Genomic DNA, 115,343 nt, shown 5'->3' with positions numbered 1-115,343 from the left:
AAAAGCGTAAAGGTCTGAAAATGGGTAACCGTAACTCAGAAGTTAACGAGCAGAAAAAGCAAGCTGCTGCACAAAATCGCGACCCGCGCTTAGGCAGCAAAAAGAAAATACCTCTGATTGTTGAACCTGCGAAGAAAATGACGAAGCAAGAGCGTCGTTTGTCGGCAGAGCAAGAACTAGAGATGCTAGAAAATGACGCGCAATTGAACGTGTTGCTAGACCGTATTGAAGCGGGTGAAAACCTGGGCACAGGTCTACAGAAATTCGTCGATGAGAAACTCGATCGCATTGAGAAGCTAATGGACCAACTAGGTTTGTTGGAACCTGAAGAAGAGGAAGACTTCACTGCACCTGCTGAGAAAAGCACGCGCAACGATGATGACTTGCTGGCAGATTTCGACGACATTAATTTCGACGACTATAAAGGATAATTAAGCTATGAATGTAACCTTATTAGCTATTGCTGGTGTTGTGATTATCATCGCACTCGCTTCTTATGCAGGTTACCTTCTGCTTCAATTGAAAAAGCAAAAGGAATTGCAGCTGAAGCATCAAAAATTGGCGATAGACAAACGTAACGCCAACATTTTTGAGAATGTGCATACCTTGTGTCAGGCGGGCATTCAAGGGCAGTGCGATTTATCTGAAATCAGTATCCGTGTGTATAACATCATGGATTATGTACAAGGTGAAGACCGCGTTGATTTCGATAAAACGTACCCTGCGATTTCTGAGCTTTACCACATAGTGAAAGATATGGCGCGTGGCGAAGAACGCCAACAACTTGCCAAGAAAGAGCGTATGCAACAGAACTTGACGCGTCATAAAGCGGAAAGCCGCCTCACTGATGCGATTATTGAGGAGCTCAAAGTGTTGCAGAAAAACGTCCAGCCACTGAATAATCAAATCAATATTCAGATGATTTAAGCGCGACCCCCAATAGTCTCCTTATGGCTAATGGGGGTATCGTGATCACGCTAGCACTTCTTTAGTTTTATACTTAAAAAGCCAGTCGGCGTTGCCACGCTTGTCATCGTCGTATGGCAAAATAGCGGCTCTGAATATCGGGTGACGGCTTTCGTTGCCCTAGCATTTAACGGAAAGTACCACCATGTCGAATCAACACACTGAATCGAAACAGCAAATAGTCTGGGATCAAGCGGTATTGGATAAGTACAACTATTCCGGGCCTCGTTATACGTCGTACCCAACGGCGCTGGAGTTTCATGAAGCGTTCACCATTTCTGATTATGATATGGCATGCACTCAATACCCAGAACGCCCATTATCGCTGTACGTACACATTCCGTTCTGTCACAAGCTTTGTTACTACTGTGGATGTAATAAAGTCATTACGCGCCACTCGCACAAAGCGGATGAATACCTCGACGTGCTTGAACACGAAATTCGTCAACGTGCTGCATTACTTGTTGGTCGCACCGTGACGCAATTGCATTTTGGTGGTGGTACACCGACGTTTCTCTCTGAAAAGCAAATCACGCGTGTAATGAGCCTGCTACGCCAAGAGTTTACTTTTAGTAGCGATGCTGAAATCAGTATCGAGGTTGACCCGCGTGAAATCGAGCTGACCATGCTGGATCATCTGCGTAGTGAAGGCTTCAATCGCTTGAGCATCGGTGTTCAGGACTTCAACAAAGAAGTGCAAAAACTGGTGAATCGTGAGCAAGATGAAGAGTTCATCGTTGCGATGGTTGCGCGCGCAAAAGAGTTAGGCTTTCGTTCGACGAACCTAGATTTGATTTACGGTTTACCGAAGCAGACCAAAGAATCTTTTGCCAAGACTCTAGAACAAGTGCTAGAGATGCAGCCGGGCCGTCTATCCGTGTTTAACTACGCGCACATGCCACAGCTATTTGCAGCGCAGCGTAAGATTAAAGACGAAGATCTGCCAAAGGCAGAAGAGAAGATGGCGATTCTGCAAGACACCATCGCGACACTGACTGATGCTGGCTACCAATTTATCGGTATGGACCACTTTGCTTTGCCGGACGATGAACTTGCTGTTGCCCAGCGCGAAGGTATTTTGCATCGCAATTTCCAAGGCTACACCACACAAGGTGAATGTGACTTGGTTGGCTTTGGTGTTTCTGCAATCTCGATGATCGGCGATGCGTACGCGCAAAACCAGAAAGAGCTGAAGAAATACTACGCTCAAGTCAACGAACTTCGTCACGCTCTATGGAAAGGGGTCTCTCTGGACTCCGATGATTTGCTCCGTCGTGAAGTGATTAAGCAGCTGATTTGTAACTTCAAGTTAGACAAGAAAGCCATTGAGTCTGAGTTTAAAGTGAGGTTTGAACAGTACTTTAAAGAAGATTTGCAGCTACTTCAGACCTTTATTAACGATGAGCTGGTGGAAGTGGATGATAATGAAATTCGTGTGACGCTGCGAGGTCGTTTGTTGATCCGTAATATTTGTATGAGCTTCGATAAATACCTACGAGCAAAGGCGCGTCAGCAACAATTCTCTCGTGTTATTTAATCAGAGATACAGATTCAAGATATAAAAAATGCCAGCAGATGCTGGCATTTTTTATGTTTTCGCTGGATTTAAGCGCGATCTTTTACTTTTTCTCTCAGTTCCGCTTTTTCTGCTTCTGAAAGGAACGCAATCTCAAGGCCATTGATTTGCGCTTGGCGAATCTGGTCTTGGCTCAGACCAGCGTCTGGTGCTGCTACTTCGTATTCGTATGGCAGTTCGATGCCTTCAACCGCTGGATCGTCAGTGTTCAGACACGCAAGAACGCCATGCTCTAGGAACTGCTTGAGAGGGTGGTTTTCTAGCGTTTCTACTGTACTTGTTTGGTAGTTTGACGTCAGGCAAGATTCAATACCAATGCGGTTTTCTGCTAGGTAATCCATCAGTTTTGGATCGTGAATCGCTTTTACGCCGTGACCGATACGAGTTGCGCCCAGCTCATTGATTGCTTGCCACATGCTCTCTGCACCTGCTGCTTCACCAGCATGGACCGTTACCCCAAGGCCAGCATCGCGTACTTGCTTGAAGTGAGACACAAAGCGATCACCCGGTTGGCCTAGCTCGTCACCCGCAAGGTCGACGGCAACGATGTGATCTTTCTGGCTCAGAATGCCGTCCAGTTCTTGTTGACATGCGTCAGTACCAAATGTACGACTCATGATACCGATCAGGTTGGCTTTCACGCCAAAATCGCGCATACCCGCTTGCACACCGTCCACGACGGCTTCAACAACCCCCGCTACTGGTAGTTTGTGTTTCATCGCCATGTAGTAAGGAGAGAAACGCAGCTCTGCGTAATCGATTTGTGCGTTTAGCGCGTCTTCTACGTTTTCGTACGCGACACGACGACACGCATCTAGATCGCCCAGTACAGCAACACCCCAGTCGAGCTTAGAAAGGAAAGCAACAAGAGAGGGTTCCGCTTCGACAATTTGAACGTGAGGAGTGAGAGACTCAATATCGTACGCTGGTAGGGCAATGCCAAACTTTTGGCCTAGCTCAAGAATCGTTTTAGTACGAATGTTACCGTCGAGGTGACGGTGCAAATCAGTAAGAGGAAGGTTCTTCGTTATCATTTTGTCGATCCGGATAGTTATGAACTGGAACAGGGCCCAAACATCATCTGTGACAATACATGGGTAAGATTTGCAGTTAAGTATAAATAACAGTTGGGTAGATTGTCAGTAGAGGATGACTAGGGAATCAACGATTCTCGCTCTTTTCTACTTCATGTTCACCAAATGTGTTGGCCATTCTTCTAGTGGCATAGGGCGGCTGTAGTAGAAGCCTTGCACCTGATTACAGCCTAAAGAGCGCAGTAATTGTGCTTGATTGCTATCCTCGACACCTTCCGCGACGACATTAGTTTTGAGACCTGCTGTGATATTGATGACGGCAGCGACGACTGAACTGTTTAAGTTTTCTTGTGTGAGTTGATTGATGAAGGTGCGATCAATCTTCAAGCAGGTAAACGGCAGAGAGTGGAGGTAACCCAGTGATGAGTAGCCGGTGCCAAAGTCATCTATCGCGATACCAATACCCATTTCACGCAGTTTAGTCATATTTTCTAGTGTGGTCGGTGCGCTATCAATGATACGTGATTCTGTGATCTCTAGTGTGAGGTTACTTGCTGGTAATTTCGTGATATCCAATACGCTTGTCACCGTATCAACAAAACTTGGGCAAGATAGTTGATTAACGGAGATATTCACATGTAGTTGGAAGTCCGACGGCCACTGTTTGCTTTCGATCGCTTGGTAAGTGTCGCGACAAGCTTGTAACAGAATCTGTTGGCCGATGGCTTTGATCATGCCGCTTTCTTCCGCGATTGGGATAAAATCTAATGGTGACACCATACCTGAGTCGCTATGCCAACGCGCAAGTGCTTCGGCGCCACACACTGTGCCACTGACGAGATCCACAATCGGTTGGTAATGAGGAATAAACTCTCGGTTTTCAATGCCAGTTTGGATCTTGGTCAGCATTTGTGTACGAAACTTTGAAGCGCTCGCTAGTTCTGGGCTGTAGTGACAAACACCAGTCAGTGAGTCTTGTTTGGCGTAACTTAATGCGATGCTGGCGTTGCGTAACCATAAAGGCATGGTTTCGTTTGGCTGGGTTTGTACAATACCAAGTGAAATCTTCATCACTACATTCTCGCCTTCCACCATAAATGGGGTGGAAAAGAGTTGCTGTAATCGACGCTCGGTTTGTTTAATTTTGGTTTCCGTGTCGACATTTGAGAGAAACACCGCGAATTCGTCACCACCAATCCGAGCCAATAATGCGTTGTCACGAAACTGCTGTTTTAACCTTTTAGCGATGCTGACCAACAACTGGTCGCCGTTGTGATGACCCACACTGTCGTTGATATCTCTAAATTTGTTGATACCAAGTAAAAATAAACTGCCGTGACAAAGATCAGACTGATTTTCACAGATTTCGACCAAACCCTGACGGCTATATAAGCGTGTCAGAGAGTCATAAACCAACTGTTCACGCAATGCTTTGAATGAAGCTCTTAGATTGTTCGCCATTTCATTAAAAGCATGGACCAGTACGGTTGTCTCATACACATAACCAGGCTTTGGCATGCCGCTATCCCAATCCCCATTTGCCAGGTGCTGAGCGGCGGCGGCCGTCGCGTTAATTGGTCTGGTAACTCGGTTGAAAATGATCCAACTGATGGCGATACCAAATAGGCTTACAATAATGCCAACGAGCCAGCTCTCTTGCTGGCTTTTTGGTAACAGGCCGAGAAGCTCAGACTCCGAAATGGAGGTGCCGATAAACCATGTTAAGCCGTCTTGGTCTCGATACGGGGTTAGCCGACTGAAAATACGTTGGCCATCATGTTCAAATGAAAAAGTATAAGGTTGCTTGGTGTTGTTGAGATCGAAAGACCGGACTCGGCTCGCACTGATTTTGATGATCGGGTCTGCGTTTTCAGCGGCAAGCAAACGCTGCCCTTTATCCGAAAATTTTGTGCCCCATGAGATGACGCTTCCCGGGCCTGAGTGAGCGATTAAACGATGATCTGGGTCCATGATGTAGACCGACGTTTTAGTGTTGTATTTTAACTCGCGCAGGAATTCGTTGAATGTATTGATACGAATGTCTGTCACCAAAACACCAGCAAATTGGTCGTGTTTGTACACCGGCGTCATGGCTGATAGCGTAATATCCTGGCGTTCATCAGCATTGGTATAAATTTCAGACCAAGTGGCGTTTTGGCTCTCTGCAACGGGCTTATACCATGGGCGAGTGCGAGGATCGTATTGGGAGATAACCGTTCGAATGTTGTTACTCACATGGTTGGTTCCATAAATAACCAGATCACCATCGGTGTGGCGATCTTGCACCATTAAGGTGTAATCGTCGGAAAGTTCGCGGCGAAAGCCTGCAAAGTCGCCGTTTTCTGAACCAAATGCGATTACATCCAACTGCGGTATCGATTGGTAAAGATTTTTGAATGCACTTAGCAGGTAGTTTTGAATGTCTGAGGTATCGTGAGGGCGATAAAGGTTGTGATAGCTGACGTTGTGCGCGAGAGCCATAACCGCAGTAAAAGGCTTACGTAGATAGCTATTGAGGTGGTCGTGGACACTTTCGGTTAACACGGAAAGTTGCTTGTCACTGATATCCGTGACCACTTCTTCGTAACTTTGTTTTTGGACGTAGACAATGACACCGATCGCCAGTAAGAAGATCATGACAAATGGAATCAGAACAGCAGTACGCAGTGTAATTTGAGTCGTAGCAGTAGACATCGCCTAATCACATAGATGGTGGTGCGCCACAATTGTACTGATGTTTTTATTAATATCGAGTGACAAACGACGCTCGTTGTTAACGCACCACGTAAGTGATTGTCAGTACAATTCTTTTAATTTTCTGGTGAGTGTATTTCGCCCCCAGCCTAATACTTTAGCGGCATCTTGCTTATGACCTTTAGTGTGCTCTAAGGCTGCTTCTAATAAAATGCGTTCAAATTCTGGTAAAGCGTAAGAAAGTAGTTCTTTATCTCCTGCTGCGAGTGAATGCCGTGCCCAATCCGCCAATTGTTCTTGCCAACTACCATGTGCAGAGTCTGAAATGGATTTTTTCTCTTCTAGTAGTTCGCTTGGCAAGTCATTTGGTAACACCTCGCTACCACTGGCCATAACGGTTAACCAACGGCAAATATTCTCTAATTGACGCACGTTGCCAGGCCAATCAAGGCGGTTAAGAATCTCTACAGTCGACGGGTGGAGAGTTTTTGTTTCCACACCAAGCTCATCAGCCGCACGGATAAGAAAATGCTGTGTAAGCTTTTCAATGTCTTGCTTACGCTCACGCAGTGCCGGGATCTGAACGCGAATCACGTTTAAGCGATGAAATAGGTCCTCACGAAAGTCACCTTCGTGCACCAGCTTTTCTAAGTTCTGGTGTGTTGCCGCGACAATTCGTACATCGACACTGATCGGAGAGTGACCGCCCACTCGATAAAACTGCCCGTCAGCTAGAACGCGTAGTAAACGAGTTTGAATGTCCAATGGCATGTCGCCGATTTCGTCTAAAAATAGAGTGCCGCCATTGGCTTGTTCGAATCGTCCTTGACGAACATTGTTTGCCCCCGTAAACGCGCCTTTTTCGTGGCCAAACAGTTCTGATTCAATCAAGTCTTTGGGAATCGCCGCCATATTGAGCGCAATGAAAGGTTTGTTAGCACGTGGACTGTGACGGTGCAGTGCATGAGCAACGAGTTCTTTACCCGTGCCCGATTCACCGTTAATCAAGACTGAAATAGAGGAGCGAGAAAGACGACCAATGGCGCGAAACACCTCTTGCATCGCTGGTGCTTCACCGATAATTTCAGGCGTTTCTGCTGGAATGTCTTCTGGAGAGAGCTGCTCGCGTTTGTTTTCGTGGCTGTGTGCAATGGCTCGTTCAACCAGAGTTAAGGTTTCATCAATATCAAAAGGTTTTGGTAAATATTCAAAAGCACCTTTTTGGTACGCATTCACTGCCGCATCTAAATCTGAATGCGCGGTCATGATAATCACGGGAAGGTCTGGGTAATCGCGCTGTACTTGTTTTAGTAGCTCCAACCCATCAATACCTGGCATGCGAATGTCTGATACTAGAACATCCGGCACTTCGCGTTCGAGCGCCATTAACACGCTTTCTCCATCGGCATAGGTTTCACATTTGATGTTGGCAGAGGAGAGCGTTTTCTCCATTACCCAGCGAATTGAACTGTCGTCATCAACGACCCAAACATATCCTTTACTCATGTAGTAATCCTTGCAGCAAACCGAAAAACTGACGCGACTTGAAGTCCATTAGCGCAATCAGATCGGCAGATAAATAGTAAATGTTGTGTGACCAGGCCAGCTTTCTACGTCTATTTTTCCATTGTGCTGGTCGATCAAATTTTGCGAAATAGATAGCCCTAATCCAGTTCCTCCCTCGCGGCCACTGACCATGGGATAGAACAGCGTGTCTTGTAGTTCCGGTGGAATACCTGGGCCGTTGTCTGTGATTTCGACACGAGCAGCGAGTTTACAGCGTTTGCCGTGAATATTGGCTTGGTGCACCGTTCTGGTGCGAATGGTTATTTTCCCGTGTTCTTGATGGCTAAGAATTTGTGCGGCGTTGCTGACGATATTAAGCATTGCCTGTTCGATTTGGTCTGTATCCATCAAAATCTCTGGCAAGCTTGGGTCATAATCTCGTTCAATGATGATTGAGCGTTGTGACTCTAATTCAACCAGTTGGCGAACCTTTTCAAGAATTTGGTGCAGATTCTCTTGTGTCTTCTTACCTGGCTTTTGCGGTCCTAGTAATCGATCCACGAGCGCCCTTAAACGGTCTGCTTGCTCAATGATGATGTGTGTATATTCGGTGAGAGAGGGCTCTGGCAGCATTTTTTCTAACAATTGCGCCGCACCGCGTAAGCCGCCAAGCGGATTTTTGATCTCATGTGCAAGCCCTCGGACTAACAGCTTCGCCGCTTGTTGTTGGGCGTGTTGGTTCAGCTCTTGAGAGAGTCGGCGCTGCTGATCAATTTTGCGCATCTCGACCAGAAGCATCAACTGTTTTTGCCAAGTGATAGGGCTAACCGTCACCTCTAGCATTAAAGGGCGGCCATCAACAACGAAAGTGACGTCACTGTCGGTGATGCTTTGGCCACTTTGCAACGGTTGAGTGAGCAGCGCGAGATCCAGCGACGCATGCTGAATCAATTGAGAAAGTGATTGTTCAATAATTCGTTTGGCGCTTTGAGAAAACAGCAATTCGGCAGCCGGATTGGCATAACGGATGGCCAATCCATCATCAAGAATCAGCGTTGCTGTCACCATATTGTTGAGAATGGCACTAGGAAGACTGGTATCCACATTACGTCCTTGTTTTGCTTTAAGATTGTGCGATGCACAATAATGGTGCAATTGAACGTTAAGTATGGCGAATAAATCTTAGAAGAAAAAGTGAAAAGCACCGCTGAGATGTGATTTTTTTCACCAGATATTCTATTTTGCCCCTTTTACGGTCGGCTTAACACTTGCTCTATGTAAATGCACCGTTATAGGGCTAGTAGATGCAATAAGCTTGCCGCTTCTTTTCGCGTGCACAGCAAGTGTGTGAGTGCCTCGGTCAATATTGTTTAACTGCCACACTATATGGCTTTGTGGCGCACCATAAGGTTTTCCATCGAGTAACAATTGCAATTGCTCACCGATACCAAGCTTGCGATTGGTTTCTAATTGAATATTGATGATGCCTCGATTGCTGCGGATGGTCTCGTTGTGCTTGGGAGTCAGCATCGAGAGTTGTAATGGAAGAGGCTTCTCGGTTGTTTTCTCTGGCTTGTTTTGTGATGCAGTAGATGGCGTAGTCTGAGGTGCGAGCGATTCAGTACTTTCTACCTCAGGAGCTGGTGCGCTGGCTTCAAGGTTTGGCAGTGCGATCGCTTTTGCTCCTTTGTTTGGCGTATCACTAAAGTGAACCACGCCATTTTCATCTACCCACGTATACGCGACCTGCGCGAAGGCGATAGAGGCGATTAACAATCCGCTGAGTGCACACAGTGATGGAATAAGCTGAACTTTCATTGCTCACCTTCTCTTGTTCGATGATTTCACGTTTCAATGGCTTAGATCTTTGACCTGTAAGGAAAAATTCTAAGCGTATTTTTATTATCCTCTTATGTTAAACGTCGAAGCTTGACTGGCGAATACAAAAAAGGCCCGCCTGCGAGGCGAGCCTAATATTTTATTGCTGTGTTTACATTTTACACAGTGTCGACCTTACACAGAGTAGTAAAGTTCGAACTCAACAGGGTGAGTTGTCATGTTCACACGTTCTACGTCCTGAGACTTAAGGTCGATGTATGAATCGATGAAGTCGTCAGAGAATACGCCGCCCGCTGTTAAGAACTCACGATCAGCATCTAGCTCTGCTAGCGCGTCTTTTAGTGAGTATGCAACAGTTGGGATTTCTGCTGCTTCTTCAGCTGGAAGATCGTAAAGGTCTTTATCCATCGCTTCGCCTGGGTGGATCTTATTCTTGATACCGTCAAGACCAGCCATAAGCATTGCTGCGAAACATAGGTATGGGTTCGCCGCTGGGTCACCGAAACGAACTTCGATACGACGTGCTTTCGGGCTTGGTACCACTGGGATACGGATTGAAGCAGAGCGGTTACGCGCTGAGTAAGCTAGCATTACTGGTGCTTCGAAGCCTGGTACAAGACGTTTGTACGAGTTGGTTGATGGGTTAGCGAATGCGTTGATTGCACGAGCGTGTTTGATGATACCACCGATGTAGTAAAGCGCCATTTCAGATAGACCGCCGTACTTGTCACCAGCAAATAGGTTTACGCCATCTTTTGCTAGAGACTGGTGAACGTGCATACCGCTGCCGTTGTCGCCAACAAGTGGTTTAGGCATAAACGTCGCTGTTTTACCAAACGCGTGAGCAACGTTGTGTACAACGTACTTGTAGATTTGGATTTCGTCAGCTTTGGTTGTTAGCGTGTTGAAACGAGTTGCGATTTCGTTTTGACCCGCCGTTGCCACTTCGTGGTGGTGCGCTTCAACAACAAGACCCATTTCTTCCATTACTAGACACATAGCAGAACGGATGTCTTGAGATGAATCTACTGGAGCTACTGGGAAGTAACCACCTTTAACGCCTGGACGGTGACCTTTGTTACCTTCTTCGTAGTCAGAACCTGTGTTCCATGCCGCTTCTACGTCGTCGATCTTGAAGAAAGAGCCTGACATGTCCGTCGAGAACTTCACGTCATCAAATAGGAAAAATTCTGGCTCAGGACCGATAAGTACAGTATCTGCAACACCTGTAGAACGCATGAAGTCTTCAGCGCGTTTTGCGATAGAGCGTGGGTCACGGTCATAGCCTTGCATTGTTGCAGGCTCTAAGATGTCACAACGGATATTTAGTGTTGCGTCTTCCGTGAATGGGTCAAGCACAGCAGAAGATGCGTCAGGCATCATTACCATGTCTGATTCGTTGATACCTTTCCAGCCAGCAACTGATGAACCATCGAACATTTTACCTTCTTCGAAGAAGTCTGCGTCGATTTGGTGAGCAGGGATCGAAATGTGCTGCTCTTTACCTTTTGTATCAGTGAAGCGTAGGTCAACAAACTTAACTTCGTTTTCTTGGATCAGCGATAGAACGTTTTCTACTGACATCTTGGATAACCTCCAGTGTTAATAAGCGGTAAAAGCTCGATTTATGAATTATTCATGAAACCTGGCATTGATTAATCAATTTGACTTTTCATTAATCGATGCTGTTTTAACTAAAGCCAAAACCGTGCCAAAAAAAATATTCCATTAATTTCAAGCAATTGTGTTTTTGAATGCTAGTTTGGTGCACTTGCTTGCACCAAAATGATCTTTGCTTGCACTATTATGGTGCCAAAAATCATTGTTGCACCATAATGTGACAGGTACATTGCGTATTCAGCCCAGTTTTTGAGCAAGAGTCAATTTGAATTATGCATCGATTAGAATAAAGTTGCGTTTAATCAATTCGTTCTGAGGAAGAAAATGGGCATTAAGCGTAAAAATCGCAGAAATGCTCGGGAGTAGATCACATATTTCTAGGCTTTTTGCTAAAATCTGGTACATTATGGCCGTTTTTTTAATCAGCAAATGTCGCCAGAGAGCACCCGTTCTCAGCGTGGGGGCATTTCATCTATCTAAGTGAATCAATATCCATGGCTACTCCACAGATTGATAAATTAAGAAATATCGCGATCATCGCGCACGTTGACCACGGTAAAACCACGTTGGTTGACAAGCTGCTACAACAATCAGGCACGCTTGAGTCTCGCGGTGAAGCTGAAGAGCGAGTCATGGACTCGAACGACATCGAGAAAGAGCGCGGTATTACCATTCTTGCTAAAAACACAGCAATCGACTGGAACGATTACCGTATCAACATCGTAGATACTCCGGGACACGCGGACTTCGGTGGTGAAGTTGAGCGTATCATGTCGATGGTAGACTCTGTACTACTTATCGTTGACGCAGTCGATGGTCCAATGCCTCAAACGCGTTTCGTAACACAAAAAGCGTTTGCTCACGGTCTAAAACCAATCGTTGTAATCAACAAGATTGACCGCCCTGGTGCACGTCCTGATTGGGTTATGGACCAAGTGTTCGACCTGTTCGACAACCTAGGTGCAACTGATGACCAGCTAGACTTTAAAGTAGTTTACGCATCAGCACTTAACGGCTGGGCTTCTCTAGAAGAAGGCGAAACTGGCGAGAACATGGAACCACTATTCCAAACTATCGTTGATGTTGTTGACGCGCCAAATGTTGACCTTGATGGTCCACTACAGATGCAAGTTTCTCAGCTAGACTACAGCTCTTACGTTGGTGTTATCGGCGTGGCTCGCGTAACTCGTGGTAGCGTTAAACCAAACCAACAGGTAACCATTATTGGTGCTGACGGTAAAACTCGCAACGGTAAAGTGGGTACAGTAATGGGCTACCTTGGCCTAGAGCGTCACGAAGTGGAACAAGCTAACGCGGGTGATATCATCGCAATCACTGGTCTTGGCGAGCTGAAAATTTCTGACACTATCTGTGCACAAAACGCAGTAGAAGCATTACCACCATTGTCTGTTGATGAACCAACAGTAACAATGACGTTCCAAGTAAACACGTCTCCATTCGCGGGTAAAGAAGGTAAGTTCGTAACGTCACGTAACATCCTTGAGCGTCTTGAGAAGGAATTGGTACACAACGTTGCGCTACGCGTTGAGCAAACAGACGATCCAGATAAATTCCGCGTATCAGGTCGTGGTGAACTTCACCTTTCTATCCTGATCGAAAACATGCGTCGTGAAGGCTTTGAGCTAGCAGTATCTCGTCCAGAAGTAATCATCAAAGAAGAAGATGGTCAGTTGATGGAACCGTTCGAGACTGTAACGATCGACGTAATGGAAGAGCACCAAGGCGGCATCATGGAGAACATCGGCCTACGTAAAGGTGAGCTGAAAGACATGTCTCCAGACGGTAAAGGTCGTGTGCGTATGGACTTCGTTATGCCATCACGTGGTCTGATCGGTTTCCAAACGGAATTCATGACACTGACTTCAGGTTCAGGTCTTCTTTACCATACGTTTGATCACTACGGCCCTCACAAAGGCGGTAACATCGGTCAACGTGTAAACGGTGTACTAATCGCGAACGCGATGGGTAAAGCGCTAACTAACGCACTGTTCAACCTTCAAGAGCGTGGTCGTCTATTTATCGGTCACGGTGTTGAAGTTTACGAAGGTATGGTTATCGGTATTCACAGCCGTGACAACGACCTAACGGTAAACGCACTGAAAGGTAAGCAGCTAACCAACGTTCGTGCATCTGGTACCGATGACGCACAGGTTCTTACTCCGCCTATCAAGATGACTCTTGAGCAAGCACTAGAATTCATCGATGACGACGAGCTAGTAGAAGTAACGCCTGAAAGCATCCGTATCCGTAAGAAGTTCCTAACGGAAAGCGACCGTAAGCGTGCTTCTCGTGGCGCGAAATAATTTTCGTTAAGCGATTCAATTAAGAAGAAGCCTCGAGTTATGCTCGGGGCTTTTTGTTTTCTGGAGTTGAATATGAACCCGATTATTATCACCGGTGGGCCTGGTGCGGGAAAAACAACACTGCTGAATGCGCTAGACGCGTGTGGTTATGCCACGTTTCCTGAAGGGTCTCGCGACTTGATTGAGCAGCAAAGCCAGTTAGAAAATGGTATTTTGCCGTGGACGAATTTACCTGAGTTTGCCAAGTTATGCCTTGGGTTGATGGACAAACAAAAGAGTGATGCGCGTTGTCATGATGTTGCGTTTGTTGATCGCGCCATCCCCGACATCATTGCATACCTACAAGTGGGCGGCTGTAAGGTTGACCAAGCTTTCTTAACCGAAAGCGCTGGGTACCATAGTCAGGTGTTTACTTGTCGACCTGAAGCATCCATTTACGTACAAGATGAAGTGCGTCCGCACAGCTTTGAAGAAGCATTGGAGATTCATCAGTCGTTAGTGAGTGTCTATACTGAGTTGGGTTATGAAGTGGTAGAAGTGCCATGGGGAACTGTACCAGAGAGGGTAGGCTTTGTTCGAAGAGTCATCGGTTTACTCGGTGAGGTCGCCGACTAAAACCTCCTCACTTGGAGGAGGTCTAAATCATTTACTTTTGATTGAGCTTTTGTAGGAATTTATCGGACTCTGCAATCGCTTCGTTCATTTGTTTGATCGCAAACTGAATGTCTTTCTCTAAGCTAGAGAACTCACCTTGCAAAGAACCAATCGCACTGGCGTTAAGGTTGTGTTTTAAGTACAACGTGTTGTCACGTAGCGTATCCAGTACCGGTGTCATCTTTTTCTCTGCACGCTTCATAGCGCTAAGCATGGTTTTGTACGAGGCTTTGGTTTCACGTAGTTTTTGCTCGCTTGAACGACGCAGTTTCGCACTCGAGTACAGCTCTAGCTCATCTTGCCACTCATCAAACAGTGCGCCGGATACGTCTTCAATCGCAGCAATACGGTCACGTACGTCTTGAGCCGCTTTTTCGCTATCTTCGTATTTGTCATTGATGTTGTTGTAGACATTTTCTAGCTCACCACCATCAAAGTTGGTGATCGCAGACAAGGCTTCAAGTGCACTGGTGAATTCTTCTTGTGCATCTTGTTGAGATTCTTTGGCATCTTCGACGCGGTCGACCATAATATCTCGTTTATGATACCCAACCTGCTCCATTGCTGAGTAATAAGCAGATTGACACCCTGTTAAAGTGAAAATTGATAGTACAATTGCTAATAAATAAGGCATTCTTATGTCCTCGGCGCTAATTATGGGATGAACTATGAACCAGTTATCAGAGAGTTACAAGGCGAGATTAATCAATCTACTGCCAAGTTGCGTCGCGTTTTTTAAGTATCTTCTTAAGCGATTAACGCATGACCGTGTGAATGTGAACGCGGGCTATCTTGCCTACATTACCTTGTTATCCATCGTGCCAATGCTGACGGTATTGTTATCAATATTGTCGAAATTTCCCGTTTTTGCGAACGTTGGTGAGGTGCTGCAAGGCTACATTATTGAGAATTTTGTGCCAGCTTCTGGAGAAGCTGTACATACGGCATTACAGGAATTTGTGGCGAATACGGGCAAAATGAGCGCGGTTGGCGGTGGGTTTTTATTCATCGCAGCGGTCATGCTGATTTCCAACATTGATAAGAACTTAAACTACATTTGGCGAGTTAAAGACAAGCGCCGTTTAGTCTTTTCATTCTCTATGTATTGGATGGTACTCACGTTAGGGCCGATCATGGTCGGTGCGAGTATTGCGGCGACGTCGTACGTGACTTCGCTGCAAATTTTAGAGAACGAGACATTATCTGGTGCGTTTAATTTATTTCTGCGTTGGCTACCGTTGTTGCTGTCCTTTTTTGCTTTTCTTGGCTTGTATATTCTAGTGCCGAATAAAAAAGTACACCTCGCTCATGGTGCCATGGGGGCAGCAGTCGCCGCGATACTGTTCGAGTTGAGTAAAAAAGGCTTTGCGCTTTACATCACTCAGTTTCCGTCTTATCAGCTCATCTACGGCGCGTTAGCGGCGATTCCTATCTTATTTGTTTGGGTGTATTTATGCTGGATGATCGTGTTATTGGGGGCGGAAGTTACGGCTGCGCTTGGTGAGCGAGAGCACTGGAGTGAAGATTTAGACATGATACACTCGACCGCTGAATCTCAGTTAACAGATGAAGGAAGCGAGAGTAGTGATAGCGCTAATTCAACGAGTCAGTGAAGCAGCCGTCCGTGTGGATGGTGAAGTCGTAGGAGAAATTGATCGTGGTCTGCTGGTCTTATTGGGCGTAGAGAAGGACGACGATGAAGCTAAAGCAAAGCGTTTAATGGAGCGTGTTACAACCTACCGTGTGTTCGAAGATGACGAAGGCAAGATGAACCTGAACGTTAAACAGGTGGAAGGTAAAGTGCTGGTGGTTTCTCAATTTACGCTGCCTGCGGATACAAAAAAAGGCACGCGAGCTGGCTTTTCTCGCGGTGCGCATCCTGTTGATGCAGAGCGCTTGTATGATTACTTTTCTGACTTGTGTGAAGAAGTCTTACCCACACAGCGTGGCCGCTTCGCTGCCGATATGAAAGTGTCTTTGGTGAATGACGGTCCAGTGACGTTTTGGTTGCAGGTCTAATCTGGTAACACAGGCGCCATAGTCTAAGCTTTAACTCCAAGCTCATGGAATTGGCTTGGAGTAATTTTTCCGACACTGATTAGTGTTGTGCTTTCAAAGGATTGATATGTTCAAACTCATTACTCCCAAAACCGATAATCAGATAAACAAGTATTATCAGTTTCGCTGGCAACTGCTTCGTGAGCCATGGCGTATGCCGATCGGCTCAGAGCGCGATGAATACGACGAAATGAGTCATCACCGCATGATTGTTGATGGTCGAGGTCGTCCTATGGCGATTGGCCGTTTATACATTACGCCGGACAATGATGGCCAGATCCGCTATATGGCGGTTAAAAATAATCGCCGTAGCAAAGGGATGGGTTCGCTGGTTTTGGTTGCACTAGAGTCGTTAGCACGCCAGGAAGGAGCGAAACGCTTGGTGTGTAATGCCCGTGAAGATGCCATCGCCTTTTATGAAAAAAATGGCTTTGAGCGTCGAGGTGAGCTGACCGATGAGCGTGGCCCTGTGCGCCATCAGCAAATGGTGAAGCAACTGGATCCGATGGCCAATGTGTTACGTCGCCCTGAATGGTGTACTGAGCTTCAACAGCGCTGGGAGCAACAAATCCCAATTAGCGACAAAATGGGGATCAAGATTAACCAGTACACGGGTTACCAGTTTGAATGCTGTGCGCAGCTTAATCCTAACCTTAATCCGCATAACACCATGTTCGCTGGGTCAGCTTTTACCTTAGCAACCCTGACAGGGTGGGGGATGACGTGGCTGCTGCTTAAAGAGCGTGGGCTGCACGGTGATATTGTGTTGGCCGACAGCTCGATTCGCTATCGTCAACCAGTCGAACAAAACCCCGTGGCGAGTACTTCGTTGGATGGGATCAGTGGTGACCTAGACCGATTGGAGTCGGGACGCAAAGCACGCATCGTTATTCACGTAGTGATTTATAGTGGTGACACGCCAGCTGTTGATTTTGTCGGTACCTATATGTTGATACCGAACTACTCGCAGTTACTCAGTTGCTGATGGGGTAAGCGCCGACTGATCTGCTGGGCGCTTATCTGTTTCACCTTCTTGCTCTGTCGGTGAGAGGATTTGTTCTTCTGCTGCGGAATGCGTGTTGGGTACTTCATCTTCTTCGATAACTTCTTCGTAAAGCTCTTCCTCTTGAATCTCCAAGTTGATGTTATCAATCACGATTGGTTGCTCGATGGAAGGTTCATTTTTCTGTGGAGTCTCAATATCAGTAGGCTCGGCCAGTTTTGATGCGTTCACGCACTCATTACGGTGGGTTTCACCACTTAGTAGATCGCCTTCAATGTTTCCGCACGACTCTTCCAATTGATAAGTAATGCCACTTAGCGGGTTGTTGGCCATATCAAATGTTCCCCAAACCTTACCACTTATGGCTTTTCCTGAAATTGTGACCGGCTTTATGGCAACTTCCCCTCGTTGCGCGCTTAAACGCAGTGGACTTAAGGTAATGGCTTTGAGCGAATGATCCGCTTGGGAATTCAAGCGGGTATCTCGGAGATTGGCTTCCACTTCACCCGATAAGCTGTAGGCCAGCATGTTGCGATCACCTGATAACCCTTGTAGATCGAGGCTAAGATCGGAAAAACCATCAATAGCCAGTGTGTCGGATAAAAAATAATCGTGGAAGAGCGATAAGGGAATACCATCAGCATTGACGTTGAGCGCCCAAGGTTGGCTCGGGGTACTCAAATCTATTTGTCCGATGCCTTCTACGTAGCCTTGCTCGAGTGGCGCAAAAAGGCGAGTCAATTGCCAAAAGCCATCTTTGCTTTGCATGGCAAGTGCTGCGTGAGACGTGAGTATTTGGTCATAGCTAGCGTTGACAACGCTGACTTCCAATTCGCCTTGCCAAAGGCCCCAACGTTGAGCCGACTGTTTAATATCAAGCTGTTGCCCTTCGATATTTAAACCGGAAAGTTGCCAATAAGGTTCGTGAGATAGCTGGATAATTTGGCTGCGCTCAATGTCGAGTCGTTCGATTGCAACATGCTCTAACTCGCTGGTGGCGGCGTGCCACCAATTTAGGTTGTCTTCTGGCTGTGTTGCCCACTTGAGGCCTTGAATAGAGGCTTCTTTGAGCTTCCATTGTGTTGGCGTGAACAATCCAGAAACTTGCACTCGACCTTGCTGCCAATCTAAGCTGAGCTCGTTGAGCTGGATTACTCCTGGCTCGATAGCGGCACTCAAACGTGGCTCTATTGCGGTTTGCTGCTGGAATCGAACGCTATCCGCCTGCAATGACACTTGAGCTTTTGTCTTCCAGAGAGACAGTGGCAGTGTGGCGTTTTCCACAGAAAGATCCAAGTTCTGCCAGTGCCAGTCGCCCCATTCAATATCGGCGTTAAGCAAATCTAAGCTATTAATATGATTAATGCTAAATGGTAGATCGTGCCAAGGTTTTGCAAGCAGTGATTGGCGCTGCGTATTACTCAGTTTCAGCTTGTTGATGGTCACATTTACTAAAGACCAGCCTTGAGGATACTGCTCCCCTTGCCCAGATATTTGACTGTTACGCCAGTTAAAAGAGGTGCCATAAAGCGTACTGTCTTGCGGTTTGTAGTCTATATCGACTAAGAGTTGATTAAAGGCTTCGCCATTCCAATAGAGTTGGTCAGCTGCAAGTTGAACTTCGCCATATGGTATTAATTGACCATTCCATTGTGGTGATTGAATTTGAAGGTCAATGCCATTGGCAGAGAACTGCTCGTCGGCGTAATCAATATTTTTGAGCGCGATTTGATGGAATAATACGTTCTCTAAAGCAGGGAGCTTTGGTGCGCCATACTGCAAGCTCATACCATCAATCAATAAACTATCAACGATCCATTTACCATCGCGATAAACATCGGGATTCATCCATAAATCGACTTGCTCGATGTAAGACGCATCGTCTCCGCTGGTGTTCACGCGTTGTAAAGTTAGGTGATAGGGAAAGCCATAACGCACGCTTCCGGCCCGGAAGGGAAGAGAAAAGGTGTTTGACAGCAAGCGCCAGGTTGCGTCCGCGTAAGATGTTGTTAGCAGCGCAATCGTAGCGGCCGGAATGGCAACTAAGATAACCAGTAACAGAAGTAGAACTCGACGCGCTGTTTTCATCTTTGCTAGAACCTACGTGTGTTATTAAATAAAACTAGATAGGCTTTAGCTTGTATCAATATTCTGTGGTATTCAATAAAAAGCCCCTCAAAAGAGGGGCTTGAAGCAATTTTTGTAACTTGGCCTACGTAAAGGTGATAAGTTAATGCCAACTTTTCACTGAGTTTACGCGACGTCGCGGTTACTCGATTTAATCAATCTGAGGACCAGCCGCAACCAGAGATTTACCTTCAGCGTTGTCTGTGTACTTATCAAAGTTATTGATAAAGCGCGCTGCTAAATCTTTCGCTTTGCTTTCCCACTGAAGTGGGTCAACGTACGTGTCGCGAGGGTCTAGAATGCTAGGATCCACACCTGGTAGTGACGTTGGTACTTCAAGGTTGAAGATTGGAATGTGCTTAGTTGGTGCTTCTTCAATCGAACCATCAAGAATGGCATCAATAATTCCGCGTGTATCTTGAATAGAGATACGTTTGCCAGTGCCGTTCCAACCAGTATTCACTAGGTAAGCCTCAGCGCCCGCTGCTTCCATGCGTTTTACCAGTACTTCCGCGTATTTTGTTGGGTGGAGCGTTAGGAACGCCGCGCCGAAACAAGCAGAGAAAGTTGGTGTTGGCTCAGTAATACCGCGCTCTGTTCCCGCTAGTTTGGCGGTAAAGCCAGACAGGAAGTGGTACTTAGTTTGCTCAGGTGTCAATTTAGATACTGGAGGCAGTACGCCAAATGCATCGGCTGATAGGAAGATCACTTTATTCGCGTGACCGCCTTTTGATACTGGCTTAACGATATTATCGATATGGTAGATAGGGTAAGAAACACGTGTGTTTTCTGTTTTCGAACCATCATCAAAGTCGATAGAGCCATCGCCACGTACTGTTACGTTTTCTAGCAGTGCATCACGACGAATTGCGTTGTAGATGTCCGGCTCCGCTTCTTTCGAAAGTTTGATGGTTTTTGCGTAACAACCACCTTCGAAGTTGAAGACACCGTCATCATCCCAGCCGTGCTCATCATCACCAATTAGCGCACGTTTAGGATCAGTCGACAGGGTCGTTTTACCCGTACCAGATAGACCGAAGAATACCGCTACATCGCCATCTTTGCCCATGTTAGCGCTACAGTGCATTGATGCGATGTCTTTTAGTGGAAGGAAGTAGTTCATCATGGCGAACATACCTTTCTTCATTTCACCGCCGTACCAAGTACCACCGATAAGTTGCATGCGCTCAGTTAGGTTAAATACGGTGAAGTTTTCTGAGTTCAGGCCTTGCTCTTCCCATTTTGGATTAGTGCATTTTGCGCCATTCATTACTACGAAGTCTGGTTCAAATGTCGCTAACTCTTCTTCTGTCGGGCGAATAAACATGTTTTTAACGAAGTGCGCTTGCCATGCGACTTCTGTGATAACACGAATGCTCAAACGTGTATCTGGGTTTGCACCACAGTAACCGTCAACAACAAACAAGCGTTTGTTAGAAAGCTGGTTTGTGACCAGTTCTTTTAGCTCGTCCCACACTTCAGGAGTGATTGGCTTGTTATCATTTTTCACTTGATCAGACGTCCACCACATATGTTCTTCTGTCGTAGCGTCTTTGACGATGTATTTATCTTTTGGTGAGCGACCAGTAAAGATGCCAGTGTCAACGGCAACCGCACCTAGTTCAGTAACCACGCCGCGCTCATAACCGGTTAGGTCTTCACGCGTTTCTTCCTCAAACAACATTTCGTAGCTTGGGTTGCGAATAACCTCTTTTACGTTATGCAGTCCGTGCTTGGTTAGATCAAGTGTTGCAGCCTTAGTATGTTCCATAACGGTCATAGGTGCTCCTTATAAGGATTTTGTAGGGATTTTGTAAGAATGTTTTAATTTTAATCTGCTCACCATGCTAGCAACGGGGCGGGGAGAAAACAGGGAGATAGCTCAAAATTTGCCCATGATTTCAATAAGGTTTTAGGTAACCCGTCACATATTGGTGGGAATAGTCTATCGTGCACGCAATCCTTTGCGCTAGGGCAAAATCATTATTAATTGTTTAAAATTAAGCAGTTGTTTTATTACGCTTGAGGCTAGTTATTACGAGGGGTTGATCACAAAAAGGCCAGCATTAAGCTGGCCTTTTGTAGGGTAAATTACGTGCTTGATAAGCTATGTAAATTAATGCAGGGTTTTCTTGTCCGTAGAAGCTTGTGCATACAGTTCAGTGACTTCAGATTCGTCGAACGTATAAGTTGTGCCACAGTAATCACAATGTAAAGAAACTGATCCAACTTCTGCCAAAATGTCATAAATTTCAGCTTTCTCAACGGTGATGATTGCTGCACCGCTACGCTCACGAGAACAGCCACAATGGAACTCGACAGGTTGCGGCTCGTACAGACGTACTTTGTCTTGGTTATATAGTCGATACAATAACTCGTTCGCTTCTAAACCAAACAATTCTTCATCTTTTACTGTGTCAGTGAGCTGCTCTAGATGTTCGAAATCATCTGGAGAGCCAGTGCCGTCAGGGATCACTTGAATCAACATACCTGCTGCGTGTGCTTTGCCTTCATGCTCACCAGTGCGGATCCATAGGCGCGTTTTTAACTGCTCTGAGTTTGCAAAGTAGCCTTCTAGCACTTCTGCTAAAGTGTCACCTTCTAATCCAACGACGCCTTGGTAACGCTCGCCGTTTTTCGGTTCGATGGTGATCACAAGGTAGCCCTTACCCATTAGATCGTGAATGTTTGCGTCATCGGCAACATCGCCTTCCCAGCGAGCTACGCCACGAACACGTTGGTTATGGTCACCGTTGATAACGGCAAGAGACACAGGACCGTCGCCTTGTAGCTGGATGGTGATCGAACCTTCGAACTTAAGAGTGGCAGTTAAAAGAGTAGTTGAAACGAGTAGCTCACCCAGCAGTTTCTCTATTGCTGCCGGATATTCCTTGCTGGAGATAACACGTTGGTACGCTTCATCCAATTGTACCAACTCGCCACGTACTGAAAGATCTTCGAATAGGTAGCGGTTTAAAACATTATTTGCCATGGAGTGCTTTCCTCGTTGGTAATTCCGGCTTTTATTGGTGTTTGAACTTAATGATGTCTCTGCGCTGCTTTTTATCTGGGCGGCGTTCCGGACTTGGGTTGTGGGCATTAAGCTTACGTTGAGTCGCGTGTTCCTCACGTTTCGCGATACTCTCATTGGTTTCGCGATATAAGGTTTGTGCGATGGGAGCGCCTCGGCGTTGATCTGAGATTTGTTCGATGATCACGATTTTTTCTTCGTTGCCTTGACGAAGTCTGACTTCAGCGCCCACTTCAACGATTTTACTCGGCTTGCTTCGTTGGCCATTATAGTGGACTTTACCGCCATCGACCATGTTACGTGCGATGGAGCGGGTTTTGTAAAATCTTGCGGCCCATAGCCATTTATCTAGCCTAACGGCTTCATTTAGGGAACTCATAGAACACTACGCTATCTAATCACTGCCCGAATACGGCAATGAGTGATGGATTATTCACCTACAGATGGAGTCAAGGCGTATTTTTTTCAAGGGAGTTGGCAAAAACTGCATAAGAAAAAGGTATGAAAGACAACTTGTGATATAGTTCACTGCTCTTTGTTGAGTAATAATTTTATTGCAAATTTAGCAATTTAAAGTCGATAGCTATCGTTATAGCTTAAATGACGGACGTTAGAATAAAGGAATCCATTCAGTGAAACGTTTAGAGCTAAGTGCAGGATTATCAAGCAGACCGCTACTGGCTCAGATCAAGTCCAATCATTATACCATTCAAGCCAAACTTAGCTTGTTGCTTACCTGTCTGTTTATTGCGATAACAGGATGGATACTTGGCAAAATTGTGTGGTTAGCCATACCTCAATCGTCGGAAGTGCCGCAATGGCGTCCATCGGCGAGTAGCGTTGCTGCGAGCAATAAAGGCGACGCGATAGATTTTAATGCCCTTCAGAATGCCAACCTATTCGGTAAATACACTGAGCAAAAAGCGGCGGTTGTAGAACAGCCTATTGTTAAAGACGCCCCTAAGACGCGCCTTAACCTTACGCTGGTCGGTGCGGTTGCAAGTAGTGATGCCAACACCAGCCTTGCTGTTATTGCTAACCGAGGTAAGCAAGCTACGTACGGTTTGGGTGAAGAAATCGAAGGGACACGTGCGACACTAAAAGCGGTATTGGTGGATCGCGTCATCATTGATAACCAAGGTCGAGACGAGACCTTAATGATGGAAGGTATAGAATATAAGAAGCTATCTGAATCGCCGCAGGTAGCTAGGGCGCAAGCTCAGCGAGCAGAAGCAGCGACGTCTGACGTTGGAGAGAAATTAGAGCAAATCCGCGAGGAAATTGCGAAAGATCCACAAAGCGTTTTTAAATACATCACCATTTCACCCGTCAAAAAAGACGGAGACATTGTTGGTTATCGAGTATCACCTGGTCGTGATGCCGCATTATTTAATGATGTAGGGCTACAACCTGGCGATATTGCGGTTCAACTGAACGGGATCGATTTAAGTGACCCGTCTTCTTCAGTACAACTGATGCAAGTGATGAGCGATCCGCAAGAATTAAATTTAACTGTTGAGCGAGACGGCCAACAGTACGATATCTATATCCAATTGTAAGACTTAGGCAACCGGCGTAAGTTCAGGGAGACATACGTGAAACATTGGTTCAGCAAAAGTGCTTGGCTACTAGCAGGAAGTTTACTCTGCGTACCAGGTGCAATGGCAAACGAATTTAGTGCGAGCTTTAAAGGCACTGATATTCAAGAATTCATCAACATAGTGGGTCGTAACCTCGAAAAGACCATCATTGTTGATCCTTCAGTACGCGGTAAGATCGATGTCCGCAGCTATGACGTACTTAACGAAGAGCAATATTACAGCTTTTTCCTTAATGTCCTTGAAGTATACGGTTACGCAGTCGTAGAGATGGACAATGGGGTACTTAAGGTTATCAAAGCAAAAGACTCAAAAACCTCAGCAATCCCTGTGTTAGGTGATGGCAGCGCGCAAGGCGATAGTGTTATCACTCGAGTTGTCGCGGTGCGTAATGTGTCGGTCCGTGAGTTGTCTCCTCTACTTCGTCAGCTGATTGATAACGCCGGTGCCGGTAACGTGGTTCATTATGATCCAGCGAATATTATCTTGATTACTGGTCGTGCGGCAGTAGTGAATCGCTTAGCAGAGATCATCAAGCGTGTTGACCAAGCCGGTGATAAAGAAATTGAATTGGTGGAGCTGCGTAATGCATCTGCTGCTGAAATGGTACGCATTGTCGAAGCACTGAATAAAAGTGCGAATCAGAAAAGCACGCCAGAGTTCCTTGAACCTAAAATTGTGGCCGATGAACGTACTAACGCGATTTTAATTTCTGGTGATCCAAAAGTAAGAGCCCGCTTGAAACGTTTGATTCGTCAACTTGATGTTGAAATGGCGACAAAAGGTAACAACCGAGTTGTGTACCTGAAAAATGCGAAAGCTGAAGACTTGGTGGATGTATTGAAAGGTGTTTCCGATAACCTGCAAGCTGAAAAGCAAGCCGGTCAGAAAACATCAGGTGCATCGCGTGGTGAGGTCGTCATTGCTGCTCACGCTGCAACTAACTCGTTAGTTTTAACAGCGCCACCAGATATTATGATGGCATTACAAGACGTCATTTCTCAACTCGATATTCGTCGTGCTCAGGTTCTTATTGAAGCGTTAATTGTCGAAATGTCTGAAGGTGATGGTATTAACCTAGGTGTTCAGTGGGGTTCGTTAGAAACGGGTGCTGTAATTCAGTACGGTAACTCAGGAGCCCCGATTGGTCAGGTGATGGTTGGTCTAGAAGAAGCAAAAGATCAAACCCGCACTGAATACTATACCAACTCTAATGGCGAACGAACGCCATATGATGTTACTGAATCAGGTGACTACTCTACGCTAGCGTCAGCGCTTAGCGGAGTAAATGGTGCGGCAATGAGTATTGTCATGGGTGACTGGACAGCGCTAATTAGTGCTGTTGCTTCTGACTCCAACTCAAACATTCTATCTTCTCCGAGTATTACCGTAATGGATAATGGCGAAGCATCATTTATTGTGGGTGAAGAGGTTCCGGTTATTACGGGCTCTACGGCTGGCTCAAACAACGACAACCCATTCCAAACGGTTGACCGTAAAGAAGTCGGTATCAAACTCAAAGTAGTGCCACAAATTAACGAAGGTGACTCTGTACAGTTAAACATTGAACAAGAAGTTTCCAACGTATTAGGCGCAAACGGTGCGGTTGACGTTCGCTTTGCTAAACGACAGTTAAACACCTCTGTCATGATCCAAGATGGTCAGATGTTGGTTCTTGGTGGTTTGGTCGATGAACGCGCACTTGAAAGTGAGTCTAAAGTGCCGCTATTGGGTGACATTCCGGTACTTGGCCATCTGTTCAAGTCAACTAGCACGCAAACAGAAAAACGTAACTTGATGGTGTTCATCAAGCCGACGATTATTCGCGATGGTGTGACGGCTGACGGTATTACGCAGCGTAAATACAACTTTATTCGCGCAGAACAGCTTTATAAAGCGGATCAAGGGTTGAAGTTGATGGCAGACGAGAAGATCCCGGTTATGCCAGCCTTTGGCCAGGAGCGTCAGCACCCAACAGAGATTCAAGCGTTTATTGATCAAATGGAAAACAACTAATGGTTGATATGTTAGACACAGCGCCAAGTATGCGTCGTCTGCCATTCAGTTTTGCCAACCGCTTTAAACTGGTGCTGGAGACAGAGCATCCTGAGCGTCCACCTATTCTTTACTATGTCGAGCCGCTTAACCCTGCGGCTCTGGTTGAAGTCCGTCGTGTATTAAAGAAAAGCTTCGTACCGCAACCTATCGATAAAGAAGCCTTTGATAAAAAGCTGACCGAAGCATATCAACGCGACTCGTCTGAAGCGCGTCAGTTGATGGAAGATATTGGTGCTGATAGCGATGATTTCTTCTCTTTGGCTGAAGAACTGCCGCACGATGAAGACTTATTAGAATCGGAAGACGATGCGCCAATCATCAAATTGATCAACGCCATGTTGGGCGAAGCGATCAAAGAAGGTGCGTCGGATATTCATATTGAGACGTTCGAGAAAACCCTTTCGATTCGTTTCCGTGTCGATGGCGTATTGCGTGAAGTCCTGACTCCAAGCCGTAAGCTAGCGCCTTTGCTAGTTTCTCGTGTGAAGGTTATGGCTAAACTAGATATCGCAGAAAAGCGTGTGCCTCAAGATGGCCGTATTTCGTTGCGTATCGGTGGTCGTGCGGTGGACGTGCGTGTATCTACGATGCCGTCCTCACATGGTGAGCGCGTGGTAATGCGTTTGTTGGATAAAAACGCGACTCGTCTTGATTTACATAGTTTGGGCATGACACCTTCAGTGCATGACAACTTCCGTCACTTGATTGGCCGCCCTCACGGTATCATCTTGGTGACGGGCCCGACAGGTTCTGGTAAATCCACCACCTTGTATGCTGGCTTGCAAGAGATCAATAGCAACGAGCGCAACATTCTAACGGTTGAAGACCCGATCGAATTTGATATTGATGGCATCGGTCAAACTCAGGTGAACCCAAAGGTCGATATGACGTTTGCGCGCGGCTTGCGTGCCATTCTGCGTCAGGACCCGGATGTGGTGATGGTCGGTGAGATCCGTGACTTAGAAACCGCACAAATTGCAGTGCAAGCGTCCTTAACGGGTCACTTGGTAATGTCTACTCTCCACACCAACACCGCAGTGGGTGCGATTACGCGTCTACGTGATATGGGTATTGAGCCATTCCTTATTTCTTCTTCGTTATTAGGGGTGCTAGCGCAGCGCTTAGTTCGAACGCTTTGTCCAAGCTGTAAAGAGCCGTATGAAGCCGATGCGGAACAGAAAAAACTGTTTGGTATGGAAGCGCATGAACCGTTAGAACTGCACCGAGCAAAAGGCTGTGAAGCGTGCAACCAAAAAGGCTACCGAGGTCGAACAGGTATCCACGAGCTCATTATGGTTGATGAGCAAGTGCAAGAGTTGATTCATCGAGAGTCTGGTGAACAAGAAATTGAGAGAGCCGTTCGCGCCCATACGCCAAGTATTCGCAGTGATGGTTTAAGCAAAGTACGTCGTGGTATTACGTCACTTGAAGAAGTGATGCGAGTGACGAAGGAAACCTAATGGCGGCATTTGAGTACAAAGCGCTAGATGCAAAAGGCAAGCATAAAAAAGGCACGATAGAAGGGGACAACGCCCGACAAGTGCGCCAGCGACTCAAAGAGCAAGGGATGATCCCGATTGAAGTGGTCGAGACGAAAGCTAAATCGGCTAAGTCTTCAGGTTCAGTCAGCTTTAAGCGCGGCATCTCGACATCTGAGCTGGCACTCATCACACGGCAATTGTCTACGCTAGTCCAATCAGGAATGCCTTTGGAAGAGTGTTTGCGTGCGGTCTCTGAGCAGGCTGAAAAGCCGAGGATTCGTTCTATGTTGGCTGCGGTTCGCTCGAAAGTAACCGAGGGTTATCCGCTCGCCGACAGTTTTGCCGATTACCCACACGTGTTTGATGAACTGTACCGCTCCATGGTTGCGGCGGGCGAAAAATCAGGTCACCTCGATACCGTATTAGAGCGTTTGGCAGACTATGTCGAAAACCGCCAAAAGATGCGATCTAAATTGCTTCAAGCAATGATTTATCCTGTAGTTTTGGTGGTATTCGCGGTTGTCATCGTTTCGTTCTTATTGGCGACAGTGGTTCCTAAAATCATTGAACCCATCATTCAGATGGGCCAAGAGTTACCTCAATCGACGCAATTTTTACTGGCAGCCAGTGAGTTTGTGCAAGGTTGGGGGCTGATTATTTTCGTTGTGCTGGTGGCGCTTTTCTATGGCCTCAAACTGGCGTTGCAAAAGCCAGACTTTCGCTTAGCTTGGGACAGAAAAATCTTGAGCTTACCGCTAATAGGTAAGATCTCTCGAGGTTTGAATACCGCACGATTCGCGCGAACACTTTCGATCTGTACTTCCAGTGCGATTCCAATTCTCGAGGGTATGCGCGTTGCGGTAGATGTTATGTCTAACCGTTATGTGAAGCAGCAAGTGTTGCTTGCAGCGGATAACGTTCGAGAGGGCGCTAGTTTGCGTAAGGCGTTGGACCAAACCCGCTTGTTTCCACCAATGATGCTACACATGATCGCCAGTGGTGAGCAAAGTGGTGAATTAGAGAGCATGTTGACGCGGGCAGCCGATAACCAAGATCAAAACTTTGAATCAACAGTCAATATTGCTCTGGGTGTGTTTACTCCTGCGCTGATTGCATTAATGGCTGGATTAGTGTTGTTCATTGTGATGGCGACCTTGATGCCAATGCTAGAAATGAATAACTTGATGAGCGGATAATTTCGAATTAAGACGTGTCTACTAACGGCATGGCTTTAATCTAACTTTCGGAGAAAAAAATGAAGTTTAAGCGTAGTAAACAACAGGGTTTTACACTTTTAGAAGTGATGGTTGTTGTAGTTATCCTGGGTATTTTGGCAAGTTTTGTTGTTCCAAACCTATTGGGTAACAAAGAGAAGGCAGACCAACAAAAAGCGATTACGGACATTGTCGCGTTGGAAAATGCCTTAGATATGTACAAGTTGGACAACAGCGTTTACCCAACAACGGACCAAGGTCTAGAAGCATTGGTTAGCAAGCCATCTAACCCAGAGCCACGCAACTACCGTGATGGTGGTTACATCAAACGTCTTCCTAATGACCCTTGGGGCAACCAGTACCAATACTTAAGCCCAGGTGATAACGGTACAATCGATATCTTCACTCTAGGCGCAGATGGCCAAGAGGGTGGAGAAGGTCCAGCTGCAGATATTGGCAACTGGAACATGCAAGACTTCCAATAATTGAGCCTAAGCCAGCACTAATGAAACAAATGCGAAAACATAACGGTTTTACATTGATAGAAATTCTATTGGTGCTGGTTTTGCTATCTCTTACGGCTGTGGCCGTGATCTCGACGTTACCGACTAGCCAAAAAGATCTTTCCAAACAGTATGCTCAAAGCTTTTTTCAGCGTTTACAGCTGCTCAATGAAGAAGCGGTGCTGAGCGGTAAAGATTTTGGTGTTCGAGTGGATGATGCCAAATCGACCTACGCTCTACTGAGTTTAACCTCAGAAGGTTGGCAGCCTCTGAAATTAAAGCAGATTCCGAGCAAAACCAAGCTAGAAGAAGATATTACGCTACAACTCGAGCTCGGAGGTGGTGCTTGGGATAATGATGAGCGCTTATTCAAACCAGGTTCTCTTTTTGATGAAGACATGTTCGCAGAAGAAGAGGACGAAAAGAAAATTCAGCCACCGCAAGTGTTTATATTTTCCAGCGCCGAAGTCACGCCATTTACCCTGTCTTTTTTTCCGCAAAATGGTGATGCCTTTAATGACGGTTGGCGAGTCATTGGCAAAGAAAGTGGACAAATTTTGTTATTAGCTCCGGGCGAAGAAGTGAAAGAGGATGAGAATGCGCAATTTTAAGCAAGCTCGCCCAAATTTGAGTCATCGCCGGACGAGAGGCATGACCTTACTGGAAGTATTGGTCGCACTGGCAATTTTCGCTACCGCTGCCATCAGTGTCATTCGCTCTGTGAGCCAGCATATTAATACAATCAGTTATCTAGAAGAAAAAATGTTTGCAGCCATGGTTGTGGATAATCAGATGGCAAATGTGATGTTGAATACCGGAGAACTCAAAGCGAAAAACGGCACAGAAGAGCTGGCAGGACGCACTTGGTTCTGGAAAGTCACGCCAGTCGCCACGACGCAGCCATTGCTGAAAGCATTTGATGTGAGCGTCTCGGTAGAGAAAAGCGCGAGCCCTGTAGTAACGGTACGAAGCTATGTGGCGCAATAATCATCTCCGCGCAAACACGCGCCAAAGGGTAAAAGGTTTTACACTTATTGAAGTGTTGGTATCGATTGCCATCTTTGCCAGTTTAAGTGTCGCAGCGTACCAAGTGGTATCGCAAGTACAGCGTAGCAATGCGCTATCACAAGAACGAACCCAACGCTTAAACGAAATTCAGCGTGCCATGGTTATGATGGATAACGATTTTCGTCAAATGGCGATGCGTCAAACGCGTACTAATGGTGAAGAGCCTGCTAGCCGGCTAATTTTTTGGTCCGATTACCTGTTGGACTCCGATACCAAAGGACTGATGTTTGCCCGTTTAGGTTGGCACAACCCTCAGCAGCAGTTCCCTCGTGGAGAAGTAACCAAGGTTGGCTATCGCTTAAAAGAAGAAACACTGCAGCGAGTATGGTGGCGCTATCCTGATACGCCGGTTGGGCAACAAGGTACTGTTACTCCATTGCTAACGCAGGTCGAGTCATTTGATATGCGTTTCTATGATGGTAAGCAATGGAAAAAAGAGTGGGCTGAAGAAAAAGCGCTGCCGAAAGCGGTTTCTGTTGTTCTCACTCTCAAAGATTATGGAGAAATTGCCCGCACTTATCTCACTCCTGATGGCACATTGAGTCAGAAAGAGGAAAGTTCAGGAGACAGCAATAATGGTTAACCGTCAGCGCGGTGTTGCTTTGATTATAGTGTTGATGTTGCTGGCGATTATGGCGACGGTTGCCGCCAGCATGTCGGAACGTTTGTTCTTGCAGTTTCAGCGAGGCGCTAATCAAATCAATTACCAGCAAGCGTACTGGTACAGCCTTGGCGTCGAGGCGCTAGCAAAAGTGGGTATCGAGCAAAGTTATAAAGACACCGACACGATTAATATGAGTCAACCGTGGGCGATAAAAGAGCAAGTCTATCCGTTAGATTATGGTCAAGCGGCGGGACGAATTAGAGACAAGCAAGCGTGCTTTAATCTAAATGTATTGAGTCGTGTGCAACCAACGGGTCAGCAAATTACAAGACCATATTTAGTGAATGTATTGCAGCGCCTATTAGAAGAGCTGGATGTCGAGCCATATCAAGCAGAAATCATTGCAGACTCTATTTGGGAATACATTGATGCTGACGACTCTGTCCGTTCGACTACTGGGGTTGAAGACAGCACATATGAAGCGATGAAGCCTTCCTATTTAGCATCAAATGGTTGGATGGCAGATGCTTCCGAGTTACGGGCTGTCTATCAGGTGAGTGGTGAAATTTTCCAAAAATTGGAGCCGCTGGTCTGTGCATTACCAAGTGATGACTGGCGTTTAAACGTGAATACGATTGATGTTGAGCAAACTCCGATTTTGGTGGCAATGTTCTCACCAAACTTAAGCAGTAGTGATGCGATTCAGCTAATTGAAAAACGCCCATTTGATGGGTGGGATAGCATTGATGAATTTTTAGCAGAGTCAGAAATGGCTGGCTTAAGTGAAGATGTAAAGAAAAACGCCAAAGGCTATTTGGGTGTGGATAGCGCCTTTTTTGAATTGGATGCACAAGTGTTGGTGGATGAATCACGTGTACGTATCCGAAGCCTTTTACAAAGTACAAATAGAGAAACGGTGACCGTAGTTCGCCGTCGTTTTGGAGGGATCAGTGAGCGAGTTTCTGACCGTTCGGCTGAGTAGCGAACAACAAAGTACCATTCCTTGGGTGGTGTGGTCGACAGATCAACAGGAAGTGATTGCTAGCGGTGAAATCGCCGGATGGGAACACTTAGATGAGTTGGTCTCATATGCTGGTCAGCGCCAAGTTGTGGCGCTGCTGGCGAGTAATGATGTGGTCCTGACGCAAGTGGATATACCACCTGGTGCAACACGCCAATTCGAGGCGATGTTACCGTACTTAGTGGAAGACGAAGTTGCTCAGGACGTTGATGGCCTGCACTTTAGCGTGTTGGGTAAACAAGCGGACAAAGCGCAGATTTGCGCAGTTGAACGTGCTTGGATTCAGACTGTACTGCAACGTTTTTCAAGCCAAGGTATCGCCATTAAACGCATTTTACCCGATGTGCTTGCATTACCGGTTCGTGGAGAGCACAGCAGTGCTGCAATGATTGGCGAGCAATGGCTAATTCGTCACTCTGCGACAGAGGGCGCGGTTGTCGACGCTTCTTGGTTAGACCTTTATCTCTCTTCTTATCTACAAAATCATGAAGGTTGGAAGCTCGATTGCTATAGCTCGGTCCCGGAATCTGCGTTACCTGAAATATGGGAGCCGCAACCAGAAGAAATGACGATGGCTTTACTGGCGAAGGGGGTGACAGAAAGCAAAGTCAATTTGCTGACTGGGATCTTCAAGCCGAAATCTTCTTGGGGTAAATACTGGAAGCTCTGGCAAAAAGCCACCATTGCTGCGGGGGTGCTTATCGTTGTCATGGTTGCGCAGCAGTTGCTCGTGGTCCACAAGTACGAAGCACAAGCTCAAGCGTATCGTGAGGAGAGTGAGCGTATTTTCCGCCAGGTGTTCCCAAATAAACGACGCATTCCTACCGTTAGTTACCTCAAACGACAAATGGATGATGAAGAGCGCCGCTTATCTGGTGGAAGTGGTCAGCAGGCAATGTTGTCATGGTTGGCGGCATTACCCGCGACGCTTGGTCAGGTCAGCGACTTGGAGATCACTAGCTTTAAATACGACGGACAACGTGGCGAAGTACGTATTCAGGCTCGTAGTTCAGACTTCCAACCTTTTGAGCAGGCTCGTGTGAAATTGGCAGAGAAGTTTAATGTTGAGCAAGGTCAGTTGAACCGTAGCGATAACGTTGTGGTTGGCAGCTTTGTTTTGAAGCGTTTGTGAGGTGATGATGAAAAATTTAATTTCTCAAGCTCAGGTTTGGTGGAGCAGCATCTCGCAGCGTGAGCAACGTTTGGTCATGGGATGTGGCGCTATTGCCGTTATCGGTATTATTTATTGGGGTTTATTACAGCCAATGAGTCAACGTGCGGAGCTAGCTCAGTCACGTATTCAAAGTGAAAAGCAGTTGCTAGCTTGGGTACAAGATAAAGCGGATGGCATCACTGCACTGCGAAAAAGCAGCGGGGTGAGCTACTCTAGTCAACCGTTGAATCAGTTGGTTTCTTCTTCAGCTCGTCGTTATAAAGTTGAGTTGATTCGAGTACAACCTCGTAATGAGAGCGTTCAAGTGTGGATCAAACCACTCGCGTTTAATCAACTAGTGGATTGGTTACGTTACTTGAAAGAGCAACAGGGTATTGAAGTCGAATTTTTAGATATCGACCGAACAGAGCAAGCGGGCATGATCGATGTAAACCGCCTTCAGTTTAAGCGAGGTTAAGGTGAAGCGAGCAGTACTTTACGTTGTTATCTTTATCGTCTTTTTTTCAGTCAGTCTTTTAATGGGATTACCAGTCTCTTGGGTGTTACAACAAGCACCAACAGTGAGAGGCCTGGACATTCAAGGAGCCAACGGTTCGGTATGGCAAGGTCAAGCTTCTAGTATTCGTTGGCAGCGCCAGAACCTTGGAGAAGTTAATTGGGATTTCCAATGGTCGAGTCTACTGACAGGTAAAGCTGAGTTTGCTGTGCGCTTTGGTCGTGGTAGTGAAATGGACGTTCGTGGGCGCGGTTTTGTCGGCTATAGCTTAAGTGATGGCCCTTATGCCAAAAACTTAGTTGCCTCAATTCCGGCGGTAAAAGTTGTTGAGCAAGCGCGCCTCCCTGTGCCTGTTGGTGTTGATGGGCAGCTTGAGCTGAATATTCGTCATGCGACTTATGCTGCGCCTTGGTGTAAGAACGGTGAAGGCACTTTAGTATGGAATGCCAGTGGTATTCAAAGCCCCGTTGGCAGCTTAGATCTCGGTCCTGTGATTGCCGATATAAACTGTCAGGATAGTGTATTGACGGCAACTGGTGAGCAGAGCAGCAAACAAGTCTCTGCGGCGTTTTCCGCTGAACTGATGCCTAATCAACGGTACTCAACCAAAGCGTGGTTCAAACCTGGTGCAGAGTTCCCATCCAGCATGGGGGAGCAACTGAAATGGTTGGGTAAGCCGAATGCTCAAGGTCAATATGAGTTTAACTACCAAGGGCGCTTCTAACCTATCGTGACAAAATCCAATATCTTAAAAGAGCTGCTATTGTGCAGCTCTTTTTGCTTTTGGATCATTGTAAGCTAAAACCTCTATTCGCTGTACATTGGGAATGAATGGAAATTTAAAACCATGATTTTTAATTGATTTGTTTTCTTTCGTTCAGCTTTACAGGCAATTGGAACATAGTAGGCCAAATACTCCAAGTGCTGTACAGAAGGTCAAAAAGAAAAGGCCACGAAGATATTCGTGGCCTTTCTATTGCTAGAATTTTGTGCTCTAAATTTTACCGATAGGGCGCTTAATCTTTGCGTTGTAAAATCTCATTCCAAGGTAAATCCGCATCACCAAGAACAATAAAATTCGGGTTTTCTAGTGTTTCCCGCTCGTTATATGACAGCGGTTCTAATTGCGTGCTGAGAATACGTCCGCCAGCTTCTTCAACAATGCATTGTGTCGCAGCGGTGTCCCACTCACCTGTTGGACCTAGTCGGAGATAGCAATCTACCGCCCCTTCCGCGACGAGGCATGCTTTCAATGCTGCAGAACCGAGCGGTATTAAGTCGTAATTCCAGGCGCTGCTCATACGGTTAGTAATACGATTGATGTCTTGGCGACGACTAATAGCAATTGCGATGCTTTGCTCTGGCTGTTCGTGTTTGTGTGTATGGATTTTGACGCTGTCCGACATGTCGGGAATTTTCCAGGCGCCTTTGCCATTATAAGCGTAGTAAGTCACGCCAGATACAGGGCCGTAAACGACGCCCATGGTTGGTCGATTGTTGTCGACCAACGCAATAATAGTGGCAAAGTCACCACTGCGAGCGATGAATTCTTGAGTACCATCAAGAGGGTCGACTAACCAATAACGTTCCCACTGAGCGCGTTGCTCTAAGCTTATGTCTGCGTCTTCTTCTGACAACACGGGAATGTCAGGCGTCAGATCACTCAAGCGTTCAGTGATGAACTTGTGAGCTGCAATATCTGCACTTGTTACGGGAGTTTCGTCACTTTTGGTGTAGGCCTCGTATTGCTTCTTTTCATATATTTCGAGGATCATTTGCCCAGCACTGCGGGCAATCTCGATGACTTGAGGAAGTAGGTGAGATAGATCTTTTGTCATTGGCATAAGTGATAGTCCTTACTCACAGTGTTATTCGGTTCTAATGACCGTTATTGGTTATGCTTGTGAGTGGTGTTTGGTAAGTGTTTCAGTGCCAACATTAGCGCTGTGATGCTTCGTGCTTCACAGAAATCCATGTGAGTTAATAACTCTTCGGCTTGCGCAAGTGGCCAACGCACAATTTCCAGTGGTTCAGGCTCATCGCCTTCTTGCTTCTCTGGATAAAGCGCCTGTCCTAAAAATAGAGTCATTTTGCTCGAAAAGTAAGATGGCGCGAGGATAACTTGTTTCAACGGGGTTAACTGATTACAGCCAAAGCCGATTTCTTCTTTTAACTCACGATCCGCAGCTTGGTGTGGTGTTTCTCCTGGGTCAATCAGCCCTTTTGGGAAACCTAGCTCGTAACGTTCAGTTCCAGCGGCGTATTCACGCACCAGTAATAAATCGCCTTGTTCTGTTACAGGGACTACCATTACAGCATCTCGTCCACTTGGCTTCATACGCTCATAAGTACGATGCTCACCATTGGAAAAACGAAGGTCGAGTGCTTCCACAGCAAACAGTTTGGATTTTGCAACCGTCTGGCATGAGAGTATCTCTGGTGGGGTTCGTTTCGGCATGACGCTGGCTCCTTGGTGTCGTTGGCGTTTACGAGATGCGTAAGATTCTTAATATATGAGAACTCCGCCTGAGTTTCTAGCGGATTTTACGAGTCGAGCTAAGCATCTCAGCATCACCTCAGTATCGATACAAAAATGGGAGACCGAAGCCTCCCATTTTCTGACAGTGTTTACTCTTAGTAGTAAGAGTGATCACCACGGTCATGTTCTGTAGCATCACGAACTGCGGTTAGTTCACCAATGAACTGGTTTAGCAGCTCTTTCTCGATGCCTTCTTTTAGTGTTACGTCAACCATAGAACAGCCATTACAACCGCCACCAAATGCAACAATCGCAACACCGTCTTCAGTGATCTCAACCAAGTTTACGTGACCACCGTGGCCAGCAAGCTGTGGGTTCACTTGAGTTTGGATAACGTACTCAACGCGCTCAACCAGTGGTGCGTCGTCCGCAACTTTACGCATTTTAGCGTTAGGTGCTTTTAGCGTTAGCTGAGAGCCCATTTTATCGGTAACAAAATCGATTTCAGCGTCTTCAAGGAATGACAGGCTCAGCTCATCTACGTAAGCTGAAAAACCGCTGTAAGAGAGTTCAGTGTCGGTCGATTCTACTGCTTCTGGTGGGCAGTAAGACACGCCACACTCAGCGTTTTGTGTACCTGGGTTCACAACGAAAATACGAATGTTAGTGCCTTCAGGTTGTTGGCCTAAAAGGTTAGCGAAATGCGTTTGCGCAGTTTCTGTAATAGTAATATTTGACACGACGAATACCCGAGTAAATTTGTAGGTTACTGCTGCTATTCTACTCTTGTTGACGTATGGGTCTAGTCTTTTTGATGCTAAGGCATGGCGAAGCGATCTAGAGAGAACGAGGAGCAGGTGTTCTGCAGATGCAGTAAATATCGATGCTTTCTACGCCAACTTCAAGTAGTAAATGACATAATTGTCGGACGGTACTGCCTGTGGTGACTACATCATCGACGATGGCAACATGGGAAGAGTGAGGTTGCTTATTGAGAATAAACGCGCCTTTTAAGTTTTGTTCACGGCTTGTTTTGGTATTACCACGCTGTGATTGGGCGAGCTTTACTCGACGAAAGACCTTCGCATCAAAATTAGTCTGCAATTGCTTGGCGAGGTGTCGGGCTAAAACATCACTTTGATTAAAACCCCGGCGCAGGTAACGCTGCCAGTGCAATGGCACACTGGTAATGATTGGAGCTGGCGTGGTGATGCGCTGTGCCAGTTGCTCGGTTAATGCTTTTACATGCCAAGACTCTCCGTGATCTTTAAAGCGCTGTACTTCCCGTGAAAGGGGAAAGTCGTAATCGCCTAACGTGTATAGCCTTTGCCATGGCGGTGGCTCTGAAAGACATTCACCACAAATACTATCCGTACTCATTTCTTCTTTCTGTAATGATAAACCGCAGCGTTGACATCGTTTTACCGGAGTTAGGTATTTTAAACAGTGCTCGCACCAGCGCAGAGTATTTGTGTGGCTTGGTGTTTGAATAGGGAACTGACACAGGCCGCATTGACTGCTCAATACACGATGCATGATGTTTTGCCAGTGATGAGATAACATAGCGTTTATTCATGGTGATATTTTACTCAGCCTAACGCTTGGCTGAAGCCGTAGGGAATAAAATAAGTGGGAGAGATTGAGAGCATGAGCACGAAATTACACTGGCAGTCATTTGGTCAGGGACCAGATTTGGTGTTACTTCATGGGTGGGGCATGAATGGTGCGGTATGGCAGCAGACAGTCGAGTCTCTTCAACCTTATTTCCGAGTTCATGTGGTTGACCTTCCGGGGTACGGACATAGCGCCGAATCTCATGCTGAAGATTTAGACCATATTGCTAACTTGGTGGTGCAAGGTGCGCCAGAGAAAGCGATTTGGCTTGGTTGGTCCCTCGGAGGTTTAGTGGCGACGCATGTGGCATTAAATATGCCCGAGCGCGTGGTTAAGTTGATTACGGTTGCCAGCTCACCTAAATTTGCCGCAGAAAAACCGTGGCGTGGCATTCAACCGAATGTACTGAGTGCGTTCACCTCTCAGTTGCTAGAAGATTTCTCACTGACCATTGAGCGCTTTATGGCGTTGCAAGCGATGGGCAGCCCATCAGCGCGTAAAGACGTTAAACAGCTCAAGCAAGCGGTACTATCGCGCCCTCAGCCAAACCCTGAATCGCTGTTGGTTGGGCTAAACATCCTTGCTGATGTGGATCTGCGCGATGCGTTGACGTCTCTTTCTGTTCCAATGTTGCGTCTTTATGGCCGTTTAGATGGGTTGGTGCCAATTAAAGTAGCTAACGATTTAAGTGAACAGTTGCCTCATACCCAGCAGTTTGTTTTTAATCAGTCCTCTCATGCGCCTTTTATCACCGAACATGACGAATTTTGTGTTCAAATCCGAGAGTTTGCTCACGATTGAGCAAGTACGAGCGGAAATACCTCAAGTTGTTTAAAAAGTGGTCGATATAAAGGCTGGTGAGGTTTTATTAGCCAATAAAGCTAAGCCATATTGACGAGTTGGGCGACTCTGAGGAGGGTTCGCAATGATTGTGTCACCGACCAACGTAAGTGTGCCACTGATCGCCCCATCCGTGAATGTGCAGACGGAACAAGCAGCTCGCGACAATAAAGTCCGAGAGCCTGTAACGCCAACGGTCGCATTGGCCAAAACCAATGCAGAGCGAAAAGTAAAAGGTGACGACAAGCGCCGACGTCAGTCTTCTTGGGATCCTTCAGAGCATCCTGATTATGATATGGAAACGGAAGTCGACACGCGTTATCAAGAAGAGCCGGAAGATACACTAGAACGGCTTTTTAGTTTGCTTGCGCTCAAATCGTATAGTGAAGACCAGGGGAAAGGCTACGCGATCCGCTTTCGCTTACCAAAGCGCATTTTGGATGCTGCGATCAATGAAGGATTAATGGAAAAGCGCAGGAAGGTGATCAAGTTTCATTATGGTCATGCAGTCGCTCCCCATGCCCCGTCAGAAGTGATAGCAGTATTATGACGACTCAATATCCTACTCAAACAAAAACGCTCCAAGCAGGTTGACTGATTGGAGCGTTTTCTTTTTAGTTATGAAAGCTCGTTAGCGGTGAAGCCTAGGTAAGGTTACTTTTTCGCTTTAGCAAACGCTGCAGCAAACGCACCGCCCATCGCGCTGTTCGATGACGAATCATCACGGCGAGGCTGACGACGCTGCGGTTGGTCATTACGACGTGGCGCTGCTGATGAGCGTTGGCTGCGGTTGTCTTGACCCGGTTCGTCGTTCATACGCATCGATAGACCAATACGCTTACGCTGCACGTCAACTTCCATCACTTTCACTTTGACGATGTCGCCCGCTTTCACCACTTCACGTGGGTCAGACACGTAACGATCTGTCAGTGCAGAGATGTGTACGAGACCATCTTGGTGAACGCCAATATCAACGAAGGCACCGAAGTTGGCTACGTTTGATACCACACCTTCTAGAATCATGCCCGGTTCCAAGTCAGATACCGAGTTTACACCTTCTGCAAAGGTCGCCGTTTTGAATTCTGGACGTGGGTCACGACCCGGCTTGTCTAACTCTTTGATGATGTCTGTAATGGTTGGAACGCCGAAGTTATCGTCGGTGTAATCGACCGCATGCAGACCTTTAAGGAAGCTTGAATCACCAATCAGTGCTTTGATGTCTTTGTTGTTCTTCTCAGAAATTGCTTTGACCACCGGGTACGCTTCTGGGTGAACCGCAGACGCATCAAGTGGGTTCTTACCATCCATGATTCGTAGGAAGCCCGCACACTGCTCGAACGCCTTAGGACCTAAACGAGGTACTTTCTTCAAGGTTGTACGTGCTTCAAAGCGACCGTTTTCATCGCGGAAGTCGACAATGTTCTGCGCGATGGTGCTTGATAAGCCTGCTACGCGTGTTAATAGTGCGGCAGAAGCGGTGTTCACATCAACACCAACCGCATTTACACAGTCTTCCACAATCGCATCTAGGCGTTTTGCCAACATAGATTGGCTTACATCGTGCTGGTATTGACCCACACCAATAGATTTCGGATCAATTTTCACGAGTTCAGCCAATGGATCTTGCAAACGACGTGCAATCGACACTGCACCACGCAGTGATACGTCCATATTCGGGAACTCTTTTGCTGCAAGCTCAGACGCTGAGTAAACCGAAGCCCCCGCTTCACTTACTATGATCTTCTGAACTTTCAGGTTGCCACGTTTGATGACGTCTGCGACAAAGCTGTCGGTTTCACGTGAAGCCGTACCGTTACCAATCGCAATCAAATCCACGTTGTACTTACGCACCAAATGCTCAACGATTTGTGCTGACTTGTCGTATTGTTTTTGTGGTGGGTGAGGGTAGATGGTTTCGGTTGCAAGCACTTTACCTGTTGAGTCGACAACCGCGATTTTTGAACCTGTACGCAGACCCGGATCGAGACCAAGTGTTGCACGAGGGCCAGCCGGTGCTGCCATCAACAAGTCTTTTAGGTTAGTGGCGAATACTTCAATCGCTTCGATTTCAGCGCGCTCTTTCATTGCGCCCATTAGCTCGGTTTCCATGTGCATCGATACTTTGATGCGCCATGCCCAGCTGATCACTTGCTTACGCCAGGTATCCGCAGGTGCGCTGCTTAGCGTTACGCCATAATGGTCGGCGATAATCGTTTCGCAGTAAGACTGACGAGCGCCTTCTTCCTGTTCTGGATCAGCGTTCATCGCCAATGTCAGGAAGCCTTCGTTACGGCCACGCAACATCGCCAGTGCTCGGTGCGATGGCACTTTGCTTAGGGGCTCGTTGTGGTTGAAGTAATCTTTAAACTTCTCGCCTTCTTGCTCTTTGCCTTCAACGACTCGTGAGACCAGTTCCGCATTGCGATTTAAGTGGTTGCGAATTTTTTCCAGTAAGTTTGCGTCTTCTGCGATGCGCTCCATGATGATCGCGCGAGCGCCATCCAATGCAGCTTTGGTGTCTGCGATGCCTTTGTCTGCATCAAGGTATTTGCTTGCTTCGCTTTCTGGCTCGGTTTGTGGATTATTCCAAAGTTGATCTGCGAGTGGCTCAAGACCAGCCTCAATCGCGATCTGACCTTTCGTACGACGCTTGGGTTTGTAAGGTAGGTATAAGTCTTCAAGACGAGTTTTGCTGTCTGCCTGCGCGATCTCTTGTTCTAGCTCTGGCGTCAGTTTGCCTTGCTCTTGGATTGATTTGAGGATGGTTTGACGGCGATCATCCATTTCACGAAGGTAAGACAGACGGCTGTCCAAAGTACGCAGCTGGGTATCATCAAGGCCCCCCGTTACCTCTTTGCGGTAACGTGCAATAAAAGGGACGGTGTTGCCATCATCAATTAGGGTGACAGCGGCGTTGACTTGCTCTGGGCGAACATTCAGTTCTTGAGCAATCATGCGACAGATAGCTTGGCTCATCCGTGTTTTCTCTTTTAATTCGGTTTTGGTTGTATAGAACATTGGGGTCGTTCGAAGAATTTGCAATGTTTTAAATTAACGAGGCAAAAATTTACCGGGCGCTGGTGGACATCAGTCAGATTTATGTCAAAACTGTAATTAAATTGAGAACTTATATCCGCAGTTATCGACTAACCTAATTCCACGGTTGTTGATATCACTAAATGTACCTCGGCTTATACGGATAATCATGATGAAAAAAATGTCTTTGGCGTTAGCGCTTACGAGTGCCTTACTTGCCGCCCCGCTTAGTTGGGCGCAATCTATCTCAGGAACCACACAAGCTCCCGTTTATCAGCTCGATAACAAATTGGTACTAGGGCGTGTGGAGAGCGTCTACTACAGTGACATTCCGGAACTAAAAGCGGTGCCATTTATTGGCAAGATTGATACTGGTGCAGATACGACATCGATGCATGCGGAGAATATCCATGTCAGTAGCTCACACCCAGATTACCAAGATTTGAAAGATAACGAGTTACTTTGGGCAATTGTCGATGACTTAGGTGGGACGAAGGCAAAGTGGGACGCCGACAGCTTTAAGCAATATCAAGTAAAGGTTAGCTTTACGGTTCCTCACCCTTATACAGGGAAGGAAATACAGATTACCGATGATCTGGAAAGAGTGAGCGCGATTCGCAGTCGAACAAGCAAAAAGCCCATCCTACGCCCGACAATAAAAATGCCGATGACAATCGCTGGTCACACCGTTGATACGGAAGTGAACCTGACCAAGCGTACGCAATTCTCTTCTCCTATCTTGATTGGTAAAACTTATCTCGATGATAACGCATGGGTCTTCGCTGGTTATGATTATCTTCAAGAACAGCCAAGCGCAAAAATGATTGGCAAAAAAGAGACGGTTGAAGTCGAAGGTGTGCCATATAAGATCAGCATCTCAACTTCTAGCCGTTATACCAACGTCCATGCACTGGACATCAAGGTAGACAAAAAGCATAACGAAGTATCTTTTATGTTAGAGGGCGAGAATGGCAAGCGTCATCCAATGACATTACCCTTGGTACGAATGCTGAAAACGACCAAAAGCGAGCGCCCTTTAGTCTATTTACCCGTCAAAGTCGGCGAAAATGAAACTCAACGTTGGTTGGTGTATCTGCGTGATCGCAGTAAGTTCAGTTCGCAAATTCGCTTAGGTCGGGACGTTGCGAGTCAGCACTTTGTTATTGATACGGACAAAGAAAATCTATTGGGTGGCGTAGAAAAAACGTTCAAAAGCGCACTCAAATCAAAACCTCTTGTCGTTTCACCAGAAGAACAGGTCACCATTGATGGTTATACCGTCCCTGCTTACCCCACTTTTACTGTGAAAACGCCATTACTGCGTGTAAATGGGTTTGAAGTAACAGAAAAAGGTAAGGATGAGTCCGTCACGTTTTATTTAATGAACGATGAGGGGAAAGAAGAAAAAATCACCAAACCAGTGTTGAAAAAGCTCAAGGTTGGCAGCGCGGTTCGCCCTGTTGTCGAAGGAGACTTTCTTCTCGGTAGAAAAGACACATCAATGAAGTTTGCGCTCGATGTGCTTGATGAGGGTGACACTCAACCCTTTTTCGTGTTTGGTCATGACATAGCCAAGGGTGGTGTGTTGCTGAACACTCGCGCAGACCATCTACTAGATGCAAGGCCACTTTTCAAAGCTGGCCATATCGAAGTGGCTGAAGTTGAGGGGATGTCTTTCCCTGTGAAGTTAGACACGGGTGCAGATGTAAGCTCAATCAATGCTAAGAACATCAAGCAGTTTAAGAAAGACGGCAAAGACATGGTGAGCTTTACCTATGAGAACGATCTTGGCATGAAACAGGCGTTTACCAAGCCTGTTGTTGATGTCATGCGTATTAAAGCTAAGAAAGGCGAGAAAGCGAACGTACGCCCTGTGGTTGAAATGCATGTTAAGCTTGGCGAATTAGAGAAGAAGATCCGAGTCAACTTACAGGACCGAGGTCGCTTCCATTACAGCATGATTTTAGGTAAAAACTTCCTAAAACATGGCGCGGTTGTTTCGAGTGATACGAATTACATCGTGACGCAAAAACCGGATTACGAAAAGTAACACTCTGGCCGCCTTATCACCTTGATACCCAAAGCCTGAACAACATTGGATCTTTGGGTATATCATCTCCTTAATGCTGCCAAAGAGCAGCATTTTTTAGTTGAGATAGGAGTTAATTTGAAAACTAAGCTGATTACACGAGAAGGTTACAACAAACTCAAACAAGAGCATGATTACCTTTGGAATGAAAAGCGCCCGGAAATCACCAAGATCGTCACTTGGGCGGCGAGCCTGGGCGATCGCTCAGAAAATGCGGATTACACCTTCAATAAACGTTTACTCCGTCAGATCGACCGTCGTGTCCGCTTCCTTCGTAAATTCCTGCCAGAAGTCACGATCGTTGACTATTCTCCGCAACAAGAAGGCAAAGTCTTTTTTGGTGCATGGGTGGAAATAGAAAATGAGGCAGGAGAAGTGAAAAAGTTTCGTATTGTCGGGCCTGAAGAGATTTATGGCGATGCGAAAGACTACATCTCTATCGATTCACCTATGGCGCGAGCGATGTTGAAAAAACAAGTGGATGAAGAGTTCACGGTACGCACCCCAGAAGGTGAAAAAGAGTGGTTCATCAACTCAATTGAATATATTCAACCGGCCTCGGAAGACTGAGGCTTTATCACCGATTCAAGTCTCATGAAGTTCACTAGGAGTGACTTGGGTCTCAACGTCAGAATATTTGGTATAAAGGCATGGTGCCTTTCTCGGAGAAGTAAAATGAACAAAGCAGTCATGTGTAGTGCTGCACTAACAATAGGTTTCTCACTTTCAGTTTTTGCTCAAGATGAAGTGAAAGGCTGTGACGCTAAAGAGTTAGCGGTAGAGCAGCAGCTCGAGTATGCAAAAGCGCAAGGTAATGAGCATCGCATTAAAGGCTTGGAGCAAGCACTTTCCGCTATCCAGAATGAATGCTCGGAAGGTGAGCTGCGCCAAGAGCTGCAAGCAGAAGTGGAAGAAAAGACTAAAGAAGTTGAGGAGCGAGAGGAAGAATTAGTCGAAGCTCAGCATTCAGGGAAAGCAGACAAAATTGAGAAAAAACGTCACAAGCTGGCTGAGGCACAGCAAGAGCTGCTTGAGGCCAAACGTGAACTGGAATGGAATTATGGTCAATAGTAGGTGCTGAAAATATCTGCTAGAGAGAGAATAAAGCGCTTAAGATAAAAAGAGTAACAATTTGCTTGAGCACGTTAGGAAAAACAGTGATACATTTTCGACAATAGACGCTTCTGAAAGGATGTTTCAATGCAAGAAAATCATAAAATTTTAGTGGTTGATGACGATGCTCGTTTACGTGCTCTATTGGAGCGTTACCTTTCTGAGCAAGGTTTTCAGGTACGAAGTGTCGCCAATGGCGAACAGATGGATCGCCTACTAACGCGCGAAAACTTTCACTTAATGGTGCTAGACCTAATGTTGCCAGGTGAAGACGGTTTGTCAATTTGTCGTCGTCTACGCCACGCGAACAATATGTTGCCAATCTTAATGCTCACCGCGAAAGGTGATGAAGTGGACCGCATCGTAGGTCTTGAGGTAGGGGCGGATGATTATTTGCCAAAACCGTTTAACCCACGCGAATTATTGGCTCGCATCAAGGCCGTATTACGCCGCCAAACCGTAGAGTTGCCGGGTGCACCAAGCACGGAAGAAAAAGTGGTGGAGTTCGGGGAGTTCCGACTCAATCTAGGCACTCGCGAGATGTTCCGCGGTGACGAGGCAATGCCACTCACCTCTGGAGAGTTTGCTGTTCTAAAGGCGCTCGTGATGAATGCACGTGAGCCAATGTCACGAGACAAATTGATGAACATGGCGCGTGGCCGTGAATATTCTGCAATGGAACGTTCTATTGACGTACAAATCTCACGTTTACGTCGCATGTTAGAAGACGATCCGAGCAAGCCGCGCTACATTCAAACCGTATGGGGCCTAGGTTATGTTTTCGTCCCAGACGGCAAAGAGGTGTAATCTCTTCACTCCATAGCCAGCACTTGGCTATAGCAACTTCAGCCTTCATTACCTTCCCTTTGAAGGCTGAAATTTCGCGATTAGGACCACTAGGAACGTTCCATGCGCATCCGAAGTTCACTGACACAATCTATTCTGCTGTTCATCTCTTTGCTTCTCGCGAGCCAAGTTTTCTCTTACTACGCCGTTTTTAACTACGCGTTGATGCCGAGTTTGCAGCAGTTCAATAAAATTCTCGCCCATGAGCTCAATTTGGTGCTTGATGATGAAGGACCTTTAAAGTCTGATGCACCGTTAAGGCGTCAATTGTTAGAAAGATTAGGGGTGACGGTTCATAGTCTCGATAGCGATAAGGCGATTGAATTTCATCACGCAATGTCGATTGATTTGATGTCTGAAGAAATGAGCCAAGAGCTGGGTTCGCCCACAGAAGTGCGCTTATTGCTTGGCGATGAAAGTTACATTTTGTGGATGCACATCGAAAAGTTGCCGAACTCCATCATTCGTATTCCGTTATCTGAGCTGCAAGAAGAAGATTTTGCCCCGCTGTTTCGTAACAGCTTGATTATGGCGCTGCTGATCATTGCAGGTGGTTGGTTGTTTATTCGTTTGCAAAACCGTCCACTTTTGGCTTTAGAGAGAGCCGCGAAAGACGTCGGTCGAGGTGAGATCCCGCCCCCCTTAGCAGAGAAAGGCGCATCGGAGATTCGCTCTGTAACTCGAGCCTTTAATCAAATGTCGAAAGGTATTCAAGAGCTAGAAGAAGACCGAGCCTTATTAATGGCAGGGATTAGCCATGACTTACGAACACCTCTGACGCGTATTCGCCTAGCGACAGAAATGATGTCTCCTGAGGACAGCTATCTTGCGGAGGGGATCATTAGCGATACGGAAGAATGTAATGAGATCATCAGTCAGTTTATGGATTACCTCAAACCGGTGAACCAAGAATCGTTTGAAGCGGTTGATATCAGTACGATTGCCAGTGACGTCGCCAGTTCTGAAGGTGGTTATGAGGTTGAAATTGAAACAGATCTTAATCTTAACTTGCCGCCAGCCAAAGGAAGCGCGATTGCGATTAAGCGGGCGATCAGTAACTTAGTTGTGAATGCGCTACGCTATGGCAATGGCTGGGTCAAAATCAGCACTGGTGTGACAGCAGATAAGCAGCTAGTGTGGATTTCAGTAGAGGACAACGGACCGGGTATCGAGCATTCTCAAATCGCGAGGTTATTTGAACCCTTTACGCGTGGTGACACCGCTCGCGGTAGTGAAGGCACTGGGCTAGGGTTGGCGATTGTGAAGCGTATAATCAGCCAACATTCAGGCTCTGTGGTGATGCGTAATCGCAGTGAAGGCGGTTTAATCGCTCAAATCAGCTTTCCTACCAAGTAAGTCGATGGCCCGCACCCTTTAAAACAAAAAGCCCAACCTAATTAGGTTGGGCTTTTCTTATTCTCAATAATCTTAAGACTCTTTCACTTCCTGAGGAAGTTCATCTTCGTCTTCCAGTTTCTCTGGCAGAAGTAGATTTAAAATGATCGCTGTGATGCCACCTGCTGCAACACCAGTTGAGAAAATACTCTTAATAAATTCTGGCATAAATTGCAGGATCTCTGGTTTTTGTGCGATACCAAGTCCCATTGAGAAGGATAAGGCCATGATCAGAATTGCGCGGCGATCGAGCTCAACACGAGAGATAATACGCACACCAGCGGCAGCAATCGTACCAAACATGACAATCGTTGCGCCGCCAAGTACTGGCTCAGGAATCAGCTGAACAAAGCTAGCGACGCCAGGAAACAAGCCAAGAATCACTAACATGCCAGAAATAAAGTAACCCACGTAGCGGCTCGCGACTCCTGTTAGCATGATGATGCCGTTATTCTGGCTAAACGTTGAGTTCGGGAAGCTGTTGAAAACGGCTGCGATTGCGGAGTTTAAGCCGTCTGCTAACACACCGCCCTTAATGCGTTTCATGTACACTGGGCCTTTTACTGGCTCACCAGACACTTCAGATGTTGCGGTAATATCACCGATGGCCTCTAGTGCGGTAATAAAGAAAATCAGTACCAGCGGAATGAACAGAGACCAGTCAAACGATAAGCCATATTGCATTGGTACGGGCAGTGCTACGATCTCGGTTGCGCCTAGCTGAGAAGTATCTACCATCCCCATAAAATACGCCATGATGTAGCCCACTAGCATCGCAATCACGATTGAAGCCACACGGATGTATGGGTTTTTCGAGCGGTTTAAAATCACAATTAATCCAAGTACCGTTCCAGCCAGAGCAAGTTTGTCTAAGCTGCCGAAGGTTCCTTCATTTAATGCTGCGTAGCCACCGCCCATTGATACTAAGCCGACTTGAATCAGTGTGAGACCGATAAGAGTGACGACGATGCCTGAAACGAGCGGAGTGATGATTCGGCGGGCATGCTCCAATACGCGAGATAGGAAAATTTCTGCAAATGATGCGACTAAAATCGTACCAAAAATGGCAGCCATCATGGTGCTGATGTCTGCTCCACCGGCTTTCAGCGATAGGCCTGCACCAATAATAGGACCTAAAAAGTTAAAGCTGGTGCCTTGAACAGAGAGCAAACCAGAGCCAATTGGGCCAACGGTGCGAATTTGAATAAACGAAGACACGCCTGACGCAAATAAAGACATGCTGATGATGGTGTTCGTTTGGTCTGCTGGTACACCCAAAGACTGACAGATGATCAGTGACGGAGTGATAACCGCGACGAACATCGCCAATAAGTGCTGAAGTGCGGCAAAAATGGTTTGAGGCAAAGGTGGTCGATCATTGAGTTGATAGACCAGTTCCGAAGATCGGTTTGAAGTTGTCATTGTTTGTCTCGCTAGTCGCAATATATTCCCAGATCTCGCTGAATGGGAGAGCAGGGTGGAGTTGACGTCGTTACCTGTGATTGCTGTTAATCAGAGTCAACTCAGGTTGGTGGAGTGTGATGCAACACACTTAAAAATTTGTGCGCGATTATAGAGAGATCTACCTAAAAAGCAAACGATTGCTTTGGTTTTTAGCGTATTAAAAAACGAGCCATTTGGCTCGCTTTTAATCACTATGCTTTGGAGTAAATATCCCGCTCACCCAACCAGCGATCAATAATTGCTGTTGCGTTAGTCGGGTAATTGTCATGAATATGACGCGCAATGCGCTGAACTTCGGGAATCAGACGTTGATCTCGAACTAAGTCTGCGATTTTGAAATCAGCAAGACCAGTCTGTTTTGTACCCAAGAGTTCGCCTGGACCACGAATCTCTAAGTCTTTTTGTGCAATGACGAAACCATCGTTACTTTCACGTAGTACTCCGAGACGTTTTTGCGCGGTTTTCGACAGTGGAGAGTGGTACAGCAGCACACAATGGCTAGCAACGGAACCTCGGCCCACGCGACCTCTCAACTGGTGTAATTGTGCCAAACCAAGACGTTCAGGGTTTTCTATGATCATCAAGCTAGAGTTTGGCACATCCACGCCAACTTCAATCACTGTTGTTGCGACCAGCAAATGCAGTTTATTGTTTTTGAAATCTTGCATCACCGCTTGTTTCTCTGCCGGCTTCATTCGGCCGTGTACTAGACCAATTTTTACGTCCGGTAGCTTACGTTGAAGCTCTTCAGCGGTATCAGCCGCGGCTTGTGCTTCTAATACTTCCGACTCATCAATCAGAGTACACACCCAATATGCCTGCTTACCTTCGTTTAAACAGGCATTTCGGACACGCTCGACGATGTCGTCACGTTTTGTGTCAGGAATGGCGACGGTTTGAATCGGCGTTCGACCCGGAGGCAGTTCGTCAATCACGGAAGTTTCCAGGTCAGCGTATGCGGTCATCGCTAACGTGCGAGGAATAGGCGTTGCCGTCATGATCAACTGATGTGGGTAGGCGCCTTGTTTTGCGCCTTTTTCACGTAACTCTAATCGCTGATGGACACCGAAGCGGTGCTGTTCATCAATGATGACCAAAGCAAGGTGATGAAATTCAACGTGCTCTTGGAATAGCGCGTGAGTACCCACTACCATTTGTGCTTCACCACTGGCAATGCGAGCCAGTTCGGCTTCCTTTGCCTTACCTTTGAGTTTGCCCGCTAACCAACCGACTTGAATGTCCATTGTTTCAAACCAGTTGGCGAAGTTGATCGCGTGTTGCTCAGCCAATAGTTCGGTTGGTGCCATGAGTGCCACCTGATAGCCGTGCTCAATGGCACGAACGGCGGCCAGAGCGGCAACCAACGTCTTCCCCGATCCCACATCGCCTTGCACTAATCGCATCATTGGGTGGGGTTTTTCTAAATCGGTTTCAATCTCTTGTACTACTCGGGTTTGAGCGTTCGTAGGAGAGAAAGGCAGTTGGGCTAAAAGCTGCGTTTTTAGTTTATTGCAAGGACCGAGAGGTAACGCTGAATCCTTCTGGCCTTTGCTACGCACCGCCAGCATCGATAAGTTTTGTGCGAGCAACTCTTCCATGATCAAGCGGATTTGAGCAGGATGTTTGCCTTCGTCAAACTCATCTAAATTAATGGTTGGTGGTGGGCGATGAATGGTGTGCAGCGCTTGCGACATCGTGATTTGATGGTTATACAGCCCGGCTGGAAGTAATTCCTGCACTGCGGTTTTATCAAGCAGGGCTAAAGCTTGTTCGGTAAGGTTGCGCAATGTGATTTGGCGTAAACCATCTGTAGTGGGATAAACAGGGGTTAAGTTCTGTTCTACATCGGGCTTTTGATCGCTGACGTAAAACTTGTAGTCAGGATGAACAATTTCCAAGCCCATGCCACCGCGCTTAATTTCACCGTAAGCATGTACTAACTTACCTTGCGTGAAATTGTTCTTCATGGCTGCGGTAAAGTTGAAAAAGCGCAGCGTGATAGTGCCATTACCGTCGCTGATTTTTACCGTTAGCATTTTGCGCTTACCGAAGATGGTGTCGACTGCCATGACCTTGCCTTGCACGGCCGCCCAAAGGCCAGCATGCAGTTTGGCAATAGGGTAAATACGGGTACGATCTTCGTAGCGCAGTGGAAGATGAAACAGCAAATCTTGAACACTATGTAAGCCAACTTTGGCGAGTTTTTCTGCGACTTTCGCGCCAACCCCAGAAAGGGAGGTTAATGGGACGGCAGATAACATTTGGGCGGACATAGAGGGCTCAAGAAAATGGTTAACATAGCAGTATGTTAACCATGGAGCTGTGTTTTTGTACAGGAAAAAATAGTCATGCTTTAGTTAGTGTCATGATTTGACTGATAACCTATCATTCCGAGGAGCTTTAGCGACATCAGGAGTCTATTTCCAACAAGTATGTCGTTGAAGTTAACACTACCAGCATCTGTATACTCGAGAATTAGATCTTGAATCACGCTCCTTCGTCGTTGTTCAGGATGACGAAAGTCTGTTACTTGCTTTGCATCTCTTGCCACCACGCGTTATCGGCAATGATTTGACCTTCGTCATCGAGTGGCGGGTAAGCGAGTCCTTTTCGTTTCGCGACTTTTGCCAGCACTGGGTGGCCACGTTCAAAGAGAATACGGTTGATTGTCTCTTTAGGCAGAGCGCTTTCTTCTCGATCGTACATGCCTGAGGCTTCACGTTGACGTTGCGCTTCATACAAAATTACGGCACTGGCAACCGATACGTTTAGTGATTGCACCATGCCCACCATCGGGATAACAATGTCTTGATCGGCAAGTTGTTTGGCTTGCTCTGAAGCGCCAACTTTTTCACTGCCTAAAATGATTGCCGTTGGTTTGGTGTAGTCGATTTCGCGAAAATCGACGGCGGTGTCTGAAAGATTGGTCACCAAAACCTGCATACCTTGCGCTTTGAGCTCGGTAATCGCAGTTTCAATTGAATCGTGAGTATCAACTTCAACCCAGTTACGCGCGCCAGCTGAGGTATGGCTCAGCGTACGCATTTTGTCAGGCCAAATGGCATGAACTTTGTGTAAGCCTGTCGCGTCAGCGGTGCGGATCACGGCAGAAACGTTGTTTGGCTTATGCACTTCTTCGAGACAAAGTGTCAGATCAGTTTGGCGAGTTTTTAGGACTTGGTGAATGCGGTTGTAACGTTCTAGGTTCATATTTATTGAGGTATAAAAAATCGCCACCTAACAGAGTAGGTGGCGATAGAGGTTAGTTCTTTCTGCGTCTGACTCGGGTTGCTTGAGGCATTGCCTTAATCTTACGCATGATGCCAGCAAGGTGGACGCGATCTTTCGTCGTCAACAGCACAGTCACAGTGTACAAACGACCATCACGCTCTTCCGTTGAAAGACCATGAATGTTTGACCCTGTTTTCGAGATCACGTTGGTCAGTTCTGCAAGAGCACCTTGGTTGTTAAGCATGTCGACTTTAAGTTCAGCAATGAACTCTTTATCGTAGTCGTCAGACCAAGCGACAGCCATATAACGGTCTGGCTCTTTCTGATAACCGCGAACGTTTGGACATGTTTCTCGGTGAACAACCAAACCACGACCAGGCGATACGTGAGCAATAATGTGATCATCTGGGATAGGATGACAACAATTTGCAAACGTCAGCAATAAGCCTTCTGCGCCACGAATCGGAAGCTTCTTCTTCGAGTCCGTTGGGATTGAGCTTGTTGTCGTGAGTTCTTCGGTGTCACCAAGGAGACGACGTGCGATCACAATGCTCATCAACTCACCCAATCCAATAGCAGCCAATAAATCATCGATGCTTTCTAGGCGAAGATCATTCAAGACTTCTTGGATATTTTCTGGATAAATTGAATCAATCGAGTGGCGGCCAAGTGCGTGATTAAGTAGGCGACGACCTAAAGTAATCGACTCTTCACGACGCATCGTTTTCAGTACTTGACGAATCTTAGTGCGGGCACGAGAAGTCACGACATAGTTTAGCCATGCCGCATTCGGACGCGCACCAGGGGCACTGATAATTTCCACCGTCTGACCGTTTTTCAATGCCTTACTCAATGGGTAAGGGTTACGATCAACACGAGCACCAACACAAGAGTTGCCTACATCGGTATGTACGGCATAGGCAAAGTCGACAGCCGTTGCGCCTAAAGGTAATTCAACGATACGACCTTTTGGTGTGAAGACGTAAATCTCATCTGGGAAAAGATCGGATTTTACGTTTTCAATGAATTCGAATGAGTTACCCGCGCTTTGTTGTAGCTCTAACAGGCTTTGCATCCAACGCTGAGCTTTCACTTGCGCAGTGGTGCCAGACTTGTCGCCTTTGTCTTTATAAGACCAGTGCGCCGCGACACCTTTGTCCGCCATTTGATCCATATCTTCAGTACGGATCTGAACTTCAACAGGTACGCCGTGTGGGCCAACCATGGAAGTGTGTAGCGATTGATAGCCGTTCGCCTTTGGTACCGCGATGTAATCTTTCATGCGACCAGGACGTGGCTTATACAAGCTGTGTACTTGGCCTAAAACGCGATAACAAGTATCAGCGGTATCAACAACGACTCGGAAGGCATAGATATCCATGATGGTGTGAAAGCGCTGTTCTTTGGTTTTCATCTTGTTGTAGATAGAGAACAGGTTTTTCTCACGACCAACGACGCGAGCATTCAAGCCGAAATCTTGCAGACGGCCTTCTATTTCGCTGTGAATACGTTGGATCATCTCTTTACGATTGCCGCGTGCCGCTTTTACCACTTCTTTTAGTACGCGGTAGCGGTTGGGATATAGCGCTTCAAAGCCCAGCTCTTCGAGTTCGGTTTTGATATTGTGAATACCAAGACGATGAGCGAGTGGCGCGTAAATCTCTAACGTTTCACGAGCAATACGACGTTTTTTATCTGGTCGAAGCGCGCCAAGCGTACGCATGTTGTGCGTGCGGTCAGCCAGTTTGATCAGAATGACGCGGATATCTTGCACCATGGCCAGAACCATCTTACGAAAGTTCTCAGCCTGAGCCTCTTTCCTATCGCGGAATTTGAGTTTGTCCAGTTTAGATACACCATCAACCAATTCTGCGACAGTGTTGCCGAATTTCTCTTCGAGATCTTCTTTAGTTACATCACAGTCTTCAATGACGTCATGCAGCAAAGCAGCTTGGAGGGTTTCGATATCAAGGCGCATTTCGGCCAAGATACGAGCCACAGCGACAGGGTGGATGATGTATGGTTCACCGCTAGAGCGGGTTTGCCCTTCATGGGCATCTCTCGCTACCACATAAGATTGACGCAGAGCCTCAATCTGAGGCTCTGTTAGGTATTCTTGGGCAACGTCTTTGAGGCTATCGAATAGATACAAATTATAGGCCCGGGAGGTTGTTGAATTCTAAAGTCAGAATTAACGGTTGTGAGCGATGCTGCTTACTGCCGCTAGCTCTGCCGCTTCTTGCTCTTGCTGTTCTTGACGTTCACGAGCGTCTAGAACTTCTTTAGTAATTAAACCTTCTTCGATTTCGCGTAGAGCGATAACCGTTGGCTTATCGTTCTCTTCTGGCACTAGTGCATCTTTACCGCCAGTTTGCATTTGACGAGCGCGGCGAGCCGCAATCAGTACTAGGTCGAAACGGTTGCCAACTTTTTCAACAGCGTCTTGAACAGTTACGCGTGCCATGAGGACTCCAAATAGTTAACTAAAATTTTAGAATGACGAGAAAGTATACAACCTAACTACTTTATTTACTAGCAATTAGACAAGCCACCGTTTGTGGACTTTCTCAGGTAGTTTATTGTGTTTTTCGCACTGAGCAAAAAACGAGAAATTCTTTATGTTTTACAGCGTGACTTTTTTGAAGTTACTCTGCTAACAACGCGTCAAGCATACCTTTATATTTAGCAGCTTGCTTTTCTTCCTTCAATCTCTCTGCACGCAAGATGGCTTTAAAGTCCATCAAAGCGGTATCAAAATCGTCGTTTACGATCACGTAGTCGTATTCGCTGTAATGAGAGATTTCTGACTTGGCTTCAGCCATACGTTTTGCGATCACTTCATCGCTATCTTGACCACGAGTGTTCAAGCGACGCTCTAGCTCACCGTTTGATGGTGGCAGGATGAAGATGCTTTTGGCTTCAGGCATTTGCTCACGGATTTGGCGTGCGCCTTGCCAGTCGATATCTAGAAAAACGTCGATACCTTTATTTAGCGTTTCTTCAATCCACACACGAGAGGTGCCGTAATAATTACCAAACACTTCAGCGTATTCTAGGAAATCACCTTTAGCGATCAGGGCTTCAAACTCATCTTTCGCTACAAAATGGTAGTGGACACCATTTTCTTCACCAGGTCGCATGTTACGCGTGGTATGAGACACAGACACTTTCATTGCGTAGGTTGGATTGCGTTCCAACATCGCTGAGATCAAGCTAGATTTACCTGCGCCGCTAGGTGCAGATACGATATAGAGAGTACCTTTGCCCATTGTACTGTTCCACTTTTGATTGGATTGATTGAGTGCCGAAGGAAAGTCCGACATTCTTTTAACGATAGCACTGGCAATGATAAATCAACCACCAAAGGGATGGATATTGGTGATAATCCCGCCAGAAAAATGGAGGCGAAGAGTATCATGATCTCTATTTTGTTACCAGTTGATCTTTTCGTCTTACTTAAATGTTGAAAAGAGCTCGCGTGCGCACAAACAAACGAAAAAAGGGGAAGCTTTCACTTCCCCAGGCGTGCGACTGACTCACACTTAATCTTCAAATTATCCTTGGGATTCTAGGAAATTTATCCAAGGTCTTGCGACCGCCTTCATATCAGGAGATTGAGCAGCACTCTTCATTGCCTTAAGAGCGTTGGTTGGCTGATTTAATTCAAAATATGCCATTCCACGAATGTAAGACAGCTCCGCCTTTTGATCGTGCTTTGCGTCTGGAGCACTGTTTTGAGCAAACTTCGTCGCTTCTGTATATTGCTTATCTAAAATCATTAAACGAGCAATTTTTATTTGAGTTTTTGCTGCAGGAGCAAGATTATAAGCCTGCTGGTAAACATCAATAGCGTGACCTAACTCCTGTGCTTGCTGCCAAAACGAACCTAACTTTTCCAGATTTGTAGCATTTCGTTCTACATGCCCTTCATCGATCAAGTTTTGAAGTGTTTTCGCTGCTCTAAAAGGCACCCCTTGATAAGCTTGGAAATTAACTAGGCGTAAGTATTCTTTTTCACCATCAAGAAGTCCCATTTTATAGGCCATCTCTAAAGTTGAAAGGGCATTGCGCTCTTGCTTTAATTCCATGTAGATGCCAGACAACTGGGTCCAGTAACGCTTATTTTGCGGATACTTAGTCGTTAAAATTTTTAGCACGCTAGCGACACTTTTGAATTGCTTTAATTCATAGTGAGCAGACATCAACAGTTGATACCAAGATTCACTAGGATTCTTCGTCATTGCAATTGCCTTTTTGGTTGGCGGAATTGCGTTGCGGTAATCTTCTAGTTGAATGTAAGCACTTGCTAATGTGATGTAAGCATGTGCTTGAGGTTTTTCCTCTGTTGTTTCAGCAATCTTGAACCACTCGTTCATTGTATTAACGGATTGCTTAAATTTGCCTTCTGCTAGATAAAGCTGTGCAAGGCTGTAACGAACCTGTTGAGCTACGGGTACTGGTAAAGCATCTAACTTGAGTGCTTCAGCAAAGTATTTCGCTGCTTTTAGGTAGTCGTCCTTTAAAGAATACAGAAAGCCCATCTGTTGCAGTAACACAGCGCGGTCGTATTTCTTTTTCTTGGTACTTCCCAAGGCAGAGTTCAGCTTAGAGATAGCATCCGAGTATTTTTCAGTTGCAATCAGTTCCTGAACTTTGTTCACGGTTCGGAATGTTCTGTCAGACAACTCAGGAGTATTGGCAAAAGCAGGCGCGCCATACGCGCCTGAGATAAACACCAGAGAAGCCAACAACTTAGTATATGCTTTCATATTGCGACTCCTTAGTTCGTAGAGAACTCGATTTCCTGAGAAAGACGAGAGCTAACCGCTTGGCCATCAACCATTTTTGGTTTGAAAGTCCACTTTGATACAGTTTTCTTCGCCGCTTTACCCAAGCCCAACTTACGTGGAGATTCTTTTAAGACTTTGACGTCTTGTACGCCACCACGTTCGTTAACCGTAAACTCTACGAGTACGATACCTTTTTCTAATCCCGATCTCGCTGCTTTACGAGGCATTTGAGGCTGGAATGTCGCAAGAGGAACTGGGCCTCCGCTACCTGCCAACTTAGCACCACCACCTTGGGTGTAGTGTCCAAGCACTGAACCACCGGTTACGTTAACTGGAAGATCAAGTTTTGGCATGTCCATTGGGATTTGATCCATCACCGGTTTTACCGTTGCCGTTACCTTCATTTCTGGCGGTGGTGGCGGACGCTTCGGTGGTGGCGGTTTCGGAAGTTCGCGTTTTTTCTCCTGTATTTTTTCGTCCGGTTTAATGCGAATAAACTCGACCATACGTAGGTCATCATTCGACACTAACTCGTGGCGCTCTTTGTTTACTAGCTTGTCCATCCCCCAGAACAACCCGAGGGAGACAATGAGCGCCAGTGCAATTGAGGCCAGATACCGCATAAGCTTAATCCTTATTGGTTGCGGCAATGGAGATGCTTTCTACACCTGCCATTTTGATCTGGTCCATAACCTTCACGACTACGCCAGCATTTGCTTCAGTGTCGGCTTGGATAACAACTGCGCCATCAGGACTTTCTGCACGAAGACGTTCAATATTCGCGCGAACCGCGTCCACTTCGATGCGGCGTTTATCAACCCAAACATCACCCGCCGCACCAACTGCGACCATGATGTTACCTTTCTTAACGGTTTGCGCTGAGCTTGCCGTCGGACGGTTTACTTCCAGACCTGCTTCTTTTACGAACGATGTTGTTACGATAAAGAAGATCAACATGATAAATACGATGTCGAGCATCGGTGTCATATCGATAGCGGTTTCATCACTGCTATCACTGCTATAGCGTCTTTTCATGACCTATACCTCTAATTCCATTTACTCAGGCAATATGCTTTAGCTTATCTTCCAGCTTTTGCGTTGTGACTTTGGCTAAATGATCAAGACGTGAACTAAAGAACAGTCCTGATAGAGAAGCCACCATCCCGGCTAAAGTTGGGATTGTTGCCTTTGAGATCCCCGAGGCCATTGCTCGAGGGCTTCCTGTTCCTGTTACCGCTAATATGTCGAATACTTGGATCATGCCGACAACGGTGCCGAGTAGACCCAGTAGGGGACAAAGTGCAATCAATACTTTCACGATTGGTAGTCCCTTTTTATTCTCAATATCCTGACGAGAAACGATTTCTTGTCGGATCATCTTAGCGTTCCAACTTTGATGCTCTGAGCGCCCTTGCCATGAGCCAACGGCTTTTTTCATGGCTTTTGGAGCGACGGCAGCAAAATAGAACCAGCGTTCTAACAATACTGCCCACAGCATAAAGCTGAGGATGAAGATGGCGACGAGTACATCGCCACCCATTCCCAAGAAGCGCCTAATTGATTCAAGTTCTCCAACTAACCACCACATAACGCCTCCTTAGCTTTCGGCTTTATGCAGTTTTTCCTGATAGCGAGCGATGAAGCCTGCACTCTGTTCTTCAAGAGTTTGAACCAAACGACGACCTTTGCTGTGTACGATGGTGTAAAGGAACAGCAATGGAATTGCGACAACCAGACCTAGCATAGTGGTAACAAGAGCTTCAGAAATACCGCCAGCCATCAGTTTAGGGTCGCCGGTACCGAACAGAGTAATGGCTTGGAATGTGCCGATCATACCCATTACCGTACCCAGTAGACCAAGTAGAGGAGCTACAGAAGCAAAAAGCTTGATTGAGCTGATGAAGCGCTCAATGCTTGGAGCATTACGTAGAATGATTTCGTCCAGCTTCGCTTCCAGATCTTCAAGGTTGTCACCTTTGTGCTCTTGGTAAGCTTGGATAACTTCACCCAATGGGTTGCCAGGAATCACGGTTTCTGATTTCGCTTGCTTACGCATTTTGCCGCCAATCACTTGAAGGCGTAGGAAGCAAATTAGAGCAATGATAGCGCCAACTGCACCCATACCAAGGATGACGTAACCTACAATGCCACCTTGATCAATTCGTTCTTGAACGGTTGGGCTTTGTACAAGTAGAGACAAAATGACACCACGGGATGGGTCAATAAACAGTGGCTCATAGCTGTTTGACGCTGACTCAAAGCCGGCAACATGACGTGTAATATTGGTGCGAGGCTGTCGAGAGAGTTCTTCGAACTTACCTGTTTGAGGTACATAAGTGACGTACTTACCATCGGCAATCGCGTTAAACTCACCGACGAGAGTGACATCGCGAACCGCTTCTTTACCTTCGCCATAAACAACCGTTGCTTGGGTTGTTGCAGTTTCGCCAGAAGCAACCACTTGTTGAAGAATGGTATGCCAGAAAGCTTCTAGCTCTTGTGTTGACGGCAGTTCTTTACTTTCAGCCAGTTTCGTTAGTAGAGCGTCACGCTCTGGGAACTGAACAGCGTTTTGAGAGGCTGCAAATAAGCCCTTAAACTCTCCCGCATACTGGCGGACCACACCAAACATTTCGCCCAAAGTACCAGAGCGAACACGTAGGGTTTCTGTTAGTTCAGTCAGCTGCTTATCGTTTTCATCAAAGGTTGCTTTAAGTTGATCGCCCAGTGCTTGCTGTGCAGCTAGCTCTTCACGAGCCTGTTGCAATAATGCTGCTTGCTTATCTCGGTTGTTCTTGAACTCAGCTTCACGGGCTTTGTTCTCTTTCGACTCAACGATGCTTTCTGATTTTACGTTTTTAAGTAGTTCAGATAAGTTTTTAGGCGCTTCTGCTTGTACGCCAGAAACCATAAAGAAGCTCGCTAGTAGGCCAGCGGCTAGAGTTTTGAATCCTTTCATCTCTTATTCCTCCCCAGCAAATACAGGCAGTTTGATTAGCGCTGGTGGCGCTTGCTTCTTCGCGATACGAAGGCCTTGCTGTACCGCGATGCGGTAGCTTTCTGGTAATGTTTCCCATTGACGTGTTTGTTGGTTCCACATACCTGTCTCACCACCGTCTGGAGATTGGAATAGAAGTGCTGTGCGACCAATACGTAGGAAATCGTAAGTCACGGTTTCACCATTTCGGTCTAGGCTAGCTTTGTAAGATTCGATTGAGCGAGAGAAGCCTTCTTCAATTTGGTACGCTTCCATCACTTTACGGAATTTCTCTGAAGTTGTTACGTCGGCGCGATCCATGAGACGACGCAGTTCTTGGACACGTTTATTACGCTCTTTTTTCTGGAAAGGCAGATCGAGAGTCACAAACTCGTCGAGTGCATCGATCATTTTTAATGTAAGTGGCACCACTTCTGTTGCCGTTTGATCGATTTGAGCAATTTGGTTATTTAATGAGTCCAATTCGCCTTGCTGCGATTGAACCATACGGTTAATTTGCTCGTTGTAGACTTTCATACTGTCGATTTGACGAAGTAAGCCTTTGTATTCTGCCAACATGCCTTCAGTGCTTTCGGCATAGTTGTCGATTTTTTGTTGCGAAGCCTGTGAAGACTTCGTTGCTTTTGCTTGGTTGGCGACGACGGTTCCAGAGTCAGCAGCCGCCGCTGCTCCACTTACCGTGAGAATCGCGGCAGTTACTGCACTTACGCCAAATTCCTTTAACGTCATAGTAGCATCCTTGTTAGTGTATAAAGTCAGTCGAATAGGGCGCAGGAAAGATACCTGCGCCAAAGGTTTTGATTAAAAGTTTTGAGAGTATTTCAAGAAGTAAACGCGGCCTTGAATGCTGTATAACTCTTCATCGTAAGTCACACCGTCAGCTTCAAAAGCAGGGTCTTCGTCTGTTAGGTTACGCACACCTGCAGTAAACTTAGCATCCCATGGGGCTAAGTAGTTATATGCAATGTTCCATGTGGTTTGTGAAGATATATGGCCGATTTTTTTGTAGTCATCGTCAACATCTTGTGCCTGATCTGCAATGTGGTCTGCAGATAGATAGATGTCATGATCTTCTAGGAAGCTCAAGCCAACACCTGTATTGAAGCGGTACTCAGGCATGCCGTTACGACCTACTTGGTTGTTAACAGGGCCACCTACATATTCAGGCTGGCTAAAGTCTAAAACGTAGCTTCCCATGAAATCGTATCTAACAGTTGCATAATTAAAGTCATAGCGATATCCCAATTTCAAGTCTATGCCCGATGTATCAAGCGTTCCAAGGTTCTGAAGGCCTGCTGTCGCTTCGATAATCCGATCATTAGCATCACGAACAATATTTGGGTTTTTATTGCCAGAGCTACGCTCTTCGTCGATCATGCTTTGTAGTGTGTTCAGAGTAATTACATCATCAATACTAATGTTGTAATAATCCATTGTTACATCTAGATCTTCTATTGGTGAGAAACTTACACCGAAGTTAAATGATACAGATTTTTCTGCATCAAGATCTTCATTTGATGTTCGAGTCACATCGTATTGTGTTTCTGGACAATCTGCATATGAAATGCCATTTTGCGCACAGTAGGTGTAATCTTTCGCAAAGTCTGAAGAGTAGCTGTCTGCAGCATAAAGATCTGATAGTGTCGGAGCTCGGAAGCCAAGGCCAGCGCCTGCGCGGAACATCAAGTTATCGAGTGGTTGGTAACGGAAAGATACTTTTGGTGATACTTCGTGCCCGAAGTCGCTGTAGTGGTCGTAACGAGCCGCTAGGTTCATTTCCAGCTCGTCAGTAAACGCGATCAAAGATTCAGCATAAAGAGCGTATGTTTCACGATCTCCACCAGCAGAGTTACCTGCACTACCAATAATATTACCTGCCTCACTTTGAGGGTCATATTTATCGAAGTAATCGTAGGTAGTAAATTCTGCACCGACATAGAGAGGAATTAGCACATCACCAACTTCGGCTACATCAAATTGAAGACCACCAAAGAATTGGTGCATTTCCATTTGAGTTTCGCGGCTTGTACCAGCAGAAAGTTGACTTGTCGCGTCTGAACTAAACTCACCGTTTGCAAACTGACCAGACTCAACCAGTTGTGATGCTGCAGAACCAAATACATAGCCAGTACCTGACTCTGTACTGTTAGAGAAGTTTAGGTGATACCCCGTCTCCCAAATCACATCACCTAAAGAATCAGTGTAAAGTGTGCCATCTAGGCCTGCTTTGAAATCTGCTTGGAAGTCTTTAACGTTGTTGTCACGCGTTCCTACATTGTTGAAACGGTAGTATACAGATGCTGGGCCTGCCGTTGGATCTAAGCCATTCTCCGCAAAGAAATCTGCGCCGCCATCTGTATTCGGATCTACAGAGAAGATGCCTGCTGCTGGAGCGAAACGACTGAAACTTTCGTTACGGTTTAAAAGCATTTGAGCATTGAAGGTAGTATCTTCAGTTACGAAAATATTACCGTTTACGAATACAGTATTTCGTTCTAGAGAAGCTGTTTGAGCAGCTTCTGACGTGTAGTCATAACCGCAGATATCCCCAAGACCAGGGTAGTTTGTGAGACCAACAAACCCTTTAGATGGGTCACATGATGCGTCAGTATTATAGCCGTTTAGTGCTTTTAACTGACCATCATGGTAGACGTTACGACCGTAGATACTAACGCCAGACATATCGAAGTAGTTTGCTGATTCGGTGTTTTTTGAGCTGAGGTAATCACGATCTCGTTGGTAAATCTCATCTTTACTGTCATGCTCAAATGAGAACATGATGTTTCCTTTCTCTCCGCTAGTGCCCATTACGAGAGCAACGTTTTGCTCATCACCACCCTCTTGGCTTGGGATACCAGAACCAACGGTTACATTAATACCGTCAAATTCTTCTTTTAGAATGATGTTTACAACACCTGCAACTGCATCAGAACCGTATACTGCAGAGCCACCGTCTGCCATGACTTCTACACGTTCTACAATTGCTGACGGGATTGCGTTAATGTTTGCAGCACCACCACCCATTGTTGCAGAGCCGGGTAGGCGCTTGCCATTGACCAGAACTAATGTCCGTGATGCGCCTAAACCGCGGAGAGATACGGTTGCTTGGCTTTGCCATGAGCTTCCAGAGCTCTCACTGTATGAACCGAATGAGTTGAAAGAGGACTTGCGTAATACATCTGCAATAGACACATCACCAGCACGTTCAATCTCGGCTCTGCCAATTACAGCTACTGGTGTGCTTCCTTCCATAGATGCGCGCGTTAGGCGCGAACCAGTAACTTTCATCTTTTGAAGTTTTTCAACTTGTTGCTCTTCTGCCAGTGCTGTTGCTGGGGCTACGACTGCTGCTGTCCCTAACGCAAGGCTTATCGCAACAGATAAAGCGGTTGTGTTTTTATACATCCTTGTTGCTCCGATTATTATTATTTCCTATGTCTGGCCGCATAGCGGCCAATTGTGACGTTAATATTTCGTTAACGTTCGGCCAATGTATAACCGAGATGAAAAAAGGAAGTCAAACCAGTGGTAAACGGGGATGCTTAAATGTAAAAAAGATGTAAATAACCAGGGTTAGTTTAAAACGCGGAATAAAAAACTAAATATCCTTACCAAGGCGATATCAAATTTCAATAAAACACCGTATTTTGTGTTTCTTATAAACTTTAATGACTTATCTTGCCTATGGTTTTTTAGTGGGTAATTGAATCTGAAAAAAGATATTTTTCCAGTGAATTGTTCTGAGATGAGTTTTATATCGAATCCATACTTTGGTGACTCGAACTTATAGGGTGGTATCAAAATATGATACCCATTGCTGTAAAAGGGCTCACTCGTGTTTTTAGGTCAAATATACATGTGGTGGGTATGTCTATTTATTCCATGTATTTGCATTTTTATGTAGGGTTTTGGCTCTAAACAGCCTAGATTGATATTCTGTGTGAATTATTTTTGTGGTTTTTTATAATTTTTTACAAAAACATTTCTGTTTTTCGACTTCGGAGGAAGTTTGTCATGTTTTGGTTTCAAACACTTGAAGCTGATGTGGATTCAAGATAAATATGACGCTGAAATTATTGCAGTAGTAGAAAAGTCTGGTTCTTGAAACGCAGGGAGTGTGTTTCAACAGTTTTAGTTACTACGAGATAAATATGCACCACTTTGGGCGGGGAACTTCCTCTTTCACTCCGCCTGAACTGGACAGTAGACAAGGAGCAAGTTGTATATGCTGTCGTACTTTTTACGCCGTTTGGCGTTGGTGATACCAACGTTTCTCGGGATAACTATTCTTATCTTTGCTATCACTCGTTTCGTGCCTGGCGGACCTGTTGAACGCATGTTGTCACAAATGCAGTCTCAAGGGGATGGTGCCGCATCAATGACGTCTGCTGGTGGCAATACCGCCCTTTCTGATGATCAAATCGCTGAGCTAAATGCGTTTTACGGTCTGGATAAGCCAGTGACAGAAGCGTATGTGGAGTGGCTAAGTCGCTTGGTCGTGCTAGACCTTGGTGAGTCAACACGTTACTACGAGCCTGTCTCTGACATGATTGCAGAGCGTTTACCTGTGTCGTTATTTTATGGCGGCATGACCTTTTTTATCAGTTATTTTATCTCGATCCCTCTTGGTTATTACAAGGCGCTCAAGCACGGCTCTGTGTTTGATTCCGCTTCTTCAATACTCATCTTTGTGGGCTATGCCTTGCCTGGCTATGTGGTGGGTGTATTGCTCATCACGCTATTTAGTTATCACTTGGAATGGTTTCCGATGGGAGGCTTTGTCGGCGATGACTTCGACGATTACGAAACTTTCTTTGAACGCGCCAAGGATATCATGTGGCACGCGGTGTTGCCTTTAATCTGTTACCTCATTGGCGACTTTGCAACACTGACAATGACGATGAAAAACAACCTGATGGAAAACCTTTCTTCAGACTATATCCGTACAGCTATCGCGAAGGGCTTACCTTTCAAAAAGGCGGTTCGTAAGCACGCGTTGCGTAACAGCTTAATCCCAATCGCGAGTCACTTTGGTAACTCTTTGTTGTTCTTCATGACTGGTGCCTTCCTGATTGAAGTTATCTTCAATATTGATGGCATTGGCTTATTGGGTTACGAATCAATCATGGAGCGTGATTACCCCGTTGTTATGGGTATTGTCGCCATTAATGCGCTGTTGCTGCTCATTGGTAACATTATTTCAGATATTTGTGTTGCTTTAGTCGACCCACGTGTGAAGTTTGGAGCGTAACATGATTAAAGTTAGTCCATTAACTCAAAAGAAAATTCGCCACTTTAAAGAGATCAAACGAGGCTATTGGTCGTTTGTCATTCTCTCAATCATGTTGATCCTGTCGCTCTTTGCTGAACTTCTGATTAATAGTAAAGCGCTAGTCGTCAAGTACGATGGTAGCTACTATTTTCCTGTTGTCAGTGATGTCCGTTTAGGCAGTGAATTCGGCCAAGAGTCATCCAGCGAAGCAGATTATCGCGTGCTGCAAAAAGCGTTTGAGGCCGAAGGGGGCAACAACTTTGTTATTTTGCCGCTTGTGCCATGGAACCCATATGAACAGGATTTTAGTGGTGATTTCCCGCCAACAGCGCCTAGTGCCGAAAACAAGCATTATTTAGGTACAGATGTGATAGGTCGCGATATTTTGGCACGACTTGTCTACGGATTCAGAACGGCAATGGGATTTGCGTTGCTCACCATGGCAATTTCCTACGCGATTGGTACTGCAGTTGGTTGTGCTATGGGTTTTTGGGGCGGTAAATTTGACTTGTTTGTACAGCGACTTATCGAAATCTGGTCAATGGTGCCGTTTTTGTACGTCATTATGATTCTTGTCTCAATCGTTCAACCGACGTTCGCTCTCTTTGTCGCTATTAACGTGCTTTTCACCTGGATGGGGATGACATGGTACATGCGGACCATGACTTATAAAGAAGCGGCACGAGAATACGTAATGGCGGCACGTGCTTTAGGGGCATCGACGGGACGTATTTTGTTTAATCACATCCTACCGAATACGATGGTGATGATCGTGACATTGGCGCCGTTCACTATTGCAGCAAACATCACTGCGCTGACCGCTTTGGATTATCTAGGTTTAGGTCTTATGCCACCAACGCCAAGTTGGGGTGAGCTGCTACAACAAGGTAAGTCAAACTTAGACTCGCCATGGATTGTTGCTTCAGTGGTTACTTCCATTGTGTTGGTACTGGTAATGGTGACCTTTATTGGTGAAGCCATTCGAGCGGCCTTCGACCCGAAAAAATTCACACGCTATGTTTAAGCGAGCATTGTGAGCAAAACATAAAAAGGGAAGTTTTATGAAGAAATTATTTTTAGCGTCCACGCTGAGCGCCCTGAGTTTTGGTGCAATGTCAGCAACGCTTCCGACTGACTTAAACTGGCAAACAAACTGGGATGAGCCTCAATATGGTTCGCCTGAAGCGAAACGTGGAGGGACCTATCGCACCTTCATGTCAAGTTTTCCACAGACGTTACGTAGTGTTGGCCCAGACGCCAATGCGGGGTTGCGTTCCTTTATCTTGGATGAAACCCCTGGATTGGTGGTTCGCCACCCAGACACTTTAGAGTTTATCCCTGAACTTGCTAATGAGTGGGCGTTAGCTGGCGACAATAAAACCGTTTATTTCAAACTCAATCCAGAAGCCAAATGGTCGGACGGCAAGCCTGTGACTGCCGACGATTTTGTATTCATGCTTAAGTTTTATCGTTCTAAGGATATCCTAGAGCCTTGGTACAACGATTATTACAACAAAACCATTGCGGATGTTATTAAGTACGACGCTCATACGTTTGCTGTTAAGGCCGCGAAAGAGTTCAATCCGGAAGAATTGTTGCTACGAATGGGGGCTTTACGCCCACGTCCCGCACACTTTTATGCCAACCCTTCAAAGGATGAAAATGGTGATGGTATTCACGACAACTTTGTCCGTTACTACAACTTTAAGAGTGAACCAACGACCAGTGCGTACTACCTAGATGATATCAAAAAAGGTAGAAGTGTGACTTTCAAACATGTTGGCGAAGATTGGTGGGGTTACAGCAATAAGTACTACCAAAATCGCTACAATGTCGACAAGATTCGCATCACGGTGATCCGCGATAGCGACATTGCGATGAAGCATTTTGAAAAGGGTAAGTTGGATGCATTTGGTCTGGTTCTGCCAAGTCTATGGCACGATAAATCGAACACAGAACCGTACCAAAAAGGCTACATTCAAAAGTTCTGGGGTTACAACCAATTTCCAGTCGGTGCGGGCGGCGTATGGATGAACACCGCGATGCCTTTACTGGATGATTTAAACGTTCGCAAGGGCATTACTTACGCAATTGATTTTGATGGCATGATTGAGAACATCATGCGTGGTGACTACTCCCGTAAGCCAAACCCGACGGGTTATGGCCATGGTAAATACACCCTACCAGACGCGAAAGCACCGAAATTTGACCCCGCAAAAGCGGCCGAGGCATTCGAAGCCGCAGGCTTTAACAAAATTGGTTCCGATGGTATTCGTGTCAATGATAAAGGTGAGCGTTTAAGCTTCGAGCTGACCTACGGAACACCTGTTCATACTCCTCGTATTGCTTTTTTGCGTGAGCAAGCCAAGCTAGCAGGGTTGGATATTGAGCTCAAGTTGGTTGATGGCTCATCCATGTTCAAATACGTCCGTGAGAAAAAGCACGATTTGGCTTTCTTAGATATGGGTACGTCCGAGATCCCAACGTATTGGGAGTACTTCCATTCAGTCAATGCGAACAAGCCGCAAACTAACTCTTTCACAAACTACAGCTCGCCAGAGCTGGATGAAAAGATCATCGAGTATCGTTTTAGCATGGATATGGATAAAAAGATCCAGCTAGGTCATGAGATTCAGCGTGACATCATTGATGCGCACGTTATCGTAACAGGCTACATGATTCCTTATGTCCGCTACGGTCACTGGCGCTGGCTAAAGTTTCCTGATAAGCCAATGAATCGCATGACAGAGGCGTTGTTCAGTGGTGGCATCATAGGGGATGGCACTTACTGGATTGATAGCGATATCAAGAAAGAAACCAAACAAGCGATGAAATCAGGCAAAGCTTTTGAACCTGTCGTCGTCGTAGATGACACTTATAAGCTGTAAGGATTGGTTATGGAAAACGATGTAATCCTAAGTGTTAAAGATCTCGAAGTTGAATTCACCACCGATGATGGACCAGTGAAGGTGCTGCATGGTGTGAACTTTGATGTGAGAGCTGGACGTACACTCGGTCTGGTGGGAGAGTCAGGCAGTGGTAAGAGCGTAACCTCAATGTCGATCATGGGTCTTTTACCTAAGCCATATGGCAACATCATCAAAGGTGAAGTGAATTATCGCGGCACCAACCTAGTTGATTTGCCTGCGGAAGAGATGTACGCCATGCGTGGCGATCGCATTTCGATCATCTTCCAAGATCCGATGACGGCGCTAAATCCAGTACACACCATTGGTCGCCAAATATGTGAAGTGCTTGAACTTCATCGACCTGAGCTCGACAAAAAGGAGCGGGAAGCTTTCTCGATCGAGATGCTGGCAAAAGTCAAAATCCCAATGCCAGAGAAACGATTGAATGAGTATCCCCATAACCTATCTGGCGGTATGCGCCAGCGTGTAATGATCGCGATGGCGTTGGCCTGTAAGCCGGATATTCTGATTTGTGATGAACCGACTACGGCGTTGGATGTTACGGTTCAGGCGTCTATCCTTGAACTGATGAACGAGCTTCAGGAAGAAACGGGCATGGCGATGATCTTCATTACTCACGACCTCGGGGTTGTGGCAGAAGTGTGTGATGATGTTGCCGTGATGTATGGTGGGCGTATTGTCGAAAAAGCAGAAATTTTTGAGTTGTTTGATAACCCGCAGCACCCATATACAGAGCGTTTGATGGGGTTGATGCCGAGCTTAGATAATGAGCCGAAGCAGATGATCGATATCAAGCCTATTGATGCCAGTATGTTTGCTAGTTAACTGAGCAAAGTGAACGAGTCATAAAAGAGGATGTTATGGCAAAAGAAGTATTAAGAATTGAAAATCTTAAGCAGCACTTTGTTTCTGGTAAAGGGCTGTTCAAGAAAGGCTACACCATCAAAGCGGTAGACGGGGTTTCACTGTCTGTTTCTGAAGGTGAAACACTGGGGCTAGTTGGTGAGTCAGGTTGTGGTAAAAGCACCCTTGGTCGCACGATCTTAAAGTTATACGAGCCAACGGAAGGTAAGATTTTCTTTGAAGGTAAAGACATCACTAAACTGTCTGTCAAAGAGATGCGATCGCTGCGTAAAGACATGCAAATCGTCTTTCAAGACCCAATGGAATCACTCAATCAGCGTCATACCATCGGTATGATTCTAGAAGAACCGTTTGTTATTCATAAAATCGGTACGCCAGCCGAGCGCAAACAGTGGGTAAAAGAGCTTTTAATCAAAGTGGGCTTGCCAGAAACGGCAGTCAACCGCTATCCACATGAGTTTTCAGGCGGCCAACGTCAGCGTATCGGTATTGCTCGTGCGATTGCATTGAAGCCTAAATTACTGATTTGTGACGAATCGGTATCTGCGCTAGATGTATCGGTACAGGCACAAATCTTGAACCTATTACTACAACTGCAACAAGAGATGAACTTGGCGATCATCTTTATCTCTCACGATCTCTCTGTGGTGAAACACGTTTCAGACAAAGTTGCCGTGATGTATTTTGGTAAAGTGGTAGAAGCAGGCAGCGCGAAAGAAATTTATGCAAACCCGCAAAACGAGTACACCAAGAAACTCCTATCTGCGATTCCGATCACCCACCCTAAATATCGGAAGAAAAAGCGCCTGGCTGAAAAAAAGCAGCAAGTGGCGTAAGTGATGCCACAGGTCCTATAACACAAAAACGCTCCGCCAAATAAGCGGAGCGTTTTTATAGGCCTATGTTAGGTCTCTTGGTGTCGATTGGCGCTGAGTATTATGATTGATTGAAGATCGTTGCATGCTAAACTCAAGGCCTATCTTCTTTGTCTGGATAATGGACCATGCCGTCGAATTTACCGAAATCCTTTAGTCGACCGTTCCTGAAAATCTTCCATATTTTGGAGGCGGTATTATTAGTCTCTATTACCTTGGCGACGCTGTACGCCATGATGCAAGAGTTTGTGCACGTATTTGTAGAGAAGCGTGTCTTACTCACGGATATTCTTTTGATGTTTATCTATCTGGAAGTGCTCGCCATGGTGCAGCAGTTCGTGATGAACGGAAAAATTCCGGTACGCTATCCTATCTATATCGCGATGATGGCGATCGCCCGCTATATCACACTAGGAATGAAAGAACTGGATGCGGTTTTGGTTGTGTGGTTATCTCTGGCAGCGTTTATCTTAGCTGCGGCAACCTTGCTCATCAGAGTCGGGCATCATTATTGGCCCTACGTTGATAACAGAACCTTGGAAAAAGATGAATAAAAGAAAGCCCCGTACTAGCGGGGCTTTTTTGTTTCAATACTCGATGACTTTTAGATCATTCAATATTTTGGATCTGCTCACGCATCTGTTCGATCAGAACTTTCAGTTCAACGCCCGATGCGGTGATGTCGGTGCTGATCGATTTCGACGCTAGCGTGTTCGATTCACGGTTGAACTCTTGCATCATGAAGTCCAGACGACGACCCACTGCGCCACCTTTTTTCAGAATGTTTGTGGTTTCTTTTACGTGAGAGTCCAAGCGATCGAGCTCTTCAGCAACATCCGATTTTTGCGCTAGCAAAATCAACTCTTGCTCGATACGAGATGGATCCAGTTCCACTTTAGCGTCTTCGAACTTCGAGAATAGTCGCTCACGTTGCCATTCTAAAATTTCTGGCATGCGGGCACGCACTTTTACGACTTCTGCAGATATGGCGTCTAAACGCTGTTCAATCAGCGCTTTCATGTTCTCGCCTTCACGAGCGCGCGCTTCAATAAATTCATCCATTGCGCCATCAAACGCTTCTAGTAGCACTTTATTTACTGCATCCATGTCTTGCTCTGGCGTTTCCATTACCCCCGGCCATTGCATGACTTGAAATGGATTGATTCGGCTCAGTTCACCAGTCATGTGCATGACTTGTTCAGCGGCCTTAATTACCTGGCTAGCAAGCGCTTCGTTGATGCTAAGCTCACCTTTTGCGGCAGGGTTTGCTTCAAAGCGCAGATTACATTCCACTTTGCCTCGCGCTAAGCGCTTACGAAAACGCTCGCGTAAAACGGGCTCTAATCCGCGAAATTGTTCTGGCATGCGGAAGTATGTTTCTAAATAACGCTGGTTCACGCTGCGGATTTCCCATACCGCAGAACCCCAGTCGCCTTTTACTTCTTTGCGTGCATACGCTGTCATACTGTAAATCATCGAATTTTCCTGTCTTCATTTTTTGAAAATTACTTCAAGAGTGTATCACGCTGCGTCGATAGGTGCGCGGGATGTATGGATTGTTTATGTTGTGCCTGCGGCGTAACCTATGAATCCGGAATCGATTCCGTTATAATCTTCGCCCAACCAAATCGTCTTCTCCTCATATTTAAGGTAGATGCCCATGCGTCCAAACGATCGCAAGGCGGATCAAGTTCGCCCTATCAAAATTACTCGTAACTACACAGCTTACGCTGAAGGGTCAGTGCTAGTTGAGTTCGGTAACACCAAAGTGTTGTGTAATGCGACCGTAGAAGAATCTGTGCCACGTTGGCTAAAAGGTCAAGGTAAAGGCTGGGTTACAGCTGAATACGGCATGCTACCTCGAGCAACACATTCTCGTACTCGTCGTGAAGCGGCAAGTGGCAAACAAGGCGGCCGTACGATGGAAATTCAGCGTCTTATTGCACGAAGCCTACGTGCTGTTGTCGATCTAAAAGCCATGGGTGAGTTCATGATCACCGTTGACTGTGACGTTATCCAAGCTGACGGTGGTACCCGTACTGCATCCATCAGCGGCGCAAGTGTTGCAATGGCCGATGCGTTCCAACACCTAGTGGATAGCGGTAAGCTAAAAGCGAATCCAATGAAAGGCCACGTAGCGGCAGTTTCAGTTGGTTTGCTAGGCGATGATGTTCTGTGTGACCTTGAGTACGTTGAAGATTCAGCGGCAGACACAGACATGAACGTGGTAATGACCGAAGAAGGCAAGATGATTGAAATTCAGGGCACTGCAGAAGGTGAACCGTTCAGTCACGAACAGCTGATGGCATTGCTCGAGTCGGCGAAAATCGGCATTACGGAAATTGTCGCAGCGCAGAAGGCGGCGTTAGCCAATTGATTTTAATAGCTCCCATTATGGGGGCTATTTTTTTATCTCGACAATAGAGAAATGAATGATTGTCGAGAAGAGACACAAGAAACCAAGGACATAGAGAGAAAATAATGAAAGCATACCAGCGTGAATTTATTGAGTTTGCACTTGAGAAAGAAGTTCTTAAGTTTGGTGAGTTTACTTTGAAATCTGGCCGTAAAAGCCCGTACTTCTTTAACGCTGGTCTTTTCAATACTGGTCGTGACCTAGCGCGTCTTGGTCGTTTTTACGCAGCCGCGCTCGCTGATTCTGGCATTGAATTCGATGTACTGTTTGGCCCTGCGTACAAAGGTATTCCTATTGCAACGACAACAGCAGTCGCGCTGGCGGATCATCACGATATCGACACGCCTTACTGCTTCAACCGTAAAGAAGCGAAAGATCACGGCGAAGGCGGTAACCTTGTAGGCTCTGCGTTAGAAGGTCGCATCATGCTGGTGGACGACGTGATTACGGCGGGTACGGCAATCCGTGAATCGATGGAAATCATTCAAGCAAATGGTGCAGACCTTGCTGGTGTGTTGGTTGCGATTGACCGCCAAGAAAAAGGCAAGGGAGAGCTTTCTGCGATTCAAGAAGTTGAGCGTGACTTTGGTTGTGCCGTGATTTCAATTGTAAGTTTGGGTGATCTTGTGACTTACTTAGAAGAGAAAGGTGACGCTGCTGAGCACTTGGAAGCAGTTAAAGCCTATCGCTCGGAATACGGCATTTAATTTGTTATTTTTTCTGAAAAAGTAAAAAGGGCAGATGGATATCCATCTGCCCTTTTTTGTTTTTGGATTCATCGCCTTGACCACTTACTTGTAGCGAATGCCTTTCTCGACATGCTCATCTTGCATGGTTTTATAGCGTTTATGGAGCCACATCCATTGCTCTGGGGCGCGTAGAATGACCTCTTCCACATACTTGTTCATATAAGCGGCAGCGGCGACTTCGTCTTTTTGTGGATAGTCGGCTTCAATGCACTTATCGGCGATGATGTCGTATTTTCCTTCGTCATTGCGAAACCCTGAGCCTGGGATGATCGCACATTTTGAGGTATACGCCAGAATGCTCGTGCCTGTTGTCGTACACGCATCGTCTACGGCAAAGAAAGGTACAAATACTGATTTTTTGCGACCGTAATCGTGATCCGGTAAATAGAACAGACGTTCACCGCTCCGTAATACACGAATCATCTTTTTCACATCTTTACGATCAATCAGTTTATTGCCGTTATGTGTCCGTCCCCAATACTGGATAAAGTTATAAGCAGGATTATTATGCGGACGAAACGCGCCGTACCCGGCCACGCCGAGCACGGCGAAAGCACGTGCAGTGATCTCTAGATTAAGAGCATGGACACAACAAAGTAGGACGCCTTTACCTTCTTTGGCTTTTTCACGCAGTGCGCCGAGATCTTTCTCGACGATAAGTTTTTTAAAGCGCCAAGTCGGCCAGAACCAAGTGATTCCGGTTTCTATGAGTGCCATACCGGTATTTTTGAAGTTCTCTTCAACAATATGTTGAATCTCTTCAGGTGTTTTGTCTGGAAAGGCCAATTCTAAGTTACGTTGAGCAACGTGGACACGCTTTTTACCGTAGCGCATGCCAAGTTTACCGAGTGAACGACCTAATGAAAGCAGCAGCCGATAAGGAAGAATATTGACGAGGATGGCCAACAGACCAAAACCAAGCCATACGCCCCAGTTACGAGGGTGAAGAAGTGAAAGAGAAAACTCGGGCTGCGTGTATTTGTCTTTACTCATAGTCTTTTACTTTATTTGTGCACTCAAAAGCGCCCAGTACTCGTCAAAGTTTGCAGTCGGCTGGTATTTAAAGTCGCTACGCACAAAGCGGTTTAGGCTACCCTCAACTTGTCCCAGAATTTGCGCGGCTAGGATACGCTCTTCGACAGGGAAAGACTTCCCTTCACGAATCTTACGTTCACGCAGGATCTGGCGCAATTGTGTTTCTATGCGCTCAAAGAGTTGATTGATGCGTTCACGTAGGCGTTCATTTTCAAACATTAGAGCATGACCCGACAAAATGCGTGTCAGACCTGGGTTACGTTCAGAGAACGCCAAAATAAGGTGCATCACCATACGAATACGCTCTAGTGTATCTTTTTCGTCGTCTAGAATACGGTTGATACGTGTCATCAAGGCTTCTTCAATGAACTCAATCAACCCTTCGAACATGCGCGCTTTACTTGGGAAATGACGATACAGCGCGGCTTCTGAAACGCCGACTTGCTTGGCCAGTTTTGCCGTAGTAATGCGTGAAGCGCCATCTGTTGATTCAAGCATTTCTGCCAATGCTTGTAAGATTTCTTCACGACGGTTGGATTTTTTACTGCCGGCCATTAGTTACTTCCTTTCAAAATACAAAGTTGAGCGGAGGGGATTATAAGACGCTATTTCGCCTCAAACTAGACCACTAAGGGTGGAATGGGAGATTTAACACCCTTAGTTGTCATTTTTGTACCAAATTTATGCCAGCTTTTGTAAAAAATTGGCAGGGTTTTCAAACGTTAGTTACATCAATTGATGCATTTTTTCGAGAATTTTAACGCTCAATGCTTCTTTTGATTCCAAAGCGAGCGCAAGTTCACCTTCAGGCCAGTAAAGGGTAATTGCGTTGTCGTTGCTGTTAAATCCTTGCCCTGCAACCGAAACGTCGTTTGCACAGATCATATCGAGGTTTTTCTTTGTTAACTTGCCTCGAGCATAGGTCTCTACATCATTGGTTTCAGCCGCAAAACCGACGGTAAACGGACGCTTCTCCGTCATTGCTGCCACAGATGCAACAATATCAGGATTTTTAACCATATTAATGACCATTTCGTCGTTGTCTTCTGTCTTTTTCAACTTTTGAGACGCGATCGTTTGTGGGCGGTAGTCGGCAACGGCAGCGCAGCTAATAAAGGCATCATGCTGGTTTGCATGTGTCATAACGGCTTCGTGCATCTCTTGGGCACTGGAAACATTTATGCGCTCAACACCTACGGGCGTATTTAAACTGACAGGACCGCTCACGAGGGTGACTTTTGCTCCCATCTGCGCTGCGGCGCTCGCCAATGCATAGCCCATTTTCCCGGAGCTATGGTTCGTAATGTAACGCACTGGATCAATCGCTTCGCGAGTTGGTCCGGCGGTAATGAGTATCGACCTACCTTCTAGCAATTTTGGTTGAAAGAACTGTTCACATAGCTGTACTAGCTGCATTGGTTCCAGCATTCGACCTGGTCCTACATCACCACAGGCTTGCTCTCCTGCCGCAGGGCCCCAGATGTGCATACCACGACGCGCTAACGTAGCGATGTTCTCTTGGGTTGCGATATTGCGATACATCTGTTGATTCATCGCCGGAGAAACAGCAACAGGGGAATCCGTCGCGAGCACGAGCGTAGTAAGTAAATCGTTCCCCATGCCTGCGGACATGCGCGCGATTAAGTCCGCGGTCGCGGGCGCTAATAGCACTAAATCTGCCCATTTGGCCAATTCAATATGGCCCATAGAGGCTTCCGCTGCTGGGTCTAGTAAACTGTCCGAGACAGGACGGCCCGAAACGGCTTGCATGGTTAAAGGGGTAATGAACTCTTTTGCGGCTTTCGTCATTACAACTTGAACTTGCGCTCCTCTCTCTATGAGGCGACGGGTTAGCTCCGCACATTTATACGCGGCAATACCGCCACTGATGCCGAGTAGAATTTTCTTTCCTGCTAGTGTTTGCATGTGAGATCTCCAATTTGATGACCGGATTTTAACACAATTCAAAGTCTGACCGCCCGAGCATATATAACGAGAAGATAATTCACATCAAACTCCAGAGTATTAATCTGACCGAGGAAGGGAAAATTCTCGCCTACCTCACAGACAAGTTGCGCGGAGTTTGCAAGTCTGAAAAGAAAAAGAGGTAGTGGAAACCATGGTGTTGAAAAGTCGAAACAAATTGCTGCTGATAACCCTAATTCCGCTGTTGTTGATCACCACGTTGATCTCAGTGGTGTATTACATCAACAGCAGTAAAAGTTTGGAAGCGGAGCTGGCAAGAGACAGGCAAGAGCTCATCGAAACGAAAAAGAAAGAGTTACAAGCCTATATGATGATGGGCGTGACGGCGATAAAACCGTTATACGACACGGATGTAAATGGAAGTAATAAAGAGGCAGCAAAAGAAATTCTGAAAGCCATGCGCTTTGAAAGCGATGGCTACTTTTTTGCCTACGACTCTCAAGGTGTGAATACGTTGCACGCCATCAAACCTGCATTAGAGGGTAAAAACCTTTACGACTTAAAAGATGAAAATGGGGTCGCAGTTATTGCGGGCTTGATTGACGCTTCTCAAAAAGGGGATGGGTTCCTCTATTTCTCGTGGCATAAACCGACCATTGACGCACAAGCGCCTAAGTTGGGCTATGCAGAATATCTATCGAAATGGGACTGGGTTTTAGGTACTGGCGTTTATATTGATGACATCGACCAGCAAGTTGCGATGCACAGAGAGTTAAAGACTCAAGAGCTAAAAGAGCATACGTTATCTGCCGTGTTGATTTCCGTTATTGGATTGATCATTACCAGTGTTCTCACCAGTATCGTGGTGTCTAAAGGCATTCAGCCATTACAACATGTCGCGGCTTCATTAAAAGATGTTGCCGCAGGCGGCGGTGACTTAACGGCTCGTTTAAAAGTCGAAAGTCAGGATGAAGTCGGTGAAGTGGCGGCCGCGTTTAATGAGTTTATGGATAAGCTGCACCCACTGATGCAGGACATTCATCGCTCTGCGACGACAGTACAGACCGTTTCTCAAAGCCTGAACACTCAGACCAGCCAAGCGAGCGGTCAAATGCAGGATCACTGTTTAGAGACGGACAAAGTCGTGACGGCAGTGACGCAAATGAGCATGACTGCCAAAGAAGTAGCCAGCAATACCAATGCGACCGCGCAGGCAATTGACGATGCCAACAGTCAAGTCACCGCCGCTCAGCATGAGGTCGAGCAAGCAATAGAGGGTATTACCGAACTCGTGACGGAGATAGACAGCACGTCAGATGCAATTTCTGAGTTGAGTTTACAGACTGAAAAAATAACCAAAGTGCTGGATGTGATTGGCGAGATAGCCGAGCAAACGAATTTGTTGGCCCTAAATGCGGCGATTGAAGCGGCTAGAGCCGGTGAGCAAGGTCGAGGGTTTGCCGTCGTTGCGGATGAAGTGCGCTCGTTAGCCAGTCGTACGCAAAATAGTACTCATGAAATTGGTGACATGCTTAAGCAGCTGCAAAATGGTGTATCAAGAGCGGTCAGTACAATGTCGGTGAGCCAAAAACGAGGTGTCAAAACGGCGGAAGAATCGGCGCTCATTCAGCAATCTCTTTCTGGTGTTCATAATTCTATCGGTACGATTCGAGATATGGGTATTCAAACCGCGTCTGCCGCCGAAGAGCAAAGTGCGGTTGCAGAAGACATCAACCAAAACTTAGTGGCTATTCAACAGATCGTGAACAACATTAATGAGACGTTGCAGCATGCCGAGTCAATCAGCACGCAGCTATCACAGTCTGGAACGGAAATTCACGGCTTGGTTGGCAACTTTAAACTCTGATGAACTGTTAAGTTGCATGGAAAGCACTGATGGTACGAAGAAAGCGAAAGTCATACTCGACTTTCGCTTTTTGTTTTGTGGAATAGGGACACTTTCCATATAAAGAGACATCAGATGATACTGAAAGCTTTGCCAAATGAGTCCATGCCCAGAGAGAAGCTACTGCAACGAGGGCCGCAAGCTTTGACCGATGCTGAGCTACTGGCCATCTTCTTGCGCACAGGCACCCGCGGAATGAACGTGATTGAGCTCGCAGACTTCCTTATTCAAGACTTTGGTTCGCTCAGACAACTATTTTCAGCATCAGAAGAAGAGTTTTGTCGTCACAAAGGATTAGGGCAAGCCAAGTATGTTCAATTGCAAGCTGTACTAGAAATGACACAACGTTACTTGGCGGAGACGCTAAAGCGTGGTGATGCCTTAACCAGCCCCGACCAAACTAAGTTATATCTGTCTTCTATTTTAAGGGATCGGCAAAGAGAGGCTTTTTATATTCTTTTTCTCGATAACCAGCACCGAGTGATAAAAGATGAAATTTTATTTGAAGGAACGTTGGATGCAGCGTCGGTGTATCCGAGAGAAGTTGTTAAGCGTGCTCTGCATCATAACGCGGCGGCTTTGATTTTGGCGCACAATCATCCTTCAGGCGTTGCTGAGCCGAGCCAAGCTGACAGAAGGATTACAAGGCGTCTCACCGACGCATTAGCATTGGTGGATATTCGTATTTTGGACCATTTCGTCATCGGAGATGGGGAAAGTGTCTCTTTTGCTGAAAGAGGCTGGATATAACTGTGCGTTTTTTAGGTTGTTAGTTGCTAAAAATCTGCTATCATCCACGCCACTAAATTTTTAACTGAATTCAGCTTGGACTGCTAAAAAAATCTGCTGTCTAAAAAAAGATCACGAAAACCTGTAAAAAGGATCTGTTCGGGTCTTGAGCAATGCATATCAAGTTAGTATAATGCGCGACCTTTGATAGCCTTGTATGGATTTTCCATAGCGGTTCTTAACCTCTAACTTCTTTTCGAGAGATAGAGAGGTTCGGCCACCAAGGTTGATATCGAGCTGAAACGATTTTGGAGAAGACATTCATGTCACGAGTATGCCAAGTAACTGGTAAGCGTCCAGTAACGGGTAACAACCGTTCACACGCACGAAATGCTACTAAGCGTCGTTTTCTGCCGAACCTACAAACTCATCGTTTCTGGGTAGAGAGCGAAAAACGTTTTGTTAAACTACGTCTATCTGCTAAAGGTATGCGCATCATCGACAAGAAAGGTATTGATACTGTTCTTGCAGACATGCGTGCACGTGGCGAAAACGTTTAAGAGGAAATAAGCAATGGCAAAGAAAGGCGTTCGTGAGAAAATCCGTCTAGTATCTTCTGCAGGTACAGGCCACTTCTACACAACTGATAAGAACAAGCGTAACATGCCAGGCAAATTTGAGATCAAAAAGTTTGATCCAGTAGTTCGCCAGCACGTTATGTACAAAGAAGCAAAAATCAAATAATTGGTTTCAGTCTCTTTGATGAATTGAAAAACCCAACTTTCGAGTTGGGTTTTTTATTACCTGAATAAAAGTGCTGAAGATAAAGTGTTCAGTACGTCATCGGATTATAAAGTACTGCTGAAGTCATTTTATCGGTCCGACTCTATACTCGAATTTTTGATTGATCGCTCTCTACCGCTTTGCCAGCAATTCTCTACACACTTGCACACCGTTGTTCTAGTCAAGCTCAATACTCTTTGGTAGTTTACTCATAACGATAAGAGAGTAGAGATGGTTATGCGTGTGAGTCCGGCTCGTCGCCGCCGATGGAACAATATTCTTATTCTGGGCATTATCGCGTTTATAGTGATCTTAAATGCGCCGATGTGGATCAAAACTTACCTATTAACAGACCAAGCAGACCCCTACCCAAATGTACTTCGCTCCGACTATACGGTGGAGTCTTTGTACTATAGTGGCTGGGAGTTCGAACTGCATGATGGACGATGGCAATCCAACATCAAAGTTGATGCATCGATCAGTGAACTTGTATCACGCTGGCAATCATTGGAAGGGACCGAGCTCACCTCAGAACAGTACGATCATTTAAAACCTAACCTGACGGTACCTGAAACGGTAGAAGTTTGGTATCAGGATCTCGAAGAGCCGCAGCGGGTGACTTTCTTTCGTTTACCTGATTTTTGGCTATTTAAAACCTGGCAAGACAAATGGGTCGCTATCTCCGTCGATGAAAACTACCTTATGCCAGAGTAGAGCCTTTTTGCGCCTATACCCCTAATAAGCTTCCCTATTTATCGTTTTTCTTTTCGATTATGCTAGCAGCGAGAACTATTAGCCGGTGAATTGGAGAATCTAATGCCTGAGTTGCCAGAAGTTGAAGTGAGCCGTATGGGGATTAGCCCCCACATGGTTGGACAAACGATCCAGTCGTTTACTTTTCGAACGCCTAAATTGCGCTGGGATATTCCTACAGAGCTTAAAAAATTGGAAGGGCAGGTGATCCGTGCGATTAGCCGTCGTGCGAAATACTTACTGATCGAGACAAACACAGGTACAGCCATTGTTCACTTGGGCATGTCGGGGTCTTTACGTGTCCTAGATGCTGACTTTCCGCCAGCAAAGCACGATCATGTGGATCTCAAACTAAGCAGTGGAAAAATACTGCGTTATAACGATCCGCGTCGTTTTGGGGCATGGCTGTGGTGTGCTCCTGGCGAGTCACATGCTGTGCTAGCAAACATGGGGCCTGAGCCTTTAACTGAAGAGTTCAATGCGGAATATGTAGCGGAGAAAGCTAAAAATAAGCGTGTCGCCGTCAAGCAGTTCATCATGGACAACAAAGTCGTGGTTGGTGTCGGAAATATCTACGCGAATGAGTCGTTGTTTAAATCTCGAATTCACCCTTCAAGGCCCGCAGGTAAGTTGACTTCTCAAGAGTGGGGGTTACTTGTTGAAAATATCAAAATGACACTTGAGATTGCCATTACGCAAGGTGGGACTACGCTGAAAGATTTTGCGCAAGCCGATGGAAAGCCGGGTTACTTTGCACAAGAGTTATTGGTTTACGGAAAAGCAGGAGAGCCATGCCCAGAGTGCGGCGAACGACTTCAAGAGCTAAAGATTGGCCAACGTAATACCTTCTTTTGTAGTGAGTGTCAGAAGTAAGTCGAGCTATTATCGAGCTTAAGTTGTTGTAATCTTGCGTTCGAGCCTCAATAATTCAATCAGTTTCGAATAACTTAGTAAATTATATGAAAGTCATTTATCCGGGCACTTTTGATCCAGTGACTAATGGTCACCTCAATCTAATAGAACGTACTCACGAAATGTTTGATGAGGTTGTGATTGGCGTAGCCGCAAGCCCATCGAAGAACACTATGTTTTTATTGGAAGAGCGCGTTGCACTGATGCAGGACGTTGTAGCGCATTTACCTGGTGTGACGGTAAAGGGGTTCTCCGGGTTATTAGTGGATTTCGCGAGAAATGAGAAAGCTAAGGTTCTTATTCGTGGTTTACGAACAACGGTAGACTTTGAATACGAGTTTGGACTGACCAACATGTACCGAAAGCTATTACCAGGAATCGAGAGCGTATTTTTAACTCCTGAAGAAGAGTTTGCGTTTTTATCGTCGACTATCGTGAGAGAAGTAGCGATTCATGGCGGAAGTATCGAACAATTCGTTCCCAAGCCAGTAGCCATCGCGATTGGGGAAAAACTCAATGAAAGACAGTAAGTTCCCTTATTATTTCTCAAACGCTCTCTCGATACTTATCCCTCGCTTTGTATATCGAGCACAAGCCAAGCGTTTACTTTCGAATCTGACCGAAGCAGAGCAGCAACGCTGTATTGAGCGGGTGAACTATTACAATAAGTGTGAAACGCCGTTTTCAGTTGATAGCCGAGAACAAAGTTACTCGACCATCGATACATTCAAAAAAACGAAAGGCTGGACGTATTTTTTCGATCTTCGCCAAGTTGTACGCTATTTCCCTTCCAGTTTTGCGTTTAACTACATCAACGGCGATGTTACACACATCCCCAATGTACCGAGCTTTATAAAAAGCCGCCCTATTTTTGGTAACAACCAAAATTCAGTGGTGTTGAAACTTAATCAAGTTCGTCATTTTAAATTTATTGATGATCCTGTTCGCTATCAAGATAAAAAGGACATGGTAGCGTGGCGCGGCGTGGGTTTTCAGCCGCATCGTAAAAAGGTGATTCATGCGTTTTACAACCATCCGCAATGCAATATTGGCCAGACCCGCCCGGTAGAAGGGAAACCATGGGAAAAGGGCTTTATGAGTATTGAAGAGCAACTGCAGTATAAGTTTTTGCTCTGTATAGAAGGCAATGATGTGGCCACCAACCTTAAGTGGGCTATGTCGTCTAACTCCTTGGTTATTATGTCAAAGCCAAAATATGAGACTTGGTTTATGGAAGGTAAGTTAGAGGCAGGCGTCCACTATGTTGAAGTGAAGGATGACTATTCTGATTTACCCGAAAAGATGGATTATTACCTAGCGAATGAGCAAGAAGCATTAGCGATCATTGAAAATGCGCACCAGTGGGTTGAGCAGTTCAAAGATAAACGTAAAGAGCGTTTGATCTCATTGATGGTTGCCGATAAGTACTTCGCTTTATCTCAGCAACAATAAAAAAGGGGCGAAACGCCCCTTTTTTATAATCTTAAGCTTCTAGAAATTGATCAACACCATTCTCACAGCGTTTAAGCTTGTTTTTAATGGTGTTCTCTAAAATCTCATCATTTTGTCCGAGTGACGCACGAGAGTTTTCTACGTGGTACAAGTGGTAGCCTACACCTGCGAATTTTAGGTAAAGACGTGACTTACCCGCATTCAACATGCGATGAACAAACTCGCTGTCTTCGCGTCCCCATCCAACAAAATCTTGGTTGAAGCCATTCACCTCGATGACATCTTGTCGCCAAAATGCCATGTTGCAACCGCGAGTGGCTTTATCGTTATTCCGCTCGTAAGAGAACCATTTCGATAGCAAGGCGTTGGTGATGCAGTTTTTACGATTGCGAATGCCTTTGCTGAAAATGGAAGGCACTAAGCCGTTTTCCATGATGGCCTTGCTGCAGCTTTCATCCGTTAACACACGTCCACCCTGCACAAACCAATTTGGTTTTGCGACTTGCTTATGTGATTCAATAAACGTTTGGGACAGCACCATGTCGCCATCAATCATGATGAGGTAGTCACCTGATGCTTTGGCGATCGCACGGTTGCGGCTCATTGAAAGCTGAAAGCCATTATCCTCGTGCCAACTATGAATCAGTGGAACCGGAAAACCTTCACGCATTTGGTCAACCATTGCTTTGGTATCGTCTCGAGAGCCATCATCTGCAACAATTACTTCGTCAGGCAAAACGGTTTGACGTTTCACGCTTTCTAACACCGCTTTTAATGCTTCTTTCCAGTTGTAAGTGGTGATAATTAAAGTCGTTTTCATGATTTTTTTGCCTGTTCACGTAAGTAGAGATCGATATATTTTACAAAAGTAGAGTGCATGCTTAGCCAAGCTAGAATGAAGCCATGCTTGCCATCAAGGAAGCCTCGTTTGAGAACATACATCTTCAAAAAGCTAGCAAGAGCGTGAACGATAGCGGTCGTTAAACCCGCTTTCTTTTTACCTTCACGTTCATCCGTCCAGGCCTTGAGGTAGCCAGTGGTTTTATTGATGTAATGATGAAGGTGCTCGTAAGTGTAGTGATGCAGTCGACCATCCAGTTTTTCAGTTTGATAGTTTTTCTCATCAACTTTTTCATGAACGAGCGAATCATTATATTGTGTATATTCGGTGCGATATAAGCGCACAATCCAGTCTGGAGACCAACCAGAATGGTAGATGAACTTACCAAACGCTGAGCTTAGTCGATTAAGTTTGTATAAAACGTTCGGCTTATTGGCTGATACCGCGTGTAAGATACTTTCTTTTAGCTCTGGAGTGACTTGTTCGTCCGCATCAAGCCACAAAACGTAGTCTGCCGTAACGTATTGCTGCGCCAGTTGGCGCTGTTTACCGAATCCTGGCCAATCTAGGTTGGTGTAAAACTTATCTGTGTATTGTCGGGCGATTTCTTCAGTGCGATCAGTGCTGCCCGAGTCTAGAAGGACAATCTCATCGACCCAATCTTTTACTGTGTCTAGACAAGCTTGTAAGTGCTTCTCTTCATTTTTTACAATTAAGGCAACGGCTAAGGTTGGTTTGGACAAGGTCATTTCCTTCTTAACAAATCAAGACAGTAAGTTTACTGGTATTGAGGATACAAATCTTCTAAGACTTGATCGAACATGCTCATTACTTGAGTGCTGGTAATGCGGTTCATTGCCGTTTCATCTTTAGCGCGAGTTCGCCAGCTTAACTCGTGACTGTTTTTACCTGTTTCCGCAAAGATCGTTTCTTCATACACTGAGACAACGTATTTTAGATAACGGTAAGGTCCCACTCGCAGCGGATTATGGTGTGCATAGAGCCCGATGATTGGCGTTTTCATGGCATTCGCCATGTGTGCTGGTCCGGTATCGGGGGCGATGACCATTTCAACCTTATCTATTAACGCAAGCATTTGCAGAATTGAACTTTGTCCAACTAAATTTAGACACGGTTCTTCCAAGCGAGATTGAATGGCTTCTGCCAGATCCAATTCTACCTGAGCAGGGCTGCCTGCCAGAATCACGTTCCAGCCTTTTGCTCTGGCGTGATGAATCACATCCACATAACCTTCCGCGTTCCAGTTTTTATAAGCTTTGCTCGCACCAGGCACAATCAGCAGGTTAGGTTTACTACGAGAAATATGAGACTCTGCCCAAGCTTGGTCGTGGTCTGAATAAGAAAGTACCCAGTCTAGTCCTGCCTTTGGTACCCCAATTTGATGGGCAAAGGCCATTAAGCCATCTGCGACATGCAGAGATTGCGGGGAAGGCACTTTGACATTGGTAAATAGTGTTTGAAAGTCCTGGCTTCTATCAGAAGAGAAACCAAGTTTGTATTTTGCTTTAATGCCCAACGTTGCGACACTCGCTCGAATCGCGTACTGCATATGCAATAGCGCATCAAACTCTCTGCCTTTCAGCTGTCGCCAAAGTGATTTGTAGCCATCAAGTCCCGCTTTTTTATCAAAAACAATCACTTCTACACCATCGATGGCGGCTAATAACTGGGCTTCAAGTTTACCCGTTATCCAAGTAATCTGGGTCGAAGGCCAGTGTTTCTGAATAGCTTGAATGCTGGCGATAGTATTGCAAACGTCTCCGATAGCGGACAAACGCAAGACGCATAGTGACGATGGGGCAGAAGTGAACATAATTATTGTCTGATTCGATGAATAGAGGCAGGTAAATTATGCAGACATCCCCAATAAATGTAAAATACACGGCTCGAATATAGCTAAGTACTGATAAGTGTTCTGCAATGTCAAAGACAACACCACATCAATCGCAAGAATCTGGCAAGCCGGGTAATACCGGACTAAAGCGCATCGTTAAAGCGACGGGTTATTCGATCCAAGGATTAAAAGCGGCTTTTAAGCATGAAGCTGCCATTCGACAAGAGTTGGCTCTGTTGAGTATCGCCGTGATTTTGGCTTGGCTAGTGGATGTCGGCATGGTTGAGCGTATCTTAATGATCGGGGTCGTGGTATTAGTCTTGATTGTAGAGCTTGTAAACTCAGCGATTGAGGCGGTAGTGGATCGTATCGGTATTGAACGGCATGAACTCAGTGGTCGAGCTAAAGATATAGGCTCTGCTGCCGTTATGGTTGCTTTGGCGTTTGCTGCATTTACTTGGTTGTATATATTAGCCAGCCGGTATTTAGGCTAGAGGGTGAGCGTATGACTCGACAGTATAAAAACAACAACCAAGTGATCTGGTTTGATGACGAGATCATTACAGACCCTAGCCAACCGATATTTGATGAGGAATACTGGCAGTCCTCCGACAAGGTGGTTGGCAGTGCGACAGGGCGAGGCACGACATGGTTTATCCAACTAGAGAACATGCAAGCGGCACTACGTCATTACCGTCGTGGCGGTTTGTTTGGGAAGTTAGTTAACGATCATTATTGGTTCTCTGGCTGGGATAACACCCGTTGTGCGCAAGAGTTTCAGCTTTTGTTGGCGCTAATTGAGGCTGGGGTGCACGTTCCTCGTCCTATTGCAGCAAGAGCCGTAAAGTCAGGACTCTTCTATCAAGCTGATTTATTAAGTGAGCGAATCCCAAACGCCAGAGATCTGGTTAGTATCTTGCAAGAACAGTCTTTATCGGTAGAAATGTATCAGAAAATAGGGCAAGAAATTGCCAAGATGCATCAGGTTGGCGTTAACCATACTGATTTGAATATCCACAATATCTTGATCGACGACAAAGATAAGGTATGGATTATCGATTTTGATAAGTGTCGTTTTGAAACTTCTGGTGACTGGAAGCATCAAAATCTAAATAGACTTCTGCGTTCATTTAATAAAGAGCGTTTAAAGCGACAGATTATTTGGCAAGAATCCGATTTTGAACATTTTCAGGACGGTTATGCTTCTCAATCTTAATTGAGTTTTTTATCATTTTATGTTGATTGCTCTAAGTAAGCCTTCTTGAGTCTAACGATGCTCGAGTGAGTCTATAAACTACAATAATCATAAAGTATTCATGTGTATCTGATGGCACAAAAATTAACGTAGGTAACATTTGTAATGAAAATATTAGTAACCGGTGGAGCAGGCTTTATTGGGTCAGCTGTTGTCCGACATATCATTCGTGACACCCAAGATACCGTCATCAATTTAGATAAACTGACCTACGCAGGGAATCTAGAATCACTGGTTGATGTCTCAGAGAGTGAACGTTACTACTTTGAGCAAGTAGATATCTGTGACCGAGCTGAACTAGATCGCGTGTTTTCAGAGCATCAACCCGATAGGGTGATGCATTTGGCCGCCGAGTCTCATGTCGATCGCTCTATTGATGGTCCTGCTGCTTTTATTGAGACCAACGTGATGGGCACTTACCATTTGCTTGAAGCGGCTCGTCAATATTGGTCGGGCTTAGATGAAGCGCGCCAATCGGCATTCCGTTTTCATCATATTTCTACGGATGAAGTGTATGGTGATTTAGAGGGAACGGATGATTTGTTCACCGAAACCACTTCATACGCGCCGAGCAGCCCATATTCTGCATCTAAAGCTTCGAGCGATCACCTGGTTCGCGCTTGGCAACGTACTTATGGCTTACCAACACTTATCACTAATTGCTCCAACAACTATGGCCCGTACCACTTCCCAGAGAAGTTGATCCCTCTGATGATTTTAAATGCCCTCGATGGCAAGCCGTTGCCTGTGTATGGTGATGGTATGCAGATCCGAGATTGGCTGTTTGTGGAAGACCATGCTCGCGCGCTGTACAAAGTGGTCAACGAAGGTGAAGTCGGTGAAACCTACAACATTGGTGGCCATAACGAAAAAGCCAACATCGAAGTGGTGAAAACCATTTGTGCTTTGCTTGAAGAGCTGCAACCAAACAAACCTGCAGGTGTTGAGTCTTATGAATCTTTGATCACGTATGTGAAAGATCGCCCAGGTCATGATGTGCGTTACGCAATTGATGCCACCAAGATTGCTCAAGAGCTTGGCTGGACGCCAGAAGAAACGTTTGAAAGCGGTATTCGCAAAACCGTGGAATGGTACCTCAATAATCCGCAATGGTGGCAACGCGTGCTTGATGGTTCATACAGTTTAGAGCGATTAGGAGCGGGCGAATAATGAAAGGCATTATTTTAGCTGGTGGCTCGGGCACTCGCCTTTACCCTATTACACGCGGTGTCTCTAAGCAGTTACTGCCGGTTTATGACAAACCAATGATTTACTACCCGTTGTCGGTACTCATGCTTGCTGGCATTCGTGAAATCTTGATCATCACCACGCCAGAAGACCAAGAGGGTTTTCAGCGCCTATTGGGTGATGGCTCAGAGTTTGGCATTGAGTTGCAATACGCGATTCAGCCAAGCCCAGATGGCTTAGCTCAGGCCTTCATCATTGGTGAAGACTTCATTGGCGATGACTCAGTATGTTTGGTGCTGGGTGACAACATTTTTTATGGGCAAGGGTTCACTCCTATTCTTCAGCAAGCTGCGATGAAGAGCCGTGGTGCGACGGTATTCGGTTATCAGGTTAAAGATCCAGAGCGATTTGGCGTTGTAGAATTTGATGCCAATATGCAGGCGATTTCGATTGAAGAAAAACCAGTAAAGCCTAAATCCAATTATGCTGTCACTGGGCTGTATTTTTATGATAACCGAGTCGTCGAATTGGCAAAAAAAGTCAAACCTTCAGCTCGTGGTGAGTTAGAGATTTCGACGCTAAACCAAATGTACCTTGAGCGAGGTGACCTGAATGTTCAATTACTAGGGCGCGGCTTTGCTTGGTTAGATACTGGAACGCATGAAAGCCTACATGAAGCTTCTTCGTTTGTTCAAACCATTGAAAATGTTCAAGGTCTTAAAGTTGCCTGTTTAGAAGAGATTGCGTGGCGCAATGGGTGGTTAACAAGAGACCAGATACTATCCATTGCAAAACCGATGCAAAAAAATGATTACGGACGTTACCTTTCCGAGTTAGTCACCGAACAAAAATAGCACTACTCGTTAGTTGCAATGAGATATTAAATGATGAGCAATGAAATTGTTCCTGTAACAAAACCATATCTACCGTCAAAAGATAAGTATAAACAATATGTTGATCGTGTGTACGAGAGCGGTTGGTTGACCAATAGTGGTCCTCTCGTTAAGGATTTAGAATCTCGACTAGCTGAGTATCTTGGTGTTAAGCATGTTATATTGGTTGCAAATGGCTCATTGGCACTTCAAGTTGCTTACAAAGCACTTAATCTAGCTGGAGAGGTGGTCACAACACCTTTCTCTTTCGCTGCGACCACAAGCACGCTTAATTGGGAAAATTTAACCCCTGTTTTTTGTGATATTGAAAGTGATACCTTTAATATCAATCCTGATTTAATTGAAGATCTTATTACAGAAAAAACGTCTGCAATAGTACCGGTGCACGTGTTTGGTAACCCATGTAAAGTCAATGAGATTCAAGCTATAGCAAACAAGCACAGCCTAAAAGTTATCTATGATGCCGCTCATGCTTTTGGTGTGGACCTAAATAAAGAAAGTGTATTAACGTACGGTGATATAAGTACATTAAGTTTCCATGCCACAAAGTTATTCCACACGATAGAGGGTGGAGCTGTGATTACACAATGTGATGAGCTAGCAGCTAAAGTACGCTCTATGATTAACTTTGGAATAACGGGACCGGATTCGATAGAAGGCGTTGGAACTAATGCCAAGATGAATGAGTTTGAAGCCGCTATGGGTCACTGTGTTCTAGATGATATAGAAAGTATCATGACCAAGCGAAGAGGCTTATGGCAAAGTTATCAAACCCACCTTTCTGGTGTTTTCCAAATGCAAAATTGGTTGGATAGCTCAAAACCTAATGGTGCGTATGTACCAATTGTGTTTGATTCGGAGCAGTCATTACTTAGAGCTAAGGCTAATTTGGAAGCGAATAACATCTTTCCAAGAAGGTACTTTTATCCAAGTTTAGATCTTGTCGATAGTTATGGTCATGAAGGAACTCCATGTGAAGTTAGTCGCTCGACTAGTAAAAGGATCTTATGCTTGCCTATATATTTTGATTTGTGTGAATCAATGGTAAACAAGATAAAACAAATACTTAAAAAATCATGATTGGTTGCAAAAAGAGAGTATAAGATGAGAAACAGCATCCTGAAATATCTACAAGCATCGTCGATGAAACATCCAGAAAATATTTGTGTTTCGGATTCGATCCGCTCTTTGACTTATGCAGAAAGTACAGCAAAGTCATATGCTATCTCATTGCAACTAAGACAGCAGGGAAGTTTAAACAAGCCGATTGTTGTGTTTGCGAAAAAATCTGTAAATGCACTCTCCATGATCTTTTCTGCGACAATGGCTGGAGGGATTTACTGTCCCGTAGACATTAACTCACCTAAAGAACGACTATTAAAGATCTTATCTAACCTTCAAGATTGTCTTGTTCTTTATGATGAAACGTCTCGAAATTTATTAAATTCATTAGAATTAGATAGTCCAATTTCAACTATTAATATCGATGAAATACCAACATCTAAGCTACCTATGCAAGATATTTGGGTTGATATCGAAAAGTTTAATCAAACCGTTATTGATAAAGATCCATGTTATATAATTTTTACTTCAGGCTCTACAGGCACACCAAAAGGTGTCACTATTTGCCATTCTAGTGTTATTGATTATATTGATTGGGCTAATTCAACCTATCAAGTGAGCAAGGCTGATATTATTGGTAGTCAAGCACCACTATTCTTTGATAATTCGACTTTAGACATCTATTTGGCGTTGTCTAATGCGGCAGAATTGCATGTTATTCCTGAAAGCGTGTTTATTTTTCCTCAGAAAACACTTGAATACCTGAAAGAAAAAGCAATAACAACGATCTTCTGGGTTCCTTCATTGCTTGTAAATATTGCGAACCTTAAGTTACTTGATCAGTTTCAATTGCCATGCTTGAAGAATGTATTGTTTGCTGGGGAAGTAATGCCAGCGAAGACGATTAAGTACTGGTTAGATAAGCATCCTAATGCTCATTACTCTAACTTGTACGGACCAACAGAAATTACCGTTGATTGCACCTACTATGATGTGCCGTCAGACTGGGATGGGGATAGCTTACCTATAGGGGTTCCTTGTCATAACTCAGGAATTCTAATCCTAGATGAAAACGACCAGCGTAATGATGAAGGTGAATTGTGCGTTCGAGGCTCTAGCTTAGCGCTTGGGTATTGGGCTAACTCAGAAAAAACAGAAGAGGTATTTTGTCAAAACCCACTTCAAGATAAATACATTGATATGATCTATCGTACCGGAGACTTGGTTAGACTTGTTGATGGTTTAATTTATTATATTGGTAGAAAAGACTTCCAGATTAAGCACAATGGCTATCGTATAGAACTTGGTGAAATTGAGTCTCAGATCATGGAGCTAGATGCTGTCGAACAGTGTGTTGTTGGTTATTTATCAGAAGATAAAGTGCTTTATTCTTTTGTTCAATGCAGTAGTTCGATGAGTGAAGTTGAGCTTAAAGTTGCACTGACGAAACGTTTACCAAAGTACATGATTCCAAGCAAGATTGGCTTTGTACAAGAAATGCTTTTTACGCCAAATGGTAAGTTAAATAGAAAAGCTTTTTCAGAGAAAGCACTACAAGAATTTGTAAAGGTTAAATAGTAGTATGTGTGAAAAAATTATAGCAATCTTAACCACAATGAAACCAGAACATGAGTTTGCTAAAGATACTGAACTTTTTGAATCAGGTCTGTTGGACTCTTTTGATTTGTTAGTCCTAGTAAGTGAGATCGAAGCTCAGCTAGCTATTTCAATTCCTGGTGAAGGTTTGGTTCCTGAGAATTTTGTTTCGCCGCATGTTATTGGTGAGTATCTTAAAACGATTCAAGGTTAATTTATGAAAAGTGATATTGGCAATATCTCGCTGAAAGGGATAGTCGCAGCCGTTCCAAAGCATATTTCTTACTTTGATGATGAGATAAAAAACTACTCACACACAGAGCAGAGTTCTAAAAAGCTGAAGAAGCTGATGGGATACAATCAACATCATGTTGTTTCAAAAGAAACGGCGCTCACTGATATGATTTTTCCTTTGCTTGAGGACCTGTCAACCACTCTTGGGTGCGACTATCAGGATGTGGATGGAATTTTGGTGGTAACTCAAACTCCTGATTACCCAATTCCGTCAACGGCTTCGATAGTACATGGCGCTTTTGACTTTAAAACCGATTGTTATTGCATGGATATCAACGATGGTTGCAATGGCTATATTCGAGGTTTGTTTGAAGCTTCGAGCCTAGTTCGTAATAGTGATGCGCAAAAAGTGTTGCTAATTGCTGGTGATGTTTTAAGCCGTAAGGTTTCTTTAAAAGATCGTAACTCATACCCTCTTATTGGGGATGCAGTTACTATCACTTTAATAGAAAGAAGAGCGGAAAATGTGAAGGCCCCTCTTGAGATCAAACATGATGGTAAAGGAGCAAAAGCCTTAATGATCCCATCAGGTGGTATGGTAAACCCTTGTACCTCTGATACTGCCGCTCTTGCTGAGGACGAAGAAGGAAATTGGCGTTGTTCTGAGCATTTGGTCATGCAAGGTAGAGATGTTTTTACGTTTACTCAAACAACGGTAATCAATTTTATTAAAGAGTTTATTGAAACGAACACAAAACCAGAAGAGATTGACTACTTTTTCTTTCATCAAGCAAATAAGTTTATCTTGGATCGTTTCCGTTCAGCACTGAAGGTAACGGAAGAGCAGTTACCTTCAGAGGTAGTGACTATTTATGGTAACTCTTCGTCCGCAACTGTCCCAATGTCGATTTTATCATCTTGGATGAAGAATTCGGGCTTTGAGGGTAAAAAAGCACTATTATCAGGCTTTGGTATAGGTCTGAGTTGGGGGGCGACCTTGATTGATGTCAATGAACTTACACTATGTAAACTAATTAAGTTGGATGTATAAATGACTGTTTTTTTGGAAGAACTAGCTGAGATCCTAGAGTTGGAAGTAGAAGAGCTAACTCCTGATTTTGAATATCAAGAAACGGAAGAGTGGGACTCTTTAGCCCAATTATCTCTTATCACTTTATTCGCAGATGAATATCAAGTAGAAATTGGACACGGTGATTTAATCGAACGAAAAACTGTGGGTCAATTGCTCGAGCTACTTCCTCAGTAATTTCGATGAAAAGAAAAGTTCTTATCACAGGAGCGACTTCAGACATTGGCTTGAGTATTGCTCACAAACATGTTCAAAAGGGAAACTTTGTGATCCTTCTTGGACGTAATGAAGAGAGCCTTAAAACCGCTGAGGAATCTTTAGGAAAAGATTCCTCAGCCGCTTATGTTTGGGATTTGAAGTCTCCTTCATCATTAAAACCGCTGCTGAAAAAGATCGTTACTGAGCAAGGTAAAGTTACAGATCTTATCTGTGCTGCGGGCTACCATAAAATCTTGCCGTTGAAGTTAGTATCGGATGAAGAGCTTCTTTTGACTATGCAAACGAACGTAAATAGTCACTTGATCCTTTGCCAGCTTTTTTCGAACGCTTTATATTCAGATAAGTCTCAGGATAGAAGTATTACACTGATTTCTAGCATTGCCCATTTCGTTGGTGAGCCAGGATTAGTTGCTTATTCTGCAGCAAAAGGGGCTTTGATTTCTGCAAGTAAATCAATGGCTAGAGAATTAGCTCCGCGTAAAATCAGAGTAAATACCGTTTCGCCTGGATGGGTTGAGACCAAGCACACAAAAGATGTAGCGGTTGATTTGGGCGAAGCAGCACTTGAAAAGTTACATAACCTATATCCTTTAGGTTTAGGCAAACCTGAAGATGTTGCAGAGGCCTGTTATTTTTTGAGTAGCAGAGCGTCTCGCTGGGTGACTGGTTTAGATCTTGTGATTGATGGAGGGCGCAGTGTCTAAATTAAAGTTTGAAACCGTAATCGTGATCGGTTTTGGTAAGATAGCTCAAGACGTTGCTTCCAAGCTTCTTCAATATGATGTGACGCTGAAATTGTTACAGACAGAGATGCAACCTTTTTCTACTCTTGAGTCATTTGCTCAAAAACACGACGTCGCATATCAATTTAAGCATACGAAAGAAGATATCGAGTCTTCGTTACTCAGGTGGCTGTCTGGTAATACATTAATCATCAGTGCGAATAATAACTACCTTTTTAAAGGGAAGTTACTGACTTTAAAGAATGTAACTATTATCAATTTTCATAATGCACTTTTACCAAATTTACGAGGAAGAAACGCACCTAGTTGGGCTATTTTTCATCAATTAGAAAAAACCGGTGTCACTTGGCATTATGTTGATGAAGGTGTAGACACTGGTGAGGCTATTGCTTTTTCCGACGTATTAGTTGATAAGCATGACAAAGCATATCAGGTCGCTCATAAATGTATGCATGCCGGATTAGAAGCCTTTTCAAACGTAATTGATGAATTGTTGCAAACAGGCAGTACTCCTTGCTTGACTAAACAGCCATTGAGATACGACTATCTGTACCTGTCCAAAGATATTCCCGGAAATGGCTGGCTAGATATAAAACAATCAACGCTTGAGAACTATCGCATATTGAGAGCATTAGATTATGGACCATTTAAAGTTTTTCCTAAGGCTCTAATTGATAATGATGGTGATAGATACTCTGTACGTGCTTATCAGTTTATTGATGAACCAAGCGATAAATCTGTAAATAGTAGCGAAAATAGCATCGTGATAAATGATGAGTTTGGCTTGTTAAAAATACACGTTGAAAAAATCGAGATTGAGCAGGGGTAAATAATGTCTAATCCAATTATTATATTTGGATCTAGTGGTCTAGCTGCGGAAGTGTACAGCTGGATACAAGATGTAAATGATATTCGTGAACGTTTCTTGTGTTTTTGTGTGACTGACGAATATTTTGTATCAGGAACAACATTTTATGGCCACGAAGTAAAATCAATCTCCATGCTAGATGATCTTGAACAGTTTGATTTTATTTTGGCATTTGGAGGGGAAGGTTATGCTCGCGCTAGTATTGCCGAAATGCTAAAAGATAAAGGCGGTAATGCTATCTCATTTATTCACCCTAGTGTTGTGTTGAGCCCATTCTCTTTAATAGGTGAAGGTGTAATTATTAACCCAAACTGCAGCATCTCTCCTGGTGCAGCTATTGGTGACTTTTCGCTCATCAACTGTAATTGTGCTATTGGACATGATGTCAAAATTGGTCGCTATACCTCTTTACTAGGAAGCAATACCATCAATGGTCATGTAGAAATTGGTGAGAGAGTATTGATTGGCTCCGGAGCAACTATCCACCCTAAAGTTAAAGTAGCAGATGATGCGACAGTTGGCATGGGAGCTGTCGTATTTACCAAAGTGAGGTCAAATACCACCGTTCTAGGTAATCCTGCTAAAAAGATATAACTCTTCTTAATTAAAGAAATAGAAGACAGAGGAATAAAATGTCCACCAAAGTCTCGGTTATTTGTACTTGCTATAATCACGAAAAATATATTGAGCAGACACTTTTATCTATACTTAATCAGACAGTAGACTTTGAATACGAGTTGCTTATACATGATGATTGTTCTCCTGACAATAGTCGAAAAATTATCGATAGAGTTTTTAATGAGTATTCTGGGAAATGCCAAATAAAGAGAATTTATCCAGAGGAGAATATATACTCTAAAGGGTCATCAGCTGTACTTTTTAACATGTTGCCTCATGTTGATGGGGAGTTCATCGCTTTTTGTGAAGGTGATGACTATTGGGTTGATGACAACAAGCTTCAAAAACAGCTTGAAGCTTTGGCAAACCATAAGGATATTAATGCTTGTTTTCATCCTTCTTTGACTTTGCTAAAAGACCAGTTGGTTGACAAGAAATACGGATACCAAGGCGATTTAGAAAAGAAAATACCTTATCAGTATGTCATTAAGAAGGGCGGAGACACTATGCCTATGGCATCGATGTTTATTAGAAAAGGGCCGTTTTTTGACCTAATTTATCAACATGAAGACTTTTTCAAGCTTTATGGCGAGCACTCTGTGTTGCAGATTATCAATAGTATCGAGCAAGGCGCCTGGTACCTCCCTGAAAAAATGTCGGTTTATCGTAGCATGCATGAGGGCTCTTGGAGTCTCCAGCAAGCAAAAGACCCAACGGCAGAAGACCGAGAGTTTGAGCAATATAAAATCCGTATTCTTGGTTTGAACAAGATCTATCGCTATAAGTATTGGATATGCTTTTTAGGTATATATCTGAAAAAATCGAAAAAACATTACCTAAAGAAAATAAAGCGTTGGTTTAAAACTAAAGCTTAAAATAAAGCCGAGTTAATACTCGGCTTTTTTAGATAGAAGAGGTGGCTGTGGTGGTACGTTGTAAGGAGCCTGAGTTTGCTAACATAAAATGAGCAAGCTCTGACGTGATGCGCTCATGAGCTGCGACGTCTTTAATTAGAGCCACGATAGCTCTTGCCAGTTCATCCTCATTTTTCACAATTTTGATGAGGTTGTTCTGCTTCATTTCATGTACGATTTCTTTGAAGTTAAAGAAGCTTGGACCATTGATAATAGGGACGCCCAAAGCAGCAGGCTCCAATACATTGTGCCCACCAACCTTATCTCCAATTAGGCTTCCACCCATAAAGCAGATGTCCGCTGCGCCAATCAACGTTAGCATCTCACCCATTGTATCGCCGAGATATACTTGAGTATTCGTCTCTACTGCATGCGTTGAAGTACGACGCACAGTTTTAAATCCTTGCTGTTGGCAAAGCGTGAATACATCATCAAATCGTTCTGGATGGCGAGGAACCAAAACGAGTAAAGCATTTGGATGAGATTTTAAAACTTGTCTATGTGCATCTAATACCTGTTCGTCCTCGCCTTTGTGGGTGCTAGCTGCAATCCAAATCGGACGATCGTTTCCAAGTTGGGCTCGAAGCTGCTGTCCTTGCTGTTTCACTTGCTCTGATATTTGAATATCGAACTTAATCGAGCCAGTAACGGATAGTTTCTTTTTCTCAACGCCTAAGCGTTCGAAGCGCTCTGCATCTGAATCCGTTTGGCAGAGTACTTGAGTTAGGCATGGATGAAGCTGGTTAAAAAGCCGCTGTATTTTGGCGTAGTTCTGACACGATTTTTCAGATAGGCGCGCATTCACGACAGTTATAGGGATACCCGCTTTGTGAACATTGTGAAGCGTGTTTGGCCACAGCTCAGTCTCAATGATCAACATCTGCTTTGGCTGCACTGCTTTAAGAAAACCTTTGATAGCGAACCCAAAGTCAATTGGCATATAGCGGTGTTCAATTAAATCACCCAACTTAGCAATCTGTTCAGCTCCCGTACTTGTTGTTGTTGTAACTAGAATAGATTGTTCGGGGTTTTGTTCCTTAAGGGCTTTAATTAAAGGTGTTGCTGCTATGCTTTCACCAACAGATACGGCATGTATCCAAATAGGTTTGTCGTTGCTTTTTAGCTTGGGAGTGATACCAAAGTGCTCTTTCCAGCGAGAGCCGAACTTAGGCTTATTTGGTTTGCTCTTGTACAAACCAAATAAAAGCAGCGGTGACGCTAGAGCGAGTAGTAAGGTATAAACAATACGAACTAACATGAGCTTATCGTAATGGCGTCAAGTTTTTGGATGCTATCTAGCACTTGCTTAGGCGAAAGTTCTGTCAAGCACTTAAGGTGTTTGTATTGACATTCACGCTGGAAACAAGGGCGACAATCAATATCGGTATGAACAATCTCCACTTTTTCTGCGAGTGGGGGGGTGTACTTCGGTGAAGTTGAGCCATACACGGCAACAACATTACAACCAACCGCAGCTGCCACATGCATTAAGCCTGAGTCATTTGCGACAACAGTCTTACATGCAGCAAGTAAGTCGACTGCTTCAATTAAGCTGGTTTGGCCTGCCAGAACATGAATGTGCTCATGGAATTGCGTCGGAACAAGTGCGCGAATATTGTTACAAGTCTCTAAGTCTTTTTGAGAACCAAACAACCAGATTTGATGCCCAGATCGAGCCATTTGTGTCGCAACTTCAGCGTAGTGTGTTTCGGGCCATTTTTTTGCGGGACCAAACTCTGCTCCTGGGCACAGTCCGATAATTGGTTGGTCTTGGGCTAAGTTGAACTTTTTGATCGTGGCTTGTTGCTCTGCCGCGTTGATTGCAAGGCGAGGGCGAGGTAAGGTTTCAAGCCCGCCAAGAGAGTTAGAGTCCACCATTTCTGCTTTTGGATAAGCTAACGCTACATAGCGCTCTACCATGTACTGAAAAGACTTCATGTTAGGGCGTAAGTCGTTCAATAAACCATAGCGCATTTCTCCCTTCCAGCCAGTACGAAGAGGAATGTTGGCAAACCATGGGATCAGTGCTGATTTCGCTGATTTAGGCAAGATATAGGCGTGGTCATATTGCTTTTCACGTAATGATTTACCAATTTCCCTGCGGCCTAATAAGTTAAACTCACCATGACCGATAGGCATTTCAATCGCTTGATGGATTTCTGGCATACGCTCAAGAATCGGTTTACACCATCCTGGAGCGATAACGTCAATTTGGCTATCTGGATGGCGTTGCTTTAATACGATATATAACGATTGCGACATTACCATATCGCCGACCCATGCAGGGCCAATGACTAAAATCTTCATGCTTTGTTTTTCCAGTATAGGAATTTCAAAATTGACTCATAAGTTCTAAAAAGTTCAGCGTATATTTTATTCGCAAGAGTCATTTTGGATTTATCTTTTCTTTTACCACCAATCGTCGAAGCAATCTCTGCTCTAGTAAAGAGATCTGGAGACACGCTGTAAACTTGAACACCATGTCTCCATGGTTTTTCCATGTAGTCATCGACTGGTTCAATAAACTCTTGAGCATGCATAACAAACTTTGAGGCTGCTTTAGGTGTGACGATATAAGCGGTGGTACCACAAGTGCCTGCTGAGTATCCCCCTAGCATATGATTATCATCAATAGGTACGATTGGGGTGAATACACGCTTCTGAGTGGCAGACAACTTGATGTAGTCATAATTAGAAGTCAATGGAAGGGTATGTTCGAGTACTTGCTTCAGCCCTTCGACGGGGTCGACGTTGTCTTCTAAGATGACGATCGGTTCATCAAGCTCAACACAGCGAACCCACAACTCGTAATGGCTTGCAAAACAGGCGACTTCACTGGTTTTTAATTGATACCCTTTGCGGCGTAGAGTAATGGTAGGACGACTTTTTTCTGAATGAAGAAAACGGTCAACAGAGCCATCTATTGCATCAAAAAATTCAAACGTAATGCCTTGTTGTTTTAACTTTTCTTCAATACGTTCTCGGCGATCTAGCGATCGAGCCAAGCTTACGACAAATACTTTCACTGCACTTTCCAGTCGCTGTTATATCTTGGTTTAAACAAATTGTAATAGTTATTGCCGTCTTCTTGAGAGTGCAGCAACTGTAGTACCCACATATATTGTTCGGGTTTATCACCGACAAAATATTCAATGGCTTCATTACAGGTACGAGCGTCTTGCTCTTCGCCTTTATCCAGCTCAAACGCTGGTAAAATCTCAATATCAAACGTACCATCTTCAGTGTTCATCGACGCAAATAGAGGTAGTACTTTTGAGCGTGATAGTTTCGCAATTTTGCCTAAACCAGGTAGCGTTGCTTTACGTGTTGCAAAAAAATCCACAAACACACTATGCTCTGGGCCGTGATCTTGATCGGGTAGGTAATACCCTACATAGCCATCTCGAATGGATTTCAGGAAAGGCTTAATGCCACCTGAGCGTTCATAAACACGGCCACCGTATTGGACTCTTTGCTTGTGCATTAGCCAGTCAGCAACATCATTCTTTTGTTTCTTCGCCATTGCAGAAACTGGCATTCCCATTGACGCGAGCAAGATAGCAGGCACATCAATTGCCCAAGAGTGGGGAACCATTAAAATCACATTTTCGTTGTTATCAATGTGCTGTCGTAAAATGTCTAGGCCGCGAATTTGGCAACGGTTCTGAAGCCATTTTGGTGAGCGTAAACTTAGTAACCCGAAGCGAAAAAAGAACATGGCTGCTGTGTAGAGTGTTTTTTCTATCAAAGCTTCACGTTCTTGGAACGACTTTTCCGGAAAACACAGCTCAAAGTTCACCCTCGCTCGGTGAGCTGGACCTTTGTGGGATTTAGACAGTTTTTTGGCTATGGTTTTCGCCAACCACTTTTGTAAACCCAGTGGCATTAATGATAAAGGTGAAAATAAGATAACACCTAACCACGTGCCCCAGTACTTAGGCGACAGAAAGTGGCGCTTAAACTCAGGGTTATATGCTTTGGGGTCGAAGTCATCACGTTTTATGGTCATGGCGTGTCTAGTTACCTATTCGTGTACGGGCGAAGTGGTTTAAATGAGAAAAAGATAGTTAGGAATGATACAGGCTATTGCACTTGAGTAAAGGTGGCAGGTTATGGTTCTACCACCTTGTGGTGCTTAACTGTTTTGGATAGTTAAGTATTCGGCAACGCCTTCTGCAACTGTCTTGAATTCAACATCACAACCTGCGGTGCGCAGTTTGGTCAGATCCGCTTGTGTGAATTCTTGGTAAGCGCCTTTTAGGTGCTCAGGGAATGGGATGGTTTCAATTTGGCCTTTGCCATGATGCTTGATAACTGCTTTTGCTACCTCTTCAAAAGATTCAGCACGGCCAGTACCACAGTTAAAAATGCCTGATACGCCGTTTTCTAAGAACCACAGGTTAACTTTACATACATCACCAACGTAAACGAAGTCGCGTTTGAATGATTCGCTGCCCGCGAACAATTTAGGATTTTCACCTGCGTTAAGTTGGTTGTTTAGGTGGAACGCAACTGATGCCATGCTACCTTTGTGGTCTTCACGTGGGCCATATACGTTGAAGTAGCGGAAGCCAGTGATTTGAGAAAGGGTCTCACCATGTTCTTCAGCGTCTTGCCATAGGCGACGAACGTAGTTATCAAACTGCTGTTTCGAGTAACCGTATACATTCAGTGCGCCTTCGTATTCGCGTTCTTCAACGAAAGTCTCTGTATCGCCGTAAGTGGCTGCTGAAGAAGCGTATAGGAATGGAATCTCGCGATCTAAACAGTAATGCAGCAGCTCTTTAGAGTACTCGTAATTGTTTAGCATCATGTACTTACCATCCCACTCAGTCGTTGCAGAACAAGCACCTTCGTGGAAAATTGCCTCAATCGGACCAAAATCATCGCCCGCCATAATTTGGGTCAGAAAGTCGTCACGATCCATGTAATCTGTGATGTCCAGATCAACTAAGTTCTTAAACTTTTTGCCATTTTTTAGGTTGTCGACAACCAGGATATCGTTAATACCAGTTTCGTTTAGTGCTTTAACAATGTTGCTGCCGATCATGCCAGCACCACCAGTTACGATGATCATAAGACTTCCACCATAGATTAAAATTTTCTCAGGAATTCTAGCAAGAAACAGAAATTAGCGCTATTGGAAGGAAAAGGAAAGGTATAGAGCACTTGGGGGAGGAATAAACAAAAGGGAGCCGAAGCTCCCTCAAGTAGGCTGTTATTTAGCGTTTGACGTATTTGGGCGTTGATACCAAGGATTACGCTCATCCGTCAGCTCAATCAAGCTGTACTTACGACCTAGCTTCTGACCGCCATCGCGAGTCAATGGTTGCCAGCTAAAGAACGCACGGTTGTTGCTTGGCTTAACGGTCATGATGTCGAATGGAATCGAAATGTAGAAGCCTTTAGTAAAGCTACCTTCACCGAATTCGTCAGCCGACAAATCACTGATTGATGCGAATGCACCTGCAATGACACCACTCTTGAACTGTTTAGATACATTCACTTGTGTACCGATATCACCCGCTAGGAACTGACCAACATCAACTTGAATCATCAAATCTTGTAGGAAATCCCATTGAGGGTAGTAATAACCCGACACAAAACCAGTAAAGCCTTTATCTACAACTTGGAACGGACGTCCATATTCTGGCACATTTTGCCATTTCTCATCGTAAACACCGAAGTAACTTTGTGGATCACGTTGAGAAATTAAGTTAACGTCAGCGCCAATCGCCCAGTTAGCTCCTTGTGGTCGGTAAAGAAACTCGGTACCGACTCCGGCAAACATGCTCTCCAGATAGCCCGCGTAGAATTGCTGGTCCATGGTATCTGAATACTCTTGGAACCAAGTTAACTGTAGGTTGGACATGGTTACCGCGTGTTCATTTTGATAAGCACGGAACATGGTACGTACACGAGGAATCGAAGTGCCGTCTGGTGGGGTGACGTAGTTAAACTTGTCGTAGTTGTTGTACCAATCCCAGTATAGCGAGCCACCAATTTCTAGGTTATCTGTCAGCCAGTAAGACGCGCTACCACTTAAACCGACACTGAACAGATAGAACTCTTCTGGGTTGCCTAAGGTCTGAGCCAGTTTTGGTGAAAAGCCCCAATCAAAGCGCTCAAAACCATCGTAAGCAGGTTTACCTTGCGGTTTATCGCTCGAGGTCGATGTTGCATCTTCGATATTTGGATTGATGTAGTTAACTTCTGCAAAGTCACGGTATTTCTCTTTTGAAATAACCGTTTGATCGCCGATCAGACCACGACTGCGTTCATTGATAGTAAAGGTATCAATGTTGTCTGGCATTTCGTTATAAAGGACTGCCGCCGCTTTTTCATGAGCTTCATTGCGATCACGATACTTTTTCTGCTCGCCAACAACCGAAACGGTATTATCTTCAACATAGAGTTGGGTATTTTGGTAGCCAGCAATTTTATCCAGCTCCTCGGTAACACGTTCCCAATCTACATCAGACAGTTGTTCTGGTTGCTTGTCTTCAACTTCTGGTGTTGGTGTATCACGCCAGAAAGACGGCATATCATTGAAGTTAGTGTAAAGACTCACGCCAGCAACTAACGTATCTCCGCGCTCGTAGCTCAAGCGCAAATCTGCCATATGCCCTAAACGATATAGAACACCAAAGTTCCAAGGCGTATGAGGTGTCATGTCTACACCACCACGTACCACTGGGAAATCTTCGCTGTAATCGTTGCTGTCGTATTCAAGCTTAAATCGCAGTGGCGCGTGCAAAGTTTGATACTCGACACCACCAAAGAGTGCGGCTGGACCCTTGAACCAACGTTCAAAATCCACACTACCGCCATTACCTTTGTAATCAGAAGGGCGTTCACAGAAACTATCGGACAGCTTACATGCAGGGTTGCTGATGTTGTCGCGCGTACCTAAGTAGCCCCAGCCCATACCCAAAGTGAAATCAAAGGTACCAAGGTTTGGGTTAGAGTAACGCTTTGTCGCAGCAACAAACTCACCATCAAAAAGACCGGTGCCTGCAAAGTCACGCACACCAACCGAAAGCTCTGGCAGGTACTCGGATTCTTCTAACAAGCGAACTTTAAAGTCGATTCCCTTGTCGGTGTACTTGGTATCACCCGAAAAGCTCGGATCGTTACTGTAGAAAAGATCGTTCACCATGGTGTAACGAATGGTCGTTTCTAGCCATGGCATCACTTGCAAAGTCACATTGTAAAATAGGTACTCGTCGCTACCGGTAATAGCAAAGTTAAACTCGCCTTCAGGTGCCATACGACCTGTAGGCATCTGCATTAAGCCGACACCACCAAAGTCCATTTGTGATGGTTGCAATGGCGGCACTTCAAAAGGTATGTCTTGAGCCCACACCAACGCTGGACCCATTAAAGAAAGGGATAAACTGGTTCTGATCAGGTTCATGTTTAGTTCTTCGATGAGGTTGGTTTACGTTGTGCAAGCAGAGCGACAATGTCTTTATCCATTTGTGATGTTTCGAACTCATCAAATGGGATATACACAATGGTAAGTGGCGGCAAGTAATATTGAGTGGTTAACCAACTGCCATGGTGAGGATGAATAACCTTGCCATCCGGATAAATTAGGATTGGCGGATAGGAAAGCTCATCAATATCACTTGAACGTAGGTTATCGATCTGTTCATGCAGAGCGACACCCGTTTGGTTTTCTACCGCGTAGACTTTTTCCAAGTTACCCACATACAACACTTTTTCTTCACGTTTTGGTGCACTTAACGCAAGTTGACCTTGTAAAAGAGGGTTATCAAATTTATCCAGACGGATGCGATCAACATCAATGGCCGACAGCACGCGAGGTGCAAACTGGCTTCGTTGGATAAACTTGTAAAATGGGTGCGCAACTAAATTATGTTGAATCATTTGGTTTAACACCGAATTCTTTAAGGCAGTACTTTCTTGCACTGCGGTTTCGGCGTTATCAAATAGAGTCACAGCTAAAGGGTATTGCAGGGCGATTTGTTGTTCTTGTGCATGCTTAAGTACGCTCTCTAAACGTGCCGCTTGTGGGAATTGCAATGCTTTGCCCGTTCCGACAAGTTCTATATTGAGCGGTGGTGAGGTGTGATTTTGAGCTTGAACGGTAGTCGGTGTCGCCAGAATCGTTGCCGTTAAGCTTAGGCTTAATAAAGATAGCAGTCTCTTATTCATGATTTGCTGTACCCTTTCAGAATCGTCAATTCAACAGGCACCATGTTTGGACCTAAGTGTTGACGTGTTTTCACTACTTCTCCTTTACCGTTTACCCAGTATTGGTTCTCTACAGTTTTTTCTAAGCTAGTAAACGTTACAACCTCGGTATAAACATCAGTAGAGGTAGATGAAATAGGGGTGATGACGGTTTCTTTACCTTGACGAGAACGTTGGACTTTAGCCGGGAACCCATAACGGTATTTGTCAGCCCAATCGTAAGAAAGAGAATATTGTGCAGAGGGCGCTGAGTAGGCAGGAACGTTGCCATAAATGCCTGCTAGATTGGTGGTTTGCAAGCCAATAGTTTTAACGATATGACCGTTTTCTGTTACCACCATTGCCTTGTCCGCACTTACCCACTTTAATTGGGTATTGCCAGTTAATGGGTTTTGCTCAGCAAAGGCCAACACTACGAAGACCTGTTTTTGGTCACCAATTTTTAAGTAAGCACTAGCATAAGGAACGGCTTCAACTTCTTCTGGAGTTAGTTCGACATCGATGTAGTTGCCATAAGCTTCCTGGACTGTAGCGGATACGTCATTAAATTTTTGTGTACAGCCGAAGATTGAGCTCAGTAAAGGTAGGGCAATAAGTAAGCGCATCCATTTTAGCGATAGAAAGGTGTTCATCATTCCCTCATTACAAATAAAATCGCCCTGAATAGATCAGGGCGATTGTTTCAATATCTACAAAACTAAAAAATTATTTAGTTGCTGAAGTAGAAGTAGAAGTAGAAGTAGAAGTTGAAGTTGAATCGCTGTCTGACGCTGCAACTGCTACTACAGTTACTGCTGCTGCTGCACCTACCGCTACTGCAGTTGTACCAGTTGCAGACGCAGATGCTGCACCAGCAGAACCTGCTTCTTCAGCTGCAAATGCAGTTGATGCGCTTAAAGCCATAAGAATAGCTAGAGCTGTGTTCTTCATTATTAATCCTTGTATTTCAGATTTTAAAACATCGATGTTTGGTCTGTTTAGAACATACCACTAGTCATTTTAGTTAAAAAACAATCAGCATGTAAATAGTTTCCTATGTGAATTTACCTAACGTTAAAGAAGAGTTGTTGCAAAATTGAGAAGAGAGAGCTGCTTAGGTTTGATATTTGTACTGAATCAAAATGCGTCTTCGACTGCGTTATTTCCGGTCACCTCTGAATTTACGCAAACGTTCACATTTTTACTCAATGCATCCGTAGTTGTGTTCTGTTTTAAGAGGCTGGCAGCCAGTGTTTTTCTCATTCGTGAGAATTCACGAACCATAAACAGAAATCTGAGACGTTTTTGCCCCCTTGCCGTTTTGCGCTAATACATGCATAATTTGCCAGCTTTTGTGTTGCGTTTATAAAAGATTGTTTTTTTGAACGGTTAGTCGCAAAAGTGAGGCTTAAAAAGAATATTTATATCAATAAACCGAATGAATCGGGAATCAGCGAACAGTGGCTAACGCGTAATGCCGCCGGGCGGTAGCGTGTAAACGCACAAGCGAAATTGAAAAAAGTTAACAGGCATTCACTGCGCACGTCGTTCATAATGTGCAGCGGTCAGTCGACACCCAAGGAACACTTACGTGATTAATAAACGACCATGGCTAGGGGCGTTGAGTGCAATCAGCTTAGGCTTGTGCTCATTTTCTGCCTCAGCAGATTTTTATGCTGGTGCGTTAGTAAGTTACTCTAACGCTGAATTTCATCATTCCTCTTCTCCAGTAACCGAGGGAAACCCTTTCCTTCTTCAAGCGCAAGCTGGTTACTTCTTCAATGATTACCTCGCTTTTGAAGCACGTTACGGAACTTCTGTACAACGAGATAGCGGACTTGCAGTAGATAGTCTTGCGAGTGGTTTTATTAAGTTGAATATGCCTGTCTCCGAGCGTGTAGCACTTTACGGACTTGCCGGTTATTCTAGTGTCCAGATCGACCAACAAAATGTAGGCCCTAATAAAGATCAAGGCTTTAGCTTTGGCTTAGGTATGCATTATGCTTTGGACAAGCAGAATGCAGTTGTTTTTGAGTTTGTTGATAGCACATCTGAAGACCAGGCACGCTTGAACGCACTTACTCTTGGCTTTCAACACCGATTTTAATTAAAGACCTAGCGCCTAGTTTTGTGGCTAGGATTTTTAACTCCTGACTTTAAATAGCGAATTATCATGCTCAAAGGATATTTCTCGATAGGTGCTTGCATTCTAGCAAGCCTATTTGCGCCACTTACTCATGCGCAGACTCCAACCCCAGAACAAATTCAAATGTTTCAGAACTTGCCAGCAGACCAGCAACAAGCATTGGCGAGTAAGTATGGTATCTCTATTCCTTCCGGCGCTTCTTCTCAGCCAAGTAGTTATCAGAACCCTCAAGTGATTGAGCAACGCCCGGCTGCTAGTAGTGCTATTGAGGCAAAAGCTAACGACTCAGAAGACTCAGAAAAAGGTGAACAAGGTTTAAAGCGTTTTGGTCTAGATTTATTTGCTGGTTCACCGACGACGTTTGCACCAATCAGTGATGTACCTGTGCCTGCTGACTACACGGTAGGAGCTGGTGATGAAATCGTTATCCAACTTTTTGGTAAAGAGAACACAACGCATCGTCTTCGTGTTAATCGTGCAGGCATCATCAACTTCCCTTCCCTTGGTCCTGTTCACGTGGCCGGCATGGCATTCTCTAATGTGCGTGATTCTCTAAACCAGCGAGTAAAAGAGCAAATGATTGGTGTGCGCAGCGACATTTCGCTAGGTGAAATGCGCACCATGCAAGTTTTTGTTATGGGTGATGCGTACAAACCAGGTGCTTACACAGTTAGTGCACTAACCACAATCTCTCAAGCGATTTATTACAGTGGTGGCTTTAGTGAGAGTGGTGCCCTGCGTAACGTGCAACTTAAGCGTAATGGTCAGGTTATTCGTAAACTTGATATGTACGACCTGTTACTTAAAGGTGATGCGCGTAACGACATTCGCTTATTACCAGGAGACGTGGTCTTCATCGGCGCATTGGGTAACACGATTTCAATTGATGGTGAAGTAAACCGCCCCGCAATCTATGAAATCAAACCAGGTGAAACCTATAAGCAAGCGATTCAAATGGCTGGCGGTTTTACCGCTAACGCTTATAGCGATCAAATTGAAGTGAAGCGTTATGCAGCGAAAGGTTCTCGCGATGTATTAACACTGAACTTTAGCCAGTCACATGACCAGCAAACTAAAGTCAAAGATGGTGACGCCGTTAATGTACTGAAGAAGAGTGAAGAATTGACTCGTTACGTACAAATTGAAGGTGATGTTCGTCATCCCGGCTTTATTGAGTGGAAGAACGGTCTGCGAATCGCAGACTTATTCCAATCCGTTGATACCTCATTTAATTCTACTGCAGATGTAAACTATGCTGTAGTTGTTCGTGAGATTAACCCACAACGTGACATCGAGGTTTATCAAATTAACCTTGCTAACGCGATTCTTTCGCCGAGCGGCAAAGATAACCTAAAGTTAAACTCACGTGACCGAGTGCTGGTATTTAACCGTTTCAATAATGAAGATTTAGATACCCTTGCAAATCAAGATACGGTTACGAAAGCGAAAACGCTTGAGCAAGCACAGTTTAAAGCCGAGCTGGATCAACAAAAAGAGCAAGAAGTTATGAGCTCTTCTGTTGCAATACCTTCAGCGACAGACAATATGTCGAAGGTGCTATCTTCAACTGAAGAATCAGAACAGCCGAAAATCATATTCCGTGGTAAAGAAATTACCAAAGAAGACTTTGAAGCATTAAAACAAAATACGCGCCGCACGTTACTTGCTCCTGTTTTGCTGCAGCTTCAACAGCAATCGCGTTTGGGTTTGGCTCCGCAGATTGCAGAAGTCTTCGGTGAGGTAAAACACCCTGGGCGTTACCCAATCACCCCACGTATGACGGTTTCTACCTTAATTGAAGCTGCTGGTGGTTTAACTTATAACGCATTCACCATCAACGCCGAGTTAGCTCGTACAGTAATAAACAGTAGAGATGAGCGCGCTTCTATTAATGTTGAGCGTATTGATTTACGCCAAGCTATCAAGGGCAGTTCCGCTGACGATGTCGTTATTGTTGGTCGTGATCGCCTAAACATTCTTGAGAAGCCAAATGTCAAACTGCAAAGCACAGTAACACTGCAAGGCGAAGTTCGCTTCCCTGGTACTTATACTGTCCGTCAAGGCGAGACCTTAGGCGAGTTGCTTGAACGTGCTGGTGGTCTAACCGAATTTGCACACCCGCAAGGGGCTATCTTTACTCGTGAGGCTTTACGTCTTAAAGAGCAAAAGCTATTAAACCAATATGCCGCAGATATGCGAGCAGAAACCGCGAAGAAAACCTTCCGTGCAGACAGCAATATGGGGTCGGTGATCTCAGACCCTGATAAAACACTCAAGTTTGTTGAAGAAGCAAGCCGCAGTAAAGCCCTTGGACGTATGGTCGTACAGCTTAATCGTATCCTAAAAGACGAGCGTTCTGCGGACTTTATGTTAGAAGACGGTGACTTCCTATTTGTACCGACCTTCCGCAACACGGTTTCGATCATGGGGGAAGTTCAAGTTCCAATTACATATCTGCTGGATAACAAGCTAGATGTGGATGATTACTTGAACAAAGCCGGCGGTGCGAAAAAACAAGCAGACGAAGACCGTATCTTCGTTGTACGCGCAGACGGGTCGGTTTACAAACCAACATCAGGCTACTGGTTCGGTAATAATCATGAAGAGCTAAAAGCAGGCGATACTATTGTTGTACCAATTGATACCGACTACCGCGATGCATTAAGTACTTGGACTGCTGCCACGCAGATCCTTTACCAAACAGGTGTAGCGATCAACGCGTTGAAGTAAGGAACGACAAGGTTATTCCGAACAGCTTAAAACAAGATTAGAAATACAATAATAGTAAGAGCTTATGTAACGATAGAAGTTACATAAGCTCGACTTAATGAACATTATTAATCAAAACGGCAAATACTACTCTTAACACCAATAGTGGCATTATTAAGCCGTAGCCCGTCATTCCAGCGAGCCGGAGCGAGACTAGGAATCTTGTCACAGCGCGGTTGTGTTTTGAAAGTCGGAGAATAATCTCTCAAATTTCACCAATCTCTGAGTCCAGTATAACGAACCTCAGAGCTTAGGATTAAATACTAATGGAACCACAAAAAGAGCCCAATCCAAATTATCTACCATACCCGCCCAACCCCCAATTTACCAATGACGAAATCGACTTACGCGAACTATTCAAAGCGTTATGGAAAGGTAAGTGGATCATTATTGCTACAACATTTGTGTTTGCTATAGGCTCCGTATTTTATGCACTGAATTTGCCAAATATATACAAAGCCGACGCTTTGTTGGCTCCTGCAGAAAGTTCAAACGGAGGCGGTCTCTCAAAAATGGCTGGGCAACTTGGCGGTTTAGCAGCATTGGCCGGAGTTAATATTGGTGGCAGTGATTTATCACAAACTAATTTAGCTGTAGAGGTTATAAAATCTAGAAAATTTATTGAAAAATTTATTGAAAGACATGACTTACTAATACCTTTAATGGCGGTCAAAGGATGGGACTTGTCAAAGAACCAATTGATTATTGATGAGGGTATTTATAATCCGAAATCAAAAGAATGGTTGCGAAAACCAAAAGGTTTGAGAGGTTCAAAACCAACATCTATTGAAGCTTTTGAAGTATTTAGTAAAGATGTTTTAAGCATTACCCAAGATAAAGAAAGTGGACTGTATATAATTTCCATTAGTTATTTCTCTCCTTATGTTGCTAAGGATTGGGTTAGTTGGTTGGTCGAGGATATCAATAAGGTAATGCGTGAACGAACTATAGCTGAAACTTCACAGAACTTAACTTATTTGAATTCCCAGTTGGAAAAGACAGCAGTTGCTGATATGAGAAGTACTTTTTACAAACTGATAGAAGATCAAACAAAAAGCTTAATGTTGGCTGAAGTTCAAGATGAGTTTATTTTTAAAGTAATAGATCCAGCAATAGTTCCGGAAGTTAAAAGCGAACCTAAAAGAAGCATAATTGTTGTATTAAGCACTTTAGTCGGATTAGTGCTTAGTATGACCTTTTTATTATTAAAATACGCATTTAGAAGTGAAGATTTATAACTATGAAAGACATTAATGTAATTGCAATAATCCCAGCTAGAGGTGGTTCAAAAGGGGTACCTAAAAAAAACATTAAAGAATTAAACAATAAACCTTTAATTGCGTATACGATTGAGCAAGCTTCTAATACAAAAAATATTGACCATGTGGTAGTCAGCACTGATTGTAATGAAATTGCTGATATATCGAGGGAGTATGGTGCTGAAGTAATAATGCGGCCTCAAGAAATTAGTGGGGATTTAGCTAGCTCTGAAGATGCTTTAATTCACTGTGTTAAGGAATTTCATAAAAGAGGAGAGAGCGTGTCACATGTCGTATTTCTCCAATGTACTAGTCCTATACGAAAACCTTCCGATATATCTGAATGTTTAGAGTTAGTTTTATCAAATAGTTATGATAGTGCTTTGAGCGTAGTAGAAAATCACAAATTTTTGTGGCGAGTTAATGCAAATGGGATTGCAGAACCAGTTAACTATGATCCACAACATCGAAAAATGCGCCAAGAAATATCTGAGTTTCAAGAGAATGGTTCGATATATGTAATGAAAACTAGTGATCTTTTAAAAACAAAATGTAGGTTAAACGGAAACGTCGGTGTGCATATTATGGATGAAGAAACTGGTTATGAAATTGATACTCCGGTAGATTTTGAAATTATTAAAAAGTTGATGAGTAAATAGAAATGTATATTAATAGAAATGTTGAAAGTTTTAAAATTGGTTATAAAGAAACTCTTATCCAGGCTTTAGAAAAACTATCTGAGAAAAAAACCAAGATTCTATTTGTTGTTGACCACAATGAATCCGTAATAGGGTCTTTAGCGGATGGAGATATCCGAAGGTATTTAATAGAAAAAAGTCTAGATCTAAAGTCTTCTGTATTAAACGCCATTAATAAAGATTTTAAGTATATTTATAATGATCAACCAATTTCTAACGGCTACAATCTATTATCTTCTAAAATTAAAAATGTCCCAATTTTAGATAAATCTGGTCTACTTATTGGTGTTATTGGTAATGATGAGCCAGTAATAGAAATTGGAAACTGTAAGATTGGTGATAAAGAGCCTTCATTTATTATTGCGGAGATTGGTAATAACCATAATGGGTCATTAAAGTTAGCAAAAGAACTTGTTGACTTGGCTATAGATGCTGGTGCCGATTGCGTAAAATTCCAAATGCGTGATATGGCAACGATGTATAATAATGAAGGTGATGATGAGGATGCATCACAAGATTTGGGAGCTCAATATGTCCTTGATCTTCTAAAGCGTTTTCAGTTGTCCGATGAAGAGTTTATTGAATTATTTAAATATTGTAAGCAAAAAGGCATATTAGCTCTATGTACTCCATTTGATGAAGCGAGTGCGGACAAACTAGAGAAAATTGGTATTTCTGGTTTTAAAGTGGCCTCTGCGGATTTAACAAACCATAGACTACTTAAATTCTTATCAGAAAAGAATCTGCCGCTTATATTATCTACGGGAATGAGTGTTGAGCAAGAAATTATTTCAGCTGTCGAATTATTAGAAGCACAATCTGCGACTTTTGCTTTACTTCATTGTAATTCTACATACCCAGCACCTTTTAAAGATGTTAACTTGACGTATTTGGAACGCTTGAAATCCTTAGGACGTACAGTAGTCGGCTATTCCGGTCATGAGCGTGGTTATGCAATACCTATTGCCAGTATACCATTAGGTGCTAAGATCATTGAAAAACACTTTACTATTGATAAATCGATGGAAGGAAACGACCATAAAGTGAGTCTATTGCCTCATGAGTTTAAAGAGATGGTAAAAGCAATTCGCGCAGTAGAAGAATCTCTAGGTAGCCCTGATATATCCAAAACTATAACTCAAGGCGAGATGATGAATCGTGAGACTCTCGCAAAGAGTGTTGTAGCAAACGTCGATATTAAAAAAGGAGATATAATCAAAGAAGATATGTTGACTGTAAAATCTCCAGGAAAAGGCTTAGCTCCCTATAAATTATCTGAATTAGTTAATCGTGTAGCTGTTCGTGATATTCCTAAAAATGACTTTTTTTACCAAAGTGATATTGACGGAAACGTTGTTCAAGCACAAAAGTACAAACTCCCTTTAAAGTATGGTATTCCGGTTAGGTATCATGACTTTGCTACTATTTGCGAAGGGGGAGAGTTAGAGATGATCGAGTTTCATTTGAGTTATAAAGACTTGAACGTCGATATTAAACAATATCTCGTTGGAGAATATAATATGGATGTAGCTATCCATGCTCCGGAGCTGTTCGAGAATGATCATGTTCTTGATCTATGTTCTTCAGATGAAAGTTATCGTCAGCAATCCATAGTTCATCTTCAGCGTGTAATTGATATGACGCGAGAAGTTAAAAAACACTTCCGAAATAAAAACAAAAACATCTGCATTGTTGTGAATTGTGGGGGATTCACCTCTGAAGGTTTTGTTTCTGCTTCAGAAAGGTTGCCTATGTATGAAAAGGTCGCTGCAGCATTTTCAGAATTAGACACAGAAGGAGTAGAGCTTATACCTCAAACAATGCCTCCTTTCCCTTGGCATTTTGGAGGACAGCAGTATCACAATCTATTTGTCGAACAAGATGAGATTGTAGAGTTTTGTGAGAAGAACAACGCTCGAATTTGTTACGACTTATCACACACGGCACTAGCTTGTAATTATTATGGCTGGGATCTTTATAAATTTACAGAGAAAGTCGCTAAATACTCTGCTCATCACCATATTTCTGATGCTAAGGGAGCTGATGGTGAAGGATTACAAATTGGTGATGGTGATATAGATTTCAATCTTATATTTAAAGAGTTGAATGAAAAAGCTCCGGAAAGTACTTGGATACCAGAAATATGGCAAGGACATAAAAATAACGGGGAAGGGTTTTGGAATAGTTTGAAAAGATTAGAAGAATTACTCCAATTATGATATGCCATACTGATAGAGTGTTAATGTAGTGTCTTAGAACCTATCTCAATAGGTGTTGTCTGAGTAAATCAACACCTATTGAAAATACTGTGAATGAATTCGACACAATACCTAATCTCTGACGCCCTTTGGGCAAAAATTGAGCCGCTTTTACCAATCCACAAGACGAACCATCCTCTAGGAACACATCGAAAGAGAGTCGATAATCGTGATGCTATGAACGGCATCCTCTTTGTTCTCAGAACTGGTTGTCAGTGGAATGCTCTTAACGCGACAGGTATTTGTTCCTTTAGCTCTGCACATCGTCGTTTTCAAGAGTGGCGAGATGCAGGAGTCTTTGAGCGATTTTGGCAAAATAGCCTGATTTACGAAGGGGTTGATTGGAGTTCCATATCAATGGACGGGTGCCAAACTAAAGCACCTTTAGCTGGCTAAAAAAAACAGGTAAGAACCCAACAGACCGTGCGAAACAAGGCGTAAAACGCAGTTTGTTGACGGATGCGAATGGATTGCCACTGGCTGTTGTTAGCGATGGCGCAAACGTCCACGACATTAAGCTGGTACTTCAAACATTAGATGCACTAGAGTGTTATCGGCCGCCGCTGAAAGTACCTTTGTACCTAGACAAAGGTTATACAGGCCAGTGGTTACATGATGAACTGGTTGCTTTGAACTACATTCCCCATGTTCAATCACGTGCTGAAGAGGCCGCGAGCTTGAAGCAATCGGATGATTTTAAGGCTCATCGTTGGGTTGTGGAGCGAACTCATAGTTGGCTAAACCGTTATCGTAGATTGCTTGTTCGTTGGGAAAAGAAAATCGAAAACTACGAGGCCATGTTGCATTTTGCTTGTGGCCTCATTGTTTGGAATAAATCCCTTTTGGGATAGGTTCTTAGCTGCATTACATTAATACTGACTTTTATTATGTTCTACTTTTTAATTGTTGATTTATTTTACAAAATATCTGGATTTTTAATCACTCCAGTTTTAGCTAATTACTTAGGTGCAACGGATTTTGGTATCTTATCTGCTATATTGGCTATTACTAATATACTTATTATAGTAATTGGTAGCAGTGGGAATAGCTTGGTTTCTATTAAATATGTAAAAAATGGTAGGGAAGAAGCAAATAAATCGTTGGTAGAATTATTATGTTCAGGGATATTAATCTCAACGGTATTCTATGCATCTTCTTTGATTTTCTTAGAAATATCTATTGATTACTTTTCATGGGCCGTTCTTGGTATTACATACTCTTTATTTTCTGCATTTTGCCTGCAAAATATCGCTTTATATCGATGTGATAGGAAATATAAATTACCAATATGTTCTCTATTAATTTCAATGATAATTCAACAGTTAGGAACCTATTTATTATTTAAATATTATGATGCTACTATAGACATAAGATTAATTTTGATGTCACTTAGTGTTGTTGTACAGTTTTTCTTGCTATCTAGTAAAAATATAAGATTAAGTTCAATAAGCAATACCCTTCCTTACTTAAAAAGTGCGACATTAGAAAATCTTAAGTATGGTTCTAGCTTATTTGTCCATCATGGAATGTATTGGTTGAGAGGACTATTTGACCGAGTTATTGTTATTAATATTTATGGTCCACAAATCGGAGGTGTTTATTCACTATCTATTATTATGGCAAGTATAACCTTTGTTGGATGGTCTGCTATCTCCCAAATATCTCAACCTTTTTTATATGAAAAAATAAAAAATAGAGGGAAAAATGAATTTTTCCTTATCTTAGTTCGCTTTTCGCCGCTATTTTTTGTCTTGAATTTTACATATGTAGGAATAGCCTATGTATTGTGGGGGGAATTATTCGGAGACGAGTTTAGTCAATCAAGAGATTATTTTGTTGTTTTGGCATTGGGCACAACATTTCATTCAATATACATTTTTTTATCCCATTATTTATTTTTTATGGAAAAAAATATACTATTATCAAAAATTACAACTACTTCAACAATAGTATTCGCGAGTTTGATTGCAATCTCGTATTTTTTTAACTTAGGGATAATGTATTTTGTATTGTCAGTGGTAATATCTTCTTTTACTCAGTTAATACTAGTGGGTCTAGCTATATTAAGGAATTAAATGAAAGTTGTAGCAATAGTAGAATCACCTTTACAGTTGATGTCCTTTTTTGAATATAAATTCAGAAACGAAAAATATGAATTTAAGCTTGTAATAAATAAAAATACTGGGGTCTCTAGTGCTAACTATAATGTAATTATGAGCTTATTGAAGCTAGTAGATATTGATGTTGATAGCATTCTAGAGGTAGATATTTCTTCGAATTTTTTTGGAATGATAAAGAGCCCAGTTCAAACATATAAGATTTTAAAGTTCTTGCTTGGGAGTGATTTGATATTAATTGGAGAGTATAGGTCAGATTATTACCATTGCATGTCAAACTTGACTTTTGTGAAAAATATAGTTTATTTGGATGATGGTAACGCTATTCGAAGAATAAAAAATACGATTGAACGAAGTCACCAAAGTTTTAGGAAG

109 protein-coding genes (2 of these 109 running past the window's edge) are annotated in these 115,343 nt (G+C 44.6%); 64 read left to right on the top strand and 45 right to left on the bottom strand.

Going from position 1 to position 115,343, the window contains the following annotated elements; genetic code table 11:
* From yihI to hemN, 3 genes are all read left to right on the top strand, one after another.
* On the top strand, positions 1 to 431 hold the 3' portion of the coding sequence (gene yihI, locus J4N40_RS15820; RefSeq protein ID WP_250654313.1) for a Der GTPase-activating protein YihI. It extends 112 nt beyond the left edge of the window; only the last 431 of its 543 coding nucleotides appear in the window; its start codon lies off the left edge, out of view; its stop codon occupies positions 429 to 431.
* 7 nt (positions 432 to 438) lie between these two features.
* Positions 439 to 927, top strand: a complete 489-nt coding sequence (locus J4N40_RS15815; RefSeq protein WP_005379254.1) for a DUF2489 domain-containing protein — start codon at positions 439 to 441, stop codon at positions 925 to 927.
* Positions 928 to 1,111: 184 nt separating this feature from the next.
* The gene (hemN, locus tag J4N40_RS15810) at positions 1,112 to 2,503 is read left to right on the top strand and encodes an oxygen-independent coproporphyrinogen III oxidase (RefSeq protein WP_017821952.1); all 1,392 of its coding nucleotides are present in this window, start codon (positions 1,112 to 1,114) and stop codon (positions 2,501 to 2,503) included.
* A gap of 68 nt (positions 2,504 to 2,571) precedes the next feature.
* Here the strand turns inward: hemN and add are convergent, their stop codons facing one another.
* The 6 genes from add to glnA all read right to left on the bottom strand — a co-directional run bounded on the left by add (position 2,572) and on the right by glnA (position 11,199).
* Positions 2,572 to 3,576, bottom strand: coding sequence for an adenosine deaminase (gene add / locus J4N40_RS15805; protein WP_250654312.1), 1,005 nt, complete (start codon positions 3,574 to 3,576; stop codon positions 2,572 to 2,574).
* Positions 3,577 to 3,723: 147 nt separating this feature from the next.
* The gene (gene gepA / locus J4N40_RS15800) at positions 3,724 to 6,270 is read right to left on the bottom strand and encodes a phosphodiesterase GepA (RefSeq protein ID WP_250654311.1); all 2,547 of its coding nucleotides are present in this window, start codon (positions 6,268 to 6,270) and stop codon (positions 3,724 to 3,726) included.
* A gap of 102 nt (positions 6,271 to 6,372) precedes the next feature.
* Positions 6,373 to 7,776: a nitrogen regulation protein NR(I) gene (gene glnG, locus J4N40_RS15795; RefSeq protein WP_005379267.1), complete on the bottom strand. Its 1,404-nt coding sequence runs from the start codon at positions 7,774 to 7,776 to the stop codon at positions 6,373 to 6,375.
* 57 nt (positions 7,777 to 7,833) lie between these two features.
* The gene (gene glnL / locus J4N40_RS15790) at positions 7,834 to 8,844 is read right to left on the bottom strand and encodes a nitrogen regulation protein NR(II) (protein WP_005379271.1); all 1,011 of its coding nucleotides are present in this window, start codon (positions 8,842 to 8,844) and stop codon (positions 7,834 to 7,836) included.
* A gap of 168 nt (positions 8,845 to 9,012) precedes the next feature.
* On the bottom strand, positions 9,013 to 9,594 hold the full coding sequence (locus J4N40_RS15785; protein WP_053307274.1) for a DUF4124 domain-containing protein: 582 nt from the start codon (positions 9,592 to 9,594) through the stop codon (positions 9,013 to 9,015).
* A gap of 195 nt (positions 9,595 to 9,789) precedes the next feature.
* A complete protein-coding gene (gene glnA, locus J4N40_RS15780) occupies positions 9,790 to 11,199 on the bottom strand; it encodes a glutamate--ammonia ligase (RefSeq protein ID WP_005379275.1) in 1,410 nt (469 codons plus the stop codon).
* Positions 11,200 to 11,729: 530 nt separating this feature from the next.
* On the opposite strand from glnA, the gene typA reads away from it, so the two are divergent.
* Together typA and J4N40_RS15770 are read left to right on the top strand one after the other, a co-directional pair.
* On the top strand, positions 11,730 to 13,559 hold the full coding sequence (typA, locus tag J4N40_RS15775) for a translational GTPase TypA (RefSeq protein WP_005379276.1): 1,830 nt from the start codon (positions 11,730 to 11,732) through the stop codon (positions 13,557 to 13,559).
* Positions 13,560 to 13,631: 72 nt separating this feature from the next.
* A complete protein-coding gene (locus J4N40_RS15770; protein ID WP_031779018.1) occupies positions 13,632 to 14,174 on the top strand; it encodes an AAA family ATPase in 543 nt (180 codons plus the stop codon).
* Positions 14,175 to 14,205: 31 nt separating this feature from the next.
* Here the strand turns inward: J4N40_RS15770 and J4N40_RS15765 are convergent, their stop codons facing one another.
* Complete coding sequence (locus tag J4N40_RS15765) at positions 14,206 to 14,847, bottom strand: DUF2959 domain-containing protein (RefSeq protein ID WP_005382972.1); 642 nt, start codon at positions 14,845 to 14,847, stop codon at positions 14,206 to 14,208.
* A 34-nt stretch (positions 14,848 to 14,881) separates the two neighbouring features.
* On the opposite strand from J4N40_RS15765, the gene J4N40_RS15760 reads away from it, so the two are divergent.
* From J4N40_RS15760 to J4N40_RS15750, 3 genes are all read left to right on the top strand, one after another.
* Positions 14,882 to 15,826 carry a virulence factor BrkB family protein gene (locus J4N40_RS15760; protein ID WP_005379281.1) on the top strand — a complete coding sequence of 315 codons (945 nt, stop codon included), beginning with the start codon at positions 14,882 to 14,884 and terminating at the stop codon, positions 15,824 to 15,826.
* Positions 15,798 to 16,232 carry a D-aminoacyl-tRNA deacylase gene (gene dtd, locus J4N40_RS15755; RefSeq protein WP_005379282.1) on the top strand — a complete coding sequence of 145 codons (435 nt, stop codon included), beginning with the start codon at positions 15,798 to 15,800 and terminating at the stop codon, positions 16,230 to 16,232. Before J4N40_RS15760 ends, dtd begins: the two co-directional genes overlap by 29 nt.
* Before the next feature lie 106 nt (positions 16,233 to 16,338).
* Positions 16,339 to 17,256, top strand: a complete 918-nt coding sequence (locus tag J4N40_RS15750) for a bifunctional GNAT family N-acetyltransferase/hotdog fold thioesterase (protein WP_005379283.1) — start codon at positions 16,339 to 16,341, stop codon at positions 17,254 to 17,256.
* Here the strand turns inward: J4N40_RS15750 and J4N40_RS15745 are convergent.
* The 4 genes from J4N40_RS15745 to hslR form a co-directional block, all read right to left on the bottom strand.
* Positions 17,242 to 19,362, bottom strand: a complete 2,121-nt coding sequence (locus J4N40_RS15745) for an AsmA family protein (RefSeq protein WP_213972341.1) — start codon at positions 19,360 to 19,362, stop codon at positions 17,242 to 17,244. The two genes, J4N40_RS15750 and J4N40_RS15745, sit on opposite strands and share 15 nt — an antisense overlap.
* 190 nt (positions 19,363 to 19,552) lie before the next feature.
* A complete protein-coding gene (pckA, locus tag J4N40_RS15740) occupies positions 19,553 to 21,181 on the bottom strand; it encodes a phosphoenolpyruvate carboxykinase (ATP) (protein ID WP_005379288.1) in 1,629 nt (542 codons plus the stop codon).
* A gap of 336 nt (positions 21,182 to 21,517) precedes the next feature.
* The gene (gene hslO / locus J4N40_RS15735; protein ID WP_005379290.1) at positions 21,518 to 22,393 is read right to left on the bottom strand and encodes an Hsp33 family molecular chaperone HslO; all 876 of its coding nucleotides are present in this window, start codon (positions 22,391 to 22,393) and stop codon (positions 21,518 to 21,520) included.
* A gap of 31 nt (positions 22,394 to 22,424) precedes the next feature.
* On the bottom strand, positions 22,425 to 22,811 hold the full coding sequence (gene hslR, locus J4N40_RS15730; protein WP_005379292.1) for a ribosome-associated heat shock protein Hsp15: 387 nt from the start codon (positions 22,809 to 22,811) through the stop codon (positions 22,425 to 22,427).
* Positions 22,812 to 23,064: 253 nt separating this feature from the next.
* Between hslR and gspC the strand changes: the two genes are divergently transcribed.
* The 12 genes from gspC to J4N40_RS15670 are packed head-to-tail and all read left to right on the top strand — an operon-like array spanning position 23,065 to position 34,373.
* Positions 23,065 to 23,991 (top strand): type II secretion system protein GspC, encoded by a 927-nt coding sequence (gspC, locus tag J4N40_RS15725; protein WP_005379294.1) that lies wholly within the window; start codon positions 23,065 to 23,067, stop codon positions 23,989 to 23,991.
* Positions 23,992 to 24,027: 36 nt separating this feature from the next.
* Positions 24,028 to 26,046: a type II secretion system secretin GspD gene (gene gspD / locus J4N40_RS15720; RefSeq protein WP_005379295.1), complete on the top strand. Its 2,019-nt coding sequence runs from the start codon at positions 24,028 to 24,030 to the stop codon at positions 26,044 to 26,046.
* Positions 26,046 to 27,548: a type II secretion system ATPase GspE gene (gspE, locus tag J4N40_RS15715; RefSeq protein WP_005379296.1), complete on the top strand. Its 1,503-nt coding sequence runs from the start codon at positions 26,046 to 26,048 to the stop codon at positions 27,546 to 27,548. The genes gspD and gspE overlap by 1 nt, the downstream gene beginning before the upstream one ends.
* Positions 27,548 to 28,765 carry a type II secretion system inner membrane protein GspF gene (gspF, locus tag J4N40_RS15710; protein ID WP_025768303.1) on the top strand — a complete coding sequence of 406 codons (1,218 nt, stop codon included), beginning with the start codon at positions 27,548 to 27,550 and terminating at the stop codon, positions 28,763 to 28,765. Before gspE ends, gspF begins: the two co-directional genes overlap by 1 nt.
* Before the next feature lie 59 nt (positions 28,766 to 28,824).
* Positions 28,825 to 29,268: a type II secretion system major pseudopilin GspG gene (gene gspG / locus J4N40_RS15705; RefSeq protein ID WP_005379298.1), complete on the top strand. Its 444-nt coding sequence runs from the start codon at positions 28,825 to 28,827 to the stop codon at positions 29,266 to 29,268.
* Positions 29,269 to 29,297: 29 nt separating this feature from the next.
* On the top strand, positions 29,298 to 29,897 hold the full coding sequence (locus J4N40_RS15700) for a prepilin-type N-terminal cleavage/methylation domain-containing protein (protein WP_206957960.1): 600 nt from the start codon (positions 29,298 to 29,300) through the stop codon (positions 29,895 to 29,897).
* Positions 29,884 to 30,273: a type II secretion system minor pseudopilin GspI gene (gene gspI, locus J4N40_RS15695; RefSeq protein ID WP_017635009.1), complete on the top strand. Its 390-nt coding sequence runs from the start codon at positions 29,884 to 29,886 to the stop codon at positions 30,271 to 30,273. Before J4N40_RS15700 ends, gspI begins: the two co-directional genes overlap by 14 nt.
* Entirely contained in the window at positions 30,260 to 30,937 is a 678-nt protein-coding gene (gene gspJ / locus J4N40_RS15690; RefSeq protein ID WP_132936677.1) for a type II secretion system minor pseudopilin GspJ, read from the top strand. The genes gspI and gspJ overlap by 14 nt, the downstream gene beginning before the upstream one ends.
* The gene (gene gspK / locus J4N40_RS15685; protein ID WP_213972342.1) at positions 30,930 to 31,940 is read left to right on the top strand and encodes a type II secretion system minor pseudopilin GspK; all 1,011 of its coding nucleotides are present in this window, start codon (positions 30,930 to 30,932) and stop codon (positions 31,938 to 31,940) included. Before gspJ ends, gspK begins: the two co-directional genes overlap by 8 nt.
* Entirely contained in the window at positions 31,909 to 33,111 is a 1,203-nt protein-coding gene (gspL, locus tag J4N40_RS15680; protein ID WP_167415599.1) for a type II secretion system protein GspL, read from the top strand. Before gspK ends, gspL begins: the two co-directional genes overlap by 32 nt.
* Positions 33,112 to 33,118: 7 nt before the next feature.
* Positions 33,119 to 33,610 carry a type II secretion system protein M gene (locus tag J4N40_RS15675; RefSeq protein WP_005383002.1) on the top strand — a complete coding sequence of 164 codons (492 nt, stop codon included), beginning with the start codon at positions 33,119 to 33,121 and terminating at the stop codon, positions 33,608 to 33,610.
* Between the two features lies 1 nt (position 33,611).
* A complete protein-coding gene (locus tag J4N40_RS15670; RefSeq protein ID WP_062730773.1) occupies positions 33,612 to 34,373 on the top strand; it encodes a type II secretion system protein N in 762 nt (253 codons plus the stop codon).
* A 292-nt stretch (positions 34,374 to 34,665) separates the two neighbouring features.
* On the opposite strand, the gene cysQ is transcribed toward J4N40_RS15670, so the two are convergent.
* The 4 genes from cysQ to J4N40_RS15650 form a co-directional block, all read right to left on the bottom strand.
* Positions 34,666 to 35,493: a 3'(2'),5'-bisphosphate nucleotidase CysQ gene (cysQ, locus tag J4N40_RS15665; RefSeq protein WP_005379308.1), complete on the bottom strand. Its 828-nt coding sequence runs from the start codon at positions 35,491 to 35,493 to the stop codon at positions 34,666 to 34,668.
* A 44-nt stretch (positions 35,494 to 35,537) separates the two neighbouring features.
* The gene (gene nudE / locus J4N40_RS15660; protein ID WP_005379309.1) at positions 35,538 to 36,107 is read right to left on the bottom strand and encodes an ADP compounds hydrolase NudE; all 570 of its coding nucleotides are present in this window, start codon (positions 36,105 to 36,107) and stop codon (positions 35,538 to 35,540) included.
* Between the two features lie 176 nt (positions 36,108 to 36,283).
* Positions 36,284 to 36,868, bottom strand: a complete 585-nt coding sequence (nfuA, locus tag J4N40_RS15655; protein ID WP_250654310.1) for a Fe-S biogenesis protein NfuA — start codon at positions 36,866 to 36,868, stop codon at positions 36,284 to 36,286.
* 97 nt (positions 36,869 to 36,965) lie between these two features.
* Complete coding sequence (locus J4N40_RS15650) at positions 36,966 to 37,691, bottom strand: ComF family protein (RefSeq protein ID WP_213972343.1); 726 nt, start codon at positions 37,689 to 37,691, stop codon at positions 36,966 to 36,968.
* Between the two features lie 84 nt (positions 37,692 to 37,775).
* On the opposite strand from J4N40_RS15650, the gene bioH reads away from it, so the two are divergent.
* Positions 37,776 to 38,543 (top strand): pimeloyl-ACP methyl ester esterase BioH, encoded by a 768-nt coding sequence (gene bioH / locus J4N40_RS15645; RefSeq protein ID WP_181881270.1) that lies wholly within the window; start codon positions 37,776 to 37,778, stop codon positions 38,541 to 38,543.
* Between the two features lie 124 nt (positions 38,544 to 38,667).
* A complete protein-coding gene (locus J4N40_RS15640; RefSeq protein ID WP_250654309.1) occupies positions 38,668 to 39,132 on the top strand; it encodes an ATP-dependent Lon protease in 465 nt (154 codons plus the stop codon).
* A 104-nt stretch (positions 39,133 to 39,236) separates the two neighbouring features.
* Here the strand turns inward: J4N40_RS15640 and J4N40_RS15635 are convergent, their stop codons facing one another.
* Complete coding sequence (locus tag J4N40_RS15635) at positions 39,237 to 41,558, bottom strand: Tex family protein (RefSeq protein WP_250654308.1); 2,322 nt, start codon at positions 41,556 to 41,558, stop codon at positions 39,237 to 39,239.
* Between the two features lie 229 nt (positions 41,559 to 41,787).
* Here J4N40_RS15635 and J4N40_RS15630 point away from each other — a divergent pair, with 229 nt between their 5' ends.
* From J4N40_RS15630 to envZ, 5 genes are all read left to right on the top strand, one after another.
* Positions 41,788 to 43,668, top strand: a complete 1,881-nt coding sequence (locus J4N40_RS15630) for an ATP-dependent zinc protease family protein (protein ID WP_139832030.1) — start codon at positions 41,788 to 41,790, stop codon at positions 43,666 to 43,668.
* A 117-nt stretch (positions 43,669 to 43,785) separates the two neighbouring features.
* A complete protein-coding gene (greB, locus tag J4N40_RS15625; RefSeq protein ID WP_053307281.1) occupies positions 43,786 to 44,277 on the top strand; it encodes a transcription elongation factor GreB in 492 nt (163 codons plus the stop codon).
* Between the two features lie 105 nt (positions 44,278 to 44,382).
* A complete protein-coding gene (locus J4N40_RS15620; protein ID WP_017635004.1) occupies positions 44,383 to 44,778 on the top strand; it encodes a DUF1090 domain-containing protein in 396 nt (131 codons plus the stop codon).
* A 129-nt stretch (positions 44,779 to 44,907) separates the two neighbouring features.
* The gene (gene ompR, locus J4N40_RS15615; protein ID WP_005379333.1) at positions 44,908 to 45,627 is read left to right on the top strand and encodes an osmolarity response regulator transcription factor OmpR; all 720 of its coding nucleotides are present in this window, start codon (positions 44,908 to 44,910) and stop codon (positions 45,625 to 45,627) included.
* A gap of 102 nt (positions 45,628 to 45,729) precedes the next feature.
* A complete protein-coding gene (envZ, locus tag J4N40_RS15610; protein WP_017820700.1) occupies positions 45,730 to 47,022 on the top strand; it encodes a two-component system sensor histidine kinase EnvZ in 1,293 nt (430 codons plus the stop codon).
* Positions 47,023 to 47,094: 72 nt separating this feature from the next.
* Here envZ and J4N40_RS15605 read toward each other — a convergent pair whose 3' ends face one another.
* The 13 genes from J4N40_RS15605 to J4N40_RS15545 all read right to left on the bottom strand — a co-directional run bounded on the left by J4N40_RS15605 (position 47,095) and on the right by J4N40_RS15545 (position 62,949).
* A complete protein-coding gene (locus J4N40_RS15605; RefSeq protein ID WP_005379335.1) occupies positions 47,095 to 48,483 on the bottom strand; it encodes a uracil-xanthine permease family protein in 1,389 nt (462 codons plus the stop codon).
* 233 nt (positions 48,484 to 48,716) lie between these two features.
* On the bottom strand, positions 48,717 to 50,798 hold the full coding sequence (recG, locus tag J4N40_RS15600; protein WP_250654307.1) for an ATP-dependent DNA helicase RecG: 2,082 nt from the start codon (positions 50,796 to 50,798) through the stop codon (positions 48,717 to 48,719).
* A 253-nt stretch (positions 50,799 to 51,051) separates the two neighbouring features.
* Positions 51,052 to 51,735, bottom strand: coding sequence for a tRNA (guanosine(18)-2'-O)-methyltransferase TrmH (gene trmH / locus J4N40_RS15595; RefSeq protein ID WP_250654306.1), 684 nt, complete (start codon positions 51,733 to 51,735; stop codon positions 51,052 to 51,054).
* A gap of 52 nt (positions 51,736 to 51,787) precedes the next feature.
* Positions 51,788 to 53,908, bottom strand: a complete 2,121-nt coding sequence (gene spoT, locus J4N40_RS15590; RefSeq protein ID WP_005394948.1) for a bifunctional GTP diphosphokinase/guanosine-3',5'-bis pyrophosphate 3'-pyrophosphohydrolase — start codon at positions 53,906 to 53,908, stop codon at positions 51,788 to 51,790.
* A gap of 39 nt (positions 53,909 to 53,947) precedes the next feature.
* Positions 53,948 to 54,220, bottom strand: a complete 273-nt coding sequence (rpoZ, locus tag J4N40_RS15585) for a DNA-directed RNA polymerase subunit omega (protein ID WP_005379346.1) — start codon at positions 54,218 to 54,220, stop codon at positions 53,948 to 53,950.
* Between the two features lie 181 nt (positions 54,221 to 54,401).
* Positions 54,402 to 55,025, bottom strand: a complete 624-nt coding sequence (gene gmk, locus J4N40_RS15580) for a guanylate kinase (RefSeq protein WP_005394946.1) — start codon at positions 55,023 to 55,025, stop codon at positions 54,402 to 54,404.
* Positions 55,026 to 55,310: 285 nt separating this feature from the next.
* Complete coding sequence (locus J4N40_RS15575) at positions 55,311 to 56,525, bottom strand: tetratricopeptide repeat protein (RefSeq protein WP_250654305.1); 1,215 nt, start codon at positions 56,523 to 56,525, stop codon at positions 55,311 to 55,313.
* A gap of 11 nt (positions 56,526 to 56,536) precedes the next feature.
* Positions 56,537 to 57,169 (bottom strand): energy transducer TonB, encoded by a 633-nt coding sequence (locus J4N40_RS15570; protein ID WP_005394943.1) that lies wholly within the window; start codon positions 57,167 to 57,169, stop codon positions 56,537 to 56,539.
* A gap of 4 nt (positions 57,170 to 57,173) precedes the next feature.
* The gene (locus tag J4N40_RS15565) at positions 57,174 to 57,581 is read right to left on the bottom strand and encodes an ExbD/TolR family protein (RefSeq protein WP_005379359.1); all 408 of its coding nucleotides are present in this window, start codon (positions 57,579 to 57,581) and stop codon (positions 57,174 to 57,176) included.
* Between the two features lie 25 nt (positions 57,582 to 57,606).
* Positions 57,607 to 58,134 carry a MotA/TolQ/ExbB proton channel family protein gene (locus tag J4N40_RS15560; protein WP_005379363.1) on the bottom strand — a complete coding sequence of 176 codons (528 nt, stop codon included), beginning with the start codon at positions 58,132 to 58,134 and terminating at the stop codon, positions 57,607 to 57,609.
* A 9-nt stretch (positions 58,135 to 58,143) separates the two neighbouring features.
* Complete coding sequence (locus tag J4N40_RS15555; RefSeq protein WP_248381457.1) at positions 58,144 to 59,505, bottom strand: MotA/TolQ/ExbB proton channel family protein; 1,362 nt, start codon at positions 59,503 to 59,505, stop codon at positions 58,144 to 58,146.
* Between the two features lie 3 nt (positions 59,506 to 59,508).
* A complete protein-coding gene (locus tag J4N40_RS15550; protein WP_237306190.1) occupies positions 59,509 to 60,273 on the bottom strand; it encodes a DUF3450 domain-containing protein in 765 nt (254 codons plus the stop codon).
* Positions 60,274 to 60,345: 72 nt separating this feature from the next.
* Positions 60,346 to 62,949, bottom strand: coding sequence for a TonB-dependent receptor plug domain-containing protein (locus J4N40_RS15545; protein ID WP_074191906.1), 2,604 nt, complete (start codon positions 62,947 to 62,949; stop codon positions 60,346 to 60,348).
* An 820-nt stretch (positions 62,950 to 63,769) separates the two neighbouring features.
* Between J4N40_RS15545 and J4N40_RS15540 the strand changes: the two genes are divergently transcribed.
* The 6 genes from J4N40_RS15540 to J4N40_RS15515 all read left to right on the top strand — a co-directional run bounded on the left by J4N40_RS15540 (position 63,770) and on the right by J4N40_RS15515 (position 70,039).
* Positions 63,770 to 64,795, top strand: coding sequence for an ABC transporter permease subunit (locus tag J4N40_RS15540; protein WP_005394935.1), 1,026 nt, complete (start codon positions 63,770 to 63,772; stop codon positions 64,793 to 64,795).
* Between the two features lies 1 nt (position 64,796).
* Positions 64,797 to 65,840, top strand: a complete 1,044-nt coding sequence (locus J4N40_RS15535) for an ABC transporter permease (RefSeq protein WP_104974600.1) — start codon at positions 64,797 to 64,799, stop codon at positions 65,838 to 65,840.
* A 37-nt stretch (positions 65,841 to 65,877) separates the two neighbouring features.
* On the top strand, positions 65,878 to 67,704 hold the full coding sequence (locus J4N40_RS15530; protein ID WP_182036833.1) for an extracellular solute-binding protein: 1,827 nt from the start codon (positions 65,878 to 65,880) through the stop codon (positions 67,702 to 67,704).
* Positions 67,705 to 67,713: 9 nt separating this feature from the next.
* Entirely contained in the window at positions 67,714 to 68,571 is an 858-nt protein-coding gene (locus J4N40_RS15525; RefSeq protein ID WP_005394932.1) for an ABC transporter ATP-binding protein, read from the top strand.
* A gap of 35 nt (positions 68,572 to 68,606) precedes the next feature.
* A complete protein-coding gene (locus J4N40_RS15520; protein ID WP_005394930.1) occupies positions 68,607 to 69,446 on the top strand; it encodes an ABC transporter ATP-binding protein in 840 nt (279 codons plus the stop codon).
* A 167-nt stretch (positions 69,447 to 69,613) separates the two neighbouring features.
* Positions 69,614 to 70,039: a phosphate-starvation-inducible protein PsiE gene (locus J4N40_RS15515; RefSeq protein WP_012841209.1), complete on the top strand. Its 426-nt coding sequence runs from the start codon at positions 69,614 to 69,616 to the stop codon at positions 70,037 to 70,039.
* A gap of 55 nt (positions 70,040 to 70,094) precedes the next feature.
* Here the strand turns inward: J4N40_RS15515 and J4N40_RS15510 are convergent, their stop codons facing one another.
* The gene (locus tag J4N40_RS15510) at positions 70,095 to 70,961 is read right to left on the bottom strand and encodes a YicC/YloC family endoribonuclease (protein ID WP_005395766.1); all 867 of its coding nucleotides are present in this window, start codon (positions 70,959 to 70,961) and stop codon (positions 70,095 to 70,097) included.
* A gap of 184 nt (positions 70,962 to 71,145) precedes the next feature.
* On the opposite strand from J4N40_RS15510, the gene rph reads away from it, so the two are divergent.
* Complete coding sequence (gene rph / locus J4N40_RS15505; RefSeq protein WP_012841197.1) at positions 71,146 to 71,862, top strand: ribonuclease PH; 717 nt, start codon at positions 71,146 to 71,148, stop codon at positions 71,860 to 71,862.
* 104 nt (positions 71,863 to 71,966) lie between these two features.
* Entirely contained in the window at positions 71,967 to 72,608 is a 642-nt protein-coding gene (gene pyrE / locus J4N40_RS15500) for an orotate phosphoribosyltransferase (protein ID WP_005395770.1), read from the top strand.
* An 84-nt stretch (positions 72,609 to 72,692) separates the two neighbouring features.
* On the opposite strand, the gene J4N40_RS15495 is transcribed toward pyrE, so the two are convergent.
* From J4N40_RS15495 to coaBC, 3 genes are all read right to left on the bottom strand, one after another.
* Positions 72,693 to 73,643: a Kdo(2)-lipid IV(A) acyltransferase gene (locus tag J4N40_RS15495; protein ID WP_047009418.1), complete on the bottom strand. Its 951-nt coding sequence runs from the start codon at positions 73,641 to 73,643 to the stop codon at positions 72,693 to 72,695.
* A gap of 6 nt (positions 73,644 to 73,649) precedes the next feature.
* Positions 73,650 to 74,240, bottom strand: a complete 591-nt coding sequence (gene slmA / locus J4N40_RS15490) for a nucleoid occlusion factor SlmA (protein ID WP_005379386.1) — start codon at positions 74,238 to 74,240, stop codon at positions 73,650 to 73,652.
* Between the two features lie 171 nt (positions 74,241 to 74,411).
* Positions 74,412 to 75,611 carry a bifunctional phosphopantothenoylcysteine decarboxylase/phosphopantothenate--cysteine ligase CoaBC gene (coaBC, locus tag J4N40_RS15485; protein ID WP_054701136.1) on the bottom strand — a complete coding sequence of 400 codons (1,200 nt, stop codon included), beginning with the start codon at positions 75,609 to 75,611 and terminating at the stop codon, positions 74,412 to 74,414.
* Positions 75,612 to 75,804: 193 nt separating this feature from the next.
* On the opposite strand from coaBC, the gene J4N40_RS15480 reads away from it, so the two are divergent.
* From J4N40_RS15480 to J4N40_RS15445, 8 genes are all read left to right on the top strand, one after another.
* Positions 75,805 to 77,478, top strand: coding sequence for a methyl-accepting chemotaxis protein (locus J4N40_RS15480; RefSeq protein ID WP_203345736.1), 1,674 nt, complete (start codon positions 75,805 to 75,807; stop codon positions 77,476 to 77,478).
* Positions 77,479 to 77,592: 114 nt separating this feature from the next.
* Positions 77,593 to 78,267, top strand: coding sequence for a RadC family protein (gene radC / locus J4N40_RS15475; RefSeq protein WP_025768320.1), 675 nt, complete (start codon positions 77,593 to 77,595; stop codon positions 78,265 to 78,267).
* Positions 78,268 to 78,569: 302 nt separating this feature from the next.
* A complete protein-coding gene (gene rpmB, locus J4N40_RS15470) occupies positions 78,570 to 78,806 on the top strand; it encodes a 50S ribosomal protein L28 (protein ID WP_005384783.1) in 237 nt (78 codons plus the stop codon).
* A gap of 13 nt (positions 78,807 to 78,819) precedes the next feature.
* The gene (gene rpmG / locus J4N40_RS15465) at positions 78,820 to 78,990 is read left to right on the top strand and encodes a 50S ribosomal protein L33 (RefSeq protein ID WP_004410866.1); all 171 of its coding nucleotides are present in this window, start codon (positions 78,820 to 78,822) and stop codon (positions 78,988 to 78,990) included.
* A 276-nt stretch (positions 78,991 to 79,266) separates the two neighbouring features.
* Entirely contained in the window at positions 79,267 to 79,743 is a 477-nt protein-coding gene (locus tag J4N40_RS15460; protein ID WP_192947891.1) for a hypothetical protein, read from the top strand.
* Between the two features lie 102 nt (positions 79,744 to 79,845).
* Positions 79,846 to 80,655: a bifunctional DNA-formamidopyrimidine glycosylase/DNA-(apurinic or apyrimidinic site) lyase gene (mutM, locus tag J4N40_RS15455; protein ID WP_053349744.1), complete on the top strand. Its 810-nt coding sequence runs from the start codon at positions 79,846 to 79,848 to the stop codon at positions 80,653 to 80,655.
* Between the two features lie 86 nt (positions 80,656 to 80,741).
* Positions 80,742 to 81,224 carry a pantetheine-phosphate adenylyltransferase gene (gene coaD / locus J4N40_RS15450; protein ID WP_167415624.1) on the top strand — a complete coding sequence of 161 codons (483 nt, stop codon included), beginning with the start codon at positions 80,742 to 80,744 and terminating at the stop codon, positions 81,222 to 81,224.
* Positions 81,211 to 82,146 (top strand): glycosyl transferase family 90, encoded by a 936-nt coding sequence (locus tag J4N40_RS15445; RefSeq protein ID WP_053303391.1) that lies wholly within the window; start codon positions 81,211 to 81,213, stop codon positions 82,144 to 82,146. Before coaD ends, J4N40_RS15445 begins: the two co-directional genes overlap by 14 nt.
* Before the next feature lie 31 nt (positions 82,147 to 82,177).
* Here J4N40_RS15445 and J4N40_RS15440 read toward each other — a convergent pair whose 3' ends face one another.
* The 3 genes from J4N40_RS15440 to J4N40_RS15430 are packed head-to-tail and all read right to left on the bottom strand — an operon-like array spanning position 82,178 to position 84,821.
* Positions 82,178 to 82,966, bottom strand: a complete 789-nt coding sequence (locus J4N40_RS15440; protein WP_171344436.1) for a glycosyltransferase family 2 protein — start codon at positions 82,964 to 82,966, stop codon at positions 82,178 to 82,180.
* Positions 82,963 to 83,730: a glycosyltransferase family 2 protein gene (locus J4N40_RS15435; RefSeq protein ID WP_005395793.1), complete on the bottom strand. Its 768-nt coding sequence runs from the start codon at positions 83,728 to 83,730 to the stop codon at positions 82,963 to 82,965. Before J4N40_RS15435 ends, J4N40_RS15440 begins: the two co-directional genes overlap by 4 nt.
* 35 nt (positions 83,731 to 83,765) lie before the next feature.
* Positions 83,766 to 84,821 (bottom strand): glycosyltransferase family 9 protein, encoded by a 1,056-nt coding sequence (locus tag J4N40_RS15430; RefSeq protein ID WP_017820712.1) that lies wholly within the window; start codon positions 84,819 to 84,821, stop codon positions 83,766 to 83,768.
* Between the two features lie 107 nt (positions 84,822 to 84,928).
* Here J4N40_RS15430 and J4N40_RS15425 point away from each other — a divergent pair, with 107 nt between their 5' ends.
* From J4N40_RS15425 to J4N40_RS15365, 13 genes are all read left to right on the top strand, one after another.
* Positions 84,929 to 85,336 (top strand): diacylglycerol kinase, encoded by a 408-nt coding sequence (locus J4N40_RS15425; protein WP_005395798.1) that lies wholly within the window; start codon positions 84,929 to 84,931, stop codon positions 85,334 to 85,336.
* An 11-nt stretch (positions 85,337 to 85,347) separates the two neighbouring features.
* Positions 85,348 to 86,058, top strand: coding sequence for a 3-deoxy-D-manno-octulosonic acid kinase (locus tag J4N40_RS15420; RefSeq protein ID WP_053303388.1), 711 nt, complete (start codon positions 85,348 to 85,350; stop codon positions 86,056 to 86,058).
* A gap of 144 nt (positions 86,059 to 86,202) precedes the next feature.
* Complete coding sequence (gene rfbB / locus J4N40_RS15415) at positions 86,203 to 87,267, top strand: dTDP-glucose 4,6-dehydratase (RefSeq protein WP_132936688.1); 1,065 nt, start codon at positions 86,203 to 86,205, stop codon at positions 87,265 to 87,267.
* Positions 87,267 to 88,139, top strand: a complete 873-nt coding sequence (rfbA, locus tag J4N40_RS15410) for a glucose-1-phosphate thymidylyltransferase RfbA (protein WP_203345732.1) — start codon at positions 87,267 to 87,269, stop codon at positions 88,137 to 88,139. Before rfbB ends, rfbA begins: the two co-directional genes overlap by 1 nt.
* A 30-nt stretch (positions 88,140 to 88,169) precedes the next feature.
* Positions 88,170 to 89,258, top strand: coding sequence for a DegT/DnrJ/EryC1/StrS family aminotransferase (locus J4N40_RS15405; protein WP_250654304.1), 1,089 nt, complete (start codon positions 88,170 to 88,172; stop codon positions 89,256 to 89,258).
* Positions 89,259 to 89,282: 24 nt separating this feature from the next.
* On the top strand, positions 89,283 to 90,818 hold the full coding sequence (locus J4N40_RS15400; RefSeq protein ID WP_171345967.1) for an amino acid adenylation domain-containing protein: 1,536 nt from the start codon (positions 89,283 to 89,285) through the stop codon (positions 90,816 to 90,818).
* A gap of 37 nt (positions 90,819 to 90,855) precedes the next feature.
* Positions 90,856 to 91,050: a phosphopantetheine-binding protein gene (locus J4N40_RS15395; protein WP_161782023.1), complete on the top strand. Its 195-nt coding sequence runs from the start codon at positions 90,856 to 90,858 to the stop codon at positions 91,048 to 91,050.
* Between the two features lie 3 nt (positions 91,051 to 91,053).
* Complete coding sequence (locus J4N40_RS15390) at positions 91,054 to 92,121, top strand: ketoacyl-ACP synthase III (RefSeq protein WP_033905963.1); 1,068 nt, start codon at positions 91,054 to 91,056, stop codon at positions 92,119 to 92,121.
* Complete coding sequence (locus tag J4N40_RS15385) at positions 92,122 to 92,337, top strand: phosphopantetheine-binding protein (protein ID WP_021453150.1); 216 nt, start codon at positions 92,122 to 92,124, stop codon at positions 92,335 to 92,337.
* 5 nt (positions 92,338 to 92,342) lie between these two features.
* Positions 92,343 to 93,083 (top strand): SDR family NAD(P)-dependent oxidoreductase, encoded by a 741-nt coding sequence (locus J4N40_RS15380; RefSeq protein ID WP_033905964.1) that lies wholly within the window; start codon positions 92,343 to 92,345, stop codon positions 93,081 to 93,083.
* Positions 93,076 to 93,951, top strand: a complete 876-nt coding sequence (locus J4N40_RS15375) for a formyltransferase family protein (protein ID WP_033905965.1) — start codon at positions 93,076 to 93,078, stop codon at positions 93,949 to 93,951. The genes J4N40_RS15380 and J4N40_RS15375 overlap by 8 nt, the downstream gene beginning before the upstream one ends.
* Positions 93,952 to 93,954: 3 nt before the next feature.
* Positions 93,955 to 94,584 carry a NeuD/PglB/VioB family sugar acetyltransferase gene (locus J4N40_RS15370; protein ID WP_171345968.1) on the top strand — a complete coding sequence of 210 codons (630 nt, stop codon included), beginning with the start codon at positions 93,955 to 93,957 and terminating at the stop codon, positions 94,582 to 94,584.
* Positions 94,585 to 94,622: 38 nt separating this feature from the next.
* Positions 94,623 to 95,483, top strand: a complete 861-nt coding sequence (locus tag J4N40_RS15365) for a glycosyltransferase family 2 protein (RefSeq protein WP_171345969.1) — start codon at positions 94,623 to 94,625, stop codon at positions 95,481 to 95,483.
* Positions 95,484 to 95,511: 28 nt separating this feature from the next.
* Here J4N40_RS15365 and waaA read toward each other — a convergent pair whose 3' ends face one another.
* The 9 genes from waaA to J4N40_RS15320 all read right to left on the bottom strand — a co-directional run bounded on the left by waaA (position 95,512) and on the right by J4N40_RS15320 (position 104,672).
* A complete protein-coding gene (waaA, locus tag J4N40_RS15360; RefSeq protein ID WP_171345970.1) occupies positions 95,512 to 96,780 on the bottom strand; it encodes a lipid IV(A) 3-deoxy-D-manno-octulosonic acid transferase in 1,269 nt (422 codons plus the stop codon).
* A complete protein-coding gene (waaF, locus tag J4N40_RS15355) occupies positions 96,774 to 97,829 on the bottom strand; it encodes a lipopolysaccharide heptosyltransferase II (RefSeq protein ID WP_025768326.1) in 1,056 nt (351 codons plus the stop codon). Before waaF ends, waaA begins: the two co-directional genes overlap by 7 nt.
* A complete protein-coding gene (locus J4N40_RS15350) occupies positions 97,826 to 98,548 on the bottom strand; it encodes a glycosyltransferase family 25 protein (RefSeq protein ID WP_053307407.1) in 723 nt (240 codons plus the stop codon). The genes waaF and J4N40_RS15350 overlap by 4 nt, the downstream gene beginning before the upstream one ends.
* On the bottom strand, positions 98,545 to 99,531 hold the full coding sequence (lpxM, locus tag J4N40_RS15345; RefSeq protein WP_250654303.1) for a lauroyl-Kdo(2)-lipid IV(A) myristoyltransferase: 987 nt from the start codon (positions 99,529 to 99,531) through the stop codon (positions 98,545 to 98,547). The genes J4N40_RS15350 and lpxM overlap by 4 nt, the downstream gene beginning before the upstream one ends.
* A gap of 126 nt (positions 99,532 to 99,657) precedes the next feature.
* Complete coding sequence (gene rfaD, locus J4N40_RS15340; RefSeq protein WP_046874091.1) at positions 99,658 to 100,599, bottom strand: ADP-glyceromanno-heptose 6-epimerase; 942 nt, start codon at positions 100,597 to 100,599, stop codon at positions 99,658 to 99,660.
* A gap of 141 nt (positions 100,600 to 100,740) precedes the next feature.
* Positions 100,741 to 102,939, bottom strand: a complete 2,199-nt coding sequence (locus J4N40_RS15335) for a YjbH domain-containing protein (RefSeq protein ID WP_064377036.1) — start codon at positions 102,937 to 102,939, stop codon at positions 100,741 to 100,743.
* 2 nt (positions 102,940 to 102,941) lie between these two features.
* Positions 102,942 to 103,703, bottom strand: coding sequence for a capsule biosynthesis GfcC family protein (locus tag J4N40_RS15330; protein ID WP_064377037.1), 762 nt, complete (start codon positions 103,701 to 103,703; stop codon positions 102,942 to 102,944).
* A complete protein-coding gene (locus J4N40_RS15325; protein ID WP_064377038.1) occupies positions 103,700 to 104,374 on the bottom strand; it encodes a YjbF family lipoprotein in 675 nt (224 codons plus the stop codon). The genes J4N40_RS15330 and J4N40_RS15325 overlap by 4 nt, the downstream gene beginning before the upstream one ends.
* Before the next feature lie 73 nt (positions 104,375 to 104,447).
* Positions 104,448 to 104,672 carry a hypothetical protein gene (locus tag J4N40_RS15320; protein ID WP_250654302.1) on the bottom strand — a complete coding sequence of 75 codons (225 nt, stop codon included), beginning with the start codon at positions 104,670 to 104,672 and terminating at the stop codon, positions 104,448 to 104,450.
* Between the two features lie 640 nt (positions 104,673 to 105,312).
* Here J4N40_RS15320 and J4N40_RS15315 point away from each other — a divergent pair.
* The 8 genes from J4N40_RS15315 to J4N40_RS15280 all read left to right on the top strand — a co-directional run.
* Positions 105,313 to 105,828: a porin family protein gene (locus J4N40_RS15315; RefSeq protein ID WP_033905977.1), complete on the top strand. Its 516-nt coding sequence runs from the start codon at positions 105,313 to 105,315 to the stop codon at positions 105,826 to 105,828.
* 66 nt (positions 105,829 to 105,894) lie between these two features.
* Entirely contained in the window at positions 105,895 to 108,597 is a 2,703-nt protein-coding gene (locus tag J4N40_RS15310) for an SLBB domain-containing protein (RefSeq protein ID WP_064377242.1), read from the top strand.
* Positions 108,598 to 108,902: 305 nt separating this feature from the next.
* Entirely contained in the window at positions 108,903 to 109,874 is a 972-nt protein-coding gene (locus J4N40_RS15305) for a Wzz/FepE/Etk N-terminal domain-containing protein (RefSeq protein ID WP_064377243.1), read from the top strand.
* A 2-nt stretch (positions 109,875 to 109,876) separates the two neighbouring features.
* Complete coding sequence (locus J4N40_RS15300; RefSeq protein WP_064377245.1) at positions 109,877 to 110,554, top strand: acylneuraminate cytidylyltransferase family protein; 678 nt, start codon at positions 109,877 to 109,879, stop codon at positions 110,552 to 110,554.
* Between the two features lie 2 nt (positions 110,555 to 110,556).
* The gene (locus tag J4N40_RS15295) at positions 110,557 to 112,812 is read left to right on the top strand and encodes an N-acetylneuraminate synthase family protein (RefSeq protein ID WP_064377247.1); all 2,256 of its coding nucleotides are present in this window, start codon (positions 110,557 to 110,559) and stop codon (positions 112,810 to 112,812) included.
* A 93-nt stretch (positions 112,813 to 112,905) separates the two neighbouring features.
* Positions 112,906 to 113,702 (top strand): IS5 family transposase gene (locus J4N40_RS15290; protein ID WP_153015733.1). Its coding sequence is split into 2 segments (ribosomal slippage): positions 112,906 to 113,244 and positions 113,247 to 113,702, totalling 795 coding nucleotides; the frame shifts between segments, so codons are not numbered across the junction.
* A gap of 36 nt (positions 113,703 to 113,738) precedes the next feature.
* Positions 113,739 to 114,926, top strand: coding sequence for a lipopolysaccharide biosynthesis protein (locus J4N40_RS15285; protein WP_064377250.1), 1,188 nt, complete (start codon positions 113,739 to 113,741; stop codon positions 114,924 to 114,926).
* On the top strand, positions 114,927 to 115,343 hold the 5' end (the start) of the coding sequence (locus tag J4N40_RS15280) for a hypothetical protein (protein ID WP_064377252.1). Its footprint extends 585 nt past the window's final position; 417 of the gene's 1,002 nt are visible here — the first part of the coding sequence; the start codon lies at positions 114,927 to 114,929; the stop codon falls past the right edge of the window. It begins immediately after the preceding gene.

It is taken from the genome of Vibrio sp. SCSIO 43097, from assembly GCF_023650755.1.
GTDB classification, from domain to species: domain Bacteria; phylum Pseudomonadota; class Gammaproteobacteria; order Enterobacterales; family Vibrionaceae; genus Vibrio; species Vibrio alginolyticus.
The sequence above is the reverse complement of the archived record's forward strand: the minus strand, read 5'-3'. Positions and strand labels throughout refer to the sequence as shown.

Bases quoted from the DNA above. Each gene is read 5' to 3' on its own strand.
- J4N40_RS15815 (WP_005379254.1), top strand. From the start codon at position 439: ATGAATGTAACCTTATTAGCTATTGCTGGTGTTGTGATTATCATCGCA.
- hemN (WP_017821952.1), top strand. From the start codon at position 1,112: ATGTCGAATCAACACACTGAATCGAAACAGCAAATAGTCTGGGATCAA.
- add (WP_250654312.1), bottom strand. From the start codon at position 3,576: ATGATAACGAAGAACCTTCCTCTTACTGATTTGCACCGTCACCTCGAC.
- gepA (WP_250654311.1), bottom strand. From the start codon at position 6,270: ATGTCTACTGCTACGACTCAAATTACACTGCGTACTGCTGTTCTGATT.
- glnG (WP_005379267.1), bottom strand. From the start codon at position 7,776: ATGAGTAAAGGATATGTTTGGGTCGTTGATGACGACAGTTCAATTCGC.
- glnL (WP_005379271.1), bottom strand. From the start codon at position 8,844: ATGGTGACAGCAACGCTGATTCTTGATGATGGATTGGCCATCCGTTAT.
- J4N40_RS15785 (WP_053307274.1), bottom strand. From the start codon at position 9,594: ATGAAAGTTCAGCTTATTCCATCACTGTGTGCACTCAGCGGATTGTTA.
- glnA (WP_005379275.1), bottom strand. From the start codon at position 11,199: ATGTCAGTAGAAAACGTTCTATCGCTGATCCAAGAAAACGAAGTTAAG.
- typA (WP_005379276.1), top strand. From the start codon at position 11,730: ATGGCTACTCCACAGATTGATAAATTAAGAAATATCGCGATCATCGCG.
- J4N40_RS15770 (WP_031779018.1), top strand. From the start codon at position 13,632: ATGAACCCGATTATTATCACCGGTGGGCCTGGTGCGGGAAAAACAACA.
- J4N40_RS15765 (WP_005382972.1), bottom strand. From the start codon at position 14,847: ATGCCTTATTTATTAGCAATTGTACTATCAATTTTCACTTTAACAGGG.
- J4N40_RS15760 (WP_005379281.1), top strand. From the start codon at position 14,882: ATGAACCAGTTATCAGAGAGTTACAAGGCGAGATTAATCAATCTACTG.
- J4N40_RS15750 (WP_005379283.1), top strand. From the start codon at position 16,339: ATGTTCAAACTCATTACTCCCAAAACCGATAATCAGATAAACAAGTAT.
- J4N40_RS15745 (WP_213972341.1), bottom strand. From the start codon at position 19,362: ATGAAAACAGCGCGTCGAGTTCTACTTCTGTTACTGGTTATCTTAGTT.
- pckA (WP_005379288.1), bottom strand. From the start codon at position 21,181: ATGACCGTTATGGAACATACTAAGGCTGCAACACTTGATCTAACCAAG.
- hslO (WP_005379290.1), bottom strand. From the start codon at position 22,393: ATGGCAAATAATGTTTTAAACCGCTACCTATTCGAAGATCTTTCAGTA.
- hslR (WP_005379292.1), bottom strand. From the start codon at position 22,811: ATGAGTTCCCTAAATGAAGCCGTTAGGCTAGATAAATGGCTATGGGCC.
- gspE (WP_005379296.1), top strand. From the start codon at position 26,046: ATGGTTGATATGTTAGACACAGCGCCAAGTATGCGTCGTCTGCCATTC.
- gspF (WP_025768303.1), top strand. From the start codon at position 27,548: ATGGCGGCATTTGAGTACAAAGCGCTAGATGCAAAAGGCAAGCATAAA.
- gspG (WP_005379298.1), top strand. From the start codon at position 28,825: ATGAAGTTTAAGCGTAGTAAACAACAGGGTTTTACACTTTTAGAAGTG.
- J4N40_RS15700 (WP_206957960.1), top strand. From the start codon at position 29,298: ATGCGAAAACATAACGGTTTTACATTGATAGAAATTCTATTGGTGCTG.
- gspI (WP_017635009.1), top strand. From the start codon at position 29,884: ATGCGCAATTTTAAGCAAGCTCGCCCAAATTTGAGTCATCGCCGGACG.
- gspJ (WP_132936677.1), top strand. From the start codon at position 30,260: ATGTGGCGCAATAATCATCTCCGCGCAAACACGCGCCAAAGGGTAAAA.
- gspK (WP_213972342.1), top strand. From the start codon at position 30,930: ATGGTTAACCGTCAGCGCGGTGTTGCTTTGATTATAGTGTTGATGTTG.
- J4N40_RS15675 (WP_005383002.1), top strand. From the start codon at position 33,119: ATGAAAAATTTAATTTCTCAAGCTCAGGTTTGGTGGAGCAGCATCTCG.
- cysQ (WP_005379308.1), bottom strand. From the start codon at position 35,493: ATGCCAATGACAAAAGATCTATCTCACCTACTTCCTCAAGTCATCGAG.
- nudE (WP_005379309.1), bottom strand. From the start codon at position 36,107: ATGCCGAAACGAACCCCACCAGAGATACTCTCATGCCAGACGGTTGCA.
- J4N40_RS15650 (WP_213972343.1), bottom strand. From the start codon at position 37,691: ATGTTATCTCATCACTGGCAAAACATCATGCATCGTGTATTGAGCAGT.
- bioH (WP_181881270.1), top strand. From the start codon at position 37,776: ATGAGCACGAAATTACACTGGCAGTCATTTGGTCAGGGACCAGATTTG.
- J4N40_RS15640 (WP_250654309.1), top strand. From the start codon at position 38,668: ATGATTGTGTCACCGACCAACGTAAGTGTGCCACTGATCGCCCCATCC.
- J4N40_RS15635 (WP_250654308.1), bottom strand. From the start codon at position 41,558: ATGAGCCAAGCTATCTGTCGCATGATTGCTCAAGAACTGAATGTTCGC.
- J4N40_RS15630 (WP_139832030.1), top strand. From the start codon at position 41,788: ATGATGAAAAAAATGTCTTTGGCGTTAGCGCTTACGAGTGCCTTACTT.
- J4N40_RS15620 (WP_017635004.1), top strand. From the start codon at position 44,383: ATGAACAAAGCAGTCATGTGTAGTGCTGCACTAACAATAGGTTTCTCA.
- ompR (WP_005379333.1), top strand. From the start codon at position 44,908: ATGCAAGAAAATCATAAAATTTTAGTGGTTGATGACGATGCTCGTTTA.
- envZ (WP_017820700.1), top strand. From the start codon at position 45,730: ATGCGCATCCGAAGTTCACTGACACAATCTATTCTGCTGTTCATCTCT.
- J4N40_RS15605 (WP_005379335.1), bottom strand. From the start codon at position 48,483: ATGACAACTTCAAACCGATCTTCGGAACTGGTCTATCAACTCAATGAT.
- recG (WP_250654307.1), bottom strand. From the start codon at position 50,798: ATGTCCGCCCAAATGTTATCTGCCGTCCCATTAACCTCCCTTTCTGGG.
- trmH (WP_250654306.1), bottom strand. From the start codon at position 51,735: ATGAACCTAGAACGTTACAACCGCATTCACCAAGTCCTAAAAACTCGC.
- rpoZ (WP_005379346.1), bottom strand. From the start codon at position 54,220: ATGGCACGCGTAACTGTTCAAGACGCTGTTGAAAAAGTTGGCAACCGT.
- gmk (WP_005394946.1), bottom strand. From the start codon at position 55,025: ATGGGCAAAGGTACTCTCTATATCGTATCTGCACCTAGCGGCGCAGGT.
- J4N40_RS15575 (WP_250654305.1), bottom strand. From the start codon at position 56,525: ATGAAAGCATATACTAAGTTGTTGGCTTCTCTGGTGTTTATCTCAGGC.
- J4N40_RS15570 (WP_005394943.1), bottom strand. From the start codon at position 57,169: ATGCGGTATCTGGCCTCAATTGCACTGGCGCTCATTGTCTCCCTCGGG.
- J4N40_RS15565 (WP_005379359.1), bottom strand. From the start codon at position 57,581: ATGAAAAGACGCTATAGCAGTGATAGCAGTGATGAAACCGCTATCGAT.
- J4N40_RS15560 (WP_005379363.1), bottom strand. From the start codon at position 58,134: ATGTGGTGGTTAGTTGGAGAACTTGAATCAATTAGGCGCTTCTTGGGA.
- J4N40_RS15555 (WP_248381457.1), bottom strand. From the start codon at position 59,505: ATGAAAGGATTCAAAACTCTAGCCGCTGGCCTACTAGCGAGCTTCTTT.
- J4N40_RS15550 (WP_237306190.1), bottom strand. From the start codon at position 60,273: ATGACGTTAAAGGAATTTGGCGTAAGTGCAGTAACTGCCGCGATTCTC.
- J4N40_RS15545 (WP_074191906.1), bottom strand. From the start codon at position 62,949: ATGTATAAAAACACAACCGCTTTATCTGTTGCGATAAGCCTTGCGTTA.
- J4N40_RS15540 (WP_005394935.1), top strand. From the start codon at position 63,770: ATGCTGTCGTACTTTTTACGCCGTTTGGCGTTGGTGATACCAACGTTT.
- J4N40_RS15535 (WP_104974600.1), top strand. From the start codon at position 64,797: ATGATTAAAGTTAGTCCATTAACTCAAAAGAAAATTCGCCACTTTAAA.
- J4N40_RS15530 (WP_182036833.1), top strand. From the start codon at position 65,878: ATGAAGAAATTATTTTTAGCGTCCACGCTGAGCGCCCTGAGTTTTGGT.
- J4N40_RS15525 (WP_005394932.1), top strand. From the start codon at position 67,714: ATGGAAAACGATGTAATCCTAAGTGTTAAAGATCTCGAAGTTGAATTC.
- J4N40_RS15520 (WP_005394930.1), top strand. From the start codon at position 68,607: ATGGCAAAAGAAGTATTAAGAATTGAAAATCTTAAGCAGCACTTTGTT.
- J4N40_RS15515 (WP_012841209.1), top strand. From the start codon at position 69,614: ATGCCGTCGAATTTACCGAAATCCTTTAGTCGACCGTTCCTGAAAATC.
- J4N40_RS15510 (WP_005395766.1), bottom strand. From the start codon at position 70,961: ATGATTTACAGTATGACAGCGTATGCACGCAAAGAAGTAAAAGGCGAC.
- rph (WP_012841197.1), top strand. From the start codon at position 71,146: ATGCGTCCAAACGATCGCAAGGCGGATCAAGTTCGCCCTATCAAAATT.
- pyrE (WP_005395770.1), top strand. From the start codon at position 71,967: ATGAAAGCATACCAGCGTGAATTTATTGAGTTTGCACTTGAGAAAGAA.
- J4N40_RS15495 (WP_047009418.1), bottom strand. From the start codon at position 73,643: ATGAGTAAAGACAAATACACGCAGCCCGAGTTTTCTCTTTCACTTCTT.
- slmA (WP_005379386.1), bottom strand. From the start codon at position 74,240: ATGGCCGGCAGTAAAAAATCCAACCGTCGTGAAGAAATCTTACAAGCA.
- coaBC (WP_054701136.1), bottom strand. From the start codon at position 75,611: ATGCAAACACTAGCAGGAAAGAAAATTCTACTCGGCATCAGTGGCGGT.
- J4N40_RS15480 (WP_203345736.1), top strand. From the start codon at position 75,805: ATGGTGTTGAAAAGTCGAAACAAATTGCTGCTGATAACCCTAATTCCG.
- radC (WP_025768320.1), top strand. From the start codon at position 77,593: ATGATACTGAAAGCTTTGCCAAATGAGTCCATGCCCAGAGAGAAGCTA.
- rpmB (WP_005384783.1), top strand. From the start codon at position 78,570: ATGTCACGAGTATGCCAAGTAACTGGTAAGCGTCCAGTAACGGGTAAC.
- rpmG (WP_004410866.1), top strand. From the start codon at position 78,820: ATGGCAAAGAAAGGCGTTCGTGAGAAAATCCGTCTAGTATCTTCTGCA.
- J4N40_RS15460 (WP_192947891.1), top strand. From the start codon at position 79,267: ATGCGTGTGAGTCCGGCTCGTCGCCGCCGATGGAACAATATTCTTATT.
- mutM (WP_053349744.1), top strand. From the start codon at position 79,846: ATGCCTGAGTTGCCAGAAGTTGAAGTGAGCCGTATGGGGATTAGCCCC.
- coaD (WP_167415624.1), top strand. From the start codon at position 80,742: ATGAAAGTCATTTATCCGGGCACTTTTGATCCAGTGACTAATGGTCAC.
- J4N40_RS15445 (WP_053303391.1), top strand. From the start codon at position 81,211: ATGAAAGACAGTAAGTTCCCTTATTATTTCTCAAACGCTCTCTCGATA.
- J4N40_RS15440 (WP_171344436.1), bottom strand. From the start codon at position 82,966: ATGAAAACGACTTTAATTATCACCACTTACAACTGGAAAGAAGCATTA.
- J4N40_RS15430 (WP_017820712.1), bottom strand. From the start codon at position 84,821: ATGTTCACTTCTGCCCCATCGTCACTATGCGTCTTGCGTTTGTCCGCT.
- J4N40_RS15425 (WP_005395798.1), top strand. From the start codon at position 84,929: ATGTCAAAGACAACACCACATCAATCGCAAGAATCTGGCAAGCCGGGT.
- J4N40_RS15420 (WP_053303388.1), top strand. From the start codon at position 85,348: ATGACTCGACAGTATAAAAACAACAACCAAGTGATCTGGTTTGATGAC.
- rfbB (WP_132936688.1), top strand. From the start codon at position 86,203: ATGAAAATATTAGTAACCGGTGGAGCAGGCTTTATTGGGTCAGCTGTT.
- rfbA (WP_203345732.1), top strand. From the start codon at position 87,267: ATGAAAGGCATTATTTTAGCTGGTGGCTCGGGCACTCGCCTTTACCCT.
- J4N40_RS15405 (WP_250654304.1), top strand. From the start codon at position 88,170: ATGATGAGCAATGAAATTGTTCCTGTAACAAAACCATATCTACCGTCA.
- J4N40_RS15400 (WP_171345967.1), top strand. From the start codon at position 89,283: ATGAGAAACAGCATCCTGAAATATCTACAAGCATCGTCGATGAAACAT.
- J4N40_RS15395 (WP_161782023.1), top strand. From the start codon at position 90,856: ATGAAACCAGAACATGAGTTTGCTAAAGATACTGAACTTTTTGAATCA.
- J4N40_RS15390 (WP_033905963.1), top strand. From the start codon at position 91,054: ATGAAAAGTGATATTGGCAATATCTCGCTGAAAGGGATAGTCGCAGCC.
- J4N40_RS15385 (WP_021453150.1), top strand. From the start codon at position 92,122: ATGACTGTTTTTTTGGAAGAACTAGCTGAGATCCTAGAGTTGGAAGTA.
- J4N40_RS15380 (WP_033905964.1), top strand. From the start codon at position 92,343: ATGAAAAGAAAAGTTCTTATCACAGGAGCGACTTCAGACATTGGCTTG.
- J4N40_RS15370 (WP_171345968.1), top strand. From the start codon at position 93,955: ATGTCTAATCCAATTATTATATTTGGATCTAGTGGTCTAGCTGCGGAA.
- J4N40_RS15365 (WP_171345969.1), top strand. From the start codon at position 94,623: ATGTCCACCAAAGTCTCGGTTATTTGTACTTGCTATAATCACGAAAAA.
- waaA (WP_171345970.1), bottom strand. From the start codon at position 96,780: ATGTTAGTTCGTATTGTTTATACCTTACTACTCGCTCTAGCGTCACCG.
- waaF (WP_025768326.1), bottom strand. From the start codon at position 97,829: ATGAAGATTTTAGTCATTGGCCCTGCATGGGTCGGCGATATGGTAATG.
- lpxM (WP_250654303.1), bottom strand. From the start codon at position 99,531: ATGACCATAAAACGTGATGACTTCGACCCCAAAGCATATAACCCTGAG.
- rfaD (WP_046874091.1), bottom strand. From the start codon at position 100,599: ATGATCATCGTAACTGGTGGTGCTGGCATGATCGGCAGCAACATTGTT.
- J4N40_RS15335 (WP_064377036.1), bottom strand. From the start codon at position 102,939: ATGAACCTGATCAGAACCAGTTTATCCCTTTCTTTAATGGGTCCAGCG.
- J4N40_RS15330 (WP_064377037.1), bottom strand. From the start codon at position 103,703: ATGAATAAGAGACTGCTATCTTTATTAAGCCTAAGCTTAACGGCAACG.
- J4N40_RS15325 (WP_064377038.1), bottom strand. From the start codon at position 104,374: ATGAACACCTTTCTATCGCTAAAATGGATGCGCTTACTTATTGCCCTA.
- J4N40_RS15320 (WP_250654302.1), bottom strand. From the start codon at position 104,672: ATGAAGAACACAGCTCTAGCTATTCTTATGGCTTTAAGCGCATCAACT.
- J4N40_RS15310 (WP_064377242.1), top strand. From the start codon at position 105,895: ATGCTCAAAGGATATTTCTCGATAGGTGCTTGCATTCTAGCAAGCCTA.
- J4N40_RS15305 (WP_064377243.1), top strand. From the start codon at position 108,903: ATGGAACCACAAAAAGAGCCCAATCCAAATTATCTACCATACCCGCCC.
- J4N40_RS15300 (WP_064377245.1), top strand. From the start codon at position 109,877: ATGAAAGACATTAATGTAATTGCAATAATCCCAGCTAGAGGTGGTTCA.
- J4N40_RS15295 (WP_064377247.1), top strand. From the start codon at position 110,557: ATGTATATTAATAGAAATGTTGAAAGTTTTAAAATTGGTTATAAAGAA.
- J4N40_RS15285 (WP_064377250.1), top strand. From the start codon at position 113,739: ATGTTCTACTTTTTAATTGTTGATTTATTTTACAAAATATCTGGATTT.